Raw genomic sequence first — 115,343 nt, 5'->3', positions numbered from 1 at the left:
TCTACGGGGTGGCGGTCGGCCTGCGTTCCCGGGACCTGCGGATTCCGCAACTGCTGTGGACGGCGGTCGCCGCAGGTGTCGCCGTGTTCGGCCTGCTGACGGCGTTGCTCGCCGTCTCACACGGTGCCGTCGGCGGGATGGCGGCGGTCGGTCCGGTAGTCCTGGAGACGGCCGGGACCGCGGCGGTGGAGGTGGCGGTCGCCGTGCTGCTCGGTTCGGTGCTGATCCGGTTGTTCGCACGCCGCGAACCGGAATGACGGACTCCCCGGCGGCACCCGGCGGGGCCACGGTGAGTCACCCGACCCGGTCCCGGCGGCGGGTACTCCGGTGCGCTGCGGTTAAGGTGGCGCGCGTGCGGATTCACGGGTGGCCGGTATGACGGCGCGACTGGTGGTACTGGTTTCGGGTTCGGGTTCGAACCTGCAGGCGTTGCTCGACGCGTGCCGGGAACCCGGTTACGGCGCCGAGGTGGTGGCGGTCGGTGCCGACCGGGGCGGCATCGCGGGCCTGGAACGGGCGGAGGCGGTGGGCGTGCCCACCTTCACCCATCGGGTGAAGGACTTCCCGACCCGTGAGGCGTGGGACACCGCCATGACCGAGACGGTCGCCGGTCACTCCCCGGACCTTGTGGTGTCGGCCGGATTCCTGAAGATCCTCGGTGACGTGTTCCTGGAACGGTTCGCGGGCCGGTACATCAACACCCACAACTCGCTCCTGCCGTCGTTCCCCGGGATGCGGGGACCGGCGGCGGCACTCGAATACGGGGTCAAGGTGACCGGGGCGACCCTGTTCCTGTGCGACGCGGGCGTGGACACCGGGCAGATAATCGCGCAGGTCGCCGTCCCGGTGCACGACGACGACACGGTGGAGACGCTGACCGAGCGCATCAAGGTCGCCGAGCGCCGCCAGTTGGTGGACACCGTGGGCCGCATGGTCCGGGAGGGCTGGCGGGTCGACGGCCGCCGCGTCGTCATCGGTTGACGCCCGGTCCGGTGGCGGGCGGTCGTATCCGCCGGCGGGCCGTGTGGCGTCGCAGGTGTTCAGGCGTGCGGACGGGTGCGGGCGGACCCGGTGTTAGGGTGTCGGGGTCGCGACTGGCGCCAAGGCGGTGACACGCCGAGGGTGGGATACCACCGGGGAGCGACACGAGCAGCAGACTGAGGTCGAACGCCTGGGCCGTAGGTCACGTGATCCGTCACGCGGCCGTCCGGGCCGCCGTCTGCTGAGGAGAGCAAGTTGAGTTCATCCGATGTCCGTAAGCCGGTGCGACGCGCACTGATCGGCGTGTACGACAAGTCGGGGCTGGAGGCGCTGGCGCGCGGCCTCCACGAGTCCGGTGTGGAGCTGGTGTCCACCGGGGGGACCGCGGCGGCGATCGCCGGGGCGGGACTGCCGGTCACCCGGGTCGAGGAGCTGACCGGTTTCCCCGAGGCGTTCGACGGCCGGGTCAAGACACTGCACCCGACGGTGCACGCGGGCCTGCTGGCGGACGTGCGCCGCGACACCCACGTCGCGCAACTGGCCGAGTTCGGCATCGCCCCCTTCGACCTGCTCGTGGTCAACCTGTACCCGTTCGCCGAGACGCTGGCCTCCGGTGCGGGGTTCGACGAGGTGGTCGAACAGATCGACGTCGGCGGTCCCTCGATGGTGCGGGGCGCCGCCAAGAACCACGCCAACGTGGCCGTGGTGGTCGATCCGGGCGACTACGACGAGGTGCTGGCGGCGGTCGCCGCGGGCGGGTTCACGGGCGCGCGTCGGCGCACCCTGGCGGCGAAGGCGTTCGCGCACCTGGCCACCTACGACTCCCAGGTCGCCGGCTGGCTCAACGCCTCCACTTCGGAGGGACTGCCGCCGTTCACGGGGGCGCCGCTCGTCAAACGCGCCGACCTGCGTTACGGCGAGAACCCCCACCAGACGGCCGCGCTGTACGACGACCCGCAGGTGCCCGCCGGTCTCGCGCAGGCCGAACAGCTCAACGGCAAACCCATGTCGTACAACAACTACGTCGACGCCGACGGTGCCTGGCGGGCCGCGAACGACTTCACCGGCCCGTGTGTGGCGATCATCAAGCACGCCAACCCGTGCGGGATCGCCGTCGCAGGCACGGTCGCCGAGGCGCACCGCAAGGCCCACGCGTGCGACCCGGTGAGCGCGTACGGCGGTGTCATCGCCGTGAACTCGGAGGTCACCGCCGAACTCGCCGCGCAGGTGGCCGAGGTGTTCACCGAGGTGATCGTGGCGCCCGGGTACACCGCCGAGGCGCTGGAGGCCCTGCGGGCCAAGAAGAACCTGCGGATCCTGAAGGCACCCGCCTGGACGCCCGCGCCGGTGGAGTTCCGGTTCGTGTCCGGTGGCGCGCTCGCGCAGACGCCCGACCGCATCGACGCAGACGGCGACGATCCCGCCGGGTGGCGCCTGGTCACCGGCAAGGCGCTCGACGAGACCGGCCTCGCCGACCTGGCGTTCGCGTGGCGGGCGGTGCGTGCCGTCAAGTCGAACGCGATCCTGCTCGCCGACTCGCAGGCGACCGTGGGCGTCGGCATGGGCCAGGTCAACCGGGTCGATTCGGCGCGGTTGGCGGTGTCGCGGGCCGGTGACCGTGCCTCCGGCGCGGTGGCGGCGTCCGACGCGTTCTTCCCGTTCGCGGACGGCCTGCAGATCCTCATCGACGCGGGCGTGCGTGCCGTGGTGCAACCGGGCGGTTCCATCCGCGACGAGGAGGTCATGGCCGCCGCCGAGGCCGCCGGGGTCACCATGTACCTCACCGGCACCCGTCACTTCTCCCACTGACCCCGTCTCCGCCTTGGGTGGTCTGGGGCCGATCGACATGCCTCGAATCGCACAGTATGTCCGAATTTTTGCAGCCCTCAGACCACCCAAGGCGGGCCTCAGACCACCCAAGGCGATTTTGAGGGCCGGGTGAGGTCGCCGCCTGTGGAGTCCGGGCCGACCCCACAGACGGCGGCCGTCCTGGCGGGGTGTCAACCGCTCCCGAGAAGCCGATGGATACGACGACGTTTCGGCGGAGCTGGAAGGAACCACTGCCGACGTCCCGACAACCATTGTGGGTGTGGGTCGCGGACCGGATGGCCCCGGGCGGCGAGTGCCGACTGGATCGTGGCGGCCAGGCGTTCCGGTGCCGTCATGGCCTCGTTCCAGCCCCAGCGTAGGACACTGAAGCCCTGTGCCGCCAATCGTTGCTCGCGGGCTTGCTCGGCCGCGCGGGCGTCTGGCCGCAACTCGTATTTGGCCAGTCCGTCGGCCTCCCCGATCAGTCGTGCCGCCTCCCAGAGGAAGTCGACGCGGTCGTGGCCGAATACCACCTGCTGCCGGGGAATCGGCAGCGCGTATCGATAGAACAGCGCCCTCGACAATGACTCCAGGGGCGATTCGCTGGACTGGCCAGCGTGTTCCGCCACCCAACGCGCCGTTCGAATTCCCGGCCAGCCTCGACACTCGGACGCGGTGAAGGCCAGCTCGACGGGGCAGAGTCCGGTCTCGTCCCTTCGCGCGAACGCCGCCTCCGCGATGACCAACCCCGCTCGCATGCCCCGGAGGCGAGTGATGTCCAAAATAGTGCGAGCCATGGTCGTCACCGGAAGGCCGTGCAGGTCGGACGTGTGTGCCCGGGGAACGGCGGCATGGTGGATCACTGTGTCGTGGTACCGAGTTCTGCCTTGACATCGTCTGGCGCGGGACAGTTGCAGGTCGTCGGTCGGCGGACGCAGGTGGGGCAGTCGCCAGAGCACCGCCGCCGACTCGTGGCTGATCACCGTGGTGCCGTCGAGCTGGGGGAGTATGGCGCCGGCGCGCAGTAGGAGGTCCGGCGTGGCCTCGGCGTACCTGGTGACCACATAGGCATTACGGCGGATTCGGCTCCAACCGCCGGAGTCCAACAGTCGTCGGCGTTGCGCCCGGGTGATTCCAAGGTGACGGGCCTGTCGTGCGGTGAACGGAAGGTGTGTCGTCATGACTACATTCTGTAATGTCTCCGCCACTGCCTCCGCTTCGTTCGCCTTGGGTGGCCCGGGGCCGATCGATGTGCCTCGAATAAGCCTTAATGTCCGATTTTGAGTGGGCCTCAGACCACCCAAGGCGGGCCTCAGACCACCCAAGGCGGGCTCCGGGGTGGGTCAGACGACGTGGGTGTTGGTCTCGGCGTGGTGACATGCGCTCGGATGCGGGTCGGCCTCCCGGGGCACCAGGGGCGGGTCCTCCCGGACGCAGATCTCGGTCGCCTTCCAGCACCGGGTCCGGAACCGGCACCCCGACGGCGGGTTCTGCGGTGACGGCACGTCGCCCTGCAGCCGGATGATCTGGCGGTGCTCGCGGGCGTCCGGGTCCGGCAGCGGCACGGCCGACAGCAGCGCCTGCGTGTAGGGGTGGGTGGGGCGGCGGTAGATCTCGTCGTCGGTGCCGATCTCGACGATCCGGCCCAGGTACATCACGGCGACACGGTCGCAGATGTGCCGCACCACCGACAGGTCGTGGGCGATGAAGATGTACGACAATCCCATCTCGTCCTGAAGGGACTCCAGCAGGTTCACAACCTGCGCCTGGATCGACACGTCGAGCGCGGACACCGGTTCGTCGCAGATGATGATCTCCGGCTTGAGCGCCAGCGCCCGGGCGATGCCGATGCGCTGCCGTTGTCCGCCGGAGAACTGGTGCGGGTAGCGGTTGATGTGCTCGGGGTTCAGCCCGACCAGGTCGAGCAGCTCGCGGACCCGGGCGCGCCGGTCTCCCCGGGGCGCCACCTCGGGGTGGATCTCGAACGGTTCACCGACGATGTCGCCGACGGTCATGCGCGGATTCAGGGACGTGTACGGGTCCTGCATCACCATCTGGACCTGGCGGCGCATCCGGCGCAGCCCCTCGCCGCGCAACGACATGATGTCCTGTCCGTTATAGACGGCGGTGCCGCTGGTGGCGTCCTCCAGCCGCATCAGCACCTTCGCGAGGGTGGACTTGCCGCACCCGGACTCGCCCACGACGCCCAGGGTCTCACCCCGGTGCAGTGTCAGCGACACCCCGTCCACGGCCTTTATGGACGCGATGTGACGTTTGAACACGATGCCCCGCGTGACCGGGAAGTGTTTGACCAGGTCGGTGACGGTCAGGATCGCCTCAGCCATTCGCACTCCCGGTGGCGTCGTGTGTGGTCGCGGACGAGGGGCGGTGGTGCGTGCGGTTCCCCGCGTGGTCACCCGGTGTCGCGGTCATTCGTCCTCCTGGTCCGGCCGGGTGAGTTCACCGGTGACGATGCGGTCGGCGAAGTGGCATTCGCTGCGCCGGCCGCCCCCGAGATCCATGTTCGGCGGAACCCGTGTCACGCAGATGTCCTGCGCGAACGGGCAACGCGGGTGGAACGGGCAACCCGACGGGATCGCGGTGAGGTTGGGCGGCAGGCCGGGGATGGTGCGCAGCCGCTTCCCCTTGTCGTCGAGCCGGGGGATCGAGTCGAGCAGCCCGATCGTGTAGGGGTGGGCGGGATTGCGGTACAGCGAGTGGACGTCGGCGTGTTCGACGATGCGGCCCGCGTACATGACGGCGATGCGGTCGGCGACGTCCGCGACCACACCCATGTCGTGGGTGATGAGGATGAGCGCGGTGCCCAGTTCCCGGCGCAGGTCGCCCAGCAGGTCCATGATCTGCGCCTGCACGGTCACGTCCAGGGCGGTGGTGGGTTCGTCGGCGATGATGATCTCGGGCCGTTCGGCCAGCGACATGGCGATCATGACGCGCTGCCGCATGCCGCCGGAGAACTGGTGCGGGAACGACTTGAGCCGGTCGCGGGCCGCCGGAATCCGCACCAGGTCCATGAGTTCGACCGCCCGCTCGTCGGCGTCCTTCTTGGACATGCCCTCGCGTTTGCGCAGTGTCTCGGTGATCTGCCACCCGACGGTGAACACCGGGTTCAGCGCCGACAGCGCGTCCTGGAAGATCATCGCGATGCGTTTCCCGCGGATCTGGCGGCGCCGCGTGCCCGACATCCGCAGCATGTCCTCGCCGTGGAAGCGGATGGCGCCGCGTGTGACGTGGCCCGGTGGCGTGTCGAGGATCCCCATGACGGCCTGCGCGGTCACGGACTTCCCCGAGCCGGACTCGCCGAGCACCGCGAGCGTCTCCCCGGCGCGCAGGTCGAAGCTCACGCCGTTGATGACGTGGGCGACCCCGTCGCCGGTGCGGAACTCGACGTGCAGGTCGTCGACCTGCAGCAGGGGTTCGCCGGTCTGTGCCGCCGCCGCGTCGTCGGCTTCGGGTGCGGAGTGCCTGCCCATGGCTGTCACCTTCGATTCGGTCCGGTCGGAGTGGTCAGCGCAGTTTCGGGTCGAACGCCTCTCGTACGGCGTCGCCGAGCATGATGAACGCGAGGACGGTCAGTGCCAGGAAGGCGGACGGGAACAGCACCGGCCCCAGCGACGTCGTGACGCGCGCGGTGGCGGCGGCGATGTCCTTGCCCCACGTGATGGTGTTGCCCTTGACGCCGATGCCGAGGAACGACAGGGTCGCCTCGACGGCGATGAACTGCCCGAGCGTGATGGTGAGGATGACGATGACGGGTGCCATCGCGTTGGGGGCGATGTGCCTTCCCATGATGCGGCGGTTGTTGGCGCCGAGCATCCGCGCGGCCTGCACGTAGTCCTGCTGCTTGGCGGATATCACCGAGGACCGGACGATGCGGGTCGCGGTGGTCCAGCCGAGCAGGCCGAGCGCCAGGACGACCGGCCACACCGACGGCAACTCGATGCTGGACAGGATCACGATCGCGCCCAGCAGCAGCGGAATGCCCAGCACGATGTCGGTGACGCGGGCGATGAGCGCGTCGGACCAGCCGCCGTAGTACCCGGCGATCATCCCGAGGATCACGGCGATCACCGCGACGAACGCGACCGACAGGAAACCCACCTCCAGCGACGCCCGGGACCCGTAGACGATGCGGGCGTAGATGTCGCAGCCCTGGAGGTTGGTCCCGAACCAGTGCTCCCCGCTGGGTGGCAGCAGCGAGTCCCGCAACCGGCACGAGTGGGGGTCGGTGGAGGTGAACAACCGCGGCACCACCGCCATCGTGACCAGCAGCGCGATGATGACCGCCGACACCCAGAACACCGGATTGCGGCGCAGGTCGCGCCAGGCGTCGGCGGCGAGGCTGCGGGTGTTCGCGCCCGCCTCCGCGGCGGCTTCGGCGATTGCTGCTTCGGACACTGTGCACCCTCCGGCTACTCGTAGCGGATTCGTGGGTCGAGGACGCCGTACAGCACGTCGACGATCAGGTTCATCACGAGGTAGACGATGACCAGCAGGCTGACGATGGTGACGACCGTCGGGCCGTCCTCGATGGATATCGCCTTGTAGAGCTGGAATCCGATACCGGGGACGTTGAAGATCTTCTCGGTGACGATGGCGCCGCCCATGAGGCTGCCCAGTTCCACACCGAGGAACGTGATGACGGGGATGAGCGAGTTGCGGAGCACGTGGACGCCGACGATGCGGCGGTGGATGAGCCCCTTGGCGCGTGCGGTGCGGACGTAGTCGGCGCGCAGGTTCTCGGTGACGGACGTGCGGGCGAGCCGGACGGTCGTCGCCAGGGACAGCGAGCCCAGTACGAGGGCGGGCACGATGAGCGCGGCGAGGCTGTCGTCGCCGACGACGTTGGTGGGGAAGAGGTCGTAGCGGGCGCCGACCAGCGCGAGGACCTGGCCGATGACGAAGACCGGGATGGAGATGACGACGAGGGTCAGCACCAGGGTGGTGTTGTCGAAGGCGCCGCCGCGGCGGGTACCGGCGATGACGCCGAGCGCGATCCCGGCGACGACCACGAACACGAACGCCAGCAGGGCCAGCCGCAGTGTCCACGGCCACGCGGAGGCGACGAGCTCCCCGATCTCGCGGCCGGAGGTGTTGACGCCCAGGTCGAGGGTGAGCAGGCCCTTCATGTAGTAGGCGTACTGGACCAGGAACGGCTGGTCGAGGTGGAACTCCTGGATCAGCGCCGCCCGCGTGGACTCCGACAGCGGCCGTTCCCCGGCCAGGGCGGCGATGGGGTCGCCGCTGGCGGCGAACATGAGCCAGTACACCAGCAGCGTGGTGCCGAAGAACGCCAGGACCATCTGCAGCACGCGCCGGACGATGTAACGAGCCATCGGTGCGCCCTTCCGGGTTACGCGGGTGAACGGGACGGTGCCGGGACGACGGTGATCGCACCGCCGTCCCGGGAACGACGTGTCAGCCGGTCTCCTCCAGTGCGAACAGGTCGATCTCGTAGAACAGGTTGATGGAGACCCCGGTGACGTTCTCCGAGTGCGCGAAGTTGTTCTTCCCGAACCGCAGCGGCAGGCTCGGAAGGTCCTCGGCGATGAGCTGTTCGGCCTCCAGGAACTTCTGCTGGGCGGCCTCCTCGGTCTCCTCCCGGTACGCCTCGACGAGCAGTTGGTCGAACTCCTCGTTGCAGTAGGCGCTGTAGTTGGGCGCGGGGACGGCGTCACAGCTGAACAGTGGTTCCAGGTAGTTGTCCATCGCCGGGTAGTCCGGGATCCAGCCCATCCGGAACATGCCCAGTTCCTCCTGGTTGCGCAGGTCGGTCAGCATGTCGGCGAACTTCGGCATCGGGTTGGGCGTGCATTCGACGTCGAGGTTCTGGGAGAGTTGGTTGCAGGTCGCCTCGACCCACTCCTGGTGGCCGCCGTCGGTGTTGAAGGTGATCTGGATGCTGTTGCCGTCTACGCCGCCGGCCTCGTCCCAAAGCTGCTTGGCGGCGTCCGGGTCGAACTCGCACCACTGTCCGCAGGTCCCCTCCTGCGCGCCGGGGATCTCCGGCGACACCCAGGACGTCGCCACCGACTGCGAGCCGGCGAAGATGGTCTCGATGATCTGTTCCCGGTCGATGGCCATGGAGATGGCCCGCCGGATCCGGATGTCCTCGTACTTCTCGTCGTAGCCGGGAAACGCGACCGCCTGGAAGGAGCCCGACGGCGACTGCTGGTACCGGTCGCCGAGGTCGCTCTCGGCGTTGGCGATCTGTTCGGTCGGGATGGACTTCGTGATGTCCAGGTTGTTGGCCAGCACGTCGTTGTACTGGGCGACCGGGTCCTGGTAGATCTTGAAGTCGATGCCGTCTATCTTCGGCTGCTGCTCGCCGGGGTAGTCGGCCCACTTCTCGACGGAGATCTGCTTGTCGTGCTCCCACTCGCCCTTCATCTTGAACGGCCCGTTGCCGATCGGTGAGGACTCGAACGCGGCCGGGTCCTCGAACGCGGCCTCGGGAAGCGGCAGGTAGTTGGTGTAGCCGAGCGACCTGTCGAAGTTGATGTACGGCTCGGTGAGTGTCACCTCGATGGTCTGCTCGTCGACCTTGCGCAGGCCGGACAGCGTGTCGGTCGAGGGTTCGGCGTCGGTGTCGGTGGGGTTGAGCTCGTCGTAACCCTCGATCTTCGAGAAGTAGCTGTTGAGCTGCTGGGCGTTGGGGCCGTACGCCCCGTAGTTCCAGGCGTCGATGTAGCTGTCGGCGGTGACCTTGTCCCCGTTGTGGAAGGTCTGGTCGTCGCGGATCTTGATGGTCCAGACCTTGTTGTCCTCGGTCTCGACGGACTCGGCGGCGGCCATGCTGATGCTCAGGTCGTCGTTGTACGTGACCAGCGGGGTGTACAGGGCACTGAGGACCTGGTGGCCCTCGGTCTCGCCGACGTTCGTCGTGAAGAGGTGCTGGGGCTCGCCGATGCCGATGCTGACGATGCCGTCGCTGGCACTCTCACCGGAGTCGGAACCCCCACCGCAGCCGACCAGCGCCACCACGGCGATGACCGGCAACGTGGTCGCGGCGGCGGCCTTTCGTTTCCGCATGTGCACTCCTCGGTCGATGACTTCTCGTGGTCGAATGGTCACATCATGGGTGCTCAAGCGTCACGATACGGCCGGAATCGCCGGAATCGGACCCGTCCGGCAAATCGGGCACGGCGGCGGCCGGGAGCGGGGTGCGGGTATCCGCCGGCTCACCCGGTGCCGCCCCGGCGCCGACCGACCGGTAACCGCGTCATACGGTGCTTAGAGGCTGTCTTCGAACCCGCTGTCCCACTGCGTGACAGGTCCGACGACAACCTCCACAAGCACTTCGACACAGGAGCAGTCATGGGCAAGAAGGTCACCGTCGTCGGCGCCGGTTTCTACGGCGCCACCACGGCGCTGCGGCTGGCGGAGTACGACGTGTTCGACACCGTCGTCCTCACCGACATCATCGACGGTAAGCCGGAGGGGCTGGCGCTGGACATCAACCAGTCGCGCGCCATCGAGGGTTTCGAGACGAAGGTGATCGGCAAGACCACCGGCACCGACGGCACCGGTTACGAGGTCATCGAGGGTTCCGACATCGTCGTGATCACCGCCGGGCTACCCCGCAAGCCGGGCATGAGCCGGATGGACCTGCTGGAGGTCAACGCCAAGATCGTCCGTGGCGTCGCCGAGAACGTCGCGAAGTTCGCCCCGAACGCCGTCATCATCGTCGTGTCCAACCCGCTCGACGAGATGACCGCCCTCACGCAGCTCGCCTCCGGCTTCCCGAAGAACCGGGTGATGGGCCAGGCGGGCATGCTCGACACCGCCCGGTTCACCAACTTCGTCGCCGAGGAGCTGGGCGTTCCGGTCGCGTCGGTGAAGACGCTGACGCTCGGCTCGCACGGCGACACCATGGTGCCGGTGCCGTCGCAGTGCACCGTCGACGGCAAGCCGCTGTCGGAGGTGCTGCCCGCCGACAAGATTGAGGAGCTGGTGACCCGGACCCGCAACGGCGGTGCCGAGGTGGTCGCGCTGCTGAAGACCGGTTCGGCGTACTACGCGCCCTCGGCGGCGGCGGCCCGGATGGCCAAGGCGGTCGCGGAGGACTCCGGCGACGTCATGCCGGTGTGCGCGTGGGTCGACGGCGAGTACGGCGTCTCCGGCGTGTACCTGGGCGTGAACGCCGAGATCGGCGCCCAGGGTGTCCGCAGGGTCGTGGAGATCCCGCTGACCGACGGCGAGCTCGCCGGGCTGAAGGAGGCCGCCGAGGCCGTCCGCGCCAAGCAGGCCGACGTCGCCGAGATGTAGTCGATCATCGACAGAGGGTCGCGGCCCGGGATGAACTCGGGCCGCGACCTGATGTTTGGGTGACTGATTCATCACCTGGCGCATCGGAGCCACGGGAAACCGAGGGGGCGGCGCGCATACGGGAACTGTTCGACTGGCTGGCCGAAGGTGGTCTGCCGGACTTGTCCGATCCCGAGATCATGTCGGCGGCGTGGGAGCGGGACTAGCGCGGCATGCCCGGGTGGGCTATCGGTAGACCGCGGGCATGTGCCGCCTTCAACATCCTTTCGTCGTACGAAACCACTGCGGTCAAGAACTCCCCGATCGATTCGGCCGTTGCCACGTGAATGGCATCCATGGCGCGGAGCCGCTCCGGTATTTGAGCGGCCAGGTCTCGAATCTCGTCGGTGACCAGCAGCTCGGTCATCTGGCCTCGCAACTCCGACATCAGTGTCGGAAACGAGCCGTGTTTATCGCAGTTGCGCACTGCCTCCACCAGTCCGATGGTGCTTGTGGCGGTTGGTTTTCCCTGCTGCTGGCCCAGATACTCGGCCAGTTCCTTGTCGTACCTCCGTCCAAGGACATAGGTCACGATGGCGGAGGCGTCCAAGTAGATCACCGGTAGTCCTCATCGCGTTCGTCCAGGAGTGCCTGGAGAGGATCGATGTCGGTCTCCACCTCGTATCGGGGTAGCGGGGGACCGGGTCGTCGTGGACGGAAGTGGGCTCGCCCGGAGGCCGCCAACTCGGCGTACCTGCCGGCCTCTTCGTCGCCGGGGACCAACACGGCGATGACCTTGTTATGTCGGGTCACTTCCAGCGTTTCGCCGCGCTCTGCCCGTGCGAACATGGCGCTCGGATTGTAGGAGAACTCTCGAATCGATACTCGCGTCATGGAACCCCCTGATTTGTGCCTACAACCATACCAAATCGTAGGCACAAATCAACGGTCGTCACTCCTGGTCGTCGTGCATGCGTAGCCAGGCGTCGCGGTCGCGTTTCGGGCGCGGGCCGGGGCGTGGCGGCTCGTCCGGGGTGGCGGTCTCGCCCCCCGTCTCGTCGTCGGGGCCGGTGACCGGCAACGGCATGTCGTCGGAGAGGTCGCCGGGCGCGAACCGCCTCACCGTGAGGGCCGCGAGCAGCGTCGTCAGCGGCACCGCCGCGATCAGGCCCATCGTGCCGACGACACTGCGCACGATCTCCTCCGCGATCAACTGGATGGTGAGGACCTGGCCGAGTGGCCGGTCGGCGGCGGCGATGAGGATCAGCAGCGGGAGCGACGCGCCCGCGTAGGCCAGGATGATCGTGTTGACGACGGAGGCGATGTGGCTGCGGCCGATGCGGGCCGCCGCCCGGTACAGCGCGCCGGCGCGCATCGCGGGGTTCGCCTTGGCCAGTTCGGTGACCGCCGCCGCCTGGGTCACGGTGACGTCGTCCAACGCGCCGAGCGAACCGATCAGGATGCCCGCCAGCAGTAGGCCCTGCATGTTGACGCCGTGGTAGGTCGACAGGAAGCTGGTGTCGTCGTCGGCGACGCCGGTCAGGTGGGTCATGGCGACCGCCAGTGCCGACAGCAGACCGGTCAGGACGAGACTGGCGAGGGTGCCGAGCACGGCGATGGTGGTGGCGGTGCTGAAGCCGTGGGTGAGGTAGAGGACGGCCAGCATGATGACGCAGGCCCCGACGATCGCGACCAGCAGCGGCGACTCCCCGGCCAGGATCGCGGGCACGATGAACAGCAGCAGTACCGCGAAGGTGACGGCGAGGCCCACCAGCGCCAGCAGGCCCCGCCACCGGCCGAACGCGACGACGGCCAGCGCGAACGCGATGCCGAGGATCCACATGGACGTGGAGCGGTCGTGGTCGATGATGTGGTACGAGTACTGGCCCTCCATGGTGTCGGGCAGGTGCAACAGGACGACCGCGTCGCCGAGTTCGACGTAGGGGGCGTTGGCGCCGCTGGGCAGGTTCGTGATGACGATCTCGCCGGTCTCCAGCCTGACCGACACCTGGCCGCACCGGGTGGGCGCGTCCGGGTGGTTGGCGTCGGCGCCGTCGGGCAGCGGCGGGCACTCGTGTTCGGAGAGCCCGACGACCTCGCCGGTGATCTCGGTGGTGTTGGCCTCGGTCCCGGTGACGGGTCGCTCGCCCGGCCACAGCAGGGCCATCCCGACGAGACCGGCGATCCCGGTCGGGATGAGGATCCACATCGCGAACCGGATCGCGCCGCGTCCGACGCGCCCGGTGTGGCCGTGAAGATGCTGTCCGCCCAACGCCCCTGCCCCTTTCGGCTCCCGGACATGGTAGACGCCTCACGGGCCCGGGAAGGCCCGCCGCCGCGACGGGGCGTGGCCCCCGCCGCCGCGTGCCGTGCCCGGTGGGCGGTGGCACGCGGCCGCGGGGGCCACGCGAGGAGAGGGGGTGTGGATCAGGCCGGTCCGATGTCGCCGTTCAGGACGGAGATCATGACCGGGTTGTCCTGGTAGATGTCGTTGTTCTTCAGGGTGGAGTCCACGGCGAACTCCCCGACCCCGACACCGGTGACGCCGAAGCTGAGCCGGTTGAAGCCCCAGATCGGCAGCCGCGGCAGGGTCTCGTTGAAGATGACCGCGAGCTTCTTGTTGGCCTCGGTGCGCTCGGCCTCGTCCTGGGACATGCGGGCGGTGTCGTAGATCTCGCGGATGTCGACGGTGCCGTACGCCTCGGTCTCGACCTCCTCGGTCTCCAGCCACATCCCGGGCGTGTCCTCGGTGCGGTTGTTGTCGGTGAACCAGTTCATCTGCCAGGCTCCGTGGATCCCGGGGATGAACGGGTTGCCCCACTGCCGGACGGCGACCTGGAAGTCGCCGGCGGGCCAGATGCCCCAGATCGACGCCTCGTCGGCGTTGTGGGTGACGGCCTTGATGCCGAAGGCGTTCCACTGCTCGGCGACCTGCTGCGCGGTCAGGTCGAAGTCGTTCCAGCCGTTGACGGCGAGGATTTCGTACTCGGCGGGTTCACCGTCGGGCTTGAGCCAGGCGTCGCCGTCCTTGGTCCATCCGGCGTCCTCCAGGTAGGCGGTCGCCTTGTCGAGGTCGTACTCGTAGGGGTCGAACTTCGCCAGTTCGTCCGCCGTGAGGATGGACTCGCTGACGACGTCGGACAGGCCGGACATGTACTGCGGGACGAAGAAGGCGCCATCGCCGAGGGCGATCTGCCCGACCTGCTGCTTGTCGATGGCGTGCAGCAGGGCCTTGCGGACGCGGTAGTCCTCGAACTCGGGGTTGCTCTTGTTGTTGAGCATGAGGCCGGTACCCTGCTTGTCCACGAAGGACATCTCGACCAGGCCCTCGGTGCCCTCGAACTGGGCGCGCTCGGCGGGGCCGAGCACGTGGGTGATGTAGTCGACCTTGCGCTCGGCCACCAGTTGTGCGGCTTCGTCGTTGCTGGCCTTGACGACCACGACCTTGTCGAACTTGACCTGGTCGGCGAACAGGCCGCCCTCGTGCAGGTTCATGGTGATCCGGGTGTCGGACACGGTCGCGGCGTCCACCGCGAACGCGCCGCAGGTCACGAAGTCCTCGAAGGACAGCTCACCCAGGACCGACACGAACTCCTGCTGCTCCGGGTCGTCGAAGACGACGCCGTCGGTCACGAGCTGTTCGGCGGTGGCGAAGTGCTCGCCGTAGCGGGACGTCGCGTGGATCCGGGAGCGGAGGATCTCCCGCTCCAGTCCGGGGTAGGGCTCGGTGAAGGTGACGGCCACGGTGGTGTCGTCGACCTTGTCGATCGCGGTGACCTGGGCCCAGCCGTCCGCGCCGGGCGCGGTGTTGAGCTTCGCGACCCGGAAGCTGCCCAGCACGTCGTCGATGGTGAAGTCGGTGTCGTCGCTCCACTTGATGCCGGTGCGGTACTTGATGTTCAACACGTCGCCGTCCCAGGTGCTGCTCTCGGCGAGCATGTACACCCACGAGTTGTCGCCCCAGTTCAGCAGTGCCGAACGGGGGTAGAACAACTCGCTGAACGGTGAGGCCATCAACAGGGTGGTGTCGGCGATGATCGCGTTGTAGTTCTGCGAGGTCACGTCGAAGTCGTAGGCGGTGGTGAAGGTGCCGCCGTCGCCACCGGAGTCCGGCGAGTCGGCCTTGCAGGCGGTCAGCGACGTGACACCCGCCGCGGACACGGCACCGATGCCCATCAGTTGCAGCAGGCGGCGCCGTGAGATGTCGAGGTTGCGAGAGGTCACGACCTCTTCCTTTCTATATGGAGGACCAATGCACTGATCGCGCCGAGAAGGCAGCCGAGCCCGAACGTCAGCACGGTGATGACGAACTCGGCGGTTCCCGGTCTGAGGAACAACAACAGGAGCAGCCCGGCCGACAGGATCAGGAATCCCGCGAACGCCAGGCCGAGCCGGGCGAACTGGCCGGGCATCACCCGGTACCGGCCTGTGCCGCCACGTGGTCGCGTGCCACCACGTGACAGGCGAGCCGTCGCCGCTCGTCGAGCGGCGCCAGCGTGGGTGGTGTGGTGTCGCAGTCGCCGGACTCGGCGAGTGGGCACCGGGGGTGGAAGGTGCACCCCGACGGCAGCGCGGTGAGACTCGGGATCTCCGCGCTGCGCAACGGGATGGTCTTCTTGCTGCGTGCCAGCCGCGGGTCCGGCTCGCATACCGCAGCGATCAGCGCCTTCGTGTACGGGTGCTGAGGATCGTTGATGACCTGCGGGGTGGGGCCGTGTTCGACGACCTTGCCCAGGTACATGACGGCGATCTCGCCGTCCCAGGCGAAGTACTTGGCCACCGCGAGGTCGTGGGTGATGAACATGAAGCCGACGCCGAGGTCGTCGCGCAGCCCGCCCAGCGTGTTGAGCAGGCTGACCCGGATCGACACGTCGAGCATCGACGTGGACTCGTCGGCGATGAGCAGCTTCGGGTTCATCGCCAACGCCCGCGCCACCGCGACCCGTTGCCGCTGGCCGCCCGACAACTGGTGCGGGTACTTGTCGAGGTAGGACTCGGCCGGGGTCAGTTCGACCTGTTCCAGCAGCCGCGCGGCGGCCTGCCTGGCCTCGTGCCGGCCCTTGACCTTCTTGTGCTTGCGTAGTCCGGCGGTGAGCGACGACAGGACGGTCCTGACCGGGTTGAGCGAGGCGTACGGGTCCTGGTGGATGTACTGGACGGCCTCGCGGTACTCCTGCCACTCGGCGGCGCCCATCCGGTGGATGTCGTGGCCGAGGTATTCGACGCTGCCGCCGGTGGGACGGGTGAGGCCGGCGGCGGCGCGGGCGGTGGTGGTCTTGCCGCAGCCGGACTCGCCGACCAGGCACAGCACCTTGCCGGCCTCGACCTTCAGGTCCACTCCGGACACAGCGGGGACCTTGCCGCGCTTGGTGTCGAAGACCTGTTCCAGGCCGGAGAGCCGCAGCAGCGGCGCGGTGGCGGGGGAGTCGGGGATCGTGGGGGTCTCAGGCACGGGACACCACCTCGCGGGAGTGCTGGACGTCCTCGGCCCGCAGGCAGGCCGTGGCGTGGGTGAGGCCGTCGGGGCGGTCGGTGAGCGGTTCCAGCGCCGGAACGGCCTCGCGGCACCGGTCCTGGACGTACTCGCAGCGGGGGCCGAACGCGCAGCCCGCCGGCAGCGTCGCCAGTGACGGCGGGGAGCCGGGGATGCTCGCCAGTTGCGGAAGGTCGCCCACGACCGGCAGGACCGCGTTGATCAGGCCGGAGGTGTACGGGTGGCGCGGATCGTAGAAGATGTCCTCGGCCGTACCGGTCTCGATGATGCGGCCGGCGTACATGGTGGACACCCGGTCGGCCAGTTCGGCCGCCAGGCCCAGGTCGTGGGTTATGAAGATCATCGTGAAGCCGAACTCGGCGCGCAGCCGGTGCAGTTCCTCCACGATGGAGCACTGCGTCAGCAGATCCAGCGCGGTGGTGGGCTCGTCCAGCACTAGCACCTGCGGATTCAGCGCCAACGCCAGGGCGATGAGTGCCCGCTGCTTCATGCCGCCGGACAGTTCGTGCGGGAAGCTGGGCAGGACCCGCCCGGGTTCCAACCGCACCATCCGCAGCAGTTCCTCGCTGCGCTCCCGGATCTCGGTCTTGCTCAGGCGCTTTCCCTCGGGGAGGTGGTCCTTGAGGGTGTCGGCGAAGTGCGCGCCGATGCGCTGCACCGGGTTGAAGGCGTTCATGGCGCCCTGGAACACCATCGCGGCCTCGCTCCACCGGAACCGCCGCAGCTCCTCCTTGCCCATCTTGAGGATGTCGGCGGTGGTGCCGTCCTTGCGGCGGTACACGATCTCGCCCTGCGGGATCCGGCCGAGCTTCGGCAGCAGTCGCAGCAGCCCCAGGCCCAGAGTGGTCTTGCCGCAACCGGATTCACCGACCAGCGCCATCGACTGTCCGGGGTAGAGGTCGAACTCGACGTCCCGGGCGGCGACGACCTCGGAGTTCCTACCGGTCTGGTAGGTGATCCTGAGATCGCGGACCGACAGTATGGGTTCTTCGCTCACGCGCGGCCTACCTTTCCCGCAGTCGAGGGTTGAGTGCCTGTTCGAGGGAGCGGCTCATCGCCACCAGGCCGATCTGGAAGAGGATGATCAACGCCAGCGGCACGGCGATGTACGGCAAAGCACGCGGCAGCCGGAACGCCCCGGAGTTCCAGGACTCGTAGATCATCAGGCCCCAGTTGTCCGCAGTGGACGGCAGGAGTCCCAGCAGGTACATGCCGACCAGGGCGTAGATGGCGTTGTTGATGGCGAGGATGAAGTTCACGAAGATGTAGCCGCCCATGTTGGGCAGGATCTCGGTGAAGATGATGCGTCCCGCCCCGAGGTTCTGGAGCCGGGCCGCCTCGACGAACTCGCGTTCCTTCAGCGACATCACCTGCGCCCGGATCGAACGCACCAGGACCGGCGCGGTCGTGACCCCGATGATGACGGCGATGGCGGTCGCCGAGATCGACCGGTACATCGTGGTGAGGACCAGCATCAGCACGATGCCCGGGATGGTCAGGGTGATGTCGGTCAGTTGCAGGGCGACGGTGTCGACCTTGCCGCGGAAGTAGCCGGCGACCGAGCCGACGACGACGGCGACGCCCACGGCGATGAGGGCCGCCAGGATGCCGACCCACAGCGGTTCCGCGCCGCCCAGGATCACCTTGATGAGGGTGTCCTTGCCCTGCAGGTTGGTGCCCAGCAGGTGTTCGGCGCTGGGTGCCTGCCACACCTTGGCGCCGTCGGAGGGGTTGTGCCGGTCGATCAGGAACGGTCCTATGTAGGCGAGGCCGAGGATCAGCAGTACGATGACGGCGCCGGCGAAGCCGCTCTTGTTGCGGGTGAGGCCCTGCCAGATGATCGAGAGGGTGCCCTGCCGGGGCAGTGCCGTGGTCTCGGGGGCCGCGTTGACGGTCATGCTCCGGCCTCCTCGGCGTCTCCGGTGCGGATGCGGGGGTCGAGCCAGCTGTTGAGCATGTCGACCACGAGGTTGCTGAACACCACCGCCACGGTCAGGATCAGGACGACGGCCTGGATCACCGGGTAGTCGCGTTTGGTGATGGCGTTGATGAACAGCTGTCCGACGCCGGGGTAGCTGAGGATCTGTTCCACGATGATGGCGCCGCCGACCAGGGTGCCCAGGGCCAGCGCGACCTGCGGTACGAGTGGCAGTACCGAGTTGCGGCCGACGTAGGCGAGCCCGACCCGGCGGCCCTTGAGGCCGCGGGCGTTGGCGACGGTGACGTAGTCCTCCGACAGGACCTCGGTCGTGGACGCCTTCATGACGAGCATCCAGCCACCGGTGATGGTGAAGGCGTAGGTGACGATCGGCAGGATCGCGTGGTACAGCGCGTCGCCGAAGAACACCGCGTCGAATCCGGGTTCGACGCCTTCGCTGAGCCGGCCCCGCATGCTCCAGAAGTCGAACAGGCCGAGCCAGGCGGAACCGATCAGGATGAGCGCCATCGCCCCGAGGTAGTTCGGGATGGCGCTCAATGTGGACGCGATGTTGCTCAGGAGGTGGTCGAACCAGCCGTTGCGGCGGTAGGCCATGACCATGCCCAGTCCCATGCCGACGACGATCGCGATGACCATGCCCGCGCCGACGCTGAACAGCGTCCACGGCAGGTACTCCATGACGTGGTCGACGACGGTGGTGCCGCGCTGCGAGATGGTCATCCCGAAGTCGCCACGCAACAGGTTGGTGAGGTATTCCCAGTACTGCTGCAGGATCGGCGCGTCGGGGTCGTAGGCGAGTGACTGTTTGGCCTGCTGGCGGGCCTGTTCGAGGTTGATGCCCTGTTGGGAGAGGCGGCCGGCGAGGACCTCCACGGGGTCGCCGGGCATGGCGCGCACCATGAAGAAGGTGCCGGTCATGACCAGCCAGGTGACGAAGACGGCGTAGACCAGGCGGCGGACGAGGTAGATCCGCCAGATCCGGCTCAGGAGGTTCCTCCGTCGTCGTGGAGGTACGGGTGTGTCCACCTCTTTGTCGGGTGGGGCTTGGACATCGACGGCCACTCGGGAGACTCCTTCGGGACATCCGTACTTGTAAGTCTCTTTACTAGTGAGGACCGTAGCCGACGTGTGGCAGGTCACGCTAGCCCTGCCGCCAAATTGTTACGTTTATTGACCGTGCGGCCACACTTTGAGACCGGTCGCCGTTTCCCCTTGTGCACGCGGGTTTCCCGCGTCCACGACATCCCGGTCACCGGGAGTCGCCACAGCCCGTGACGCGGTCAGTGCGCGCGCGGGAGCCTGACGACGACCACCGTCCCACCGGCGGCACCCGGGTCCGCCAGCGCCACCGTCCCACCGTGACCGGCGACGATCGACTCCACGATCGCCAGCCCGAGCCCCGACCCGCCCGTCGCCCGCGACCGGGACGCGTCCACCCGGTACAACCGGTCGAACACCCGCTCGCGGTGCTCCTCCGGGACACCCGGCCCCTCGTCGGCGACCCGCAACTCCGCCGTGTCGCCGTCCGCGGTGACCGACACCCGCACCGGGGTGCCCTCCGGCGTGTGCCGCCGCGCGTTGTCGAGCAGATTCGCCAACACCTGACGAAGCCGCGACTCGTCACCCCGCACGTACACCGCCTCGGCGGCCTCCAAGGTGACCGGGTGCCCCCGGTCGGTCACCTCCGAGTCGTCCACGGCGTCGGCGGCCAACCGCCGCAGGTCCACCGTCTGCGCGGGCCGGTCGGCGTCACGATCCAACCGCGCCAACAGGAGCATGTCCTCGATGAGCCGCGCCATCCGCCGGTTCTCCGCCTGGATCCGGCTCATCGCCCGGTCCAGCTTCGGCCCCGGCGGCGCCCCACCCGACTCGTAGAGCTCCGTGTACCCGCTCACCGTCGCCAACGGCGTCCGCAACTCGTGTGAGGCGTCGTCGAGGAAGCGACGCAACCGCTCCTGCCCCGCCTCCCGGTCGCCGATCGTGGTCACCAGCGTCCCCACCATGCGGTTCAACGAGTCCGCGAGCCTGCCCATCTCGGTGTGTCCCGGCGCCTCCGCCCGCCGTGACAGGTCACCGTCGGCGATGGCGGCGGCGGTGTCGATCATGTCCTCCACCGGCCGCAGACCCCGCTGGGTGATCCACCAACCCACGACGGCGCTCGCCACCAGTACCAGCACCACCGTCACCACCATCGTCGCGACGAGCCGTTCCCGGATCACCGCGACCTCCGTCATCGGCTGCGCCACCACCAGCCGGCGGGGTGCGTCCGCGGACGGACCCGCCAACTCCACCGTCACCATCCGGTACTCGATCGAACCGTCCACCGCCGGAACGGTCCGGAACTCACCGGGCGGCGGCAGCGGATCCGGCACGCGCGGCAACGGGAGCAGGTCCGTCGAATAACCCGCTTGCACCGCCATCGACACCGTACGGTCCGGTTCCAGCAGCAGCATCGCCACCGACTGGTACGCGACCTGTGGGCCGCCCCGGCTGGTGATGGTGACGGTCGTGCCGCCGGTGATCGTGGGCTGCCGCAGGAACTCGGTCAACTGTGTGTCGATGCGCTGCGTCATGGTCGTGGTCACCGCGCCGATGGCGACCGTCCCGATCGCGACCGTCGCGACGCACAGCAGTGCCGCCGTCGACGCGATCAGCCGGGCCTTAATCGTCATGCCGCCGCCCGGGGGTCCGCAGCACGTACCCCACACCCCGCACGGTGTGGATCAGGTCGGTGTCGAGCTTCCGGCGCAGATACGAGATGTACGTCTCCACGAGCGAGGTGTCGGTGTCGACGCCGAACCCCCACACGTGCCGCAGCAGGTCCGCCCGTGACCACACCCGGTCCGGGTTGGCGGCCAGGTGTGCCAGCAACCGGAACTCGGTGCGTGACAACGGCACCTCCCGGTCGCCCTTCCACACCTGGTGGGCCTCGACGTCGACGGTGAGGTCACCGATCCGGATCGCCGGGTCCGCCTCGGAGCGGGCCGCCATCGTCCGGCGCAGCAGGGCCTCGATGCGCAGGCGCAGCTCCTCCAACCGGAACGGCTTCGTCAGGTAGTCGTCGCCGCCGGCGAGGAAACCGTCCCGCACGTCCCGGGGCGTGTCCCGGGCGGTCAGGAATATGACCGGGGTCGCGTCGCCCCGGTTCCGCAGCCGCTCGGCCACCGTGAAACCGCTGAAGTCGGGCAGGTTCACGTCCAACAGCAACACGTCGGGCCGCCGCCGCTCGACACCGTCGAGCGCCTGGGCGCCCGACCGCGCCACGTCTACCGCGTAGCCGGCGAAACCGAGCGCGTCCAGCAGCATGTCCGCCAGCAGCGGTTCGTCCTCGGCGACCAGCAGCCGCACGGGGCTGCCGTCGGCGCGACGCGACACGGTCAGGTCGCCCGGCCGGGCGGGTTCGGGTGATCGGCTCGGTGGCACGGCGTCCATCATGCCCCGATCACTTGGGGATGCGCTGGGGTACGGATGGGAGTTCGGTGGGAAACCGCTGCGGTATCCGTCATCGCGGCTCCACGGGTGCTTTGGTGGGCGGGCCGGGGACGGTGGGCACGCCCGTCACCCGGCGCCATCCCGACGAGATACCCGAGTGAGGTTCACGCATGAGTGTTGCCGTCCGGGGCGTACGCAACGCCCTCAGGAACAAGACGAGATCGGTGGCGGTGCTGCTGGTGCTCGCCGTCGCGATCGGCCTGACCCTGTCGATGCTCGTCGCCGGCGAGGCGGTCGCGGGCAAACTCGCGGCACTGCGCGACGACATGGACACCACCATCACGGTCCGCCCGGGTTTCGGCCCGGAGGTCGACGTCGAGGACGTACCCACCCTGGGGGAGGCGGAGCTGGCCGCCGTGTCGGACCTGCCCCACGTCACCGAGGCCTCCGCCACGGTGTCGGCGATGCTGGAGACGCCGCAACCGGAGGAGGAACCCGAGGGCACGTCCAGTGCCGTCCAGATCGGACCCGGCGCCTCCTTCGGCACCACCGACCTCAAGTCCGGAATGGACCCCGACACGGTCGGCGCGCCGGAGGGGGTCGCGTTCCCGATCTCGCTGACCGGGGTCACCGGTGACCGCGACTCGGAGGGCGTCCGGTACGACCTCGTCGAGGGCGAGTTGCCCGACGGCGCACGTGAGGCCGTGATCAGCGACAAGATCGCCGAGGCCAACGGGCTCGGCCTCGGCGACACCTTCACCGCGTTCGACGAGGAGTTCGAGGTGGTGGGCGTCGCCGAGAGCGGCGACGACTTCGACTCGGTCGGCGTCGTCATGACCGCCGAGACGGTACGTGAACTGAGCGAGGTCGAGGGGTTCCACTCCTTCGCGATCGACGTGGACGACCCCGACCACATCGCCTCGGTGCAGGAGGCCGTCGTGGCCGAACTGGGCGCGGCGTTCGAGGTCCACTCGCAGGCGGATTCGGTGATGCAGGCGTCGGCCGGACTGGAGACCGTCGAGGACATCACCTCCGTCGGTTTCTGGGTGTCGCTGGGATCCGCCGCCGTCATCGTGTTCTTCACCCTGGCGATGACGGTGCGGGAACGACGCCGCGAGGTCGGTGTCATCAAGGCGATCGGCGGCACCGACCGGGGCGTGATCGCGCAGTTCGGCGTCGAGGCGGTCGTCCTGGTGTCCCTGGCGACGGTCCTCGGCATGGGGGTCGCCGCGGCGTCCTCCGACGTGATCGCCGACGTCTTGGTCGCCACCAACTCCACCGCCGCCGAGGACACCGACGGGGGACAGACGTTGAGCGGGACCGGCGGCAAGACCATCCGGGTAACCGGCCCCGGGCAGACGATCGAGGGCGGCGGCGACCTGATCGGCGAGGTCACCGCCGGAATCGGGCCGCGGACCATCGGCGTGGGCGCCCTCGCGGCACTGGGGATCGCGCTGCTGGGCAGCGCGGTACCGGCATACCTGATCGCGCGGGTCAGGCCCGCCGAAGTCCTGAGAGGAGAATGAGATGCTACTGGTCGAGGACGTCGCCAAACGGTTCAAGTCCGGTGGAGGCGCGGTGGACGCGGTCGACGGCGTGAGCTTCGAGATCGCCACCGGCACGTTCGCCGCCATCGTGGGACGCAGCGGCAGCGGAAAGAGCACGCTGCTGGGTCTGTTGGGGGCCTTGGACTCCCCGAGCGCCGGGAAGATCACGATGGACGACGTGGACGTCACCGCGCTGTCGCCGCGCGGGCAGGTCGCCTACCGGCGCGACCGGATCGGATTCGTGTTCCAGCAGTACCACCTGATCCCCGACCTCACGGCGGTGCAGAACGTGATGCTGCCGATGGAGTTCGCCGGGCGGCGCACGGCGGAACGGCGCGCCCGCGCCGTGGAACTGCTCGACCGGGTCGGATTGACCGGTGGCAAGCAGACCCGGCTGCCCGGCAGGCTCTCCGGAGGCGAACAGCAGCGGGTCTCCGTCGCAAGGGCGTTGGCGAACCGGCCGTCGCTCATCCTGGCCGACGAACCGACCGGCAACCTGGACAGCCGCAACGGCAAACGGATCATCACCCTGTTGCGGGAGTTCGCCGGCGGCGGCACCACGGTCGTCGTCGTGACCCACGACCGGGGGCTGGCCTCCCGCGCGGACCTGACGCTGGCGATGAACGACGGCAGGATCGTCCACCGCAAGAGCAAGACCTGACCCCGCCGGATCCGTCGTGCCCCACCGCCGGCGCACGACGGATCCGGGTCAGGACAACGCCACCTGCACCAACTGCGGCGACTCGCCCCGGTGGGTCAGCAGCGCCCGCCCGACCGGGAGCCGTTGCGAGGCCACACCGTTCGACAACCGTCCCTCCATACGGTCACCCGAGAACAGCAGCCCCGGCGGGGACTGCTCCCCGATGGCCTGGAGGACCTTCTCGTAGACCGCCCGGGAGGCGCCGCCGGTGCGGCGCGCCACGATCATGTGGAAACCGAGGTCGCGGCCCTGCGGGATGAACTCCGCCAACGGCAGCAGCGGATTCCCGTTGCCGGAGGCGACGAGGTCGTAGTCGTCGACGACGACGAACACCTCCAGGCCCTTCCACCAGGAACGGCGACGCAGCTGTTCCGGTGTGACGTCGGGGCCGGGCAGTCGCTCCCGCAGGCCGTTGGCGATCTCGGCGGCGTTCTGCGCGGCGTGCGGGGCGGAGGTGCAGTACGACAGCAGGTACTTCTGCGGCACCTCCTCCAGGTGGGCGCGCCGGTAGTCGACGAGCACGATCCCGACCTCGTTGGCGGGACGCCGGGTGATCTGCCGCAGGATCGTGCGGATCGCCGTCGACTTCCCGGTCTGCGGGTCGCCGTAGATCATCAGGTGCGGTTCGGTGTCCAAAGTGGCGCACACCGGGCCGAGGTCGCGTTCCGACACACCCAGCACCGGCCGCATCGCGTGGACGTCGGCGCGGGGACCCTCCACCCAGTCCGACTGCAGGTCCGCCAGGGTGATCAGCGTCGGCAGGGTCTTCACCTTCGGGACCGGCGCGACCGGCCACCGCCGTGCCGCCGTCTCGGCGATCTCGTCACCGGCGTGGTTGAGGTCGTCGACCCGTGTCCCGCCGTCGATGCGGGGCAGCGCGACCTGCCCGAACCGTTCGTCCGCGCACAGCACCCGCCCCGGCACGTCCTTGGGCAGGTTCTCCGCGAGCCGGCGACCGATCACCGAGTCGAACGCGTCGGTGAGCCGCAACTCGATGTGCCCGCCGAACGCCGCCGACAACCGGGTACGGACCTGCTGCTGGTTCACGGCGGTCAGGACCACGTGTACGCCCAGCGCCGGGCCGCGCCCGGTGATGTCGCGCAACTGCTCGTCCAGTTCCAGGTCGTTCTCGCGCAACGCCGCCCAGCCGTCGATGAGCAGCACCACGTCACCCGCGACGTCGGACGGGATCACACCCTCGGCGCGGGCGGCCCGCAACCGGGCCGCCGAGTCGAGGCCGTGCCGCTGCATCAGGCCCTCCCGGAGGTCGAGCTGCCGCCTGACGTCGGCCAGCACCCGGCGCACCAGTTCCGGATCCGACCGGTTGGCGACGGCCGCCACGTGCGGCAGGTTCGCCAACCCGGCGAGCGACCCACCGCCGTAGTCGATGAGGTAGCAGGACACCTGCCCCGGCGAGTACCGCAGCGCCAGACTCGACACCAGGGTCCGAAGCAGCGTGGACTTCCCCGAACCCGGGCCGCCGTAGACGAGCAGGTTCGCCTGCGACCCGGTCATGTCCCAGTGCATCGCCTCCTGCGACTGGGCGCGCGGATCGTCGCTCAACCCCAGCACCGCCGACACCCGCGCCGGGTCGCCGGCGGCCTCGGTGCCGCCGGGAACCGCGTCCAGCGGGAGCGCGTTCGGCAACGGCGGCAACCACACCGGCCGCACCGGCGGTGGGTCCGCGGCCGCGATCCGGTCGACCAGGACCTGCAGGACGGTCCGCGCCGAGGTCGCCTCGGCGGAGTCGGCGCCGGTGTCGTCACCCAGGCGCAGCAACGCGGACACGTCCGAAGCATCGAACGGCGGTGGCGGCCACTCCATGACGGGCAGGCCGTCGTGGCCACCGGTCGCCGGGGGCACGTACGGGTCGGAGACCATCGCGGCCTTGAACCGGGTGAACACCGAGGTGTCGACCTTGAGGTAACCCGAACCCGGTTCCGGTGGCAGCCGGTACGCGTCCGGAACGCCGATCGCCTCCCGGGATTCGGCCTCCGAGAAGGTGCGCAGCCCGATCCGGTACGACAGGTGCGACTCCAGTCCCCGGATGTGGCCCGCCTCCAGGCGTTGCGTGGCCAGCAGCAGGTGCACCCCGATGGAGCGGCCGATCCGGCCCACCGCAAGGAACAGTTCGGAGAAGTCGGGTTTCGCGGTGAGCAGTTCGGAGAACTCGTCGATGACGACCAACAGGTGCGGCAGCGCCGCCAGGTCGGGCCGTTGTGCCCGCAACCGCTGGTAGGCGTGCACGTTGGGCAGGTTCCCGACGTCCTTCAGCAGTTGTTGGCGCCGGACCATCTCACCGAACAACGCCTCCCGGAACCGGTCCACGAGGGCCAGGTCGTCGGCGAGGTTGGTGATGGAACCGGCGTTGTGCGGCAACCGGTCGCAGTCGGCGAAGGTGGCGCCGCCCTTGAAGTCCACGGTGAGCAGCGCCAGTTCCTCCGGTGAGTGCCGGGTCGCCAGGGCCGCCACGAGGGTCCGAAGCGTCTCCGACTTGCCGGAACCGGTCGCGCCGATGATGAGGCCGTGCGGCCCCATGCCGCCCAGAGCCGACTCCTTCAGGTCCAGCTCCACGGGTTCCCCGTCGGCCGACACCGCGAACGGGACGCGCAGCCGCTCGGTGTCCCGTCGGCTCCACGCCGCCCACGGGTCGAACGCCGCGGGATCCTGCACCCCGAGGACGTCTCCGAGGCCGTGGACCGCGTGCAGTGCCTCACCGGAGTCGGACTCGGCCAGCCGGTAGGGGGACAGCGCCCGGGCGATCCCGGCGGCCTCGGCGATCCCGAGACCGTCCGCGACACCGGTGACCTCCCCGGAGTCGGTCCCGGCGGCGACGACCCGCCGTGGCCGGGACAGCGTCACCGCGCCGTCGGACGCGATCGTCAACCGGACGTCGACGTCCTCGGGTTCGGCCTCCGCACGATCCACCAGGGAGACGATGTGGATGCCGAGTTCGGCGGGCGGTATCGCCCCGTCGGCGAATCCCGGCAGCGACACCTGGTGCTCACCGTCGATGACCACGACCAGGTGGCGGGTCCCGGGACCGGGCGGCCCGCCGCGGCGCCGGCGCCAGTCCGACTGCCGCCCGGCGATGTCGGTCGCCAGCCGCGCGGTCAACATGTCGGTGTTGTCGCAGACGAGACTGTCGGGCAGTCCCGAGTGCGACTGCTGGTCGCCGAGGGTGTGAGGCAGGAACGACGCCCACCGCCAGTGCGCGGCCGCGCGGGGATCGCGCACGATCGCCACGGCGGCGTCGTCAGGGCTGACGAGCGTGACGAGCTGGGCCAGCATGCCGCGCACCAGATGACGTCCGTCCTCGAAGTCACCGACCACCGACACCCGGTCGCAACCGGCCAGCGGGACCGTCAACGGTTGACCGCCCAGCCTCACGTAACGCCGCACCAGCTCCTCCGCCCCGGAGTGACACACCGGGTCGTAACCGGTCAGCGGGTTGTTCTCGTCGAGTTTCAGCGTGAGGGTGCGCGACAACGGCAACCGGGCCAGGCCGACCCGCAGGTCGAGCAGGTCGCGGTCACCGGAACGGCGTTCCCACCGGCGGTCGTCGCCGCCGGCGATCGCCGCCAGCAACGGGGTGTGCGGGTGCCGGGCGGCGGCGGCGTCCTGCTGCGCCCTGACGGCGTCCCGGATCAGCGACCGCATGTCGTCGAGGTAGTCGAGGTAGCGTTCCCGCTGGTCGCGGAGTTTACGGCGTGGACCGAGCCGCATCGAGACGAACATGATGCCGCCCAACGCGACCGCGCCCACCAGCATGAACAGGCCGACCATCGCGAACAGTGGACGGTCTATGTTGCTCAACGCCATGATCAGGCCGGAGGTGCCGGCCATCATCGGCATGGCGATCATGGTCATGCCCATGGCGGGGTTCGCCGGTTCCGGTTGGACCGGAGGTGGTGCGAGCGTGATCGGCTCTTCGGAAACCGGTGAGGCGGCGGGCTTCGCCGGTCGCCGGATCAGCGTCGTGGACACGCCAGCTCCCGTCTCGGAGGGGTCGGTCTCGGCCGTGGGGACGTTTGACTGCGGCCGAGCAGTTCGCGTAGGTTACCTTCGTTGTGGTCGCGGCGCCAACCTCCCGCGCATTCATGCTTCGCGATCGCAATCATAGACACCCTTCGAGGTCTTCTGGAGTCAGCGTGCCCGGCCAGTACAGCAGTGTCACCGTCGTCGGTCCGGAGAGCACGAGGGACATGGCGTTGCCCTCGGGCGTGCCGGTGGCGGAACTGTTGCCACCGTTGCTGAACCGGGGCCTCGCGGGCCGCGACGGGCACGCCGCGAGCTGGGAACTCACCACGGTGGACGGCACCCGGCTCCACCCGGCGCGCAGCCTCGCCGACGCGGCGGTACGGGACGGCGACGTCCTTCACCTCCACGACGCCACCGACGCGGTACTGCCCGCCGCCGTGGAGGACGTGCGCGACAGCGTCGAGGATCACGTCGAGTCCGCCGGACACCGGTGGCGGGCCGGAACCGGCAGGCTCTACGCCACCATCGTCGCGGCCGTCGCGGTGGTGGCCGCCGCGTTCGTACCCGGAGCGGATCTCGCCGTGCTGTTGACCGGGGGACTGGTCTGCCTCTCGGCGACGGTGGTGAGCTGGTGGTCGGCGGACCAGGCGCCGCTGTTGTCCCGGCTGAGCCTGGCCGCCGGAGCGTTGTGGGCGTGGCGAATCACCCACCTGGCCTCCGAGTCGATCGCCCCCGACGGACTCGTGGGTGAACTGCTGCGCCACACCTACGGCGCCTGGGCGGCGGTGGCGCTCATGCTCGTGTCGCTGGTCGGTACGCCGCTGGCACTGCCGTTCACGGTCGGCCTGGCGGTGGTCGCCTCGATCGCCACACCCGTCGTCATCGCTATGCAGTTCGGCGCGCCGTTGACGGCGACGGTCGGCATCGCCCTGGTCCTGACGGTGTTCGCGATCGGACTGCTGCCGCGCGCCGCCATGGGACTCAGTGGACTGTTCGGTGTGGACCGCGATATTCAGGCCGGTGAGGAGGTGCGAGAGCCGCGCCTGGCGGCGATCCTGGCCCGGCTGGACGCCGTGTTGACCGGCGCGATCCTGGCGATCGCGACGGTGGCGACGACCGCCGTCCTGGTCCTGGTGTCCCGTGGGGAACTGTGGCCCGGACTGTTGGCGCTCGGCGCGGGACTGGCGCTGCTGTCGCGGTCCCGGGTGTTCGACCAGACCCGCCACGTCGCACCGTTCCGGGTGGCGGGCACGCTGTCCCTGGCGATCTGCGCGGCGGGGTGGCTGCTGGCCGGTTCGGTGCTGCTGCCGTGGGCGCCCGCGGTCGCGGTGCTGGCGGCCCTCGTATACGTGGGCCTGGCGTCGGTGCCGCGTTCCACAGTGGCCAATGCGTCGGCCGCCCGCATAATCCGGGTCGTGGAGATCCTGTTGGTGGCCGGGATGATCGCGATCTGCGGCCAGATCACCGGCCTGTACGCGGCGGTGGGCTGGTGAGGAACCCGCCGACGGTGGGCGGGCCGGGTCGGGCCGGGCGGCGCGGGATGGAACCGGCCGGCCTTCGCACGGTGTGAGACGGGGCCATCGGCGTGCGCGCGACCGCCTGTGGACGGCGGGAACTCCACCGGTGGATACGACAAGGCCACGACGACCACACGGGACGACGTGGACGCACCACATCCACCCCCCACCCCGACCGGGGGCAGACCACCCCGGCACCCGAAGTATCCAGAATCGGGCGAAACGGTGTCAACGGGATATTCAGCCCGGCTTCAGGAATGCGCGGCGGGTGAACGATCACGGCCGGATGCCGGCCGGTGCCGGGGGCGCATGGCCCGGGCGGAGCGGGGGACGGCGGGCGACCCGGCCCGGGACGCGCGGGCGTGGTGTCACCCGCCGGATCCGCCCGGTTCGGGCGCGACTCCGGCGCGTCGTCAGCGTTCGACGGGGATCTCGACGTTCTCCCAGTAGCGTTCGAAGTGGTTGTGGACGATGATGTCCACCACCGGGTAGTCCACCATGTCGCCGTTCTCGTCCTCCACCTCGACGGTGGCGTCGGCCAACGCCGGGTTGGCTTCGATCAACGCGTCCCGATAGGCGTCGATGTGTTCGCCGCCTGCGCCTTCCCGCATCTCGTCGTAGTCGTCGTTGTACCGTTCGGCGTTCTCCTCCACCCGGGCGTTGAACTCCTCCGGCGACATCTCCCACGTCCCGGCGAGCGCGTCGATTCCCCAGCCGATCGGGACGCCGGCCGCCGCGCCGGCGGCCAGCGACAGACCCCCGGTGGCGAAGCCGCCTGCCAACGACAGACCCGCCTTGGCGCCGAAGATCCACTTGCTGCGCAGTTCCGCCTCGTCCTTGACGTCGCCGTGCAGGGATTCGTACATGCCGCTGTGCAACGCGCCCGCTATCAGGCCGTGGACCTCGGAGATCTCGCCGGCGCCGGACTGGAACGCCTCCGGCGGCAGTTCCGCGATCTGGCTGAGCACCAGTGCCTGGCTGCCGCCCCAGACCGTGCCGGCGGCCTCGACGTCGCCGCCGATGAGGTTGAACCAGTTCTCCAGCTTCGAGTCCGACACGTCCAACGCACGGTCGCCGTGCGGTTCGGGCATCCACTCGTAGATCTCGTCGGAGAACAGCCGGTGGATGTCCTCCATGTAGTGCACGGAGGCGTTCGCGAAGTTGTCCATCACGACGAACGCACGTTCATCGTTGTCGAAGCGTTCGGGGTGTTCGGCGACGTATTCGATGGCGCGTTCCATGATGGTGATCATGTCCTCGGTGTGGCGCGGCCGGTCGCCGTCGACAGCGGTGCCGGCGGGAAGCCCGGTGACGGCGGCCTCGAAGGCGTCGCCGACCAGGTCCATGTCGACGTGATGCGACGCCTGGCCCCCGATCAGGTGAGTCAGGTTGTCGTCGATCGCGTCGTCGTCGAACGCGTGACCGTACACCTGGTACTCGTACTCGCCGACCAGTTCCTCGTACCGGCCGTTCTCGGAGAAGAAGATGGTCGCCGACTCGGGGTTGTTGTTCATCGCGGTGAGGCCGGCGTTGAGCGGGCTGCCGTTGAGCCGCCCGGTCGGATCGAACCGGTTGGCATCGGCCCCCGACATGCCGAACATGCTCGGGTTCATGAACGCGCCGCGTTCGTCGAGGCGCATCATGTGCTCGGTCACGGGCACCAGCAGCTCGGGTGCGAACGGCCGGTCGGTCTGCAGCAACAGGGGAGCCAGTGCGTAGTACCCGAGGCCGTAGTTGCCCTCTCCGCTACTACCCACGATCTGAAGGTCCTGGCCACCCGCGTTCATGAGTTCCTGGATCCACTCAGAACCCACCGACGGGCCGCCGTTGTCCGGGTCGGTGGCGGTGGCGAGGGCGACACCCAGGTTCGCCTGGATCTCCGCCGTCAGGTCCGAGCCGAAACCTCCGGCGCCGATGCGTCCCGCCGTCTCCAGGAGTCCCTGGGCGCCGAGGTTGTCCATGAGGCGGTAGCTGAAGTCGGCGTACTCACCGAAGGCACCGAGGATCCGGTTGGCGGCGCGCAGGTCGGCCTCGTCGAGTTCGCCGTCCGCCCCGCCGTTCAGGTGGTACTCCGCCTTGTCGGCGTACTCGCGTTGCAGGACGGCCGGTGGTGTGCCCGCGGCGTCGCCCCAGAGGTTGTTCCCCATGAACCAGGGCATCATGCCCTCGTCGATGAGCCGTTGTATCGACTCGGCCGTCGGGCCGCTGTCGAGGTCGGCCTTGCGGTCGTCTGCTGCGGTCTCGAAGTCGGACTTCGCGGCCTTGGCCTCGGCGTTCAGTTCCGCCAGCAGGGCGGCCCTCCCGGCGTCGAAGTCGGCGTCGAACCCCTCGGCCTCGGTGTCGTGGCCGGCGCCGAAGTTGCGGACGGCACCCTCGTGCCACCGTTCCTTCAGGGCGTCGATCTTGCCCTCGTATTCGAGGATGTCGGCGGCGAAGTCGGCGGCGACGGCGGCACCGTAGATGGCGGCCTGCATCGCGGAGGTCCAGGCCGCCTCGTTCTCGGTGGCGACCCCCCGGATCGGTTCGGCGATCATCTCGGAGAACTCCATCGCCCCGGAACCGATGGCGGTGGTGACCGTGACGCCGTGCCCGGTGATCCGGCCGGCGATGCCGATCAGTTGGGCCGCGTGGTCCGCGAGGACGCCCGGATCCGTCTCGGGTTCGTAGGGGGAGAACGTTGCCATCGAAGGGTCCTTCCGGATCTGGCCGGCTCAGTTGATGTTTATGTAGGGGGAGAAGCCGGTGCCGTCGGCGGGCGGCGCGCCTCCGTCCGCAGTGGACCCGTCCGAGTACGGGACGTACGCGTATCCGCCGTCGCGCCACGGTCCCGGGCCGCGTGACGCGCCCTCGTACGTGATGGCCATGTCGTGGTCGGTGTTGGCGCCGTCGAAGGCGCTGGCGCGCAGGTTCCCCCCGGCGCTCGTGCCGTGGGCCTCGACTTCGGCCAGTGCGCCGCGGTGTTCGGAGAGGTAGGACTCGAAGCCGGATCCGACGACCGACTCCACTTCGCCCTTGCACGCGGCGGCGGCGTCCTCCAGTGACGTGGCGAAGTCGGTTTCGAGTCGCTGGAACACCACCGACGCGTCGATCGTGTTGTCCCCGGCGGTGGCTGCGGCGTCACCGTTAACACCGACGACCATGGTTGCCTCCTGTCTCCGTCACCACGACGTCCGCCCGTTCTCGGTGCCTTTGCGGGCATGAACCCCGCGTCCGATGTGCGCGGCCTCTGAGTCGTCACGGTTTGACACCTGTCTCTTCGGGTGAGTACAGTACCCTTTGCATCTGCAATCTTCAAGCCCCGCGGATCGACTACACAATGGAGGAGGCGCAGTGAGCGAGCAGGCGTTCAAACTCACCACCGGGGACGCCATGGGGTTGGCCGGTCAGCAGGCCGGAGACTCCGCCCAGGACATGCACACCCGGCTCAGCCAGTTGATCGCGGACATGGAGGAGGACCACCGGGCGGTGTCCGGGAACACCCTTCCCGCCTTCCGCGACGCCCGCAACGACCTCACCGAGGCGTTCAACGGCCTGATGCGATGGTGTTCCCAGAACGGCGTGGACCTGTCCGAGGGCCAACAGGACGCCGTCACCACCGACGACGAGGGCCAGGCCACCTTCGCCGCCGCCCGCACCGGCCTCACAATCAATCACGTCTGACCCGACAAGGAGACCACCGTGAGCATCGGATACGAACTCGGCGGCGACTCCGGACTGCTCAGCGCGCTCGCCGACACCCAGATCGGCCACCGCGGGCAGTTCGAGGCCATCCTCAACGACGTCAAGTCCCAGACCGCGGCCGTCCTCGGCAACTGGGAGGGCGCCGGCTGGGACGAGAAGGACGCCGACGGCAAGAACTTCGACGACCACTACCAGCAGGCGCAGGAGGCGTTCCAGCGGCTCATCAACGCCACCGACGAGAACGCCTCGTCCATCGCCGCGCTCGCCGGCCGGATGATCTCCAGGTTCTCGTGACCGACCCGGCCGCCGGGGAGACCGCGGCACCGGCCGGCCCCGGCGACCGGGACCCGGTGCCCACTCCCATGCGTCGCACCGCCGACACCGAACGGCACATCCTCCAGGCCGCGGCGCTGCGGCGACGGCAACTGAGGTCCGCCCTGCTGTACGGCGCGTCGCGCAGTTGGCGGCAACGCCTGTCGCTGTGGCCCGCCGCCCTCATCGGACTCGTGGTGGTCGCCCTCATCGTCGCCGCGATCGCCGTCACCAGCGCGTTCCAGCAGGAACAGGAACGCAAGGAGCGGGAGGAGCGGGAACGCGAGATGCAACAATCGAGCCTGTTCGATCCCGGCGCCCCGAGCCCCCTGCCGTAGGAGAGCCCATGTCCGGACAGTGGCGACACGACGGTCCGTCCACACCCGACCGTATCCGGGCGGGCGCGGGCGCCACGCTGAACACCGCCCGCAGCCCGCGCGCCGCACTCGTCGCGGTGGCGGCGGTGGCCGTGGTCCTGGTCGCCGCGCTGATCTGGGCGACCGTCTCGTTCGGCGGCGACGGCGGCGCGACCGTCGCCGACCCCGCGCGGTCCCCCTCCGCCTCACCGAGCCCCGAACCGCAGACCTCCCCGACCACTCCGGCGGCGCCGGAAGGCCCGGTCCCGGACGGGGATTACCAGATACGACCGGACGGCGGCGACACCTGCCTCGTACTGTCCGAACACCCCGACGGCCTTCCCGACCGCTTCGTCGTCGCCGGCGGCACCTGCGACGACACGCGAAGCCATCTGGCGCTCACCGCCGTGGACGCCCAGACCGTGCGGCTCGCCTTCCTCGACCCGGGCTTCACCGAGTTCTGCCTCCAACCGGACGGCCCCGGCCTCGCCGACGACACCGCGAAACCCGAGGACCTGTACTACTTCGCGCCCTACTCCTGCGACGCCGGGCAGCGGCTCCAGGAGTTCACCCTGGTCGCCGACGGCGACCTGTTCCGGATCCAGACCGCCGCCGGACAGTGCCTGACGGTCTTCACCGAATGGAGCCTGCCCGCCGGCGACGGTGTCGGCACCGCCCCCTGCGACCCGGCCGAGGGCCGGACGTTCGCGTTCACCTCCCTGTGAACCCACCCCTGGAGTCCGCATGACCGCACGCTGGCGCGAGGACGGCCCCTCCACCCCCGACCGGATCAAGACCGGCGCCGGAGCCACCCTCGCCACCGCCCGCGGTGCCCGTGCCGCCGTGGTCGCGGTGGGAGCCGTCGCGGTCGTGCTGGTCGCCGCGCTGATCTGGGTCACCCTGTCCGCCGGCGGCGGTGACGAGGCCGCGCCCGCCGGGAAACCGGCGACCGCCTCCGAGACGCCCGTGGACGACGGCCCGGTTGCGGACGGCGAGTACCGGATCTCGATCGGCGGCCCGGGAAGCTGTCTGGGCCTGTCACCACACGGTGGTGATGTCGACCGGATCGTGTTGGCCGCCATGGAATGCGAAGGCGACGGCACACGGTTCACGGTCGACGGGACGGCCCCGGACACCGTCCGCATCGGATTCCTTGACCCCGATTTCGCCGACGACTACTGTCTTCAGGCTGACGGCCCCGAACTCGACGACGAGGCCGCCGAGGAGGACGACGTCTACTACTTCGCGCCCTACGCATGTGACGCTGAGGAACCGATGCAGGAGTTCACACTGTCGCCGTCGGACGACGGGACCCTCCGGCTGCGCACCGCGGCCGGGCAGTGCCTGGCGGTGTTCGAGGACCACGAGTTCGCGGAGGGTCGTGTCGTGGCGACCGCGCCCTGCTCGGAGCCGGACCACCAACAGCTTCAGTTCCACCCGTCGTGACGCCCGGCCGGTGACGGCGACGGACCGGTGTGAGGCCGGCCGCCGCCTCCCGGGGTGTGCCGTCCGGGTGGAACGCCCCTTGAGGACGGCAGGAATGCGAGACCAGCGACCGATCGACCCGTTCGCGCCGCACGACGGGTCCGACGACACCCAGGAGCACCCGATCGTGCCGGTGGCGCCGCGTTCACCGGCCCCCGAACGGATCCGCGGCTTCTGGGATCCCCCTTCGACGACCGTTCCCGACCCGTCGCCGCCGGAGGAGCCGACGGCCGAGCCGACACCGCCGCCGGAACCGGTCTTCACCACGACCCCGCCGGGGCCCGTCGAGGACGACCCCGACCACACCCGTGAACTGCCGATCGTCACCGCGACACCGCCGAAGCCCTCCCGGCCGCGCCCGCGCTGGCTGATTCCGGCGGCACTGGTGCTGCTCGTCGCGGCCGTCACCGGGGGACTGGTCGGCCTGTCGGCGATGGGAACGCCCGCCCCGGCGGCCGAACCGGGTCCGGTCGCGACCGAGACCCCGGACTCCTCACCGGCGTCGGGGAAACCGGTGCCCGCCGGCTCGACCGCGGAACCGACGCCGCCGGAGGGTGAGGACACCCCGTCCTCGTCCGCCCCGGAGTCGGAGGTGCCCGAGGACGACGCCGGGGAACCGGACGACTCCGCGCCGGAATCGGTGACCGTGCCGAGCCACCCCACCCTGTTCGGGGCGTGGTGGGCGGGCGACGGCAGATACGCGGCGAAGTGGGAGACGCCCGCCGACGACGGCGGCGCGGACATCCTCGGCTACCTGGTCACCGACTGCTCCGGCAACCACCTCGCGGGTGTGGACTCGTACACCTTCGACGTGGAGGTGTACCGCGACTCGCTCGACTGCATGAGCGTGCAGGCGTTCAACGTCGCGGGACTCGGCCAGACCGCCGTCTTCTGGATCCAGCGCTGACCGTTCACCCTCAGTGGACTCACGCGGAGGCCCGCTGTCGGGTACGGTTTCCGGCATGGCGCCGACACCCACCCTGATCCTGCTGTGCGGGCTGCCCGGTACGGGCAAGACCACGGTGGCCGAACGGCTGGTCGCGCGGCTGCGTGTCCCATACCTGCGTATGGACACCGTCGAGCAGGCGATCAGGGATTCGGGTGAGTTGGCGGGTGAACTCCACGCGGTGGGCTACCTGACGTGTCACCGGATCGCCGACGACCAGTTGCGCGCCGGGCTGAGTGTGCTGGTGGAGTGTGTCAACCCCCTGCCGGAGACCCGTGACGCCTGGCGACGGGTCGCCTCGGCGGCGGGCGCGGACATCCGCGAGGTGGAGCTCGTCTGCTCCGACGGCGACGTACACCGTCGCCGGATCGAACAACGGGAGACCGACGTCCCGGGACTGGTCAAACCCGACTGGGGTGCGGTGCGGGCCCGCCGGTACGAGCCGTGGGACCGGCCACCGCTGACCGTCGACACCGCCCACGTCACGCCCGAGGAGGCCGCCGCCACGATAGCCGCCGCCCTCGGCTGACGTCCGCCGTCGACGAGGCCTCCCCTACGGGCGTTTCGATCCGACCGGCGCGGGTAGTGCGACCGGGTAGCCGCGGCGCCGTGGCCGTCTCGGGCGGCGGTGGACGAGGGGAGGTCGGATGTCCGGCGCGTTCCGGCACGGCTCCGGTGGCCGGTCGCCGGGTCGTTCCACGGCGGCCTGCGCCTTGATCGGTGTGGCGATCATGGCCGCCGTCGACGAGATCGTCTTCCACCAGATCCTCGCGTGGCACCACTTCTACGACCGCGCCACGCCCGCGATCGGGCTGCTCTCCGACGGCCTGCTCCACACCGCCGAACTCCTGGGCATGGTGGCGGGGTTCGCGTGGTTCGCCGACCTGCGCCGCCGCCACGCCCTGTCGGTGCCGCACGCGTGGTCCGGCCTGTTCCTCGGACTCGGCGGCTTCCAACTGTTCGACGGCGTCGTCGACCACAAACTGCTGCGGCTGCACCAGATCCGTTACGGTGTGGACTTGTTGCCGTATGACCTCGCGTGGAACGGCGCGGCGGTGATCCTGTTGGTCGTCGGGCTGGTCTTGGTCGTCCGCGCGGAGAAGAACCGCCGTGCAGGCGGGGACGGACGTCGATGACCTGGTCCGCGCACCATCCCCATCCCGGCCACGGTACGCCGTTCCCCGTCGTGGAGGCGGGTGTGGCCGTGTTCGCGGTGACGGCGGTGATCCTCTATCTCGTCGCTGCGGCCCGGTTGCGGCGGCGCGGTGACGCCTGGAACCACGCCCGCGACGTGGCGTTCACGGCCGGTGGTGTGCTGCTCGCCGTCTCGGTGTGGACAACGCCACCGGGTGGCCCGTTCACCGTCCACATGGTCCGTCACCTGGCCGTGGCGATGGTGGCCCCGGTGCTCCTCGTCCTGGCACGACCCGTCACGCTGACGTTGCGGTCGCTGCCGCCGGGGAGGCATCGTCGTGCGCTGCTGCGGACCACGCGCTCCCGGCCCGCTTCCTGGCTGCTGTTTCCGCCTGTGGCGGCACTGTGGAACCTCGGTGGCCTGTGGCTGCTGTACCGCACACCGCTGGCCGCCGCGACCGGGCAGGACTCACCGTGGCACGGCGCGGTGATGCTCCACCTGCTCGCGGCGGGACTGTTGTTCGGTTTCGCCGTGTGCCAGGTGGACCCGACTCGTCACCGTCACGGTCTCCTTCTGCGAGGCGGAACACTGTTCGTCGCCGGAGCCGCACACGCGATCCTCGCCAAGTCCCTGTACGCCACACCGCCGCCCGGAACGTCCTTCGACCCGGTGGACCTCCACACGGGAGCGCAGTGGATGTACTACGGCGGTGACGTGGTCGAAGTGGCCATTGCGGTCGTCCTGGCCGCGCAGTGGTACACGGCCAGGGAGCGGGACCGGGCCCGAAGGCTGCGCCGCGACGCGGTGGTTCGCGGCACGGTCACGGGCGACTGAGGCCCGATGCCAGGGGGAGAGGCCGTCGTAGGCTCATCGGATGGAACCGTGGACCGCGGACGGTGAGCCGGTGACGGCGGAGGACGTCGGGGCACTGTTGCGTGGCCGGATGGCGCGGGGACGGTACGAGACCCGGCTCACCCACCCCGACGGCCGCTCACTGACGTACGTCACCAACGGCGAACGGGCGATGGTCATGCTGCTGCGCGGACCGGGCGATGCGGGTGGGCACGCGACCTCACCCGGTGCGGTCGGTCACGGCGACGGCTTCCGGCTGGAGAACGGCCAGGACGACGAGTACCCGGACGCCGACACCGTGCCGTTGCCGGAGGCGTTCCGGATCGTCGCGCACCTCCTCGCCACCGCTGCACCACCCGCCGACGCGGCATGGCGGGACGACCGCTGACCGGCCGCGGCGCGGTCAGTCAGGTCGCCCGGCGGTGATCAGCCCCGACTCGTACGCGAACACCACCGCCTGCGCCCGGTCCCGCAACCCCAGTTTCGCGAAGATCCGGTTGATGTGGGTCTTCACCGTCTGCTCCGACACGAACAACGCGCCCGCTATCTCCTTATTGGACATACCGCGCGCCACCAGCCGCAGCACGTCCAGTTCCCGTTCGGTCAACTCCGCCAACCGGGCCGACCGCACCGGCGCCGCCGGACGACTCCTGGCGAACTCCGCTATCAACCGCCGCGTCACCGAGGGCGCCAGCAACGCCTCCCCCTCCGCGACGACCCGGACCGCCGCGATCAGGTCCTCCGGTGGTGCGTCCTTCAACAGGAAACCGCTGGCGCCGTAGCGCAATGCCTCGTATATGTAGTCGTCGATGTCGAAGGTGGTGAGCATGATGACGCTGGGCCGGAACCCCGACTCCTCCGACAGCAGGCGCTTCGCGGCGGCCAGACCGTCCATCTCGGGCATCCGGACGTCCATGAGCACGATGTCGGGACGCAGCCGCGCGACCCGGTCGACGGCCTGAACGCCGTCTGCGGCGTCCCCGACCACCTCGATGTCCGGTTGGGACGCCAACAACGCCGCGAAACCGGCGCGCACCATCGCCTGGTCGTCCGCGATCAGTACCCGGATCATCGATCCTCCTCGTCGTCGCCCAGCGGCAGCACCGCGTGGACCCGGAAACCACCGTCGTCGGTCGCGACGGTGGAGAGTTCGCCCGACAGCAGTGTCACCCGTTCCCGCATCCCCGCCAGTCCCAGGCCCGCCCCCTCCGGTACCGCGCGCACCCCCTCCGGGGGTACCGAGTTCACCACGGTGATCTCCACGGCCGCCGCCGTCACGGCCACCCGCACCGCCACCGCCGCGCCCGGTGCGTGCCGGACCACGTTGCTCAACGCCTCCTGCACGATCCGGTACCCGGTCAACGCCACCGCCTCCGGCAACCCCGACACGTCGTCGGTCCGCAGATCGACGGGCGTACCGGAACGCCGGACCGACTCGACCAGTTCGGCGAGCCTCTCCATGCCGGGCAACGGCTCCCGTTCGGCGGCGTCGTCCTCGTTGCGCAGCACCGTCAACAGGCGGCGCAGTTCCGCCAACGACTGCCGGGCCTGCGCACCGATCGAGTGGAACTCGGCCCGGACGTCCTCGGGCAGGTCCGGGAGCCGGTACGGGGCGGTGGCGGCCTGCACCGTGATGACCGACATGTGGTGCGCGACCACGTCGTGCAGCTCCCTGGCGATCCGGGTGCGTTCCTCCAGCAGCCGCCGCCGGGTCCGTTCCTCGGCGGTGAGCCTGGCCTCCTCCTCCACCCGGCGCCGGGCACGACGGGACGCCCGCACCATGACCCCGATCAGCAGGGCGGCCAGGCTCAACAGCGACGCCAACAGCAGGTTCTGCTGCGCGAGGACACCGGGCATCTCCTGGCTGATGCCGTAGAAGACGAGCAGGTTCACCACCCACGTCGTCAACGCCCACAGTGTCCGGGCGTCCCTGGCCACCGCGAACTGCACCACCAGCAGCGCGAACAGGCCGCCCGGCGTCAACGGCCACGGGTCGCCGGTCTGCTGCACGGCCGCGACCGCCGCCCACGCCGCCGACGCCAGCCACATCAGCCAGGCCGCCAACGGATGGAACCGGGCCGCCAGCACCGAGATCCCGGTCAGCAACGCGATGAGCAGCGAGATACCCGGGACGCCGTAGTTGGTGCGCAGGATCTGGTTCTGCACGGCGAACAGCAGCACCGCGAACGGCACCGAGCCCGGCCCCACCAGCGCCAGGACGGTCGTGAACCGGAAACGCCAACGGCCGTCGAAGGGGGGACCGGTGTCGATCAGCAGGCTGACGACCCGGCGCACCGGATTGTCCGTAGGAGGGGTGCGGGTCACCAGGACACGATAGGCGGGTACCGGCCGCCGCGGCGTCGATCCACGGGTGGGTACCGGCGGTGTCGCGTAGTACCGGGGGTGGAGGCGCAGAACCCCGCTGCGGTGTGACGGCCCGGCCGTGGATCGTCCATAGGTTCGCCGCCATGGACGAGAACATGGCACGCATGGGCGGGACGGCCACCCGGATCGCGGCGGCCGTCGCTTTGGCGGGTTTCGCGTTCCTGCACGTGGCGGCCGCCGACCGGGTGGACCCGTTGCGGCAGCCGGTCTCCAGTTACGCGCTGGGCTCCCCGGGGGACGCCGTGTTCGCGGCGAGCGCGTTCGCGGTGGCCGCCGCGTGCGGGTTGACGGCGTTGGCGTTCCTCGGCCGGTCGAGGCCGGCGGTGTGGGGACTGTCCGGGGCGGCGGTGATGTACGTGCTGGTGGTGGTGTTCCCCACCGACGCCGGTGTCGCGGTCTCGACGTTCGCCGGGCAGGTGCACCGGTACGCGGCCGGCGCGGCGTTCGTGGGCGTGACCGGGGTGGCGGTGTGGCTGGCGGTCACGTGCCGCGGCGGCCGGCACGGTGTCGTGCTGCGCTGGCTGGCGATCGTGTCGGTGGTGACGTTGCTGATCACCACCGTGAACACCTTCCTGCCGTGGCTGGCCGACGGCGGGAGCTGGCGCGGTCTGCCGCAACGGGCACTGCTGTTCGTCCACATCGGATTCCTGTGGGTGATGGGGGCGCGTGACCGGCGGACGGAGTCCCCGGCGGTCGTCCCCGCCCCCGAACGAGAGGTGGTGGCGGGGTGAACACTCCGACGATGCGTGACACCGGACTGCTCGACCGGTTGTGCGACTGGTACGACCGGTTCGGGCACGACCTGGCGGCGGAGGTCGCGCGGGGCGGCCCGCCCGGGCCGGGTTACGAACTCGGCTACCTGCGGATCCGGGCGGCCGAGTCGGGGCGGGTCGGCTACCTCGGCCCGTTGCGGCACCCGGCGGCGCACTGGACACGGCGTGCCCTCACCGACGCGGGGCTTCCCGCCGTGACCGGAACCGGCGGGGTGGACCATCTCGTCGTGGTCGGGGCGCGCCGGTGGTGGCGACTCGACCCGGCGACCGTACTGCCGGCCGGGACACCGGTCACCGTGCACTCCCCGGAGGGGACCTGGTGGCGACGCGGGACGCCGTCACCGAGCGTGCTGGACTCGGCCACCGGGTACCCGCCGTTGGCGGCGCGCCGGGCCGCCCTGGGCCTGCCACCGGCCGGACCCGGCCCGGTGGCGGTGAGGTTCCACGTGCGGCGTCGGACGCCTCCGATCTCGTGACGGCACCGCAGGACGAATCCGCCGAACGACTCGGCCCACACCTCGGGCGGCACGCCGCCGAGATGGTCGTGACGCAGGACCGTCACCTCGCCGTCTCCGGTGACCGGTCTAGGCCGAACTCCCAGTACTCCTCGTCGCCGGGTCGGTGGAACGGCAGCCGACCCGGCGCGCCGCGCCGATCCGGTGCCGGTACCGCAGGTCGGTGTCCAGGTGTCGGCGTAGTTCTCCGGAGCCAGGGTGCCGCACCGAGGCGCCTCGCCGAGCTCGGCCTGCTCCCCGCGCCGGGGCTCACCGGGACGGGAGCGTGCCCTCCGGGACCCGGAGGAACGGCTCGGTCAGGTGCGGGGTCGCCAACTCGCCGTGGCGTTCCGCCGCCTCGTGCAGTAGGGCGACACGGCTCCGCCTCGCCAGTTCGGGGTCGCTCTCGTGGCTGTACGCGACGTCCGGGTACAGCAGTTGGATCGGGTGTACCAACAGGTCGCCGGTGATCGTCACCAGGTCGGTGCCGTCGTCGACGAGGACGCTCTGATGGCCGGGTGTGTGGCCGGGGGTCGCCACCGCGCGCAGTTCCGGGGACAACCGTTCGTCGCCGTCGACGACACGCAGCCGGCCGGCCTCCTGCAGCGGCGCGATCAACGTGTGCCGCAGGTGCGGGTTCAACTCCCGCACCGCCGCCAACTCCGCCGCCTGCAACAGGTACTCCGCGTTCGGGAAGAACGGCAGCAGCCTGTCGTCCCGGCGCGTCACCGACCATCCGATGTGGTCGGTGTGCAGGTGGGTCATCACCACCCGGGTGACGTCGTCCGGTGAGATGCCGACCTCCGCCAGCTCCTCCGGCAGCCGCCCCGGAACCGGTGCCCAGGACGCGGCGGGCGAGTCGGCGGGGCCGACCCCGGTGTCGATCATCGTGACGCCACCGGCGGTGCGCACCGCGAAGCACCGGAACTGCAGCCACCACCTCCCCTCGGTGGTGACCGCGCCGGGATCGAACCGGTCGGCGGCGCGCCACTGCTCGGGGGTCGCGGCGGGGAAGGCGTCGTGGCGGTGGGTGAAGAAGCCGCCTTCGGCGTCGGTGAGGGCGAAGATCTCGGTGTTGCCGATCCGGCGGGAGACTGCCATCCCGCCATCCTGCCCGAACCGGTCCACGCCGGGCCGCCCGTCCCGGTCGCCCGGCCGGGGCCGGACGGCGGTCGCGGGGTGTGGTGACCGACTCAGTGACGGGACGGTGAGGCCCGCGGGGCACTCCAGTACGCTTGTACTGTTAGCGCTTCAGGCCGTCGACCTGACCTGCGCCGCGCCAGTGAAACCGAAGCAAGGAGAATCCAGGCATGGCCAAAATCAAGGTAGAGAACCCCGTCGTCGAACTCGACGGCGACGAAATGACCCGGATCATCTGGCAGCAGATCAAGGACACCCTGATCCTGCCGTACCTGGACGTCGACCTGAAGTACTACGACCTGTCGATCGAGCACCGCGACGCCACCGACGACCAGGTCACCGTGGACTCGGCCAACGCCATCAAGGAGCACTCCGTCGGCGTCAAGTGCGCCACCATCACCCCCGACGAGGCGCGGGTCGAGGAGTTCGGGCTGAAGAAGATGTGGCGGTCGCCCAACGGCACCATCCGCAACATCCTCGGCGGCGTGATCTTCCGCGAGCCCATCATCATGAGCAACGTCCCCCGGTTGGTGCCCGGCTGGACCAAGCCCATCATCGTCGGCCGTCACGCCTTCGGCGACCAGTACCGCGCCACCGACATCAAGATCCCCGGTGAAGGCACCCTGACCATGACCTTCACCCCCAAGGACGGCGGCGAGCCCATGGAGATGGAGGTCTACGACTTCCCCGGCTCCGGTGTCGCCCTGTCCATGTACAACCTCGACGCGTCGATCCGCGACTTCGCGCGCGCCTCGTTCCGTTACGGCCTCGCCCGGGACTTCCCGGTGTACATGTCGACCAAGAACACCATCCTCAAGGCGTACGACGGCCGGTTCAAGGACATCTTCCAGGAGATCTTCGACACCGAGTTCAAGGCCGAGTTCGACGCCCGGGGCCTCACCTACGAGCACCGCCTGATCGACGACATGGTCGCGGCCGCGCTGAAGTGGGAGGGCGGCTACGTCTGGGCCTGCAAGAACTACGACGGCGACGTCCAGTCCGACATCGTCGCGCAGGGCTTCGGCTCGCTGGGCCTGATGACCTCGGTCCTGATGACCCCCGACGGCAAGACCGTCGAGGCCGAGGCCGCGCACGGCACCGTCACCCGTCACTACCGCGCCTACCAGCGCGGCGAGAAGACCTCGACCAACCCCATCGCGTCGATCTTCGCGTGGACCCGGGGCCTGGCGCACCGCGGCAAGCTCGACGGCACCCCCGCCGTCACCGAGTTCGCCGACACCCTGGAGAAGGTCTGCATCGACACCGTCGAGGGCGGCCAGATGACCAAGGACCTCGCACTCCTGGTCGGTGGCGACACCCCGTGGCTCACCACCGACGAGTTCATGTCCGCCATCGCCGACAACCTGTCGCGCAAGCTGGCCGCCTGACCGGAACGCCGATGCGACTCGCACGGGACGATCGCAGATGCGAGAAACATCCGATTTGCCCGTAACTGAGTGGTCGTTCGGTGCGTTGGGCATGGTGACGGGTGAGCGCACGCGCGCGACCTGACTGGTGAGAGCCTGCCGTCCCTTCCCAGTTGAGGCCCCGAGACGTATGTCTCGGGGCCTCCGCTATGCGTGGGGGCGCTGTGACGGAGACCGACCGACGGTGCCGCCGATACTCCGGTGTGGAGGCGCATCGACATGCCTAAAACCGTGCGGGATGTCCGGATCGCGGCGCCCACAACGATCTTCCACCACACCGGAACCCGGCCGATTGCGGCAAAGCCGGAACCCGAACCGGTTCTCGTCGGTACCGTGGGAGTCACCGGTGGGCTGTGGCCGCTGACACCGAACCGGCGCAGCGGCGGACCGAGGGGGACCGGAACGAGCCAGCCCGAGCCGACCCGCATCCCGGCGTGACCGGAGACGCCGAGGACGACGTGACCGCCGAACCATCACCGCTCCCACCCACACCGTGACCACCCGGGGGCCGGACGACGGCGGATCGAGTACTCGCCGGACGGGGCACCGGCACCGGTCGCCGGACCGCAAGCGGACTGAAGCGGAGGAATGATGACCACTGTGGTATCACCCGTGACAGGCAGGGCCATCGAACTGGCTTACGTGCCCGACAGGTCGTTCGCTCAGGGGGAGGCCGGACCGGGGCTCGCGATCGAGCCGGTGTCGGCCATCGGGAAGGCGGTCGCCCCGATCGACGGTGTGGTCACCGAGATCGGCCCCTTCATGTACACGGTCGAAGGCGACGACGGCCGCGGCGTCAAGGTCCACCTGGGCATCGGCACCGAACGGCTCACCGGGGACGGCTTCCACACCCTCGTCGCGCGGGGTGCCAGGGTCCGCGCCGGGCAGCCCGTCGTCGGCTGGGACGTCACCGCGGTCGAGGCGGGCGGATGCTGCCCGATGGTGCCCGTGGTGGCGCTCGACGCGGAGGCCCGCAGCCTCAAGGTGAGGGCGGGCGGCAGCGTCGTCTCCGGCGACGCCCTCTACGACTGGTGGTGACACCGGGCGAAGCCGCGGGTCGGCGTCACGGCAGGATGACGCCGACCCGCCTCAATGGACGATCATTCGCCGGAGGACGGGGGTGGCGGAATGGCACGGCGCACGGCGACCGTGGCGGTCGAGACCGGTCTTCAGGCCCGCGCGGCGGTCGAGTTCGCGCGCGTCGCGGGCCGCAGTACCGCCCCGGTGCACATCCGCCGGGCGGGCGGCGAACCGGTCGACGCCAAGAGTCTGCTCCTGGTGATCGCGATGGACGTCAGGACCGGGGAGGACGTGGAACTGGAGGGCGACGACGCCGTCGTCCTCGACGCGCTCGCCGGCGTCCTCGCCCGGCCGTTACCCGCCGCCACCTCCGCCTCGGGTGGCCTGAGGCGCAAACCGGACATAAGGGCGTAATCGAGGCACTTTCACCGGCCTGTGCCCACCCAAGGCACACAACGGGGCGGGTCAGGAGGCGGTCAGGCCGTACCGGGTGAGCAGGTCCAGTGCCGCCCGCGTCGGGTCCGACCGGTACCGGCTGGCGAAGGCGTCGCCCAACCGCCAACCCGCCCGGTGCAGCGACCGCTGCCGCGCCAGGTGCGCGTCCACGCCGTCCGGGTGCACGGCGCAGATCAGCCCGACCGCGTCCTCCCCCCGGCCCGCGCACAGATCCACCGTCCAATGTCCCACCGGATAGCCCTCCGTCACCGCCACGCCCGCCCGGCGCAGTTCGACGGCCAATTCACGCACCCACTCACCCGGTTCGGTCGCCTCCGGTGGCGGCAACGGGCGCTCGGCGTGCGCGAGGAAGTCACCGATCAGGCCGTCCGGCGCGGTCAACGACGTCACCACGTGCAGCCGCCGCCGCGCCCGCGTCACCATCACGTTGAACAGGTTCGGCGAGGCCGCGAACCGTTTCCGCCCGGCGGAGCAGCCGTCCGTGACACCCAGCGACACCACCACCGTGTCCGCCTCGCTGCCCTGGAACGCGTGCACCGTGCCGATCCGCAGCAACCGCCGCGAGATGGTCTCCGGGTAACGCGCCAACAGGTGCCGTTCGACCGCGTCGGCCTGCGCCCGGAACGGCGTGATCACCGCGATGTCCTCTTCGCCGGCCTGGACCGCCTCGTCGACCAGCCGGAGCGTCTCGTCGACCTCGGCGGGCACCGCACCGGACTCCTCCGGTGCCTCGGCGGTCACGCGGTGGACGTCGATCGCGTCGACGTCGTCGTTGCGGGGATGCCGGGTGACCGGTGCGACCCTCCCCTGGTAGAACCGGCGCGCCGGGAAGTCGATCAGGTGCGGGACACTGCGATGGTGCTCGGTGAGCCGGACCGTCGCCGCCGTCGACGCCGCCAGGTCGAAGGCGCTCGACCGCCGCACGTCCAACCGGTCCCGGTCCCCGGTGAGACCGTGCCGGGCGGCGACCACGTCGACCTCCGCGTCGGACACGAAGGACACGAACCGGAGCTGGCGGGGGTCACCGGCGACCACCGCGGTCTTCGCCCGGACCAGGACCGGCGCGGCCCGCAACTGGTCGATGTGCGACGCCTCGTCCATGATCACCAGGTCGAACATCCCGGGGATCGCCGGAAGCACGTCCTCCACGTCCGACACGGTGCCGATCCACAACGGCAACGCCCGCAGCAGGTCAACCGGGTCGATCTCGGTGAGCATGCCGCGCCGCCGTGACCGTCCCGCCCGCATCGCGGCGGTGAGCGCGGTCAGGGCACGGGCGGCGCCGCCGTCCCGGCGTGACGCGGCCCCCGCCCGGTGTCGCAGCCGGTCCCCGATCGCGTGGCGCGCCAGCTCCTCCGCCTCGTGGAGGTCCGTCCAGCGTCCGGTCAGGTCGGTGCCGCTACCCGCGGCGAGCCGGGCCGCGGCGTGGTGGTGCTCGGCGACGGTCGCGGCGGCACGCACCTCCGGCAGTGGCCGGTCCCCGGCGAGCCGTCTCAGCCGCCACCGCCCCCAGCGGGCACGCCAACCCTCGCCGGCCTCGGCGGCCGCGAGGTGCCGGAACACCCTCGACAGGTCGGTGCCGGTGTCACGCAGACGCGGGAAGTCGTTGAGCAGCAGCGTGTCGGCGGGCCGCACCCGGGACGCCAGCGACTCCTGTCGCAGCGCCTCCCGCAGTTCCGCCTCGATGGTGCGCACGTGCCGTTGCGCGGCCTCGGCGCGCAGCTCGTGAACCCGGACCTCCTCGGCGGTGAAGCCGGTCGCCAGGCCGCCCGACAACTCGGTCAGGAACGCGGCGCGTTTCTCGCTGTCCCCGAACAGGACCGGCGTCGGACCCGGCTGCCGGGCCAGCAACCCGGCGAGAACGTCGGCGGCGTGCACCGACTGCGTCGCCAACAGCACCGAGCGGCCCGCGTCGATCGCGTCGAGCGCCACGGCCGCGAGCAGGTGACTCTTCCCGCAGCCGGGCGCCCCCGACACGACGGTCACCGGGCCGTTCCTGGCCCGCAGCAGCGCCAGCCGCTGGTCGGTGTTGAGCGGCAGCGGTGACCACGGCTCGGAGTCGGTCCCCGGTTCCGTGGCCTGCTCCGTCGCGGCGGTCCGGTGCACGGCGCCCAGCGCGGTCTCCGCGACGCCGGGGACGGTCGCCCACCGGCGCAGGTCGTCGGCGACACCGACCCGGTCGGCGTGGCGGGCCAGGAACACGATCGCGTGGGGCACGACCACCAGGGCGTCCTCCACCGGCCCGTCGGCGACCCGTGCCACCGGGAGGCCGGTGGCACGGGCGGCCGTCAACAGTGCGTCCCCTCCGGGTGCGCCCGCCGGTGAGTGGAACACCGCCTCGAGTGTGTCCACGGTGGCCTGGTCGGTGACGGAGGGATGCACGGTGACGTCACCGGCCTCCTCGACCCGGTACCGGTGCCCGATCCGCCGCAAGCGGACCGGCCGGGTCACCAGCGGCAGCATCACCGGGCGGCGACGACCGTCCACGGTGGTGTCTCCGACCACCACGCCCCAACCGTGCCGCAGCAGTCGTTCGTGCCGGTGCAGCTCGTCGAGCGACGCCAACCGGGACGCCTCCATGCCCTGCAACGGCGAGAACAGGCCGATGTGCCACGAGAACGGCGTCCTCTCCGGAACCGCACCGGTGAGGCCGTTGCGGCCCTTGGGGGCCAGATCGGCCAGCGCGAGGAACAACCGTGACACGTCCATGGTGTCGCCGAGCCTATCCGTGCCGCGCGGGGGACGGGTGCCGCGCCGTTCAGGCCGGCAGCAGCGCCGCCGGCAACGGTGCCGAGTGGACGACGGTCAGCCGGGACACGGCGCGGGTGAGCACGACGTACAACCGGCGCAGCCCCATCGGTTCGGCCGCGACGATGTCGGCCGGTTCGGCCACGATCACGTGGTCGAACTCCAGGCCCTTCGCCTCGGTCGCGGGCACGATGCTGAGCCGGTCGTCCTCCCCGAGCGCGTCCCGCAGTCCCGGCACCGCCGCGTCGGCGGCGATCACGGCGACGGAACCCTCGTAGCCGCGCGCCCGGGCGACCGCCTCGGCCAGCGTGGTGTCCGGCGACTCGGTGGGGACGATCTCCAGCAGGCCGTCGGTACGCAGCGACCGGGCGGCGGGCACCTCCACCTTCAGTGACGGCAGCAGCCGGTTCGCCAACGCGATCACGTCGGCGGGTACCCGGAAGCCGGTGGTCAGGGCGACCACGTCGCCGTCGGGTTTCCCGAGGTGACGCAACGACTCGCGCCAGTCGGCGGCCGTCCACGGCGACGTCCCCTGCGCCAGGTCGCCCAACACGGTCAGGGAACCGTGCCGGCTGCGCCTGGCGATGACGCGGCACTGCATGGCGGACAGGTCCTGGGCCTCGTCCACGACGACGTGGCCGAAGCCGGTGGAACGGTCGAGCAGACCGGTGATCTCGTCGATGAGCACCGTGTCGGCGAGGCTGAACCGCGGCGTCTTGGTGCGCGACGCCAACAGTTCCGCCTCCGGCTCGGTGAGGACGCCCTCGCACACCGCCGCGCGGAACTCGGCGTCGGTGTACAGCCTGGTCAGCAGCTTCTTCGCGTCGAGAGCGGGCCAGAAGCGGTCGAGGAAGCCCGTGATGACCTTGTGCCTGCCCATGCGGCGGCCCCACGGTTCGCCGGGGGAGTCGCCGCTGCGGATCTCCACCTGCCGCCGGATGCCCGCCACGACCCGGGCGCGGACGCGTTCCCTGCCCACCGAGTACGGCAGTTCCTCGGCGAGGGTCTCGGTGACGGCGCGGTGCAGGTACTCCTCACCGAGCCGCCACCGCCAGCCGCCCTCGGGGATCATGAGCGAGTCGTCGGGTTCGCCGACGTGCCGCCACACCGCGCGGTGCAGCACCTCGGCCATCCGGGCGTCGTGTTTGACCGATGCGGTCTCGGGCATGTCCGTGCCCCGCACGGGTACCCCGGTGGTGAGTTCGTCCACCGCGACCTGTGTGACGTCCACTTCGCCCAGTGTCGGCAGGACGTTCTGGATGTAGGACATGAACGCCGAGTTCGGGCCGACGATGAGCACCCCGCTGCGGCGGAGTTGTTCCCGGTGCGCGTACAGCAGGTAGGCGGCGCGGTGCAGACCTACGGCCGTCTTACCGGTGCCGGGCGCGCCCTGCACGCAGATCGTCGTCGCCAGCGGGCTACGGACCAGGTCGTCCTGTTCGGGTTGGATGGTGGCGACGATGTCGCGCATCGGACCGACGCGGGGGCGTTCGATCTCCTCGGCCAGGATGCGGGAGGACTCGCCCAGGTCGACGCCCTCGCCCAGCGGCTCGTCCTCGAAGCCGGTGAGGGTGCCGCCCTGGAATCCGAAGCGGCGCCGCCGCTGCACACCCATCGGGTTGCGGGCGCCGGCCTGGTAGAAGGTGCGCGACAGGGGCGCCCGCCAGTCGAGCACCATGGGATTGCCGGCGGCGTCCACGACGTGGCGTCGTCCTATGTGGAAGTCCTCGTCGTCGAAGAAGAGACGGCCGAAGAACAGCGGTGTGTCGGGACGGTCGGCGAGGTCGGCCAGCCGGAGCATCCGGACCCGGCCGAGCGCCCAGGCGGTGAGCTGGTCGCCCGCGTTGTCGGTGATGGCCTCGGTGCGGGTTCGCATCCGGGCGAGTGCGTCACGGGACGCGGTCAGGTGGTCGTGTTCGGCGCGCAGCGCGGTGTCGGTGGAGGTCTCGGTCATGAATCGGCCTTCTCGCGGAGCAGGAATGCCCACTGCCTCAGGCCCGGCCGTGAGGTCACGTCCGGCGTCGCCCGGCTGGACGGGCCGCGCCGAGGCGTGAGAAACCTTCTGAACCGGCGCGGACGGAAAAGCATACTCCACCGTTCGGGTCGCGACGCCGCGTGTTTTGCTGTCGGCATGAGCAGCGAACAGGACGATCAGAACGAGATCAGGTATTCCGACCCGGAGATGATCCGGGCGTTGGCCCATCCCGCCAGGGTGGCGGTGCTGGACTACCTCTCGGACGCGGGAGAGGCGACCGCCACCGAATGCGCCAAGGTGGCCGGCCTGTCACCGTCGGCGATGAGCTACCACCTCCGGACCCTCGCCAAGGTCGGTCTGGTGGAGGACGCCGAGGGGCGCGGCGACGGCCGGGAACGGGTCTGGCGGCGGAAGGTCGGCGGCTTCTCGGTCGGCGTGGAGTACGACGCGCCGGAGAGCGAGAAGCTGGTCGGCCGCGCGATGATCGAGGCGTTCCAGGCCGACTCGGACGCGAAGATGCGGCGGTGGCTCGACGCGGCGTCCGAGGAGCCCCGCGAGTGGTACGACACCATGACGTTCTCACAGGTCTCCTTGAAGTTGACCGTCGAGGAGGTCGAGGAGTTCAAGAAGGGGCTCATGGCGTTGATGGAACCCTTCGGGGGGCGGGCGCGTCCGGAGGCTCCGGAGGGGGCCAGGCGGATGGCGTTCCACTTCCGGCTCTTTCCCGAAGTGTGAGCGGCGTCTCGGCGAGTTGTGAAAATTCTGTTTGACATCTCGGCGGTACGTCGCTAACTTTGAAGCATGTCTTTCACAGTTTTGGCGACCCGTTGGTCCGACGTCTACATCTCCGCGGCGAGCCGGTTCCTCGCCGGCGCCGCAATGTTCACCACCTCGGTGACACTGGTCCTCCACCTCCAGACCTCCGGCCTCGGCGGCCTCGCCGTCGCGGCGCTCACCCTGGCGTCGACCCTGCCGCTGGTCCTGCTGTCCCCCATCACCGGCAGGATGGCCGACCGGTTCGACAGCCGCCGGTTGATCCTGCTCAGCGGTGCGGTCCAGGCCGGAGCCACCTTCGCGATGGTCTTCACGAACCACCTCGTCGCACTGTTGGCACTGTCGATGCTGGTCGCGTGCGGGACGGCGCTGTTGCAACCGGTCATGGGCGCGCTGCTCCCGACCATGGCGACCAAGGACGACCTGCCCAAGGCGGCGGCGGTCGGACAGACCGGCGCCCTGGTCGGGATGATGGCCGGACCCGCGCTCGCCGGCGTACTCGTCGGTGAACTGGGACCCGAGACCACCCTGCTCGCCGCCGCCGCGATGTCGGTGCTGCGTACGGTCGCCAGCCTGAACATCCGGACCCGGCGCGGCGGAAACGCCCCGGCCACCGCGACCGGGACCACCCCTGCAACCGCCACCTGGCGGCTCCGCGACGACCGGCTCGTCGCCACCATGATCATCGGGCTCGCCGCGGTCGTCGGAGTGCTGTCGGCCGCCAACGTCACCGAGGTGTTCCTCGTCCGGGAGTCCTTCGGCGCCAGCGAGACCCTTTACGGGATCATCAACGCCACCTGGATGGCGGGCATGGCGGTCGGCGCGTGGCTGTTCGCCATGGTCATCTCGCGGACCCGCCACGACGGACAACTCGCCTACCTGCTGTTCGGGCTGCTCGGCGCCAGCTCACTCGTGATGTTCGCCGGCGGCGCCCTGACCTCCATCACCATGGTGGTGCCGCTGTTCCTGATCGGCGGTGCCGCGAACGCCGGCGAGAACAGCGTCGTCGCGGTGACCATGGCCCGCCGCGTGCCGCTGGAGCAGCAGGGCCGAGCGATCGCCAAGGAGAGCGGCATCGTCAACGGCACCACCATGGTCGGCTTCGTCGGCGGCGGCCTCGCGCTCGAATACCTCGACCCCCGCACCATCTTCATGGCGCTGGGAATCGGTGGACTCGTCGCCGTCATCGCCTGCCTGACCCCGGTCATCCGGGCCGGTCGGGCGGTGGGCGCGGAGACGTCGGTCAACACCGTGGCCGGGGCCGCGACCTCGGGCGACAGCGCCCCGGCCGCGACCGGATCCCGGCCCGCCACCGATCCCACCCCCGAACCGGTCACCGTCTGACCGGTCCACCCGGCCCCGAAACTCCGGCACCCGGTGCATCCGCCCGCACCGGGTGCCGGTTCGTGCGCGGTTAGGCGTGTCGTGGCCTACCCGTTCGGGGCGGTGATGGAAGGGAGGCACGGCGTCGCTCGGCGGACGTCCTCTTCAGTCCACAACGGATTTTCCACATCGGGCCGGTCGTCCACAACCCCGGCCCGTCGCGCTCGACCGGACCACGTGTCCCGCCATAGGCTCGACGCCATGGGGTGGAGGAGTGGCGGCCCCCGAGGGCGGCGGCCCGGTCACTCCACGGGCCACGCCGCCATCGCGATGTCGGCGATCGCCTCGAGTTCCTCACGGGTGGCGCCGTCGCGGGCCTGGACCGACATGCCCTGCATGATCGCGCCGAAGTACCGGGCCAGCGCCGCCGGGTCGGCGGATTCGGGGAGTGTTCCACGCCGCCGCGCCTGCGCAAGGTAGTCGCGGACGAGCCCGAGGCTGGTCGCCCGGCGGGCCGCGACCTGCCCGGCGACGGCGTCGTGTTGTGGACCCACGGTGAGGGCCGCGGTGGAGATCATGCAGCCGGCGGGCTGGTCGGGGGAGGTGTATTCGGCGGCGGCGGTGGACAACAGCCGTCGCAGCCCCTCCGGCCCGGGCGGTTCGGCCCGCATCGCGTCGACGGGCGAGCCGTGGCGGCCCTGGTAGTGGTCGAGGCAGGCCCGGTACAGCCCCTCCTTCGAGCCGAACGAGTGGTAGATGCTCGGCGGGCTGAGACGGGTGGCCTCCTGTAGCGCGGTGAGGCTGGCGCCCTCGTAGCCGTCCTCCCAGAACACCCGCATCGCGTTCTCGAGCACCTCTGCCTGGTCGAAGCCCTTCGGCCGACCCCGCCCGCTCCGCTTTTTCATAGTGGCTACTATACAAATCAATTCTTTAGTGAACACTACAGAAAGGGGTCGGACATGACCCGCACGGCACTGGTCACCGGTGGGACCAAGGGGATCGGACGCGCCATCGCGATCGGCCTCGCAGAAGACGGCTTCGGCGTGATCGGCCTCCACTACGGCACCGACGCCGCGGCCGCCGCAGAGACGGCGGACGAGGTGAAGGCCCGGGGCGCCGTACCGGTACCGCTGCGCGCCGACTTCGCCGACGACCCGGTCGGCGCGGTCGGCCGCATGTCCGACGAGTTCCTGACGGAGGTGGAACGCCACACCGGCGACCGGACCGTCGACGTCCTGGTGAACAACGCCGGAATCTCGATACCGCAACGACTGGGCGAGATCGACGAAGCCACCTACCGGCGCGACGTCGAGGTGAACCTGACCGCACCGCTGTTCCTCACCCAGCGCCTCGCGGACTCGCTGCGCGACGGCGGGCGCGTCGTCAACGTCACCACCGGCTTCACCCGTATCGCGGCCCCCACCCACCCGGTGTACTCCGCGACGAAGGCCGCGCTGAACGCACTCACCCTGGCGCTGGCACCCGAGTTCGGGCCGCGCGGCATCACCGTCAACGCCGTCATGCCGGGCGTCACGGACACGCCCATGAACGCCGGCTGGTTGAGCGACCCCGGCAAGGCGACGGAAGCCGCCGCCCTCTCGGTGTTCGGCCGGATCGGTCGACCCGAGGAGGTGGCCGCCCTGGTGCGGTACCTGGCCTCACCACAGTCGGGTTGGACCACCGGGCAGGTGATCGACGTCTCCGGAGGAAGCGCGATCTGAGCCCGGCCATGCCGCGTCACATCCGGTCCGGTTGCCGACGGGCGGCCCGGAAACAGGCGTAGCGTGCTGGCCATGAGCGATCTCCGCAGGCCCCGGGTCGGGCACATCGAATTCCTCAACTGCATGCCGATCTACTGGGGTCTCATGCGGTCCGGGGCGCTCATCGACGTGGAGCTCACCCGTGACACCCCGGTCGCCCTCAACGACGCGCTCGTCGCGGGCGAACTCGACATCGCGCCGATCAGTCTCGTCGAGTACCTGCGACACGCCGACGACCTCGTCCTGCTGCCCGACGTCGCGGTCGGCAGCGACGGCCCGGTCCTCAGCGTCAACATCGTCCACCCCCGGCCACTGTCTGACATGGACGGTGGCCGGGTCGCGCTCGGCTCCTCGTCGCGTACCGGCGTGCTCCTGGCGCAGATGCTCATATCCGAACGCCTCGGCGTGGACGTGGAGTACGTCCGCACCGAGCCCGACGTGCCCAGGATGCTCCGCAACGCCGACGCGGCCGTCGTCATCGGCGACGTCGCACTGCGCGCCAAGTACGAGGCCCCGAAACAGGGCCTGACGGTCACCGACCTCGGCACCGCGTGGCGGGACTGGACCGGCCTGCCGATGGTGTTCGCGGTGTGGGCGGTGCGACGCGAGTACGCCGAACGCCACCCGGGCGTGGTCAAGGACGTCCACCAGGCGTTCACCCGTTCCCTCGCGTTGTGCCGGGACGAACTCGACGAGGCGGCCGCCGCGGCATCCCGGTGGGAACCCTTCGACGCCGCCACCCTGGCCGGCTACTTCCGCGCACTCGACTTCTCGCTGGGCGAGCGGCAGTTGACCGGGCTGCGCGCCTTCGCCGCCAAGGCCGCCGAACGGGGTGAGGTCCCGCCACTGCCCGCCGACGGCCCGCTGCTCTTCCAGCCCTGAAGCCGGAAACCCGTACTCACCGGCGCCTCGGCGACGACCGTCGATTCAGGATCGATCGGTCGAGCCGGCGCCGCAACCGCTGTCCACACTCATGCGTCTAATGGGTACGCCGGGCGGCTCCGCCCGGTCCGGCTTCCATCGCCCTTTCAACCCGGAAGACACTCATGCGTTTCACCCCGCGCGGCCGTAAACCGGTCGCCACGGCCGCGGCCGCCCTCCTCACGGGACTGGCACTGGCCGCTTTCACCCCCACCACAGCCCACGCCGACGAGACCCTCGACGCGAGTCTGGCCTTCCACGACGTGGTGGTGACTCCAGGTGCTGAACGGGAATACCTGTACCTGGAATTGCACTCCGAACCTGCTGACCTCGACATCTGGGCCGGATACGAACTGACCGTCGACTTCTCCGAGATCGCAGGCTGGGCGACCCTTGGGATGCAGGAGGGCAACCCCGACTGCTCGGTCGAGGGTGCGGTCTTCACCTGTGCCGGCCGTGCCTTCATCAGTGGCGGCGAGAGTCATATCGAGTCGTTCAAGATCACCGTGCCCGAGTCGGCGACCCCGGTGCAACAGGGAAGCATCCACTTCACGTATTCCCTTGAGGGATACGAAATGCTCACATACGAGAGCAGCGTCACGCTGGCCCACCCGACCGACCTGGTCGGCGGCGAGTATGACGGCCTCGAGGTGGCGTACGGTTCGACGTTCGATGGTGCGATGACGGTTACCAACACCGGGGACACGCCTGTCGAAGGCGTCACCGTCCTGATAGACACCGCACGATTCACCGAAGTCGTGGATGTGCCCTCCAACTGCTCGGCACCACACAAGCGATACACGTACTGCTTCTTCGACGAGATGCTGCAACCGGGTGCCACCTACAAGATCGAGGGAATCTCGATCGCGGTGACCGACGACGCGGTGGCGCCGGGGCGGGGATACCTCTCCCACCAATGGCACACCAACGCGGACTTCGCCGTACTGCCGTACCAGCCCGATCTGGGAGAACCGGGTACGGCCGCCCCGGCCACCCTTGTGGAGCAGGCGGGACTCCGAAGCTCCGCGCACAGTGATACCGACCCTGAGAACAACTACGGTGGTGGTTGGCTGGCGATCACCGGGGACAACCCGTTGGACGCGGAGATCGCCGAAACGGCTGTCGTCGGTTCGATCGGCGACGAGGTGGAGGCCGTCGTCGAGGTCACCAACGTGAGCAACGCCTCGTTCAAGAACGATCTCAGCGGTGATGACGTTTTCGCAGTCCGGATCGAGATCCCTGAAGGGACCACCGCGGTCGCGGTACCCGAGTCCTGTTTCGTCGAACTGGACGAATGGGAATGGGAGTACGGAGTTCCCGGCTATGACGAGTACGAGTGCAACACGGACATGGTGCTGACGCCGGGCGGCAAGTTCGAGTATCCGTTCACGCTTCGGATCGATGAGGACGTGACCGACTCGGCCGGTGACCTTGAGATCTTCAAGCAGGACGGTGGTGGTGAACTGATCGATTTGGATCACAACGCCGCCAACAACTCCGCGAAGCTGGTCGTCAACCCGACCGACGCCCCCGGCGACGGGTCGTTGCCGGTGACTGGTGTGGCGTTGTCGTGGTGGATCGGTGGCGGTGCGGTCGTCCTGGTCGCCGGTGTCGTCGGTGTGGTGCTGATGCGTCGCCGGGCGGCCGTCGCCACCTGGTAGTCCGCGTTCTTCTCCGCCTTGGGTGGTCGTAGGCCCGGAATCACGCCCGGTTTTGCACCGGATGTCTGATTCGCATCGGCCTGCGGCCACCCAAGGCGCCTTTCGGGGCTGCGCGGATGATCGGTAAAGGGTCCATAACGAAGGCGGCGTCTCGGCAACCGGTCGCCGAGAGTGCGCGTGATCTCGGTACGTCGGGCCTGCCCGCCCGATCCGGCGCCTCGTATGCCCCTTCACACGGAAGTAATCAATGCGTTCTTCGCTGCGCGGTCGTAAACCGGCCGTACGGGCGGCGGTCGCCGCCGCCATCACGGGACTGGCAATAGCCGCAGTCACCCCCACACCCGCCCACGCCGACGAGCAACCGGTGTTGGAGAGATGGTTGGAGACGGTTCCCGCCGACCCCGGGACGACCGTCGATTTCACGCCGACGTTCGCCAATGCGACGGAGTCGAGTGCTCGCGGACTGGTCATAGAGGTGAACCTCAATCGGTCCTTCACGGTCACGACCTCCTACGACAACTGTGTCGTGAGTGAGGAGAAGTTCGCCACCTGTGTGCTGCCCACCGCGGAGATTCCCGCCGGCGCGGCCGTATCGGTCGACCCGGCGACGCCGTTCGGTATCGCCGTTCCGTCGAACATCCCCGGCCCGATGACGAGTTGCGCGTACTGCAACCACAGCATCCTGGCCGTCGGCGAGGCCGCGGCCCGGGCGGAACTGGCTGAGTTCGGTGGCACCGAGACGGGCAACGTCCTTCAGCTGGTGACGACCGAGACGCCGGACCGGGCGCCCTACGAAGGTGGCAACGGCACCATCGACCTCCAGATCTCCGCCAATCCGCTGGACCTCGCCGCGAACCCGGTACGGGTCGATGGAGCGGAGGGGGAGGAAGTCAGTTTCACCGTCGCGATCTCCAACAACGGACCCGCTGACATGACCGGCTATGTCGATGGCCACCTCTGGTTCGTGGTGATCGAACCCGCCACCGGCATGACGTTCATCGACAGCGATGTCTGCTACGCGACGGAGGACGCCGGACCTTGGATCGATCCCACGGATTGGGCTGAGGGTGCCTTCGCCTGTGTGGGGAGAGAGCTGGTCGCCGGTCGCGCGCAGACGGCCACCATCACTGCGAGCGTTCAGAACGCCTCCGCTGCGACGGACGGCCGCATCCACGCGCGGTACTTCGTCAATGAATGGAATGACTGGAGCGTCCTCGACGGCGACCTGTCCAACAACATCGCGATGCTCGCGTTGAATACCGATACCACCGATGTGTCTGACGACGACGATGTCGCCGGCCCCGGTGACGGGTCATTCCCGGTGACTGGTGTGGCGTTGTCGTGGTGGATCGGTGGCGGTGCGGCCGTCCTGGTCGCCGGTGTCGCCGGTGTGGTGCTGATGCGTCGCCGGGCGGCCGTCGCCACCTGGTAGTCCGCGTTCTTCTCCGCCTTGGGTGGTCGTAGGCCCGGAATCACGCCCGGTTTTGCACCGGATGTCTGATTCGGATCGGCCTGCGGCCACCCAAGGCGCGTTTCAGGGGGAGGGCCGGCTCGCCGGGGCAGAGCCGGAAACGGGGAGGCGTAGCGCCTGCGGCCACCCCGAGACCGGAAGTGTTACATCGGTTTGCCGAGGCGGCGGGAATCTGTAACACTGGCAGCGTGTACGGAAACGACATGCCGCCCGACGAGCTGCCCGAGGAGCCGGGCGCCCGCAGCCTGCTCGACCAGGTCGCGGACGCCGAACGCGACCTCGCCGAGGCCGCCGCCCGGGACCGTCCGGACGCCGACGCGGACGCGTACTTCGAGGCGGTGATCGCCGCCGACCAGAAGATCGAGCCGCGTGACGCCATGCCCGACGCGTACCGCAAGACCCTGATCCGGCAGATAGCCCAGCACGCGCACTCCGAGATCATCGGCATGCAGCCGGAGGGCAACTGGATCACCCGCGCCCCCTCGCTGGCCCGTAAGGCGATCCTGCTGGCCAAGGTCCAGGACGAGGCCGGGCACGGGCTGTACCTGTACGCCGCCGCCGAGACGCTGGGCGTGGACCGCGCCGACCTGTACGCGCAACTGCTGTCCGGCAGGCAGAAGTACTCGTCGATCTTCAACTACCCGACCGTCACCTGGGCTGACGTGGGCGCGATCGGTTGGCTCGTCGACGGCGCCGCCATCGTCAACCAGGTGCCGTTGTGCCGCTGCTCTTACGGCCCGTACGCGCGGGCGATGATCCGGGTCTGCAAGGAGGAGTCGTTCCACCAGCGGCAGGGTTTCCAGTCGTTGTACGTGTTGGCGCGCGGCACCGAGCGGCAGCGGGCGATGGCGCAGGACGCCGTCGACCGGTGGTGGTATCCCTCGCTGGCGATGTTCGGTCCGCCCGACTCGGACTCGACGCATTCGGCGCAGTCGATGGCGTGGAAGATCAAGCGTTACTCCAACGACGAGCTGCGGCAGAAGTTCGTGGACATGACGGTCCAGCAGGCCGAGGTGCTGGGCCTGACACTGCCGGACCCGGATCTGCGGTGGAACGCCGAGCGCGGCCACTACGACTACACCCAGCCCGACTACGACGAACTGATGCGCGTGATCAAGGGCGACGGCCCGTGCAACCGGCAGCGGATGGCGAACCGGCGCGACGCCGTGGAGTCCGGTGCCTGGGTCGCCGAGGCCGCCGCCGCGTACGCGGCGAAACGGACCGCCGCACGGCAGGAGGCGATGGCGTGACGGACTCGAATCCACTGTGGGAGGTGTTCGTGCGGCCCCGGCGCGGCCTGTCACACGGGCACGTCGGGTCGCTGCACGCGCCCGACGCCGAGATGGCGTTGCGCAACGCCCGGGACCTCTACACCCGCCGTGAGGAGGGCGTCTCGATCTGGGTGGTCCCGGCCACCGAGATCACCGCGTCGAGCCCGCAGGAGAAGGACGCGTTCTTCGACCCGGCGGCCGACAAGATCTACCGGCATCCCACGTTCTACGAGATGCCCGAGGGCGCGGAGCACATATGAACGAGGACGTCGGTTACCTGCTCGGCCTGGCCGACGACGCGTTGATCGCGTCGCACCGGTTGTCGGAGTGGTCCTCTCAGGCGCACGACCTGGAGGAGGACATCGCGTTGTCGAACATCGCGTTGGACCTGCTCGGGCAGGCCCGGATGCTGCTGACCCTCGCCGGTGAACGTGAGGGCGCCGGCCGTGACGAGGACGCGTTGGCGTACCTGCGTGACGAACGCGAGTTCCGGAACGTGCAACTCGTGGAGCTGCCGCGCGGCGACTTCGCGGTCACCGTCGTGCGGATGCTGTTCTTCTCGGCGTATCAGGCCGAGCTCTACCTACGCTTGGAGGCGGAGTCCGGCGAACGGCCCGACCTGGCCGCGATCGCCGCCAAGTCGCTCAAGGAGGTCGCGTACCACCTCGACCACGCGACCAGGTGGACCGTCCGGCTGGGTGACGGTACCGCCGAGTCGCACCGCCGGGCGCAACGCGCAGTGGACGAGCTGTGGCCCTACACCCACGAACTGTTCGAGACCGAGGGTGACCTACGTGGGGCGTGGCTGGCCAGGGTGGAACGGGTGTTGGCCGAGGCCACCTTGACCCGCCCCGCCGACGACGCCGACCGGTTCCGTCCCACCGGTGGAAGGTCGGGCGTCCACACCGAACACATGGGTTACCTGCTCGCGGAGATGCAGCACCTGCATCGCAGCCATCCGGGAGCGGTGTGGTGACGGCCGACGCGTTCGCGACCGCCGCCGCGGTCACCGACCCCGAGCTTCCGGTGGTCACGATCGCGGAGCTGGGCATCCTGCGCGACGCGCACGGCGACGGAACCACCGCGACGGTGACGATCACCCCGACGTACTCCGGTTGCCCCGCGATGGGGACGATCCGTGCGGACATCGCCCGTGCGCTGCGCGCCGCCGGTTACACCGAAGTGGACATCCGCACCGAGTACGCGCCCGCGTGGACGACCGACTGGATCACCCCGGCGGGGCGTCGTAAGCTCGCAGCGGCGGGTATCGCGCCGCCCGGCGCCGCGCCGGGAGGACGCACCGGTCTTCCGCTGGTGGGCGCACCGCCTCCGGAGTGCCCGCGGTGCGGTTCGACCGAGGTCGCCGAACTGAGCAGGTTCGGCCCGACCGCGTGTACGTCGCTGTGGCGTTGCCACACGTGCCTGGAACCGTTCGAGCACGTCAAACCGCACTGATGGAAGACAGCCAGAAGGGACACCGAACGTGAGCGTGGTGCTCAGTAGGCCCAAGCGGCGGCGGCCCCAGTGGCAGCGCCTGACGGTGGCGGCGGTGGACCGGCTGACCGACGAGGCGGTCGGGGTGAGTTTCGCGGTGCCGGCGGAGTCGCGTGGCCTGTTCGACTTCGCCGCCGGTCAGCATCTGACGCTGCGCCGCGAGTCGCCGGACGGTGAGGAGCTTCGGCGGTCCTATTCGATCTGCTCGACCGCCCGGCTGCTGCGTGAGGAGGGCCTGCTGCGCGTCGGCATCAAGCAGGTGCCCGAAGGCGAGTTCTCCGGTTACGCCAACACGGGCCTCAACCCCGGCGACGAGGTGGAGGTGCTGCCGCCGCTCGGTTCGTTCGGTGGCCCCAACGCGGAACGCTGGCGGGCGGGGGAGGTGGAGAGCCGTCACTACGCGGGGATCGTCGCGGGCAGCGGCATCACGCCGGTCCTGTCGATCGTGACGACCGCGTTGGAGACGGAACCGGAGAGCAGGGTGACGCTGTTGTTCGGCAACCGGGCCTCCGGGACGGTCATGTTCGTCGACGAACTGGCCGATCTGAAGGACCGGTTCCCCGACCGGTTCCACCTGATCCACGTGCTGTCAAGGGAGCCGCAGGCGTCCCGGCTGCTGCACGGCCGGCTCGACCCGGAACGGTTGACGGAGATCTTCGCGGACCTGGTGCCGTTGGACGACGTGGACGACTGGTACCTGTGTGGACCGTACGGGTTGGTGACCGGTGCCCGCCAGACCCTGTTGGACGCCGGGGTGGCGTCGGGGCACGTGCACACCGAACTGTTCTTCGCCGAGGAGGTGCCGCCTCCGCCGCGTCCGGAGAACGCGCCGCAGGGCGACACCGAGCTGACCGTGATGCTGGACGGCCGCTCGTCGACGGTCACGATGGGCAAGGACGAGGCGGTCCTGGACGCGGCACTGCGGGTGCGCGGTGAGCTTCCGTACGCGTGCAAGGGCGGCGTGTGCGCGACCTGCCGGGCCAGGCTCGTCGACGGCAAGGTGCACATGGCGCGGAACTTCGCGCTCGACGAGGCCGACCTCGACGCGGGTTACATCCTGACCTGCCAGTCCCGTCCGGAGACCGACAACCTCACCGTCGACTACGACGCCTGAACCGTTCCTTCGCGGGTGGCCGCGTGTCAGAACACCACCGGTGTCGCCTCGACCCGGTACGCGTCGTCCCCGAGGCGTTCGGCGATACGGCGGGCCTCGGCCTCGGCGTCGGCCCGGGTGAGACGGACCGACGCGATGCCGCCGCGCGGGTCGATCACCGCGTACACCTGGCGGTGGCGGCCGTCGAGGGCGTCACGCAGTTCGGCGGCCGGTGCCATCGGGGACCGCAGTCCCGCCGTGGTGCCGGGCAGCACGTGGTGCCGCCACGGTACGGGGTGCTCGTCCGGGTCGGCGAACCGGCTGAAGTCCCGCTGGTCGCCGTGGACGGTGTCCCACCAGAACGCGGCGGCCGTCACCCGGTGGGTCGCGCCACCGGACTCCACCATGAAGCAGCGATCGGGGGAGTCGAGTTCGGCCTCGGTCGGATACCGCACCGTGACACCGTCCAGTTCGGTCGGGACGTCCAGGTGGTCGACCGGCTTGAAGATCAAGTCGGTGAAGGTGCCGTCAGGTGCGGAATCGCCGCGGAACAACACGGTGCTGTGGCTGACGGTGTACTCCCACATCCGGAACCTCAGGTCGGAGCGGTACAGCGTCTCGCCGGGCGTGAACCGGTCGGCGGCGGGGCGCGAGGTCTCGGTCATGCCGGGATCATGGCGGTGGTGTGTCGCGAAACGGTCTCGGGTTGGCAACACCATTCCCCCGAGGTTGGCATCCGCCGTCGAGTCGGGACAACATTGCCGCAACGTTCCACCCGCGGTGGTCGTCGCCGTGCCCCATCCGGCCACAGACCTTCGGTGCTCCGTCGATTCCCGGAAGGCGGGGCACCGAAGCCGGACGTCCCGGCCGGCCGGGGTCAACCGGTACCCGTCATGGCGGAGAACACGCCCCGGTTCGGGTCGCGCAACGTCACCCACGTCCCCACCTCGGGCACCGTCATCGGCTCGGTGACCCGTGAACCGCCGAGCCGTTCCGCCTCCCGCGCCACGGCCTCGCAGTCTTCGACCGCGAAATACACCATCCAGTGCGACGCGACGTCGGGTGGCAGGGCCGCGCCCGCCACGTGCAGGCCGCCGAACGGTTCGCGGGAGTCCGCGGCCGTCAGTAGCGTGTACATCGAACCGTCGCTCATGGCCTCCTGGCGGGTCGTCCAACCGAACACCCGCTGGTAGAAGCTCAGCGAGGGTTCGGGTTGCCGCACGATCAGCTCCAGCCAGGTGACCGCGCCGGTCTGTCCCCACCGTTCGGCGCCCTGGTGCTTCTTCGGCTGCGAGATCGCGAACTCGGCACCGCCCGGGTCGGTGAACTGCGCGACGGTGGTCTGGTCGAACACGTCCATCGGTGGCATCCGGACGGTGCCGCCCGCCGCCTCCACCGCCTTCGTCGAGTTGAACGCGTCGGGCGACTTGAGGTAGACGATCCACGCGGGGTCGGCCTGCGGGTTGAACGAGGGACCGATCGCACCGACCTGCTGCCCCCGGTAGCTGAGCATCGTGTAGTTCCCCGACTCCTCGCCCAGGTCCTCGGCGTCCCAGCCGAACAACCGGCGGTAGAAGTCCACGGTGGCGGGCACGTCGGGAGCCGACATGTCGACCCAGTAGGGAGCGCCCTCGGTGAATCGCGGTGCCATATGCGGTGCTGCTTTCTGTCGCTGCGGCGTGGGCGGACGGGGCGGCGCCGGTCCGCCGCGGCCGGTCCCGTGTGGTCGGTTCCAGACTGCCAGTCACGGCAACGCGGGTCAGGCTTTCGCACGATCCGGTGGGGCCGGTTCACGCCGGCGCGGTCACCACATGCCGTTGGCGGTGCCGTAAAGGAACACGACCACGGCGAACGCGCCCGCCACGCACAACAGGCAGAACAGGAAACCGCAGGTCAACAGGACGAACACCATCGGTTTGGCCCTGCCGGGCGACAGCCGCACGGTCCCGGCGTCGTCCGTGGGCGTGTCGTCGTCGGCCGGAGCGGGCGCGTCACCGGGCGGGGGCGACACGGGAGCGTCGTCGGCCGGTTCGGGGGCCGGGCGTGGTTCCGTCACCCCGCCCAATCTAGGACCTCTCCGCGGCTTGGTCGGTCATACGACGATCGACGTGCCTCGAATAAGCCCTGATGTCCGATTTTTTCGGGTCGTATGACCCACCAAGGCAGCATTTCGACCAACCAAGCCGACTGTGGTGTAGGGCGCTTAGGGGTCGTGGAAGGTCCCACCCTGCGCCGGCGGCGGTACTCTCGGAGGCGTGTCGAACGAGATCGCCGAGATTCTGCAGCGCGGCGCCGACGGTGGCCGGATAAGCACCGAGGAGGCCCTACTCCTCTACACCGACGCGCCCTTCCACGAGCTGGGTGAGGCGGCCGACGCGGTGCGGCGCCGCCGGTATCCCGAGGGCATCGTCACCTATCTCATCGACCGCAACATCAACTACACGAACGTGTGCGTGACCGCGTGCAAGTTCTGCGCCTTCTACCGTGCCCCCAAGCACAAGGAGGGCTGGAGCCACGACATGGCCGAGATCCTCCGCCGCTGCGAGGAGGCCGTGGACCTCGGCGCCACCCAGGTCATGTTGCAGGGCGGTCACCACCCCGACTTCGGTGTGGAGTACTACGAGGAGCTGTTCGGCACCGTCAAGCGGGAGTTCCCGCAGTTGGCGATTCACTCGATCGGCCCGTCCGAGATCGGGCACATGGCGAAGGTGTCGGACGTGTCGATCGAGGACGCGATCCGCCGCATCAAGGCCGCCGGGCTGGACTCGATCGCCGGTGCCGGTGCCGAGATGCTGCCGGAGCGGCCCCGCAGGGCGCTGGCGCCGTTGAAGGAGTCCGGGGAACGCTGGTGCGAGATCATGGAGGTCGCGCACAACCTCGGACTGGAGTCCACCGCCACCATGATGATGGGCACCGGTGAGACCAACGAGGAACGCATCGAGCACCTGCGGATGATCCGCGACGTCCACGACCGGACCGGGGGTTTCCGGGCGTTCATCCCGTGGACGTACCAGCCGGAGAACAACCACCTCAAGGGTCGCACCCAGGCGACCACCATGGAGTACCTGCGGCTGATCGCGGTCGCCCGGCTGTACTTCCACGAGATCGCGCACCTCCAGTCGTCGTGGCTGACGACCGGGAAGGCCGCGGGCCAGTTGTCGCTCCACATGGGAGTCGACGACCTGGGCTCGATCATGCTGGAGGAGAACGTGATCTCCTCCGCGGGCGCCCGGCACCGCTCGAACCTGCACGAACTCATCGACCTGATCCGGTCGGCGGGGCGGATTCCGGCGCAACGCAACACGACCTACGAGCACCTGGCCGTGCACTGGACGCCCGAGGACGACCCGACCGACGACCGGGTCCGTTCGCACGTGTCGTCCATCGCGCTCCCGTTGCTGGAGGCCAAGTCCTGACCCCGGACCGGCCGTTCCGGCCGGTCCCCGCCGTCGCGGGCCGGGAGCCCGCCGGTGTCCGGCGACCGTGTCGCCGCCGGGCGTGACGGTCCACCACGTACCCCCACACAGGCCCGAGGAACCCCATGACCACGATTTACCGCGCCTCCGTCGTGCTGCCCGTCGACTCCGCGCCCATCCGGGACGGCGGCGTCGCCGTCGCCGACGGCCGGATCACCGCCGTCGGTCCCGTGGCGCTGCTGCCGCGGGCCGACGAGGTCGTCGAGTTCGACGGGATCCTCACGCCCGGCCTCGTCAACGCGCACACCCACCTGTGCTTCTCCGCCTACGCCGACCACTACGGCAACGGCAAGGAGTTCTTCGAGTGGATCCAGGACTTCGCGCGCCGGAACCCGAGCATGTCGGCGCAGGACTGGTACGACTCTGCGCAGGCCGGCGTGGACGGTTCACTGCGCAACGGCGTCACCGGGCTGGCCGACGTGGTGACGCCGCCCGCGTCGCTCCCGGCGCTGCTCGGATCCGGTATGGCGGGGACCCTGTACCTGGAGGCGTGTTTCATCGACGACGCCCGCTGGGAGACCGAACGGGTCGAGTACCTGGCGGTGCTCGACCAGGCCCTCACCACCGCCGGCGCCGACATGCGGTTGGGCGTCAGCCCGCACACCCTGTACACGCTGGGTCGCGCGGTGGGCGCCGACCTGGCCGGACTCGCCCGGGAACGCGGCATACGACTGCACCCGCACCTGGCCGAGACCCTGCACGAGGACGCATACGTGCGGACCGCGACCGGACCGTTCGCGGACATGAACCGGAAGCTGGCGGCGGGGTTCGAACTGCTGGCGGGCGGTTGCGGCACCTCACCGGCGACCGAGATGGACCGGTGGGGGCTACTCGGGCCGGACTCCCACGTGGCGCACGGCGTCCACCTCGACGCCGCCGACCGGGCGCTGCTGCGCGCCCACGGCACCCATGTCGCGATGTGCCCCCGGTCGAATGCCCGGTTGGGCGCGGGCGAGCCGCCGGTGGCGGCGCACCGCGCCGAGGGGAACCCGGTCGCGGTCGGCACCGACTCCCTGGCGTCGTCGCCGGACCTGGACGTCGCGGCGGAACTGCCGGAACTGCGCCGGATCGCGCTCGCGCAGGGCGACGACGGCGACGGTCTCGACGAGTGGCTGGTCACCGCGGCGACCATGGGCGGCGCCCGCGCGATGGGGCGGACCGACTTCGGGACCCTGACGGTCGGGGGCCGCGCCGACCTGGCGGTGTTCGACGTCCCCACCGACGGCGACCCGTACGCCGCCCTCGTCTCCGACGCCGCCGGTGCCTGCCGCGCGACCGTCCTGGCCGGCCGCCTGATCACCCACGCCTGACCTGTTAACCTTTCACGCCGCCGTGATCTGTGTAAGGATAACCGGTATCCTTACACGAATGCCGAGGGCGTGAAAGGATAAGGCCGTGGCTGAGCATCGCCGGGGTTCGTGGCCCGTCGACTGGAACGCGCCGACAAGGCGCCGTCGGAGTGGTGGGGCCTTCCACATGTATCTGCCCGACCGGCTGGTCGGCCGTCCGAGCCGCATACCGCAGGAGACGACGGTGCGCGCCGCGAAACTCGAGTCGGCGATTCGGGATCTCGCGGACCGTGAACATGCGCATCTGCTGGAGGGCGTCGCCAGGTTCCTCCTGCGGTCGGAGGCGGTCGCCTCGTCGAAGATCGAAGGACTGGTCGCCGCTCCCCAGAAGATCGCGCTTGCCGAGATGGCCGAGGTGCACGATGAGACGGTCCGCGGTTTCACCGAAACCGCCCGCCTGATCGCCAGCAACATCGCCGTGTTGCGGCGAGCCGTATCCGAATTGGCGACGATGCCGACAGTGGGGGTCGACGACATCCTCGACCTGCACCGCGCCCTGCTGCTCGACTCGCGGCACCACGGACTGCGAAAGGTACAGAACTGGATCGGTGGTGGTGACTCGAATCCACTGGGAGCCCAGTTCGTCCCGCCTCCCCCCGAAGACGTTCCCGAGCTGATGGCCGACCTCGTCGACTATCTCAATTCGGCCGGGGACGGACCTCTGGTGCAGGCCGCCATACTGCACGCCCAGTTCGAGACGATTCACCCGTTCACGGACGGGAACGGGCGCATCGGGCGGGCTCTCATCCACACGGTGCTGGCCAGGCGCGGCTTGACGAGTACGGCGATCTTGCCGATCTCCCTCGCACTGCGTACCCGGCAAGCCGAATACGTGGAGGGTTTGACCGCATACCGGTACTTCGGTGATGCGTCTTCCGATGTGGCGGTCGAGGGAGTCGACCGCTGGTTGCGGGTGTTTCTGGAGGCGGGCGAGATCGCCGTCGCCCAGGCCGATGAGCTTCTCCACGAGCTCACCGAGCTGCAGGGGAGGTGGCGTGCCCGGCTCGAAACGTATCGGACCGCGCACGGACTTCGGCCCGCTCCGAGATCGGGCTCGGCTGTGGCCCGACTGTTGGCGACGCTTCCCGAGACTCCCGCCTTGACCGCGCGGATCGTGGAGCGGTTGCTGAAGGTCAGTCACCCGGCCGCGCGTGCGGCACTGGAAGAGCTCGCCGAAGCGGGGATCCTGCACCGGAAGCAGGTGGAGCGTGGAACCACCGGTTATCTGGCGAAAGACGTGTTCGAGGTGCTCACCTTCGCGGAACGCCAGCTCGCGAGTGCGGACTGGGACACCCGGTTGTCGCCGCCGGTGCGGGCGGTGCCCGGACGGCCCCAGCAGGTGATATCGAATCAAGCGGCTACACTGCGCAACGGGCTGGACTAAGTCTAGTCTAGGATTAGACTATGCTCATGACCTACTCGGTGAACATCCACGAAGCCAAGACGCACCTGTCCCGGCTCTTGGAGCGGGTTGCGGCCGGCGAGCACATCGTCATCTCGAAGGCGGGAACGCCGATAGCCGATCTGGTACCTCACCGGCCGAAATCGATCCGCTTCGGTGGCATGTCCGGTGAGTTGCGTTATGACGACAGTGCTTTCGAAGTCGACCCTGAAATCCAATCCATGTTCTACGGAGACGACGTTGATTCTTCTTGACAGCCAGGTGGTCCTCTGGATGCTGGATGACAATCCCAGGCTCGGCCGGGCTGCCCGAAGCGCGATGAAGTCGGCGACCCGCACATTCGTCTCGGCTGCGACCGTTTGGGAGTTGACGATCAAGACGATGTTGGGGAAACTGTCGATCCCGCACGACTTCCAGACCCGCCTTGACGACGAAGGGCTGACACTGGTGTCGATCACGGCAGAACACGCGACATCGATTCGGGATTTCCCGGAGTTGGTCAAGCACGACCCCTTCGATCGGCTGATTCTCGCCCAGGCCAATTGCGAGGGTCTGCGCCTGCTCACCGCGGACCGCGTGTTGCTTTCGCTGGGGCGCCCCGAGGTCCTCGACGCCACCCGGTAGGTCGATGGAAGCGTGAGGTGGCACCTTCGGGGAGCGGGGCGGGCCGTTAGGGCGATGCGGCGGGTGGTTCCGGCGGCGAAGCTATAACGGTCTCGTATCGTTCCTTGCCCGGACGCGTCGCGGCGGGCAGGGTTGGCGTGTCTTGATCGGCGTCCGGACCCCGGCATCCGCGCCCTCTTGCCCCTGAATCCGGGAGTAGCCCCATATGTCTTTGAACCGTCGCTTCATGCGGCGCGCGTCGGCCCTGGTCGGCGCAACCGCCCTCGGTCTCGGCGTCGTCGCCGTGGCCGCCGCTCCAGCTCAGGCGGACGACACCGTGGACCTGTCGGTGTGGGTGCCGACGGCCACCGCCACCGCCGACAGCGGAGGCAAGGACGTCCGCGTCGTGGTCGGCAACGACGTGTCGGCCACCGCCACCGCCACCGGTGTGACCCTGGAGTTCCAGCTTCCCAAGGCGAAGGACGCCGGCGAGATCACGTTGTCGGACGAGTTCGCGTCCCGCTGCACGATCAACAACGCCGGCACCAAGGGGTCGTGCGAACTGGACGACATCGCGCCGGGCGCGGTCCAGAACCTCAAGGTGTTCACGGTTCACCCGAGTGAGCCGGGCGAATACGACCGGCCGCTCATCGGCCGGGTCAACGTGTCGGTGACCGCCGACCAGGCCGACGCCTTCGAGGACGACAACTCCGATGTGCTGATCGCCCGGATCGCCAAGGGCGAGGGCGTGGACCTGGCGGTGTGGGCCGACCGGGACATCGCGCTGCGTCCCGGGGAGAGCGGCACCGTCGACGAGACGGTGCTGACGGTCTCCAACGAGTCCGGTACCGACGTCACCGGGCTGCAGTTCTTCCTGCTGCTGCCGCAGCCGGTCCGGTTCACCGACGTGCCGCAGGGCTGCACCGTCAGCGAGGAACTCGCCGACGTGCAGTGCGTCTGGCCGGACGTGAGCATCCCCGCCGGCGGTGAGTTCCCGCTGGCCGGTGAGTACGCGCTGCCGTTCACGCTTCCCGGCGACGCCCCGTTCAACGTGAAGCTGGGGCCCGCCATGGGGGCGTTCAACGCCTACGACCAGGTCGAGCCGACCGGCTCCGAGACCCTGGTCATCGAGTCGGCCAGCGCCGCCGAGCAGGTCCGGGTGGAGACCGGGGCGGGCGAGGAGCCCACCACCTTCTCCACGGCCGAGGCCGAACCGCGTAACCCCTATGAGGACAACTGGGTCGAGTTCGCGGTGTTCAGCTACGAGGACCGCGCCGACCTGGCCGTCGGTGTCCCCACCATCAGCGGCTCGGTCGGCACCACCGTCACCGTCCCGGTGACCGTGGTCAACCACGGCCCGATCGCGACCGCGAGCCACCGGGTTGAGGCCCGCATCCCGTCGTACGCGCGGATCACCGCCGCGCCGAAGGGCTGCACGGTCCGCGGCGAGACCGAGACCGAGTTCGTCTGCCAGACCGACACGGCCCTGGAGGCCGGTGCCCAGGTCGTGTACACGGCCACCGTGGAACTGGTGTCGGCCCCGGAACAGTCCGAGTTCGGCATGGCGATCGTCGCCGGCGCCAACGAGGACCCGTACCTGCTGAACAACTCGGCGTTCTTCGCGGTGGAGTCGATCGAGAACCGCGCCGACCTGGCGCTGTCGGTCGGCGACGTCTCCGGCAACCCCGGTGACGTGCTGAACCTCGACTTCACCGTCGTCAACAACGGACCGGCCGCCGACCAGGGCTTCAGCCTGTTGGCGTTGATCCCGAGTCACGCCGAGGTGGGCGAGCTCCCGGCCGGTTGCCGGCCGGGTGGCGTCGGTGTCACCTGTACCTCCGGCGAGTCGCTGGAGGTCGGCGGAAGTGTCACGTTCACCATCCCGGTGACGATCGTGGAGGCTCCCGCGGAGCAGGAGTCCGGCATCGCCTCGGTGCTGGGCAACGCCCCCGACCCGGTCGAGGACAACAACACCGCGACCTTCCTCGTCGGTGCCACCGAGAACCGGGCCGACCTGTCGATCACCGTGAGCGACTTCTCCGGCAAGGTCGACGACACGATCGCCGGACTCGTCACCGTCACCAACGACGGTCCCGCCACCGTCACCGGTTACGAGGTGCTGTTCGACGTTCCCGAGCACGCCGCGCTCGCCGAGACCCCCGCCGGTTGCGAGGACGTCGGCGACGGCGTCACGCTGATCTGGTGCGGTGTCACCGAACCGCTGGCTCCCGGTGAGTCCCGCGACATCGAGATCACCTTGACCCTGACGGCGGCCCCGGAGGAGCAGCTTCCCGGGAACGCCGCGGTGTTCTCGATGGCGCACCCCGACACCGACGAGACCGACAACCTGACCCAGTACACCGTGTACGCCGAGACCGAGCCGGAGGTCCCCGGTCCGGGCGGCCCCGGTGAGGACCCGGACCCGCAGCTTCCGGTGACCGGTGTCAGCCTCAGCACGGCCGTCGTCGGTGCCGCTCTGGTGGCGGCGCTCGGTGCCGCCGCGTTGTTCGTCACGAAGCGCCGTCGTCGTTCGACGACCTACGGCGACCAGTGACCCGTCACGCGTTACCCCTCACGCCGGCCCCGCGAGCCCTTCCCCCCACCACGGCTCGCGGGGCCGGCCCCCTTTCGGCTACACGGCGGCTACACGGCGGCCACACGGCCGTCCCCGGCGCTTCGCGTTCCGGGATAGCCTGCCCCTCATGCGATACCGAGTCACCGGCCTGGCGATGTCGGTCCTGTTGGGAGTCACCGCGTGTTCCGCCGAGGAGCCGGCCACTCCGGGGGAGAGCCCGTTGATCTCGGCGATCGAGGAGACCAACACGCTGGTGCTCGAACTGGGTGAGACCTACCACCGGCTGCTCCGGGACTGCATGGCGCTGCGGGAGTTCCAGGTCCATCCACAGTGGCTGAACGAGCCGGTGGAGTCGTTGTACGGGCCGATCCTGTCGCTCCCGCAGGAGCCGCCCGGTTACTCCCTGATCCCGGAACCGGCGGTCGCCGCCGAGAACGGGTTCGGTGTATGGGCGAGTACCGCCCCGGACCCGCGCAGGGAGCAGCCCGACGAGTTCTCCGCGATGAACGAGACGTACCGGGACTCGTACCTTCGGGCGATGTACGGCGACGACCTCGTCGACAACCTCGACCCCGACTTCGGGGTGTTCTCCGGCGACGGCCAGGACGTGGTCGCCTCGTTGCGGATGGCCGCCGAGGACGCCCGCAGCGGGGACGCCGCGCACCCGGTGGGCGGCTGCTACGCCGAGGTCACCGACCAGGTGTTCGCGGACCCCGACGAGTTCACTCCGGGCGACTACTCCGGGGGACTGCCCGGGATGGGCTTCTGGCCGGATCTGTTCCACGGCAGCGGCATCGCGGAGGAGTTCGAGATCGCGATGGAACCGACCTGGCGGGAGTGGAACGACTGCACGGTCGCGGAGGGCTACGACCCGTTGACAGTCGACGCCGAGGGCTCCGAGATCCAAGGCTACGTGCGGTTGTTCTACCGGACGCCCGCCGAACTGGCCGCCGAGGCGGGCGAGTTCGCCGACGAGATCGAGGAACAGTTCGCCGCCGTCCCGGTGGCGAAGGGCGCGCCGTGGCCCTACGAGGAGGCGAAGCGGCAGGAGTTCGCCTACGCGGCGGCCGCCGCCGAATGCGGTGAGACGGTCGGACTGTGGTCGGCCCTGGACACCGGATGGGACGAATTGCTGGCAGTACGCGGCCCCGACCTGGAGGCGGAGGTCTTCGCCTACCGGCAGGCGGTGTCCGAGAGTCTCACCGAGGCTCAGGGGCTCCTGAAGTGACCGGCCGGGGGGCCGCCCACTTTCACGGTGTGCCCGCTGCCCGCCCCGTGACGGGTGTGCAAGGCTGAGTCCGTGGCCAGAGCATCGCTAGACAAGCAGACCCACGAGGTCGCCGAGATGTTCGACGGGGTCGCCCGTCGGTACGACTTCATGAACTCGGTGATGTCGATGGGAATGGACCGGCTGTGGCGCGCCGAGACCCGGCGCGCCCTCGAACTGTCCGCCGGGATGCGCTGCCTTGACCTGGGTGCCGGTTCCGGTGTCTCGACGCAGGAGCTCGCCAAGTCGGGGGCGTACGTCGTCGGCGCCGACATCTCGCTGGGCATGTTGGCGCAGGGGACCGGGCGGGGTGTGCCGTTGATCGCGGGGGACGCGATGGCGCTCCCGTTCTCCGACGAGTCCTTCGACGCGGTCACCATCTCGTTCGCGATCCGCAACCTGAACGATGTGGACCTCGGCCTCGCCGAGATGCACCGGGTGTTGAAGCCGGGCGGCCGGATCGTGGTGTGCGAGTTCGCGACCCCGACGTGGCGGCCCTTCCGGACCGTCTACATGGAGTACGTCATGCGGGGCTTCCCGCTGCTGGCCAAGCGGCTGTCGTCCAATCCGGACGCCTATGTGTACCTGGCGGAGTCGGTGCGGGCGTGGCCGCCGCAGCCGGAGTTCGCCGCGCAGATCCAGCGGGCGGGTTTCGCCCGGGTGGCCTGGCGAAACCTGGCCGGGGGAGCGGTGGCGCTTCACCGGGGCTTCAAGCCCCCGGCGCCTCCAGGTTAGGTTGCCCTAACCCGTAGGGGGCGTTCTCCTAGGGCCTAGACTGCACACCGACAACCTTTGTGAATGCGTTCACAAGCCCATAACGACACTCGGATCGTTACCGCCACCGCCCCGGCAGACCGAAGAACCCGACAACAACCGCGAGGATCGACGTGCCCAGCAGTCTCCAGCCGTCCGCAGACGCCGACGTCATCGTCGTCGGCGCGGGACCAGGTGGTTCGGCGGCGGCTTACCACATGGCCAGCCACGGCCTCGACGTCCTGTTGCTGGAGAAGACCGAGTTCCCGCGCGAGAAGGTCTGCGGTGACGGGCTCACCCCCAAGGCGGTCAGGCAGCTGCTCAGGATGGGCGTGGACACCTCGCCCGAAGCCGGGTGGATGCACAACAAGGGCCTCCGCGTCGTCGCCGGTGACATAAAACTCACCCTCGACTGGCCGACCCTCGATTCCTACCCCGCCTACGGGCTGACCCGCACCCGGCTCGACTTCGACGACCTGCTCGCCCAGCGCGCCGTCGTCGGAGGCGCCCGGCTGCGCACCGGCGTCAACGTCACCGCCCCGGTCTTCGACCGCGCCGGGCGGGTGTGCGGAGTCACCGCGCAGGTCGGCCCCGACAAGGAACCCACCACCTTCCGCGCCCCGCTGGTGGTCGCCGCCGACGGCGTGTCCGGCCGGATGGCACTGGCACTGGGAATCAACAAGCGGGACGACCGGCCGCTCGGCGTCGCCGTCCGCCGCTACTACTTCAGTGGCGAGAAACACGACGACGACTACCTGGAGTCGTGGCTCCAACTGCGCAGCGCCAACGACCCCGACACCCTGCTCCCCGGCTACGGATGGATCTTCGGCTTGGGTGACGGCCGTGTCAACGTGGGCCTGGGCGTACTCAACTCGTCGTCCGCGTTCGGCAAGACCAACTACCGGCAACTGCTGGTGGACTGGCTTTCCAGCACCCCCGAGGAATGGGGGATGCGGGACGAGACCAACGCGGACGGGCCGATCCGCGGCGCGGGCCTGCCGATGGGGTTCAACCGGGTCCCGCACTACTCGCGCGGCCTGATGCTGGTCGGCGACTCCGGCGGCATGGTCAACCCGTTCAACGGTGAGGGCATCGCCTACGCCATGGAGTCCGGCGAGGTCGCCGCGCAGTTCGCCGTCGACGCGCTCGCCCGTACGGCCGGACCGGCCCGCGAGGCGGTGCTGCGGCGCTACCCGGTCGAGCTCTCCCAGCGGTTCGGCGGCTACTACCGGCTCGGCGGCGTGTTCGTCAAGCTGATCGGCAACCCCACGATCATGAAGCTGTGCACCGAGCAGGGGATGCGCAGCCACACCCTCATGCGCTTCGTGCTCAAGCTGCTCGCCAATCTGACCGACCCGCGCGGCGGCGACGCCATGGACCGGGTGATCAACGGTCTCTCGAAGGTGGCTCCAGCGGTATGACCCTTCACCGGCCAACGGGGAACGCGTCCGGAGACGGCGGACGGGTTCCTTTTCCACGTGCCCCCAGAACTGCCGTTCCGGTGCGTCATGTGCCGGAGCACCCAGGCGGCCGGAACCAACCGACACTCACTAAGGTGACCGAAATGTGCATCGTAGGTAGGCGATAACGATGGAACTGTACGGACCGATCGTCGTCCTCTTCGCGATCGCGTTGGCCTTCGCGATCATCTCCGTCGTCGGCGCCCGTCTCGCCGGGCCGCGCCGGTTCAACCGCGCCAAGAACGAGGCGTACGAGTGCGGTATCGAACCCACCCCCACCGGACCGGGCGGCGGCAAGTTCCCGATCAAGTTCTACTTGACCGCGATGCTGTTCATCGTCTTCGATATCGAGATCATCTTCCTCTACCCGTGGGCGGTGGCGTTCGACTCGCTGGGCCTGTTCGGGTTCGTGGAGATGGTGCTGTTCATCGCCACCGTCTTCATCGCCTACACCTACGTGTGGCGGCGCGGCGGATTGGACTGGGACTGATGGCCACGCGTCTCGGATCACCCGGTACGTGTCCTCCGCCGGGTTGGGCGGACACGACCGGAACCAGCGGAATGGACGGGAACTGACCCATGGGTATCGAAGAGAAACTCCCCAACGGAATCCTGCTGACCACGGTGGAGAAGCTGGTCAACTGGACGCGCAAGGCGTCGTTCTGGCCGGCGACCTTCGGGTTGGCCTGTTGCGCCATCGAGATGATGGCCACCGGTGCCGCCCGCTACGACACCGCCCGGTTCGGCATGGAGGTGTTCCGCGCCTCCCCGCGACAGGCCGACCTGATGATCGTGGCGGGCCGGGTGAGCCAGAAGATGGCCCCGGTACTGCGCCAGATCTACGACCAGATGGCCGAACCCAAGTGGGTGCTGTCGATGGGTGTGTGCGCGTCCTCCGGTGGCATGTTCAACAACTACGCGATCGTTCAGGGCGTCGACCACGTCGTCCCCGTCGACATCTACCTGCCCGGCTGCCCGCCGCGGCCGGAGATGCTGCTGGACGCGATCCTGAAGCTGCACGACAAGATCATGGCCGAGCCGTTGGGCGACAAGCGCCGCGAGCAGCTGGAGGCCGCCGGTCCGCAGCTCGTGCCGCCGGGTTCGATGCCGTCGAGCTACCGGTTCAACAAGGAGAAGGCCGCCCAGTGGCGTGAGGCCGCCAAGACCGGTACCACCGAGCAGCTGCGTATCCGCAATTGGATGGCCGAGCAGGGCGTCAAGGTGGATTGATGTACTCGCTGTCTCACATAGGAGCCGGATCGTGAAGAACGACGACAAGGGTCTGTTCGGCGTCCGCGGCACCGGCGACACCTCCGGATTCGGAGGTCTGGTCCGGTCGCGTCCGCTGGCGGCCGTGGTCCCCACCCCGCCCCCGTACGGCGGCTACTTCGACGAGGTCGTGGAGACCCTCACCGACCTGGTCGACCCGGAGAGCGTCCACGCGGTGGTCGTCGACCGGGGTGAACTGACCATCCACGTCGACCGCGACCACATCGCCCAGGTCTGCCGGGCGATGCGCGACGACGAGGGCCTGCGTTTCGAACTGTGCAACAGCGTGTCCGGTGTGGACTACCCGGACCAGGAGGCGCGGTTCCACGTCGTCTACCAGCTCACCTCGATGACCTACCGCCGCACCGTCCGGCTGGAGGTCTCGGTGTCACTGGCCGACCCGCACGTCCCCAGCGTCACGGAGGTCTACCCCACCGCCGACTGGCAGGAACGTGAGACCTACGACATGTTCGGAGTCGTCTTCGATGGGCACCCCAACCTGACCCGGATCCTGATGCCGGACGACTGGGAGGGCTACCCGCAGCGCAAGGACTACCCGCTGGGCGGCATCCCGGTGGAGTACAAGAACGACGCCGAGATCGCGCCACCCGATGAGCGGAGGGCGTACAAGTGATGGTTCGCATCGACCCCTTCGGGGGGTGTGGGGTGGCGGAGCCCCCCACGGAGGAGCGGCTCTGCGCGCCGCCGGACGAACGGAGGGCGTACAAGTGAGCGCCGAGACCACCCACGAGACCACGACCCACGAGGACGCCTACGCGCAGTCCCGTGACACCACCGAGGGCAAGGTCTTCACCGTCACCGGTGGCGACTGGGACACCGTCGTCGGCGGCCACGACCCGATCAGCGACGAACGCCTCGTCGTGAACATGGGACCGCAGCACCCCTCCACCCACGGCGTGCTGCGACTGGTGGTCGAGATGGAGGGCGAGACCGTCCGCGAACTGCGGCCGGTGGTCGGTTACCTCCACACCGGGATCGAGAAGAACACCGAGTTCCGGACCTGGACGCAGGGGACCACCTTCGTCACCCGCGCCGACTACCTCGCCCCGATCTTCAACGAGACCGCGTACTGCCTCGCCGTGGAGAAACTGCTCGGTGTCGAGGTCCCCGAACGCGCCACCGTCATCCGCGTCATCATGATGGAGCTCAACCGGATCGCCTCCCACCTGGTGGGCCTGGCCACGACCGGTATGGAGCTGGGCGCGCTGTCGATGATGATCTACGGCTTCCGCGACCGCGAGTACATCCTGGACATCTTCGAGCTCGCCTCGGGCCTGCGGATGAACATGGCGTACGTGCGCCCCGGCGGCCTGGCCCAGGACCTCCCCGACGAGGCGATCACCAAGATCCGCGAGTTCCTGGCGTACATGCCGGGCTGCCTCAAGGACTACGACCGGCTCCTCACCGGCAACGCCATCTGGCAGGACCGCACCCAGGGTGTGGCCTACCTCGACGTGTCGGGTTGCCTGGCGCTGGGCGTCACCGGACCGGTGCTGCGGGCCGCGGGCCTGCCGTGGGACCTGCGCAAGACCATGCCCTACTGCGGTTACGAGACCTACGACTTCGAGGTCCCCACCCACACCGGCGCCGACGCCTGGGGCCGGTACCTGTGCCGGCTGGAGGAGATGCGGCAGAGCCTCCGCATCGTCGAACAGGCCCTGGACCGCCTGGAGCCGGGACCGACCATGGTCGAGGACAAGAAGATCGCCTGGCCCGCGCAACTGTCGGTCGGCGGCGACGGCATGGGCAACTCGTTGTCCCACGTCCGCAGGATCATGGGCCAGTCGATGGAGTCTCTGATCCACCACTTCAAGCTGGTGACCGAGGGCTTCCGGGTCCCGGCCGGGCAGGTGTACGTGCCGATCGAGGCCCCCCGCGGCGAGCTCGGCGTCCACCTCGTCTCCGACGGCGGCACCCGGCCCTACCGCATGCACATGCGGGAACCCAGCTTCATCAACCTGCAGGCAGTACCCGCCGTCGCGGAGGGTGGCCTGCTCGCCGACGTCATCGTCGGCGGCGCATCGCTCGACCCCGTCATGGGAGGTTGTGACCGGTAATGGCGTATTCGGAGGAACTGCGGGAGCAGGCGCGGCAGATCATGGCGCGCTACCCCGAGGGCAGGCAGCGTTCCGCGCTGCTGCCGATGCTGCACCTGGTGCAGAGCCACGACGGCTACGTGACCCCCGAGGGCATCGCGCTGTGCGCCGAGATGATCGGCATCACCAAGGCGCAGGTCGCGGCGGTGTCCACGTTCTACACCATGTACAAGCGTGAACCCACCGGCGACTTCCTGGTGAGCGTCTGTACCAACACCATGTGCGACGTCATGGGCGGACAGCGGGTCTACGACACGCTCAAGGAGTACCTGGGCGTCGACCACGACGAGACCACCGCCGACGGCAAGATCACCCTGGAGCACGCCGAGTGCCTGGCCGCCTGCGACTACGCGCCGGTCATGACGGTCAACTACGAGTTCTACGACCGGGTCACCCCCGACTCGGCGCTGGGAACCGTCGAGGCGCTCCAGAAGGGCGAGCGCCCGGCCCCCACCCGGGGTGCCCGGCTGTGCACGCTCAAGGAGATGTCCCGTCAACTCGCAGGCTGGTCGGAGGACCGCGCCGAGGCACTGGCAGACAACTCGCTGGGCGACGCGACACTGGCGGGCGCCCGCATGGCGGCCGACAACGGCGTCACCGCCCCGCAGATCGACCCGGCGACGCCGCTGGTCAAGAAGGAGAACTCATGACCCGGTGTCGTCCCGTCACGGCGACGGGCATCGAAACCCGCAAGCGAAGCGAGGTCTGAGCCGATGGCTTCCGCACCTTCCGCCGAGGTCCTGTCAAAGCTGACCCCGGTGCTCACCAAGCGCTGGCTGTCCCCCGAGGCGTGGAAGATCGACGTCTACGAGCAGCTCGACGGCTACGCCGCGCTGCGCAAGGCCGTCGAGTACCACCCCGACGAGATCATCGCCTTCATGAAGGAGTCGGGCCACCGGGGCCGCGGCGGCGCGGGCTTCCCCGTCGGCATGAAGTGGGCGTTCATCCCGCAGAACGACGGCAAGCCGCACTACCTCGTCGTCAACGCCGACGAGGGCGAGCCGGGCACCTGCAAGGACCTGCCCCTGATGATGAACGACCCCCACTCGCTCATCGAGGGCATCATCATCGCCTGCTACGCGGTGCGGGCCGAACGCGCGTACGTGTACGTGCGCGGTGAGGCCGTCCACGCCGCCCGGCGGCTGCGCAACGCCGTGGAGGAGGCCCGGGCCAAGGGCTACCTCGGCCGGAACGTCCTCGGCAGGGGCTTCGACCTGGACGTGGTCATCCACTCCGGTGCCGGCGCCTACATCTGCGGCGAGGAGACCGCGCTGCTGGACTCCCTGGAGGGATTCCGCGGCCAGCCGCGCCTACGCCCGCCGTTCCCCGCCACCCACGGCCTCTACGCCTCCCCGACGGTCATCAACAACGTCGGCTCCATCGCCTCCGTGCCGCACATCGTGCTCGGCGGCGCCGACTGGTGGAAGTCGCTCGGCAGCGAGAACGCCGCCGGGACGATGATCTACTCGCTGTCGGGCCGGGTGAAGAACCCCGGCCAGTACGAGTGCGGCATGGGCATCACCCTCAACGAGCTGCTGGAACTGGCCGGCGGCATGGCCGACGGGCACAACCTCAGGTTCTGGACGCCCGGTGGGTCCTCCACCCCGATGCTGACCGCCGAGCACGCCGACGTGCCGCTCGACTTCGACAGCATCGCCAAGGCCGGTTCGATCCTCGGCACCACCGCCATGATGATCTTCTCGGACCAGGACTGCCCGGTCTACGCCTCCTACCGCTGGATCGTGTTCTACGCGCACGAGTCCTGCGGCAAGTGCACCCCCTGCCGGGAGGGCAACTACTGGATGACGCGGGTGTACCGCCGCATCCTGTCCGGCCGGGGAACCCACGAGGACCTCGACACCCTGCTCGACGCCTGCGACAACCTGCTGGGCAGGTCGTTCTGCGGCCTCGGCGACGGCGCCACCTCGTGCGTCACCTCCTCGCTGAAGTACTTCAAGCAGGACTACCTGGACTACATCGAGGGCCGTCGCAAGCCCCTGTTGAACGCCGCGGACCTGGTGGGAGCGCACTGACCATGACCGACGAAACCGTCACGCTCACCATCGACGGGCTGGAAGTCACCGTCCCCAAGGGGACGCTGGTGATCCGGGCCGCCGAACGACTGGGCATCGAGATCCCCCGGTTCTGCGACCACCCCCTGCTGGAACCGGTCGGCGCCTGCCGGCAGTGCCTCGTCGACGTGGAGGGGCAACGCAAACCGCTGGCCTCCTGCACCGCGACCTGCACAGACGGCATGGTGGTGAAGACCCAGTTGACCTCTCCGGTCGCCAAGAAGGCGCAGGAGGGGATCATGGAGTTCCTCCTCATCAACCACCCACTCGACTGCCCGATGTGCGACAAGGGCGGCGAATGCCCCCTGCAGAACCAGGCGATGAGCACCGGCCGGACCGAGTCCCGGTTCCACGAGGAGAAGCGGACGTACCGCAAGGTGCTGCCGATCTCCTCCCAGGTGCTGCTCGACCGGGAACGGTGCGTCCTGTGCGCCCGCTGCACCCGGTTCTCCGAGCAGGTCGCCGGCGACCCCTTCATCGAGTTGATGGAGCGCTCCTCGCTGGAACAGGTCGGGATCTACGAGGACGAGCCGTTCGAGTCGTACTTCTCCGGCAACACCGTGCAGATCTGCCCGGTCGGCGCGCTCACCGGTGCCCAGTACCGGTTCCAGGCGCGGCCGTTCGACCTGATCTCCTCACCCAGCATGTGCGAGCACTGCTCCGCCGGATGCGCGCAGCGCACCGACCACCGCCGCGGTAAGGTGCTTCGCCGCCTCGCCGGCGACGACCCGCAGGTCAACGCCGAGTGGAACTGCGACAAGGGCCGTTGGGCGTTCGGATACCAGAACACCGACAACCGGATCCTCCACCCGATGGTGCGGGGCAAGGACGGTGAACTGCACGAGGCCTCCTGGCCCGACGCGCTGCGCGTCGCGGCGGAGGGCCTGGCCCGGGCGAAGCAGGCCGGAGGCGTCGGTGTCCTGACCGGCGGCCGGCTCACCATCGAGGACGCCTACGCGTACTCGAAGTTCAGCCGCCTGGTGCTGGACACCAACGACGTGGACTTCCGGTCCCGCCCCCACTCCGCGGAGGAGGCCGAGTTCCTCGGCCACGCCGTCGCCGGAGTGCACCCCGCCTCGGGCGCCACCACCTACGAGACCGTCGAGCAGGCACCTGTGGTGCTGATCGCGGGACTCGAGGCCGAGGAGGAGTGCCCGATCCTGTTCCTGCGGCTGCGCAAGGCGCACCGCAAGACCGGCCAGAAGTCCTACGTGGTGGCGCCGTTCGCCACCGAGGGCACCCGCAAGTTCGGCGGCGAACTCGTCGCGACGGTGCCCGGCGGCGAGGCCACGGTCCTGTCCGGGTACGCCGACGGCAACGGCGACATGGCCGACGTGCTGCGGGCACCCGGAAGCGTCATCCTGGTGGGTGAGCGGCTGGCGACGGTGCCCGGCGCACTGACCGCCGCCGCCCGGCTCGCCAAGGCGACCGGCGCGAAGCTGGCGTGGGTGCCGCGCCGCGCCGGCGACCGGGGAGCCGTGGACGTCGGACTCCTTCCGGGCCTGCTGCCCGGCGGTGGAGCCGTCGACGACGCCGCAGACCGGTCCACACTGGCCGCCTACTGGGGTACCGGATCGCTGCCCTCGTCGGCGGGCCGCGACACGGCCGGCATCCTGGCCGCCGCGTCGGCGGGCGAACTCGGCGGCCTGCTGGTCGCCGGTGTCGACGTCTTCGACCTGGCCGACCCGGCCGCCGCCGAGGCGGCGCTGTACGACGCGCCGTTCATCGTCTCCATCGAGCAGCGCCACACCGCCGTCACCCGGCGGGCCTCGGTGGTGCTGCCGATCGCGACCGTCTCGGAGAAGGGCGGTGCCTTCCTCAACTGGGAGGGCCGGCTGCGCACCTTCGACGCCGCGCTGGACTCGCCGCTGCTGAGCGACTACGAGGTCCTGCAGGCGTTGAGCGAGGTCATGGGAGCCGACCTGGGCTTCGACTCGCTGCGCGCGGTGCGCGGTGAACTGGCGGGCGTCCCGACCCCGGGCGGCCGGATCCCGGCTCCGCTGGTGTCGGCGGCGACCCCGGCCGGCGCGGGTGCCGGACAGGCCCTGTTGGCGACCTGGCGGCACCTGCTGGACTCCGGCACGCTGCAGGACAACAACGCCCAGCTCGCCGGAACGGCACGCAAGCCGGTCGTGCGGCTGTCGGCCGACACCGCGGCGGCGATCGGCGCGGTGAACGGCGGCGCGGTCACGGTCTCCACCCCGGCGGGCGGGATCACCCTGCCGCTGGAGGTCACCGTCATGCCCGACCAGGTCGTGTGGCTGCCGACCAACTCGCCGGGTTCCGGCGTACACAGAGGACTTGGCGTGACGGCGGGCGAGGTCGTGTCGATCGCCGCGTACGACGGAGGCGGCAGATGAGGTTTTCCGAGCCGCTCCGGCAACGAGTGAGTGTGGAGGAATCCGCGTGAACGGTCTTGAGTCCTTCGGGCAGGACCCGTGGTGGCTGGTCGGCCTGAAGGCGCTGGCGATCTTCGTCATCCTGGTGCTGTTGACGCTGTTCAGCATCTGGTACGAGCGCAAGGTGGTCGCGTGGATGCAGGTGCGTCCCGGCCCCAACCGCAACGGCCCGTTCGGTCTGCTCCAGAGCCTCGCCGACGGTCTGAAACTGGCGTTCAAGGAGGACCTGGTCCCCAAGGCCGCCGACAAGATCGTCTTCCTGCTCGCGCCCATGATCTCCACGGTCTGCGCGTTCACCGCGTTCGCGGTGATCCCGTTCGGCCCGGTGGTGAGCGTCTTCGGAGTGGAGACCCCGCTCCAGTTGACGGACCTGCCGGTGGCGGTGCTGCTGGTGCTGGCCACGTCGGCGCTCGGCGTGTACGGCATCGTGCTGGGCGGCTGGTCCTCCGGCTCGACCTACTCGCTGTTGGGCTCGCTGCGGGCCGCCGCGCAGGTCATCTCGTACGAGATCGCGATGGGCCTGTCCATCGTGGCGGTGTTCCTGACCGCCGGCAGCCTCTCCACCAGCCAGATCGTCGCCGCCCAGCAGGGCGGGCAGGAGGTCACGCTCTTCGGAACGTCCTTCACGATCCCCGGCTGGTACGCGCTGCTGCTGCTCCCCAGCTTCATCGTGTTCGCGATCTCGGTCGTCGGTGAGACCAACCGCGCCCCGTTCGACCTCCCCGAGGCCGAGTCGGAACTGGTCGGCGGTTTCCACACCGAGTACTCGTCGCTGAAGTTCGCGCTGTTCTTCCTCGCCGAGTACATCAACATGGTGACCGTGTCGGCGATGGCCACGACCCTGTTCCTGGGTGGCTGGCAGGCTCCGTTCCCGGCGAGCTGGTGGCCGGGCGCCAACGAGGGCTGGTGGCCGGTGCTGTGGTTCTTCCTCAAGGTCCTGATCCTGCTGTTCGGGTTCGTGTGGCTGCGGGGGACGCTTCCCCGGTTCCGCTACGACCAGTTCATGCGGCTGGGCTGGAAGGTCCTCGTCCCCGCGAACCTGCTGTGGATCGTGGTGCTGGCCGCCGTGCGCGCCGGCACCCAGCAGCCGGAGTGGTCGGCCCAGTGGGTCGGCATGATCGGTGGCGCGTTCCTGCTGGTGCTGTTGGTGATCTGGTTCTGGCCGGGTCGCAAGAAGTACGAGCAGGCGACCGAACCCGACACCGGGCTGGGCGGCTTCCCCGTCCCGCCGCTGGACCTGCAGGTCCCGCCGTCGCCGCGCGTCAAGCGGCTCACCGCCGAACGTGAACCCGTGTCGGTGTCGGCCGGTGACGACGCCACCGCCGAAGGAAAGGAGGGCTGACCGTGTTCGGTACCGCCAAGAGTTTCGGCGTCACCTTCGCCCACATGTTCAAGAAGCAGGTGACGGAGAAGTACCCGGAGGTGCGCAAGCCCACGGCTCCGCGCTACCACGGGCGCCACATCCTCAACCGGCACCCCGACGGGCTGGAGAAGTGCGTCGGCTGCGAACTGTGCGCCTGGGCGTGCCCCGCCGACGCGATCTTCGTGGAGGGCGGCAACAACACCGAGCACGCCCGCTACTCGCCCGGTGAGCGTTACGCCAAGGACTACCAGATCAACTACGCCCGCTGCATCTTCTGCGGACTGTGCATCGAGGCGTGCCCGACCCGTTCACTCACCATGAGCAACGAGTACGAGCTCGCCGCCGACAACCGCAAGGACCTCATCTTCACCAAGGAGATGCTGCTGGCGCCGCTGATGGAGGGGATGGAGCAGCCTCCCCACCCGATGCGGCTGGGCGACTCCGAGAAGGACTACTACGTCAAGGCGCTGGACGACCCCGGTACCTCCGTCGGTGCGGAACGGTCGCAGCGTGAACAGTGGGTGGCCGACCACACGGCCGCCGACAGCGAGGCCGCGCGGCTCGCCGAGCTCCGCGACGAGGCCGCCGTGACCGAGGACGAGCACCCCTCCAAGGCGCCGAACCTCGCGGGCGACCCCAGCAAAGAGGTGAAGAAATGAACCTGCTCGCCGACGCACTGGCCAGCGGAACCGTCACCACCGGTGAGGCGGTGACGTTCTGGATCCTGGCCCCCATCGCGCTGGGCGGCGCCATCGGCATGGTGCTGGCGCGCAGCGCCGTCCACTCCGCGCTGCTGCTGGCGTGCACGATGCTCTCGCTGGGCGTGCTGTACATGCTCCAGTCGGGACCGTTCATCGGGTTCGTGCAGATCATCGTCTACACCGGCGCGATCATGATGCTGTTCCTGTTCGTGATCATGCTGGTGGGCCGCGACTCCCGGGACTCCCTCCTGGAGACGCTACGCGGTCAGCGGCTCGCCGCGATCGGGCTCGGCATCGGCATGGCGCTGCTGCTGTGCACCGGCCTGGCCCGCGGCATCGGCTCGGTGACCGCCGTCGGTCTCGACGAGGCCAACGCGAACGGGAACGTCCAGGGCATCGCCGCGGACCTGTTCACCAAGTACGTGTTCGCCTTCGAGGTGACGTCGGCGCTGCTCATCACCGCCGCCGTCGGCGCCATGCTGCTGGCCCACGTCGAGCGCCGCAAGGGCGACCGGCCCGGCCAGAAGGAGCTGTCGCGGTTGCGGTTCCGGAAGGGCAACTACCCCGGACCGAAGGCCGGCCCGGGCGTGTTCGCCACCTCCGACTCGGTCGCGACCCCGGCGCTGCTGCCGGACGGCACCGAGAGCGAACGCAGCATCTCGCCGGTCGTGCCGGTGCGGGAACTCACCCCCGCCGAGGCCGCGCCCAAGGGCACGGACGGAGGGAAGCGGAAGTGACCGTCCCCGTCCGCCCGTCCATCACGTGCCCGTCGCCGAGGAGTGACGTCCGATGACTCCCACTTATGCCGTGTCTTCTCACGAGGGGCTTCGCCACCTCGTGCTCTCCCCGCAGGCGGCGTGCCCGCCGGTTTGGAGTGACGCGCGATGACCCCCACCTACTACCTGGTCCTGGCCGCCGCGCTGTTCACCATCGGCGCGGTCGGGGTCCTGGTGCGCCGCAACGCGATCGTGGTGTTCATGTGCGTGGAGTTGATGCTCAACGCGGCGAACCTGACGCTGGTCACCTTCTCGCGTATCAACGGCACGCTCGACGGCCAGATCATGTCGTTCTTCGTCATGGTGGTCGCCGCCGCCGAGGTCGTGATCGGTCTGGCGATCATCATGTCCATCTATCGATCCCGCCGTTCGGCGTCGGTCGACGACGCGAACCTGTTGAAGTACTGATGTCCTGCTTGGAGTTTGGTGTGTCCGTACCTGGTGGTGCCCTCGCCCGCCGCCTGTCCGCGGGTGCGTCGCGTCATGACGTGCCCGGTTCCCCGCCCCACGGCGGCGCGGCCGGGACATCGGAAACCGTCAACGGCCTGTCGGCCCGCAAAGTGAGGGCATAACCGTCGTGGATACCGTATTCGCGCCCGCCACCGGGGCGCTCTCTTGGATGTGGCTGCTGATCGCCCTGCCGTTGGCGGGCGCGACGGTTCTGCTGTTGCTGGGACGACGCGCCGACCGGTGGGGCCACCTGCTGGGCACCGCCACCGTCGGTGCCGCCTTCGTGCTGGGACTGGTGTTCTTCCTCCAGTTGTCCGGCCTGCCCGACGACGCCAGGTCGGCGACACTCGACCTGTTCACCTTCGTCGAGTCCGGCAGCCTGAACATCTCGGCGGGACTGTTGTTCGACCCGCTCAGCGCGGTGTTCGTCCTGTTGATCACGGGCGTGGGTTTCCTGATCCACGTCTACGCGATCGGGTACATGTCGCACGACGAGGGAAGGCGCCGCTTCTTCGCGTTCTTCAACCTGTTCGTCGCGGCGATGCTGCTGCTGGTGCTCGGCGACAACTACGTGATGATGTTCGTCGGCTGGGAGGGCGTCGGTGTCGCCTCCTACCTGCTGATCTCGTTCTGGTTCAACCGGCCCAGCGCCGCGACCGCCGGTAAGAAGGCGTTCCTGGCCAACCGGGTCGGCGACGCCGGGTTCCTCATCGCGATCTTCCTGATGTTCGCGTCGTTCGGTTCGACGGACTTCCAGACCGTGTTCAACGGCACCGCCGCCAACAACCTGGCGTCCGGGACCGTCCTGGCGATCGGGTTGTTCCTGCTGTTGGGCGCCTGCGGAAAGTCCGGCCAGTTCCCGTTGCAGACCTGGCTCCCCGACGCCATGGAGGGTCCGACCCCGGTGTCGGCCCTGATCCACGCGGCGACCATGGTGACCGCGGGCGTCTACCTGATCGCCCGCTCGCACCCGATCTTCTCGGCCAACGAGACCGCGCAACTGGTCGTGGTCTCGATCGGTGCACTGACCCTGCTGATCGGGTGCGTCATCGGCTGCGCCAAGGACGACATCAAGCGGGTACTGGCGTACTCGACGGTGTCGCAGATCGGGTACATGTTCCTGGCCGTCGGCCTGGGTGGCGCCGCCTACGCGCTGGGCATCATCCACCTGCTGGCGCACGGCTTCTTCAAGGCCGGCCTGTTCCTGGGCGCCGGTTCCGTCATGCACGGCATGAACGACCAGGTCGACATCCGCCGGTTCGGTGGACTGTGGAAGTACATGAAGTCGACCTGGTTCACGTTCCTGCTGGGCTACCTGGCGATCATCGGCCTGCCGCCGCTGTCGGGCTTCTTCACCAAGGACCCGATCATCCTGGCCGCCTTCAACCGCGAGGGCTGGCAGGGCTGGGTGTTCGGCGGCGCCGCGCTGCTGGGCGCCGGACTCACCGCGTTCTACATGACGCGACTGTTCATCCTGACCTTCCACGGCCCCAAGCGGTGGACCGACGACATCGAGCACCCGCACGAGTCGCCGGCGATCATGACGATCCCGTTGTGGATCCTCGCGGTCGGTTCGGTCGCGGCCGGTGGGCTCATGTCCACCTCGGTGGTGAACTGGCTGACCCCGGTGTTCGGGCACACCGAGCACCACGAGGAGAAGATGTCGCACTGGACGGCGACCGGCCTCACCATGGCGCTGGTCGTGCTCGGCGTGGTCATCGCGTTCCTGCTGTTCCGCCGCGGCACCGCCCTGGCCGAGCAGCCCGCCCGCACGCACATCGTGCGGGCCGCGCGGCAGAACCTGTACGCCGACCGGTTCAACGAACTGGTCCTCGAACTGCCCGGCCGACTGCTCACCCGCGCGCTGGTGTGGGTGGACAACCGGGGTGTGGACGGCGTCGTCAACGGCCTGGCCGCCGCAGTGGGCGGCGGATCGGCGCGACTGCGCCGCTCCCAGACCGGCTTCGTCCGCAGTTACGCATTGTCCATTCTGTCTGGAGCGGTCGTCGTCGTGGCGGCCCTGTTGGTGGTGACGTTCGGGTGAGCTCGTTTCCGTTCCTCTCGGCGCTGATCGTGGTGCCCCTGATCGGGGCGCTCATCACCGCCGCCGTACCGAAGGGCAAACCCCGGCAGGCCAAGTTCATCGCCATGGGCTTCTCGCTGGTCGTCCTGGCGATCACCGCGGTCATGTGCGTGCGGTTCACGGCCGGCGACCGGGCGCTCCAGTTCACCGAGCACTACTCGTGGGTGCCCGACTGGGGCCTGAACCTCAGCTTCGGTGTGGACGGCATCGCGCTGGTCATGCTGGCGTTGACGGCCGTGCTGACCCCCGTCGTGATCGGGGCGTCCTGGAACGACGCCGACGCCGAGAAGCGCAACGTCCCCACGTTCTTCGCGTTGATCCTGGCGTTGCAGGCGACCATGATCGGCACCTTCGTGTCGGCCAACGTCCTGCTGTTCTACATCTTCTTCGAAGTCATGCTGGTGCCGATGTACTTCCTGATCGGCTCCTACGGCGGACTCCGCCGCCAGTACGCCGCGGTGAAGTTCTTCCTGTACTCGCTGCTGGGCGGCATGGTGCTGCTCGCCGCGATCATCGGACTGTGGGTCGCCTCCGGCGGCGTCATGGACTGGCAGGCGCTCATCGACGGCGGCCCCGTCGACCCGACCCTGCAGAACTGGCTGTTCCTGGGCTTCTTCCTGGCGTTCGCGATCAAGGCGCCGTTCTTCCCGTTCCACACCTGGCTCCCCGACGCCGGTGGCGCCGCCCCGGCCGGTGTGGCGGCGCTGCTGGTCGGCGTCATGGACAAGATCGGCACCTTCGCGATCCTGCGGTACTGCCTGCCGTTGTTCCCCGACGCGTCGCAGACCTTCGCGCCGCTGGCGATCGCGCTGGCGCTCGTCGGCGTCATCTACGGTGCGCTGGTCGCGATCGGGCAGACCGACCTGCGTCGCCTGGTCGCGTACACCTCGATCGCGCACTTCGGCTTCATCGGTGTCGGCATCTTCGCCTTCACGACCCAGTCGGGCACCGGCGCGGTCCTGTACATGGTCAACCACGGCCTCGCCACCGGACTGCTGTTCATCGTGGTGGGCATGCTGGCCGCCCGGCGCGGTTCCTCCCAGATCGCCGACTTCGGCGGTGCCGGGAAGCTGATGCCGCTGCTGGCGGGCACGTTCTTCATCGCGGGCATGGCGTCCCTGGCGTTGCCGGGCACCGCGCCGTTCGTCTCGGAGTTCCTGGTCATGCTGGGGACGTTCTCGGTGAACAAGCCGGTCGCGATCATCTCGGTGCTGGGCATCATCCTGGCCGCCGGTTACGTGCTGTGGATGTACCAGCGGACCATGCAGGGCACCCTGAACCCGGCGCTGACCGAGCTCAAGCCGATGCGCAGGGACCTCAACCTGCGCGAGAAGCTGGTGGTGACTCCGCTGATCGTCGGGATCCTGGCCCTGGGCGTCTACCCGCAGCCGGTCCTGGACATCATCAACCCGGCCGTGGAGAGCACCCTCGACTTCGTGGGCGTGACCGATCCGGCGCCCACCGTACCCACTGCCGAACCGGTCGCGACGGGAGACAACTAAGTGACCACCATGGTTTCCGCCGATACTCTCGACATCAGCTTCCCCGAGGTCGACTACCTGGCGCTGGCACCGTTGCTGATCGTGTTCGGTGCCGCCTGCGTGGGAATCCTCCTGGAGGCGTTCCTGCCGAGGACCCGCCGCTACTCGGCGCAACTCGTGCTGTCGGTGGTCGGCCTGGTCGCCGCACTGGTGACCATCGTGATGAACGTCGGTGAGGACCGCCCGGCCTTCGCGATGTCCGACGGCAGCCGCGTCGACGCGATCGTCATCGACGGTCCCGGCCTGTTCCTGATGGGCGCGATCGTGGCGATGGGCGTCATCGCGGTACTGCTGATCGCCGAACGCCGGGTCTCGGCCGGTGGCGCGTTCGTCGCCCACGCCGCGGTCGCGGCGGACAGCAAGGCGGACGCCGCACAGGCCCGGCACCCCGGGGCCACCGAGGTGTTCCCGCTGACCATGTTCGCCATCGGCGGCATGATGCTGTTCTGCGTCGCCGGTGACCTGCTGACCATGTTCATCGCGCTGGAGGCGTTCTCGCTGCCGCTGTACCTGCTGTGCGGTCTGGCGCGCCGCCGCCGCCTCCTGTCGCAGGAGGCCGCGATGAAGTACTTCCTGCTGGGCGCGTTCGCGTCGGCGTTCTTCATCTACGGTGTCGCGCTGCTGTACGGCTACGCCGGCTCGGTGCAGCTCGTGGACATCAACGCCGCGATCGCCGCCTCCGGCAACTCGCAGGTGCTGCTGCTGTCGGGTCTGGCGATGCTCGCCGTCGGCCTGCTGTTCAAGGCCGCCGCCGTGCCGTTCCACGTCTGGACCCCCGACGTCTACACCGGTGCCCCCACGCCGGTGACCGCGCTGATGGCCGCCTGCACGAAGGTCGCCGCGATCGGCGGACTGCTGCGGGTGTTCAACGTCGCGTTCGGCAACTCGGGCAACCCCGGCGGGCCGAGCCTCGCGTGGGACTGGCGCCCGATCCTGATCGCGATCGCCATCGCCACGATGGTGATCGGCGCGATCCTGGCGGTCACCCAGACCGACATCAAGCGGCTGCTGGCCTACTCGTCGATCGCCAACGCCGGGTACCTGCTGGTGGGCGTGATCGCGCTCGGCCAGGCGTTGGGCGCGACCCTGTTCTACCTGGTCGCGTACGGCTTCACGGTGCTGGCGGCGTTCGCGGTGGTGACGCTGGTCCGGGACTCGCAGGGCGAGGCCACCCACCTGTCCCGGTGGGCCGGGCTGGCGAAGCGGTCACCCCGGTTCGCGGTGATCTTCACGCTGCTGATGCTGGCGTTCGCGGGTATCCCGTTGACGTCCGGCTTCGCGGCGAAGTTCGCGGTGTTCTCATCGGCGCTGGAGGCGGGACAGACCTCCCTGGTGATCGTGGGTGTGCTGTCGAGCGTGATCCTGGCGTTCCCGTACCTGAAGGTCGTCGTCCTGCTGTGGCTCTCGCAGCCGGTGGAGGACGCGCCGGCGGTGTCGATGCCGGGCTTCATGACCGGTACCGCCGTCACCGTCGGTGTTGTGTTCACCGTGCTGTTGGGTCTGGCCCCGCAGGTGTTGCTGAACATCGTGGACGGTGCCGGCCAGTTCCTGGCGAAGTAGCCCGTTCCGCACTCACACCGGCCCGGACGCCGTACGGCGTCCGGGCCGGTCGCATGTCCGCCACCGGACCTCGGGAGGGGTGATCCACCTCTCAGAAGTGCAGGTCGGAGGTTGAAATGGTGGGTGGCAACAAGGTGCCGCCCCATGACGGAATTCTCCGGGGGTGCTAGACTAACGCGTAGGAGGGTTCGCCTTCCGATCCAGCCCTAGGCTCCACATCATGTGGGGCCTTTGTGCGTTGAGGGGCTACTTGTCCCATCGGGCGCCAACAATGGTTGTGTATGATCTTAGGCGCGAGTCGTCCCCACAGACGTTGGTTTGCGTTCGTAGCGCGGTCATTCGACTCTGTATGAGTTTGAATTCTCCGATGCAGGAATGCGACCATGTCGGCAGCTTGTACGAGGCGACTCGCGTGTGACGGCGCGAAGTGCAATGTATCCACGATTCGGGTGAGTTTTCTGGACCGATAACCCGGAGTCCGTCCTCGCTGATAAAGATTCAGGTTGGTCCGATGTTGGGCCTGCCCATCGACCTCGTCGGCGATAACCAACGCATATTGACACCACTCGGTGGCAAGAACGTCGATCCGTTCAAGAAGGTGTTGAAGGACGATCGAATGAGGAGTAGACGGTTCCACATACCGCTTTCGGAGCCCTGCCGCGTCCACGCCACGGAGGATCACCCCGGTGGAGTAGTCGGCGATGGCTTGAAAGGTATCGTTATACACGCTGATGCGAGCTCTTGGCGGTAGACCCTGCCAACAGTCGTACCCCTGAAACAATTCATAACCGTGTAGCTCCGCGTCTTCCCTCACTCCGAAAGATGCGACGGCTTTATCCACTACGGCATCAAGTGACGCAGTCAGGGCGATGGCCGCAGGACCATCACACAGAATCGCCGCCATGAAATACCAGTCGCTGCTGTAAGACTCATCCACATACGCGAGCAGCATATGGTTACGATACTTCGCCGACACGGAGTGTGATCGCGCGGTGTCGTCGAACGCATGGTCGTCTCCACTGGCCGAGTGAGCCAGATCGAACACCGCGAGATCGCCACCAATGATTTGCCGGCCCGTTATATCAGGGCGCTCATTGTGAACTGAAGTCGGCGGCCGATTTCGACGCAGCAGGCTTCGTCGTGGCCTCGAGGAGGGTAGCCGCGCGCCCGTCGAGGGCCCGGCCGCCTGATCGGGCAGGGCGGCCGCATGGCATGCCGCATGACATGATCGGGGCGACATGCTCCTCCGGCACGGGAGTTCGACGCGACGGAGGATCGTGTGCCGGAACTTCCCTACTTCCTGGCGGTCGTCCCCACGGTGCTGATCGTGGGCGGTCTCGCGCTTCTGCTGCTGGTGATGGCGTGGCTGGCCCTGGTCGCCGTGTTCGGGTTCGCGATCACGGGCGGTCTACGCGCCTGGCTGCGGCGGCGAACGAGGTCCGGTGCGGGCGCGGTCGACTCCGAATAGCGACCTTCGGTGGTCGCATATCCGACAGCGACAGCGACAGCGACAGCGACGGCGCCCCGCGTCCGTCGTTGGGCTCGACATGGAGCAGCCGAGCGAAGAATCCGACGACATCACCGAATGGCCGCCACGCCTTCAGGCGGTACTGGACGCCTACGCACGGCTCCAGGCCGACCCTGTGGAGTGGGCGTCATATGTCGCCGAGGGTGCGGAATGGGAACGGGTGGCTGTCGCCGACCTGTGCGAGCGGTTGAAGGACGAACCGTGGCCGGATTCTTGAGACGGCGCCGGGCCGCGTCACCCATCGCGGCGACCGACACGGCAAGATAGGGGCCATGTCGGTAACGCCCGGGACAGGTGGTGCCTAGTGCACCCGGTCATCCCGTATGTCATCGCGGCGCTGTTGTTCGGCGTCGGCCTGTACGGCGTACTGGTCCGGCGTAACGCGGTGATGGTGCTGGCGGCGGTCGAGCTGCTGCTGGGCGCCGTGAACCTCATACTCGTCACCGCCGACGTCGCCCCGCTCACCGGCGACACCGGACACTCCGGACAGTCGTTCGCGCTGTTCGTCATCGTCATCGCCGCCGCCGAGATCGGTGTCGGCCTCGCCCTGGTACTCCACCTGTTCCGGCTGCGCGGCGACATCGACACCCAGGACATCGACAGGGGAGAACAGGGCGAGCCCTCGCCCGAGACCACCGCGCCGACCGGGAGCCGGGGATGAGCGCGAGCATCTGGTTGCTGCCGCTGGCCCCCGCCGCCTGCGCCCTCGCCGGGCTACTGGTGCCGCCGTCCGGCCGACGCCCCGCCGCGGCGATCGCGGTCACCGGAACCGCGATCGCCTTCGTCACCGCGGTCGCCCTGGCCTTCGGCGGCGGCACCTACCACTTCGCCACCCGGCTCGCGGGCTTCGGTGACATCACCGTCCACGCGGCCGTGACCGTCACCCCGGTCGCCGCGTACGTGGCCGTCGCGGTGGCGACCGTGGCGCTGCTCGTGCAGGTCTACTCGTACGCGTACCTGCGAGACGACGACCGGTACGTCCCCTACGCCGCCCAGGTGGCGCTGTTCACCGCCGCGATGCTGCTCGTCGTCGTCTCCGACGACCTCGTCCTGCTGCTCATCGGCTGGGAACTCATGGGCGCCTGCTCGTATCTGCTGATCGGGCACGACCGCCGCCTACCGGAGGCGCCCGCCGCGGCCGTCAAGGCGTTCCTGGTGACGCGGGTCGGTGACGTGGGCCTGCTGCTCGGTATCGCGCTGCTCGGGTTCCACACCGGATCGTTCCGGATACCGGAGGTCCTGGCGGCGCTCCCGGACATGACGCCCGGGACGGTCACCGCCGCCGCCCTGCTCGTCCTCGCGGGCGCCGCCGGGAAGAGCGCCCAGTTCCCGCTGCACAGTTGGTTGCCCGACGCGATGGCCGGCCCCACCCCGGTGTCCGCGCTCATCCACGCCGCCACCATGGTCGCCGCCGGCGCGTTCCTGCTGTTCCGGTTGCTGCCGCTGTACACCGGAGCGGCCGCCGTCGTGGTCGCCCTCGTCGCGGCCGTCACGATGATCGGCGCGGCACTGGCCGCGTTGGCGTCCGACGACCTGAAGCGGGTGCTGGCGTGGTCGACGGTCAGCCAGGTCGCGTTCATGTTCGGCGGCATCGCCGTCGCCGCCGGTGACGCCGCCGTGTTCCACCTGCTCAGCCACGCCGCGTTCAAGGCGTTGCTGTTCCTGGCCGCCGGCGCCGTCATCCACGTCGCGGGCGGCAACTCACTGGCCGCGATGGGCGGTCTGCGGCACGGCGCGCCCGTGCTGTTCACGACGATGACGCTCGGCTTCGCCGCACTGGCCGGGATCCCGCCACTGTCGGGGTTCTGGAGCAAGGAGAGCATCCTGGGGGCCGCCGCCGGAGCGGGCGGCCTCACCGGGAACCTCGTGCTGTGGGCGGGGATCGTGACGGTGGCGCTCACCGCCGCGTACGCGACCCGCGCCTGGCTGCTGGTGTTCCTCGGCGCGCCGCGCGGCAGCACCGGGCACGACCCGGAACCGCTCATGCGCTGGCCGCTGCTGATCCTGGCGGTACCGACCGTGCTGTTGGGAGTCGCCGCCTTCGCCGGGCCCGTCTCCGGCGAACCGCCTCACCTGTGGCCGACCCTGCCGGTACTGGCCGCGACCGCGCTCGGCGCCGCGGCGGTGTACCTGTGGTGGCGGCGGGAACCGGCGACCGACCCCGCCACCCGCCTCGGCGCCGCCCGTCCGCTGTTCGCGGCCGGATTCGGGTTCGACACCTTGCAGCGCGCCCTGGTCGTGATCCCGGTGACCCTGCTGGGTCGGTTCGCGTCGTGGGCGGACGTCACGATCGTCGACGGCGCGGTCGACGGCTCCGGGCACGTCACCTCCGCGACCGCGCGCCGGATCGCCGGCTGGCACCTGGCCGGCCTGCCCCGGCACCTGTGGTTCACCGCCGCCGGCGCCGTACTGCTGGCCGCCGTCGGCACCGCCGCGTACCTGGGGATGTGGGCATGACCGATTCCGAACACCCGGTACGGCCCTGGGCCGGTCCGCGAAGGGGGACCTCGTGACCGCCGTGCTCATCGCCGTGCTCGCCCTCCCCGCCGCCGGGGGAGTGCTCGCCGCCCTGGGACACCGCCACCGGTCCGCCGGGTGGCTCGCCACCGGATTCGCCGCCGCCGGACTGCTGGCCGCGGTGTTCCTCCCCGCCTCCCGAGGCGACGGTCCACTGTGGCACCGCTTCGACGTGGCGTGGGCGCCCGCGATCGGGCTGCGCTTCGACATCGGCGTGGACGGAATCTCCTACCCGTTGATCGTCTTGACGGCGCTCCTCACCCTGTTGTGCTGCCTGCACACCATGTCGGAGACCACCCGCCGCCCGACCGCCCTGATCGGACTGCTCCTCGCCGTCGAGGTCGGCATCCTCGGCGTCTTCCTCGCCGCCAACATCGTCGCCTTCTTCGTGTTCTTCGAGATCGTGCTCCTCCCCATGTACGCGATCATCGCGTTCTGGGGCGGCCCCGGCCGCCGCGCCGCCGCCGCCAAGTTCGCCCTGTACACGGTCCTGGGGTCACTGCTGCTCCTGGTCGGCGTGTACGTCGTGGTGTCCTCCACCGGCACCGGCGACCTCGTCGCCCTCGCCGAATCGGGCGGCGGCGGCATGTCCCCGGCCACCCAGCTCGTCGCCTTCGCACTGCTGGGCGTCGGCTTCGCCGTGAAGAGCCCACTGTGGCCGCTGCACAGTTGGCTGCCCGCCGCGCACACCGAGGCCCCCACCGTCGGGTCCGTCATCCTCGCCGGTGTCCTGCTGAAGATGGGAACCTACGGGCTGATCCGGGTCGGCCTCGGCGTCGCCCCCGAAGGGGCTCACGCCGCCGCGCCCGTCCTACTGGTACTCGCCGTCGCCGCGATCGTCGTCGGCGGACTGATCTGCCTCGCGCAACGCGAACTCAAACGACTCATCGCGTACTCCTCGGTCGGACACATGGGATTCGTCCTCCTGGGCATCGCGACGCTGTCCGGCACCGGCATCACCGCCGCCCTGTACGGCAACATCGCGCACGGCCTCATCACCGGACTGCTGTTCTTCCTGGTCGGCTCCATCAAACAGGCGACCGGCCACGGCATGCTCACCGAACTCGGCGGCCTGCGCACCACCGCGCCCGGCCTCGCCGGGATACTCGGATTCGCGGCCCTGGCCTCCCTCGGCCTCCCGGGCCTCGCCGGATTCTGGGGCGAGGCGTTCGCCGTCTACGCGACACTCGCCGGCGACTCCACCGCCCGGGCCGTGGCCGCCGCCGTCGCCGCGGCGGGCGCCGCACTCGCCGCGGCATACCTGCTCAGGATGATCAGACGCGTCAACTACGGCCCACCCACGGCCGCCGTCGACGGCGCCGCCGCCGCCCTCCGGGTCACACCGATCCGCCTGGCCCTGTGGGGACCGCTCGTCGCGGCCACCGTCCTGCTCGGCGTCGTGCCCGGGTTGTTGCTGGACGGCTTCACCGCCGCGCCCTTCCTGGAATGGGTGAGCCGATGAGCCAGACCATCGACCACGTCGCCCTGCTGCCGGCGTACCTCGCCGCCGCCACCGCGCTCGCCGTACTGCTCACCGACCTGTTCTCCCGCCACCCCGTACCGCGCATCGCGGTCGCCGGCATCGGGTTCGCCGCGACGGCCGCCGCCGCCGTCTGGCTGGGCACGCTCCCGCCCCGCCAGACGTTCTGCACCGACACCGGCTGCTCCCTCGTGACCGGCGGACCCGGTGCCGCCATCGCGGCCACCACCGCACTGCTGGGACTCGCGGTCCTCGCGCTGTCGGCGCGCCCACTGCTCGCGGGCGACGCCCCGCCCGGCGAATACGCCTTCCTGCTGGCCTGCTCCGTCACCGGCGGCGTCATGCTCGCCTACGGACGCGACCTCATCACCCTCATCGTCGCGTTGGAGACGTTGACGCTGCCGCTGTACGTACTGGTGGCGATGCGCGGCGGCTCACGACGTGGTGCGGTCGCGGCCGTCAACTTCCTGCTGGTGTCGGTCACGGCGGGCGCGATCACCCTGTTGGGCGCGGCACTGCTGTACGCCGTCACCGGCACCCTGCACCTGACCGGGATCGCGGCGGCCCTGCGCGGCGACACGATCCCGCTGACGGCCGTCGCCGTCGCCGTGATCATCACCGGTGTCGGTTTCAAGCTCGCGGCGGTGCCGTTGCACGGCTGGGCACCCGGCAGCTACGACGGCGCGCCGCTGCCGATCGCCGCCTACCTGTCGACGGCCTCCAAACTGGGCGGCGTCGCGGTCCTGTTGTGGCTGGTGACCGAGGCGTTCCCGCCGGTGCTGCACATCGCGGGACCGGTGTTGACCGTCCTGGCCGTCGCCACCATGAGCGTCGGGAACCTGCTGGCGTTGCGGCAGCGGCGTACCGTGCGACTGCTGGCGGCGTCCTCGATCGCGCAGGCGGGCTACCTGCTCGTGCCGTTGGCGGGCCTCACCGCGCTCGCCGGGCCGCCCGGAACCGCGGCGACCGCCGCGACGGCCGTCCTGGTGTTCGCGTTGTTCTACGTGATGATGGAGGTCGCCGCGTTCACCGGGGTGATCGCGTTGCGGTGGCCGCGTGCGGACGGCGGCGAACTCGGCGACCTGGCGGGGAGCCTTCGCGCCGCCCCCGGACCCGCCGTGGTGCTGCTGCTGGCCCTGGCGGCCCTCGCGGGACTGCCGCCGGCGTTGGCGGGCCTGTTCGCGAAGATCACGGTGGTGTCGTCGGTGGCCATGGCGATGCCGTGGCTCGCGGTCGTGGTCGCCGTGAACGCGGTCGTCGGCCTGGCCTACTACCTGCGGTTCGGTGTCCTGCTGGTGCGAGGCCGGGGTACCGAACCGGCACCGGCGGGCTGGCCGGTCACCGCCGTCCTGGCGTTGTCGGTCGCGGCCCTGGTCATTGTCGGGTTCGCCCCGCAACTGCTGTGGCGGCTCGCGTCGTTCGGGTGAGGCGGAGGTATCGCCGGTCGTGGGCCGGTGGGACGGTGGCAGGCCGCGAGCACGGTCGGCAAACCGCTCGCACCCCCGCCGACTGTGGTCTGGGGGCCGCCACTCCTCCTCCCCATGGCGTCGAGCCTAGGGGGCCGCGCCGGTGGCTGTCGAGCCGTGGAGCGACCGCCTGTGGATAACCACGGGGTTGTGGACGACGCGCCGGTTCCCGCCGGCCGAAGTCCGGACATCGGCCATGAGAGCGGCGGAGTGAGCCCATGGTGGGGGCTTCGACGCGAATTGGTGCTGAAACGCCGCAGCTCCGCTCGCACACCCCACGAACCCCGGCGGCCCCGCTTGGCGGGTTTCGGCGTGCCGACCTCGGGGAAAGGTCACACTCGGGAAGAAGCGCCCCGAGTCACCGCGTTGTGACCACTGCGAGCCGGGGCGGCTCGCGGGCAGGACCGGGAGTTGACGTATGAAGCATCGCAACGGCCTGAAGACCGCACTGCTGCTGGGCGCGCTGTCGGCCCTCATCGTGGCGGTCGGTTACTGGATCGGGGGCGGCACCGGCCTGGTCATCGCCGGTGTGGTCGCGATCGGCATGAACGCCTTCACATACTTCAACTCCGACAAGCTCGCCCTGCGGTCGATGCGGGCGCAGCCGGTCACCGAGGCGCAGGCGCCGCAGCTGTACGCGATGGTGCGGGAACTGTCCCAGAAGGCGGGCCAACCGATGCCGCGCCTGTACATCAGCCCCACTCCGCAGCCCAACGCGTTCGCCACCGGACGCAACCCGGAACACGCCGCGGTCGCCGTCACCGACGGCATCCTGCGGATCCTCTCGGAACGGGAGTTGCGGGCCGTGATCGGGCACGAACTCTCCCACGTCTACAACCGGGACATCCTGATCGCCAGCGTCGCCGGCGCCTTGGCGGGCATCATCTCGGTCCTCGCCAACATCGCCTGGTTCATTCCCCTGGGCGGCGGCGACCGCAACGGCCCGAACCCGCTGGTACTGCTGTTGACGATGATCCTCGGGCCGATCGCGGCCGGGGTGATCCAGATGGCGATCAGTCGCAGCCGCGAGTACCAGGCCGACGAGTCGGGGGCCGAACTCACCGGTGACCCGCTGGCGCTGGCGAGCGCCCTGCGTAAGATCTCCGGTGGCGTCAGGCAGTTGCCGATGCGGCCGGAAGGCCCGGTCACCGACACGGCGCACATGATGATCGCGAACCCGTTCGCCGGTGGTGGCCTCAGTCGACTGTTCTCCACCCATCCGCCGATGCCGGAACGCATCCGACGCTTGGAGCAGATGGCCGGGGCGCTGCGGTAACCTCGACGTCGTTTCGTCTTAACCTTGTAAGGAGCCCTCAGTGTCCGACCGCACGATCGTGGTGACCGGTGGGGCCGGTTTCGTCGGCAGTCACCTGATCCGCCGGTTGGTCACCGAGTACCCGGCCGCTCGGATCGTGTCGATCGACAACTACTTCACGGGCCGCCGTGACGCGCAGCTCGACGACCCCCGGGTCACCTACCTGGAGGCGAACACGGTCACGATCAACAAGCTGTGGCCGCAGCAGGACCTTCCCGACCCCGACCTGGTGTTCCACCTGGGCGAGTACGCCCGGATCCCGCAGTCGTTCGACGAGTTCGACCGGGTGTGGGAGTACAACACCTGGGGCACCAAGGAGGTCGTGACGTTCTGCGCCGACCGGGGCGCGCGACTGGTGTACGCCGGTTCGAGTTCCAAGTTCGGCAACGACGGCGAGGACGAGAACCTCAACCCGTACGCGTGGACGAAGGCCAAGAACGGCGAACTGATCCGCAACTACGGTGACTGGTACGGCCTGGACTACGTCATCACCTACTTCTACAACGTGTACGGCCCCGGCCAGATCGAGGACGGCCGGTACGCGACCGTGATCGGCATCTTCGAGCGGCAGTTCCGCGAGGGGGAGCCGCTGTCGGTGGTCAGTCCCGGAACCCAGACCCGCGACTTCACCCACATCGACGACACGGTGTCCGGGCTGCTGCTGTGCGCCGAGCACGGCAAGGGCGACGGCTACCTGATCGGGGCCGGACGTGAGTGGCCGATCGCCGAGGTGGCCGAGATGTTCGGCACGGAGATCCGGTACATCCCCGCCAAACCCGGTGAACGGGTGCGAGGCCGGGCGGACAACTCGAAGGTGCGGGCACTGGGCTGGGAACCGGCGCATTCGCTTCCCGACTACATCGCGGGGATCGTGGCCGCCTCCGGCCGCTGACCCGATCCGGCCGCCCGCTGCGCTTCCCGGACCGCCCGTCATACGTGGCTTGGTTGGCCGTACGACGATCGACATGCCTCGAATAGGCCGCAATGTCCGATTTTTCGCCGTCGTATGACCAACCAAGCGGGACATATGACCAACCAAGCCGTATCGCGCTACCGGCGTTCGCGGGGGCTCACGCCGGTGCCCGGCTCGTTCCTCGCCGGGCTCACCGATAGTTCGTGCAGTGTTTCCGGTTCACGAGCTACCGGCAGCGCTCGTTCCTCGCGCTACCGGTAATTGGTGAACTGCAACGCCACGTCCAGGTCGGCCTTCTTCAGCAGGGCGATCACGGCCTGCAGGTCGTCGCGCTTCTTGCCGGAGACCCGGATCTGGTCGCCCTGGATCTGGGACTGGACGCCCTTGGGGCCCTCGTCGCGGATCAGCTTGTTGATCTTCTTCGCCTGGTCCTGGGCGATGCCCTGCTTCAGCGCGCAGTCGATCTTGTACGTCTTGCCGGACGGCCGTGGGTCACCCGCGTCGAGGGCCTTCAGCGAGATGTCCCGCTTGACCAGCTTGTCCTTGAACACCTCCAGGGCCGCCTTCACACGGTCCTCGGTCTCGGCGGTCAGCGTCACCGCCTCCTCCCCGGCCCGTTCGATCCCCGCTCCGGTACCCCGAAAGTCGAATCGTGTCGACAGTTCCTTGGCGGCCTGGTTGATGGCGTTGTCCAACTCCGCCGCGTTGAGTTCACTGACGATGTCGAAAGACGGGTTCGCCACTGTATGCCTCCCAATTGTCTCGAATACCGGCAACCGAGCCTAAATGGTGCCCGCACCCCCGGCAACACGGACCGTTGGCGGCTCGCGGGCATACTCGGTCGATGACGATCACCACGGACCCCGGTGAGGAGACCGCGGCGGCGCCGGTCCGAAGGAGACGGCGGTGGCCGCACGTGCTGTTGTGGATCGCCGCCGCCGGTTGGGCGGTGTTCGCGGTGTGGCGGTTGTTCGGTCCCGACCGGCCGTGGGCGGCGGTGGTGGCGCTCGCGTACACGCCGTACGTCCTGGCGGCGTCGCTGGCGCCGATCATCGTGGCGCTCCTGTTGCGGGCGGGCCGGGCGTTGACGTTGCTGCTGCTCACCGCGATGGCGCTGGTGGCGGTGGTGGCGCCGCGCGGCATCGCGACGACCCCGCCCTCGGTCGACGGTCCGGAGCTGGTCGTGATGACCGCGAACCTGCGGGTCGGCGGCGGCGACGTGGCGACGTTGGAGGAGCTGATCCGGGAGAACGGGGTGGACGTGCTCAGCGTCCAGGAGGTGACCGCCGAGGGACTGGAGGCGTTGCGGCGGCACGTCGCGCCGCTGCTGCCGTACGAGGTGGTGCAGGTGGGTCAGGCGGCGGGCGGCACCGGGATCTACTCGCGGTTCCCCCTGACGGAGCGGGAACCGGTGGACGGCATGTTCCACATGCCGCGGGCGACCTTGGAGGTGCCGGGCGCGGCACCGGTGGACTTCACGGCGGTGCATCCGGCCTCGCCGCACGCGCCGGAACGGATGGTGGAGTGGCGGCGGGACCTGGCGGCGCTGCCGTCGGCGGATCGGAACGGCGCGGTGCGGATCCTGGCCGGCGACTTCAACGCGACCCTCGACCACCGGTCGCTGCGGGACCTCATCGACACCGGGTACACCGACGCCGCGGACGCGACGGGGACCGGACTGATCGGAACCTGGCGGCCCGTGGGCGGCGTCAAGGGACTCGCCCCGCCGGTGGCGCTCGACCGGGTGCTCGTGGACGAGCGGGTGGCGGTGCGGGACGTGTCGGTGCACGCGGTGGAGGACAGTGACCACCGCGCGGTGGTGGTGGTTCTCGGGTTGCCGGGCGCGGAGTGACGAGGGGTGGTGGGGGCCACGGGTAACCCTGTTGCGCACCCCCACCCCCGACCGGTTATCCTTTCGGCGGCACATGTGCGACACGCATGTGGCTCAGCGGCGCGTTGCCCGAGTGGCCAATGGGAGTGGACTGTAAATCCATCGGCTTTGCCTACGCAGGTTCGAATCCTGCACGCGCCACGGGTACGAGAAACGGCCCCCGACCAGCGGAGACGCTGACCGGGGGCCGTTTCGTCGTGTATGGGGGACACGCCCGCGCACCACGTCGTCCGCACGTGTCGTGCGTGCCCCGGTTCCACGGAGCGCCGCCGTCCGGCGGCCTTCCGCCACCTTCCCGGTTCGGGCACTCGTGAGTGATTCATCGTTTACGGTGAGTCATGCCGACGGGTCGTGTTGGCGTCACCGTCGGCGTGCCGCGCTCACAAGGGGGAACACCATGTCATGGCAGCAGTTCGGCTTCCTGGCCGGTTTCCTGTTCGTCGCGCTCTGGGCGGTCGCCGGTTTCGGGGCGGCCCTGGGCGCGTTGATCGTCGGTGGGATCGGTTTCTACATCGGACGTGTGCTCGACGGTCATGCCGACATCGGTGACCTCGTCGAGCGGTTCAGCACCCGCAGTGGTGTCAAGACTCGTTGACCGTCATAGCCCGAAAGGCGTGAATCATGGCTGAATCCTCCACTATGAACACCCCGAGTACGAAGGAAGACCGGCGCACCGAGAACCTGAAGTCGGGGATGGGCGAATCCGGGCAACGGTCGCAGGGCCGGCGGTCGGATTCCGGGTCGGGTTCGCGCCTGACGACGGAGTCCGGCAACACGAGCATCGCCGACAACGTGGTCTCCAAGATCGCCGGTCTCGCGGCGCGGGAGATCCCCGGCGTGCAGTCGATGGGCGGCGGGATGGCGCGGCGGATGGGCCAGTTGCGTTCACTCGTGCCCGGCGGGAACCAGACCCTCGACCAGGGTGTCTCGGTGGAGGTGGGCGAGCGCGAGGCTGCGGTGGACCTCGACATCGTCACCTGGTACGGCCAGAGCATCGTCGAGGTCGCCGAGGCGGTCCGTTCCAACGTCATCAACCGGATCGAGGCCATGACCGGTCTGAAGGTGGTCGAGGTCAACATCAACGTGGACGACGTCTACGTCGAGGGTGACGACGACGGCGAGAAGAAGAAGAGCGGCAACGGCAACGGCAGCGACAAGGAGTCCCGGGTCCAGTGACGACGGCGGTGGATCGGGGAGAGCTGGCCGGTGCACTGCGGGACGCGGTGCGGACGGTGCCGGGCGTGTCCCGGCTGGTGACGACCGGGATCGTGGAGGTCGCCACCCAGGTGCCGGGCGGCACCATCCCCGGTGTGAAGGTGGCCGGTGACCGGCCGGAGGTCCACGTCGCGGTGTCGCGCCTGCCGGTGGAACCGGTGGCGCAGGCGGTACTGCGGGCCTGCGACGAGGTCATGACACGTTACGGCGACGACCGCCCGGTGCGGGTCGTGGTGGCCGACGTGGACGTGTCCTCGTTGCCGCCGAGGCGGGGGTGAACCGGTGAGGACGTTCAACCGGCTGGCCTCGATGCTGCTGGGTCTGGCGTTGGCGGCCCTCGGCATCGTGATCGGCCTGGAGGCGGTCATGGTGATCGCGGGCGCCGACCCGGTGCTGATCCCGGGTTCCCGCTGGTACCGGAGTCTCACCGGTACCGGTTTCGACAGTCCGGTCGTGCTGTACGCGGGCATCGCGGCGATCGTGGTCGGGCTCGTCGTGCTGTTCCTGGAGCTGCGGCCGTGGCGGCCGGTCAGGATGGCGACGTCGGTGGACGAGGACTGGTACGTCCAGCGGCGCGGCCTTGAGCGGGGGGTCGCCGGAGCCGTCGACCAGGTGCCGGGTGTGACCGGTGCCAGGGCGAAGGTGTCGAAACGTTGGCGCTGTCAGGTGACCGCGTCGGGCGACCCGGACTCCCGGGACGACGTCAGGTCCGCGGTGGACGATGAGTTGACCCGGCTGGGCGCGCCGGAGGGGCGGCGGGTTCGTGTCCGGCTGCACCGGCTTCGGCGGGTGACATGAGAGAGGGCGTGGCGGCGGATGACCGACACCGCTAACCGTATTCTGTGGACGATCCTCGCGCTGCTCCTGACGTTGCTCGGCGTCGCGGCGGTGCTGGCGCATCTGGACGTGTTCCCGGGTCTGCCGGCCGACACCCGGCTGCTCGGGGACCGGCTGTTGGACTGGTGGCACGCCGCCGACGACTGGAACCTGTGGGTGCTGGTCGGGGTGGGCGTGCTGTTGCTCGTCGTGGGGCTGTGGTTCTTCCGGCGGCAGTTCATGCGGCGCGGCGCGCCCGGGTTGAACGACCTGACGCACCGCGGTGAGTCCGACGACGGTGACGGCGGCACCCGGGAGTGGCGGACGAACGTCAAGGCGCACTCCCTGGTGCACGCGATGGAACGCGATCTGACCGGCGGTCAGATCCGGGCGGCGAAGGTCGTGATGACCGGTAGGGAGCCGCGCCCGGACGCGTGGGTGAGGCTCGACCTGCAACCGGGTGTGACTCTGGACGACGTCCGGGACCGGGTGGAGCGTTCGGCGGAGCGGTTCACCCGCACGAGCGGTCTGCGGTTCGGACAGTTGGACGTGACAGTGCGACCGAGCCGCAAACCTCCGGCCCGGGTCCACTGAGCGCCGCGAACCCGTCATGACGCCGGCTCACTGATCGAGGCGCGACGGCCGTTCGGCCGACCGGGTCGTAGCGAGGTCAGGTGGCGACAAGGCGGTCGATCCGTGCCGGGTGCAGGCCGTGGTTGATCACCATCACGCCCGCGCCGATCGCGCCGCCGCGTTCTCCGGTGCGTGACTGCACGATCCGCAGGTGTTGGGTCGCCAGCGGGAGTGAACGCTGGTAGACGACCTCGCGTACCCCCGCGAGCAGGTGGTCGCCGGCGAGGGCGAGCGATCCCCCGATGACGACGACCGACGGGTTCAGCAGGTTGACCGCGCCCGCCAGCACCTCACCGATGTCCCGGCCGGCCTGCCGGATCGCCTGGAGCGCGGGCAGTGACCCGGCGCGGGCCAGTTCCACCACGTCCCGGGCGCTGTGGGCGGGTATGCCCTGCCGGGTCAGTTCGGCGGCGATGGCGGCACCGCTGGCGACGGCCTCCAGGCACCCGGTGTTGCCGCACCGGCACGCGGGACCGTCGTCGCCGGCGACGGTGATGTGTCCCATGTCGCCGGCGGCTCCCTGCGCGCCCCGGAACACCTGCCGGTCGCTGATGATGCCGCAGCCGATACCGGTGGCGGCCTTGACGAACAGCAGATGGTCGTGGTCGCGCCAGTGCGCGAAGTGTTCACCGAGCGCCATGATGTTGACGTCGTTGTCGACCAGGACGGATCCGGGCAGCCGGTTGGAGACGTGACCGGGGACGTCGAATCCGTCCCAGCCGGGCATGATCGGCGGGTTGACGGCCCGGCCCGTGGAGTGTTCGACGGGGCCGGGGAGTCCGATGCCGATGCCTAGCAGGTCCCCGGTGTCGCGGCCCAGCCCGGTGAGCAGGTCGCGTCCCCGGGCGACGACCCAGTCCAGGACGGGGTCCGGGCCGCGCGCGATGTCGAGGTCGGCGCTGGTCTCGGCGAGTACCGCCCCGGCGAGGTCGGTGACGGCGAGGCGGCCGTGGGTGGCGCCGAGGTCGGCGGCGATGACGACGCGGGCCTCGGGACGGAACGCGAAGGTGGTCGGCGGTCGCCCGCCGGTGGAGGCGGCCTCGCCGGCGGGTCCGATGAGGCCGCTGGCCAGGAGCGCGTCCACGCGTTGCGTCACCGTGGATCGGGCGAGGCCGGTGACGGCGGCGAGTTCGGAGCGGGTGCGGGGGACTCCGTCGCGGAGGAGTTGCAGCAGCGTGCCGGCGCCCGGGCTGGGCGGCGCGGTCGCGGCCGGTTCCGGATGGGATCGCGGATTGGTCCCGAGCATGTTCCCCGTCTCTTCGTCGCGTTCGGTGGTGGTCGCGTCTCGCGGGGCGTGCGGCGGCCTCGCGGGGGCGACGTGGTGCGGTCGAGATCCCGTCGTCGGCCGCCGCTCGGCTGTGTGGACGGCCGGGTGGCGGTCCGGATTCGCGGTGGTGGTCGGCCCGATCGGGAGTTCTCAGTGAACCACAGCCATCTTATGGTCTCGAATGCGCAACTATTCACCGCTGCCCGGCAACTTTTGCTTGACAAGTGTCATAAGTCCTGACACTGTTCGGCCATGGCAGTAAGCGAGGACACAGTCGCCGGAGCGGGAGGTGCGACCCGACCCGGTTACCGCGCCGGAATCATAGGGACCGGTTTCATGGGGCGCGTCCACTCGCGGGCGGTGCACGCCGCCGGCGGGGCGGTGGCCGCCGTGTCCGGCTCGACGCCCGAACGCGGCCCGGCGATCGCCGCCGAGATCGGCGCCTGGCGGGCACACCCCGACACCGACGCGCTGCTCGCCGACCCCGAGGTCGACGTGGTCCACATCTGCACCCCCAACCACCTCCACGAACAGCTCGCCAAGGCCGCGATCGCGGCCGGCAAGCACGTCGTGTGCGAGAAGCCCCTTTCGGTGGACGCCGACTCCGCCGCCGCGATGGCCGCCGCCGCCGAGGCCGCCGGCGTGGTCGCGACGGTCCCGTTCGTCAACCGGTTCCACCCGATGATGCGGGAGGCCCGCGACCGGATCGCCGCCGGTGAACTGGGCGCGTTGTCGCTGGCGCACGGCAGCTACCTGCAGGACTGGCTGCTGCGTGCCGACGACGACAACTGGCGGGTGAGCGCCGAGCTGGGCGGGCCGCTGCGGGCGTTCGGCGACATCGGTTCACACTGGTGCGACCTGTTGGAGTTCGTCACCGGCGACCGCATCACCCGGGTTTCCGCCCAACTGTCCACCGTGCACAGTCACCGGGGGGCGCCGGTCGACACCGAAGACATCACGACCCTCCAGTTCGCCACCGCCGCCGGGATGGTCGGCACCGCCGTCATCAGTCAGGTCTCGGCGGGCCGGAAGAACCGGATGCTGCTGGAGATCTCGGGCACCGAGGCCACGTTGAGCTTCGACCAGGAGCAGCCCGAACTGCTGTGGCTGGGAAGGCGCGACCACAGCAGCCTCCTGGTCCGGGACCCGGCGACGCTGGGCGCGGAGGCGGCGCGGCTGTCCCGGGTGCCCGCCGGGCACGCCCAGGGCTACCAGGACTGTTTCAACGCGTTCGTCGCCGACACCGCCGCGGCCGTCGCCGGGGAGTCCCCCGACGGCCTGCCCCGGTTCGTCGACGGCGCCCGAGCCGCGCGCATCGCCGCGGCCGTACTGGACTCCGCCGAGCGCGGCGGGTGGGTGGAGGTGTCGCCGTGACCGCGCCACTGCTGACGATGACGGGCATCCAGAAGTCGTTCCTGGGCGTCCGGGTACTGCACGGGGTGGACCTGACGGTCCGGCCCGGTGAGGTGCACGCGCTGGTCGGTGAGAACGGCGCCGGCAAGTCCACGCTCATGAAGATCCTCGCGGGCGTGTACACCGCCGACGCGGGCACCGTCACCCTCGACGGCGAGCCGGTGCGGTTCGGCCACCCCGCCGCCGCGCAACGGGCCGGCGTGTCGACGGTGTTCCAGGAGTTCAACCTGCTCCCCGACCGCACCGTCGCCGAGAACGTGTACCTGGGGCGGGAACCCCGGCGGCGCGGGATGGTGGACCGCCGCCGGATGGTCGCCGACACCCGGCGGCTGCTGGAGGACCTGGGAGTCACCGGCCTGTCGGCGCGCGCGAGGGTGCGCAACCTGTCGGTCGCCGAGCAGCAGATCGTCGAGATCGTCAAGGCGATGTCGCACGACGCCCGCATCATCTCGATGGACGAGCCCACCGCCGCCCTCGCCGGACGCGAGGTCGCGTTGCTGTACCGGCTGATCGAACGGCTCAAGCAGCTCGGTGTCGCCGTCCTGTACGTGTCGCACCGTCTGAAGGAGATCTTCGACCTGTGCGACCGGGTGACCGTCCTCAAGGACGGCGCGCTCGTCGACACCTCGGACACCGCCGACCTCACCACCGACGACCTGGTACGGAAGATGGTGGGCCGCTCGATCACCGGCTTCTTCCCGCCGAAACTGCCCGGCACCGCGCTCGGCGACGTCCGGCTGCGGGTGACCGGCGGCGGCAACACGCAACTCGACGGAGTGGACCTGTCGGTGCGGTCCGGTGAGATCGTCGGCTTCGCGGGCCTCCAGGGCAGTGGCCGCACCGAACTGGCGCACGCCCTGTTCGGCATCGCGCCGTTCACCGTGGGACGTGTCGAGGTGGACGGTGAGGGCGCCCGGATCCGCTCCCCCCGGCAGGCGGTGCGGTACGGCATCGGACTCGTCACCGAGGACCGCAAGACGCAGGGCCTCGCCCTCAACCAGTCGATCGCCGCCAACGCGCGGCTCGTGCTGGACGCGGTGCGGCCCCGGTCGGCGGGCCGCGCCGCCAAGGCGGTCCCCGGCCTGCTGTCGTCACTGGAGCTGGTGGCGCGCGGCCACGACCAGGAGGTCAGGTTCCTGTCCGGCGGCAACCAGCAGAAGGTCGTCCTGGCGAAGTGGCTGGTCATCGAACCGCGCGTCATGATCCTGGACGAACCGACACGCGGCATCGACGTCGGCGCCAAACACGCCGTCTACACCCTGATCCGGGAACTCGCCGCCGCAGGCATGGCGATCCTGCTGATCTCGTCCGAGCTCTCCGAGGTGATCGGGATGGCCGACCGGATCGTCGTGATGCGGGACGGCGTGATCAGCGGTGAACTCGACGCCGCACGGCTTCCCGCCGACACCGCGGAGGAGACCATCATGGCCCTTGCGACCGGGCAGAACACCGGAGCCGCCCGATGAAACCCACCTCGTCCACCGCGACGGCGCGCCGGGCGCCGCTGAGCACCACCACGGTGGTGTACCTGGCGCTGCTGGGGATCCTGCTCGTCGGCGGCATCGTCGTGGCAGCCACCGGCGACACCCTGTTCAGCAACGCCAACCTGGTCGACATGCTCACCCGGTCCAGCCTGCTGGGCTTCATCGCGATCGGGCAGACCCTGGTCATCCTGTGCCGGTCCCTGGACCTGTCGGTCGGGTACGTGGTCGCGCTGTCGAGCCTGGTGGCCGCGACCACGATGGACGGAGATCCGGCCCGCATCCCGCTGGCGATGGCCGCCGCGCTCGGCGTCGCCGCCGTCATCGGGCTCGTCAACGGCCTGGTCGTCACCAAGCTCAAGGTGAACGCGTTCATCGCGACCCTGGGCGTCGGACTCATCGTCAAGGGCTACCTCGACACCTGGTACGCCGGCCCCGCCGGTGAGGTCGCGCCCGCCTTCCAGGCGTTCGGGTACACCCGGATCGGGCCGCTGCCGTTGTCGGCGATCGTCATGGTCGCGCTGGCGGGCGCCGGGATCTGGTTCCTGCACTACACCCGCACCGGTCACCACATGTTCGCCGTCGGCGGCGACACCGACGTCGCCCGCATGTCGGGCGTGCGCACCGACCGGACCGTGATCGTCGCCCACATCCTGTGCGCGGTCGCCGCCGGCGTGGCGGGACTGCTCATCGCGTCCCGGTTCGGGACCGGCAGCGCGCTCGTATACGACGACGGGTACGACCTGGAGTCGATCGCGGCCGTCGTGCTGGGCGGCACGTACCTGCTGGGTGGCCGCGGCGGCATCGGCGGGACCCTCGGCGGCGTGTTCATCCTGGCGACACTCGACACCGTCTTCAACGTGTTGAGCGTCGACCCGTTCATAAAGGACGTCCTGCGCGGCGTCATCATCATCGCCGCCGTCGCGATCTACGCCCGCAGGAGGCTCACCCGCAAACCCGACCGGTTCGGCGGCCACGTCGATCCACCGCCCCGGCCGGCTCCGGGCGACGGCGCCGAAGCGGCACACGTGAAGGGAGGAGTGGCGTGAGGACCACCGTCTCCGGGATCACCTCCCGGATCCTCAGCAGCAACGCGACCGTGTTCGTACTGCTGGCGGTCATCTTCGCCGTCGTCTTCGCGCTGAACCCCGGTTTCGCCGAACCGATGTCCCTGATGGCGTTCGTGAAGAAGGCCGCGCCGCTGATCCTGCTCGCCATCGGCCAGTACTTCGTGATCGTGTCCGGGGAGTTCGACCTGTCGGTCGGTTCACTGGTGGGCGCGCAGGTCGTGATCGCGGCGCTCCTCATCGACGGGAACGAGTCCGCGACACTGCCGGTGATCCTGTTGATGTTCGCCGGCGGCATCGTGGTGGGCCTGGTCAACGGCCTCGTCACCACCCTGCTGAAGGTGCCGTCGATCATCACGACACTGGGCACCATGCTCGTGCTGTACGGGGCGATCCGCTGGCTCACCGGCGGCGCCCCCACCGGGTCGCTCTCGACGGCGTTCCGTGCGGCCGGACGCCAGGGTGTCGACGACGTCCCACTCATCGGGCAACTGCCGTGGGCCCTGCTGATCGTGCTCGTCGTCGGTGTCGGCGCGGTGTTCCTGATGCGGTCCCCGTGGGGCCGCACGCTCATCGCCGTCGGCGACAACGACCAGGCCGCCCGGTTCGCCGGTGCCCGGGTCTGGTGGGTCAAGACCGCCGCGTTCACGCTGTCCGGGTTCCTCGCCACCGGCGCGGGCATCCTCATCGGCGGTTACGCCGGGGTGACCGCCCAGGTCGGGGAGGGGATGGAGTTCACGGCCATCACCGCGGTCGTCCTCGGCGGCGTCGTCCTGGGCGGCGGACGCGGCTGGGTGGTCGCCGCGATGGCGGGCGCCCTCACCGTGGAAGCACTGTTCACCTTGTTCAACCAACTCAGCGTGCCGTCGACCGTACGGCCCGCGGCGCAGGGACTGATCATCATCGCGGCGGTCGCCTACGCCGCGATCGATCGGGCCCGTCGCGCCCGCACCGTCACCGAAACCCACCCCACACCCCGCCACACCGACGTGGCGACCCCATAGGAGTGCAACATGCGACTGACAAAACCCGCCCTGGCGGGTCTGGCGATCGCCGGTCTGGTGCTGACCGGCTGTACGACCGACGCACCCGCCGACGACCAGGCCGACACCGGTGACGACCAGACCTCCGCCGAGGGCGACTGGTTCGTGCAGGAGGACTTCGACCGGCAGCTCGCGCAGCGGGACGTGACCCCGGAGGGCTCCGCCGACGAACCGTGGCTCCAGGCGATCGAACCCGAATGGGTCGACACCGCGGCGTTCGCCAAGGAGGGCGGCGACGCGACGGTCTGCTTCTCCAACGCCTCGGTCTCCAACCCGTGGCGGGTCACCGGCTGGATCACCATGCAGCAGCAGGTCGAGGTGCTGCAGGAGTCCGGCGACATCGGCGAGTTCCGGGTGTCGGACGCCGCCGACGACGACAACCAGCAGATCTCCGACATCCAGGCGTTCGTCGACGCCGGTGACTGCGACACCATCATCATCTCCCCGTCGACGACCGCGACGTTGACCCCGGCCGTGCAGGCCGCCTGCGACAGCGGCGTGCCGGTGATCGTGTTCGACCGCGGCGTCAACACCGACTGCGCAGTCACGTTCATCCACCCGATCGGCGGCTACGCGTACGGCGCCGACGGCGCGGAGTTCCTGGTCGACAACCTGGAGCCGGGTTCCACCGTCCTGGCGTTGCGCATCCTGCCGGGTGTGGACGTGCTGGAGAACCGCTGGGCCGCCGCCGAGCAGATCTTCAACGACAGTGAGCTCGACGTGCTCGGATTCGAGTTCACCGAGGGCGACGGCGCCACCATCAAGGACATCGTCACGCAGTACCTGCAGCGCGGCGACGTCGACGGCATCTGGATGGACGCCGGTGACGGCGCGGTCGCGGCGCTGGAGGCGTTCGAGGACGCCGGAAAGCCGTACCCGGTGATGGTCGGTGAGGACGAGCTGTCGTTCCTGCGCAAGTGGAAGGAGACCGGTATCACCGCGATCGCGCCGGTGTACTCCAACTTCCAGTGGCGCACGCCGATCCTGGCGGCCGTGAAGATCCTCAACGGTGAGGAGGTGCCGTCGGAGTGGGTGCTGCCGCAGGACCCGATCACCGACGCCGACCTGGACGAGTACCTGGAGCGCAACGCCGACATGCCGAGCCTGCACTACGCGAAGTTCGGTGGCGAGGACCTGCCCGGGTTCCCCGACGCGTGGCAGGATCGTTAGTCCTGACCGGCCCACCGGCGGCGTACGCCACCGGTGGGCCGGTCCTCGCCACGGTTGGAAGGAACCACCCGACATGCGTAACGCGTTGGGCGTCAACACCTGGGTGTGGACGTCGCCGTTGACCGACGACGCCCTCGCCGGAATCGCGCCGAGGGTGCGCGACTGGGGTTTCGACGTCATCGAACTGCCGGTGGAGGCCCCCGGCGACTGGGATCCCGGCAGGGCGCGCCGCCTGTTGGACGACCTCGGCCTGGCCGCGACCGTCGTCCTGGTGATGGGGCGGGGCCGTGAGTTGACGGCGGCCCCCCGGCCGATCATCGAATCCACACAGGACTATCTGTGTCACGTGGTGGACGTCGCCGCCGAACTCGGTTCCCCGGTGATCGCCGGCCCCGCCTACACCTCGGTGGGACGCACCTGGCGCATGACCGAGCGCGAACGGCAGGACGCCTACGAGCAGCTGCGCGGCGCGCTGTGGCCGGTCGTGGAGTACGCCGGCCGGGCCGGGATCCGGGTCGCGGTGGAACCGTTGAACCGGTACGAGACCAGCCTCGTCAACACCGTCGCGCAGGGACTGGAGGCGATCGCCGGGCTCCCCGGGGAACACTGCGGGCTCGCCCTCGACGTGTACCACATGAACATCGAGGAGACCGACATCGCCGCCGCCGTCGCCGCCGCGGGCGACGCCATCGCGCACGTCCAGGTCAGCGGCAACGACCGGGGCGCGCCCGGTCGCGACCACATCGACTGGCCGGGTTTCCTTGGGGCGCTCGACACCGCCGGATACGAGGGGCCCCTCGTCATCGAGTCCTTCACCGCCGAGAACGCCAGCATCGCCACGGCCGCCTCCATCTGGCGTCCGCTCGCCGAGAGCCAGAACGCCCTGGCCACCGACGGTCTCGACCATCTGCGGCGGCTGCGCGACGCCGCCGGAACCGACAACCCGCGCCGCGGAAGGGAAACATCATGACGCGACCGATCACCCTGTTCACCGGCCAGTGGGCCGACATGCCGTTCGAGGACCTGTGCCGGCACGCCGCCGAATGGGGTTACGACGGCCTGGAGATCGCCTGCTGGGGTGACCACCTCGACGTGCACCGGGTGGTGGAGGACGACGACTACCTCGCCGCCAAGCGGGAGACCCTGGAACGGCACGGGCTCGGGGTGTGGGCGATCTCGAACCACCTGGTCGGTCAGGCCGTCTGCGACGACCCCATCGACCACCGGCACCGCGACATCCTGCCCGAGCGGGTGTGGGGCGACGGTGATCCCGAGGGGGTGCGCCGGCGCGCGGCGGAGGAGATGAAGCAGACCGCCCGGGCGGCGGCCCGGCTCGGTGTGTCCACGGTGGTGGGTTTCACCGGTTCGGCGATCTGGAAGTACGTCGCGATGTTCCCGCCGGTGTCGGACGAGGTGATCCGGGCCGGGTACCGGGACTTCGCCGACCGCTGGAACCCGGTCCTCGACGTGTTCGACGAGGTCGGTGTCCGCTTCGCCCACGAGGTGCACCCGTCCGAGATCGCCTACGACTACTGGTCGACGGTGGCGGCGTTGGACGCGGTCGGCCGCCGGGAGGCGTTCGGGCTCAACTGGGACCCGAGCCACATGATCTGGCAGGACATCGACCCCGCCGGGTTCCTGGTGGACTTCGCCGACCGGATCTACCACGTCGACTGCAAGGACACCCGTCGCCGGGTGGGCAACGGCCGCAACGGAAGGCTCGGTTCGCACCTGCCGTGGGGCGACCCGCGGCGCGGTTGGGACTTCGTCTCCACCGGCCACGGTGACGTCCCGTGGGAGGACTGCTTCCGTACCCTGAACGCGATCGGATACGACGGCCCGATCTCCATCGAGTGGGAGGACGCGGGCATGGACCGGCTGCGCGGCGCCGCCGAGGCCGTGGAGTTCGTCCGGTCACTGGCCTTCGACCCCCCGTCGGCGTCCTTCGACGCCGCCTTCAGCACGAAGTAGACCGTTTTCCACGTGGGGCCGGTCGTATCTGAACTGCTCCCCTGAAGTTGGACTGAGAAATTCAGTTCCGATTTCTGGGGAGCAGTGTCATGGCTGGACAGAGTTCGTTGTCGCAGGAGCAGCAAGTCGCGGCGATAGGTTTGTTTGAGGCCGGTTGGGGTGAACGTTCTGTCGCAACACGGTTGGCGGTGAGTGAGTGGGCGGTGAAGCGGTTGTATCACCGTTGGCAAGTGCGCGGTAGAGGAGCGTTGGTGGCCAAGGCGACGAAGCGGTCGTTCTCGTTTGCGTTCAAGCTTGAAGTCGTTCGCCGGTTCCTGGCGGGC

The 115,343-nt window shown here is 69.5% G+C and carries 109 protein-coding genes, 1 tRNA gene, 1 pseudogene and 1 riboswitch (1 of these 112 running past the window's edge); of the genes and pseudogenes, 79 read left to right on the top strand and 32 right to left on the bottom strand.

Going from position 1 to position 115,343, the window contains the following annotated elements; translation table 11 throughout:
* From LX16_RS19425 to purH, 3 genes are all read left to right on the top strand, one after another.
* Positions 1-257: the end of a cell division protein PerM gene (locus tag LX16_RS19425; protein WP_147141132.1), read on the top strand. It extends 1,024 nt beyond the left edge of the window; only the last 257 of its 1,281 coding nucleotides appear in the window; its start codon lies beyond the left edge, outside the window; the stop codon is at positions 255-257.
* Positions 258-375: 118 nt separating this feature from the next.
* Entirely contained in the window at positions 376-981 is a 606-nt protein-coding gene (gene purN, locus LX16_RS19420) for a phosphoribosylglycinamide formyltransferase (RefSeq protein ID WP_147141130.1), read from the top strand.
* Positions 982-1,080: 99 nt separating this feature from the next.
* Positions 1,081-1,184, top strand: a riboswitch (ZMP/ZTP riboswitch).
* A 52-nt stretch (positions 1,185-1,236) separates the two neighbouring features.
* Entirely contained in the window at positions 1,237-2,790 is a 1,554-nt protein-coding gene (gene purH / locus LX16_RS19415; RefSeq protein ID WP_147141129.1) for a bifunctional phosphoribosylaminoimidazolecarboxamide formyltransferase/IMP cyclohydrolase, read from the top strand.
* 191 nt (positions 2,791-2,981) lie between these two features.
* Here the strand turns inward: purH and LX16_RS19410 are convergent, their stop codons facing one another.
* From LX16_RS19410 to LX16_RS19385, 6 genes are all read right to left on the bottom strand, one after another.
* Positions 2,982-3,971 carry a DUF559 domain-containing protein gene (locus LX16_RS19410; protein WP_147141126.1) on the bottom strand — a complete coding sequence of 330 codons (990 nt, stop codon included), beginning with the start codon at positions 3,969-3,971 and terminating at the stop codon, positions 2,982-2,984.
* 162 nt (positions 3,972-4,133) lie between these two features.
* Positions 4,134-5,135, bottom strand: a complete 1,002-nt coding sequence (locus LX16_RS19405; RefSeq protein WP_147141125.1) for an ABC transporter ATP-binding protein — start codon at positions 5,133-5,135, stop codon at positions 4,134-4,136.
* Positions 5,136-5,219: 84 nt separating this feature from the next.
* A complete protein-coding gene (locus LX16_RS19400; RefSeq protein WP_147141123.1) occupies positions 5,220-6,281 on the bottom strand; it encodes an ABC transporter ATP-binding protein in 1,062 nt (353 codons plus the stop codon).
* A gap of 34 nt (positions 6,282-6,315) precedes the next feature.
* Positions 6,316-7,206: an ABC transporter permease gene (locus LX16_RS19395; RefSeq protein WP_147141121.1), complete on the bottom strand. Its 891-nt coding sequence runs from the start codon at positions 7,204-7,206 to the stop codon at positions 6,316-6,318.
* Between the two features lie 14 nt (positions 7,207-7,220).
* Positions 7,221-8,144 (bottom strand): ABC transporter permease, encoded by a 924-nt coding sequence (locus tag LX16_RS19390; protein ID WP_147141119.1) that lies wholly within the window; start codon positions 8,142-8,144, stop codon positions 7,221-7,223.
* Between the two features lie 82 nt (positions 8,145-8,226).
* Positions 8,227-9,840, bottom strand: a complete 1,614-nt coding sequence (locus tag LX16_RS19385; RefSeq protein ID WP_147141118.1) for a peptide ABC transporter substrate-binding protein — start codon at positions 9,838-9,840, stop codon at positions 8,227-8,229.
* 285 nt (positions 9,841-10,125) lie between these two features.
* On the opposite strand from LX16_RS19385, the gene mdh reads away from it, so the two are divergent.
* Positions 10,126-11,076, top strand: coding sequence for a malate dehydrogenase (mdh, locus tag LX16_RS19380; protein ID WP_147141116.1), 951 nt, complete (start codon positions 10,126-10,128; stop codon positions 11,074-11,076).
* Between the two features lie 202 nt (positions 11,077-11,278).
* Here mdh and LX16_RS19375 read toward each other — a convergent pair whose 3' ends face one another.
* The 11 genes from LX16_RS19375 to LX16_RS19325 form a co-directional block, all read right to left on the bottom strand.
* Complete coding sequence (locus tag LX16_RS19375) at positions 11,279-11,674, bottom strand: type II toxin-antitoxin system VapC family toxin (RefSeq protein ID WP_147141114.1); 396 nt, start codon at positions 11,672-11,674, stop codon at positions 11,279-11,281.
* Positions 11,671-11,904, bottom strand: a complete 234-nt coding sequence (locus LX16_RS19370; RefSeq protein WP_244615900.1) for a hypothetical protein — start codon at positions 11,902-11,904, stop codon at positions 11,671-11,673. Before LX16_RS19370 ends, LX16_RS19375 begins: the two co-directional genes overlap by 4 nt.
* Before the next feature lie 103 nt (positions 11,905-12,007).
* On the bottom strand, positions 12,008-13,327 hold the full coding sequence (locus tag LX16_RS19365; protein WP_244615899.1) for a YibE/F family protein: 1,320 nt from the start codon (positions 13,325-13,327) through the stop codon (positions 12,008-12,010).
* A 155-nt stretch (positions 13,328-13,482) separates the two neighbouring features.
* Positions 13,483-15,279, bottom strand: a complete 1,797-nt coding sequence (locus LX16_RS19360; RefSeq protein ID WP_147141109.1) for an ABC transporter substrate-binding protein — start codon at positions 15,277-15,279, stop codon at positions 13,483-13,485.
* On the bottom strand, positions 15,276-15,467 hold the full coding sequence (locus LX16_RS19355) for a hypothetical protein (RefSeq protein WP_147141108.1): 192 nt from the start codon (positions 15,465-15,467) through the stop codon (positions 15,276-15,278). The genes LX16_RS19360 and LX16_RS19355 overlap by 4 nt, the downstream gene beginning before the upstream one ends.
* Complete coding sequence (locus LX16_RS19350) at positions 15,467-16,507, bottom strand: ABC transporter ATP-binding protein (RefSeq protein ID WP_244615898.1); 1,041 nt, start codon at positions 16,505-16,507, stop codon at positions 15,467-15,469. The genes LX16_RS19355 and LX16_RS19350 overlap by 1 nt, the downstream gene beginning before the upstream one ends.
* Positions 16,500-17,546 (bottom strand): ABC transporter ATP-binding protein, encoded by a 1,047-nt coding sequence (locus LX16_RS19345; protein WP_147141105.1) that lies wholly within the window; start codon positions 17,544-17,546, stop codon positions 16,500-16,502. The genes LX16_RS19350 and LX16_RS19345 overlap by 8 nt, the downstream gene beginning before the upstream one ends.
* 7 nt (positions 17,547-17,553) lie before the next feature.
* A complete protein-coding gene (locus LX16_RS19340; RefSeq protein ID WP_147141103.1) occupies positions 17,554-18,447 on the bottom strand; it encodes an ABC transporter permease in 894 nt (297 codons plus the stop codon).
* Positions 18,444-19,550, bottom strand: coding sequence for an ABC transporter permease (locus tag LX16_RS19335; RefSeq protein WP_244615897.1), 1,107 nt, complete (start codon positions 19,548-19,550; stop codon positions 18,444-18,446). The genes LX16_RS19340 and LX16_RS19335 overlap by 4 nt, the downstream gene beginning before the upstream one ends.
* A 218-nt stretch (positions 19,551-19,768) precedes the next feature.
* Entirely contained in the window at positions 19,769-21,160 is a 1,392-nt protein-coding gene (locus LX16_RS19330) for a sensor histidine kinase (protein ID WP_147141101.1), read from the bottom strand.
* The gene (locus LX16_RS19325; RefSeq protein ID WP_244615921.1) at positions 21,150-21,920 is read right to left on the bottom strand and encodes a response regulator transcription factor; all 771 of its coding nucleotides are present in this window, start codon (positions 21,918-21,920) and stop codon (positions 21,150-21,152) included. Before LX16_RS19325 ends, LX16_RS19330 begins: the two co-directional genes overlap by 11 nt.
* A 170-nt stretch (positions 21,921-22,090) precedes the next feature.
* On the opposite strand from LX16_RS19325, the gene LX16_RS19320 reads away from it, so the two are divergent.
* Both LX16_RS19320 and LX16_RS19315 read left to right on the top strand, forming a co-directional pair.
* Positions 22,091-23,446: an ABC transporter permease gene (locus LX16_RS19320; protein WP_147141098.1), complete on the top strand. Its 1,356-nt coding sequence runs from the start codon at positions 22,091-22,093 to the stop codon at positions 23,444-23,446.
* 1 nt (position 23,447) lies between these two features.
* The gene (locus LX16_RS19315) at positions 23,448-24,128 is read left to right on the top strand and encodes an ABC transporter ATP-binding protein (RefSeq protein WP_147141096.1); all 681 of its coding nucleotides are present in this window, start codon (positions 23,448-23,450) and stop codon (positions 24,126-24,128) included.
* A 48-nt stretch (positions 24,129-24,176) separates the two neighbouring features.
* Here the strand turns inward: LX16_RS19315 and eccCa are convergent, their stop codons facing one another.
* Positions 24,177-28,154: a type VII secretion protein EccCa gene (eccCa, locus tag LX16_RS19310; protein WP_211354627.1), complete on the bottom strand. Its 3,978-nt coding sequence runs from the start codon at positions 28,152-28,154 to the stop codon at positions 24,177-24,179.
* A 164-nt stretch (positions 28,155-28,318) separates the two neighbouring features.
* Between eccCa and LX16_RS19305 the strand changes: the two genes are divergently transcribed.
* Entirely contained in the window at positions 28,319-29,641 is a 1,323-nt protein-coding gene (locus LX16_RS19305; protein ID WP_158645659.1) for an EsaB/YukD family protein, read from the top strand.
* 437 nt (positions 29,642-30,078) lie between these two features.
* Here LX16_RS19305 and LX16_RS19300 read toward each other — a convergent pair whose 3' ends face one another.
* Positions 30,079-32,349, bottom strand: coding sequence for a hypothetical protein (locus LX16_RS19300; RefSeq protein ID WP_147141091.1), 2,271 nt, complete (start codon positions 32,347-32,349; stop codon positions 30,079-30,081).
* A 27-nt stretch (positions 32,350-32,376) separates the two neighbouring features.
* On the bottom strand, positions 32,377-32,805 hold the full coding sequence (locus LX16_RS19295) for a hypothetical protein (protein WP_147141089.1): 429 nt from the start codon (positions 32,803-32,805) through the stop codon (positions 32,377-32,379).
* A 190-nt stretch (positions 32,806-32,995) separates the two neighbouring features.
* Here LX16_RS19295 and LX16_RS19290 point away from each other — a divergent pair, with 190 nt between their 5' ends.
* The 10 genes from LX16_RS19290 to LX16_RS19245 all read left to right on the top strand — a co-directional run bounded on the left by LX16_RS19290 (position 32,996) and on the right by LX16_RS19245 (position 38,820).
* Positions 32,996-33,325 carry a hypothetical protein gene (locus LX16_RS19290; protein ID WP_147141087.1) on the top strand — a complete coding sequence of 110 codons (330 nt, stop codon included), beginning with the start codon at positions 32,996-32,998 and terminating at the stop codon, positions 33,323-33,325.
* 18 nt (positions 33,326-33,343) lie between these two features.
* Positions 33,344-33,640, top strand: a complete 297-nt coding sequence (locus LX16_RS19285) for a WXG100 family type VII secretion target (RefSeq protein WP_147141085.1) — start codon at positions 33,344-33,346, stop codon at positions 33,638-33,640.
* Positions 33,637-33,996, top strand: coding sequence for a hypothetical protein (locus LX16_RS19280; RefSeq protein WP_147141083.1), 360 nt, complete (start codon positions 33,637-33,639; stop codon positions 33,994-33,996). Before LX16_RS19285 ends, LX16_RS19280 begins: the two co-directional genes overlap by 4 nt.
* Before the next feature lie 8 nt (positions 33,997-34,004).
* Positions 34,005-34,739 (top strand): hypothetical protein, encoded by a 735-nt coding sequence (locus LX16_RS19275; RefSeq protein WP_147141081.1) that lies wholly within the window; start codon positions 34,005-34,007, stop codon positions 34,737-34,739.
* Between the two features lie 19 nt (positions 34,740-34,758).
* Positions 34,759-35,460, top strand: a complete 702-nt coding sequence (locus tag LX16_RS19270) for an RICIN domain-containing protein (RefSeq protein ID WP_147141079.1) — start codon at positions 34,759-34,761, stop codon at positions 35,458-35,460.
* 94 nt (positions 35,461-35,554) lie between these two features.
* Positions 35,555-36,406, top strand: a complete 852-nt coding sequence (locus LX16_RS19265; RefSeq protein ID WP_147141076.1) for a hypothetical protein — start codon at positions 35,555-35,557, stop codon at positions 36,404-36,406.
* A 55-nt stretch (positions 36,407-36,461) separates the two neighbouring features.
* Entirely contained in the window at positions 36,462-36,974 is a 513-nt protein-coding gene (locus LX16_RS19260; protein WP_147141074.1) for a P-loop nucleotide/nucleoside kinase family protein, read from the top strand.
* A gap of 118 nt (positions 36,975-37,092) precedes the next feature.
* Complete coding sequence (locus LX16_RS19255; RefSeq protein ID WP_147141072.1) at positions 37,093-37,581, top strand: DUF2243 domain-containing protein; 489 nt, start codon at positions 37,093-37,095, stop codon at positions 37,579-37,581.
* Entirely contained in the window at positions 37,578-38,414 is an 837-nt protein-coding gene (locus tag LX16_RS19250) for a cytochrome c oxidase assembly protein (RefSeq protein ID WP_147141070.1), read from the top strand. Before LX16_RS19255 ends, LX16_RS19250 begins: the two co-directional genes overlap by 4 nt.
* 40 nt (positions 38,415-38,454) lie before the next feature.
* The gene (locus tag LX16_RS19245) at positions 38,455-38,820 is read left to right on the top strand and encodes a hypothetical protein (RefSeq protein WP_147141068.1); all 366 of its coding nucleotides are present in this window, start codon (positions 38,455-38,457) and stop codon (positions 38,818-38,820) included.
* 15 nt (positions 38,821-38,835) lie between these two features.
* Here the strand turns inward: LX16_RS19245 and LX16_RS19240 are convergent, their stop codons facing one another.
* Positions 38,836-39,504 carry a response regulator gene (locus LX16_RS19240; protein WP_147141066.1) on the bottom strand — a complete coding sequence of 223 codons (669 nt, stop codon included), beginning with the start codon at positions 39,502-39,504 and terminating at the stop codon, positions 38,836-38,838.
* Entirely contained in the window at positions 39,501-40,757 is a 1,257-nt protein-coding gene (locus LX16_RS28010) for a sensor histidine kinase (protein WP_147141064.1), read from the bottom strand. Before LX16_RS28010 ends, LX16_RS19240 begins: the two co-directional genes overlap by 4 nt.
* Before the next feature lie 143 nt (positions 40,758-40,900).
* Here LX16_RS28010 and LX16_RS19230 point away from each other — a divergent pair, with 143 nt between their 5' ends.
* The gene (locus LX16_RS19230; RefSeq protein WP_147141062.1) at positions 40,901-41,548 is read left to right on the top strand and encodes a DUF998 domain-containing protein; all 648 of its coding nucleotides are present in this window, start codon (positions 40,901-40,903) and stop codon (positions 41,546-41,548) included.
* Positions 41,549-41,559: 11 nt separating this feature from the next.
* On the top strand, positions 41,560-42,066 hold the full coding sequence (locus LX16_RS19225; protein ID WP_147141059.1) for a hypothetical protein: 507 nt from the start codon (positions 41,560-41,562) through the stop codon (positions 42,064-42,066).
* A gap of 288 nt (positions 42,067-42,354) precedes the next feature.
* Here LX16_RS19225 and LX16_RS19220 read toward each other — a convergent pair whose 3' ends face one another.
* Positions 42,355-43,185 carry an MBL fold metallo-hydrolase gene (locus LX16_RS19220; RefSeq protein WP_147141057.1) on the bottom strand — a complete coding sequence of 277 codons (831 nt, stop codon included), beginning with the start codon at positions 43,183-43,185 and terminating at the stop codon, positions 42,355-42,357.
* Between the two features lie 209 nt (positions 43,186-43,394).
* Here LX16_RS19220 and LX16_RS19215 point away from each other — a divergent pair, with 209 nt between their 5' ends.
* The 3 genes from LX16_RS19215 (at position 43,395) to LX16_RS19205 (ending at position 46,085) form a co-directional block, all read left to right on the top strand.
* Positions 43,395-44,612 carry an NADP-dependent isocitrate dehydrogenase gene (locus tag LX16_RS19215; protein WP_147141055.1) on the top strand — a complete coding sequence of 406 codons (1,218 nt, stop codon included), beginning with the start codon at positions 43,395-43,397 and terminating at the stop codon, positions 44,610-44,612.
* A 630-nt stretch (positions 44,613-45,242) separates the two neighbouring features.
* Positions 45,243-45,689 carry a PTS sugar transporter subunit IIA gene (locus tag LX16_RS19210; protein ID WP_147141053.1) on the top strand — a complete coding sequence of 149 codons (447 nt, stop codon included), beginning with the start codon at positions 45,243-45,245 and terminating at the stop codon, positions 45,687-45,689.
* Between the two features lie 90 nt (positions 45,690-45,779).
* Entirely contained in the window at positions 45,780-46,085 is a 306-nt protein-coding gene (locus LX16_RS19205) for an HPr family phosphocarrier protein (protein WP_147141051.1), read from the top strand.
* Positions 46,086-46,136: 51 nt separating this feature from the next.
* On the opposite strand, the gene LX16_RS19200 is transcribed toward LX16_RS19205, so the two are convergent.
* Together LX16_RS19200 and LX16_RS19195 are read right to left on the bottom strand one after the other, a co-directional pair.
* Positions 46,137-48,836 carry a DEAD/DEAH box helicase gene (locus tag LX16_RS19200; RefSeq protein WP_147141049.1) on the bottom strand — a complete coding sequence of 900 codons (2,700 nt, stop codon included), beginning with the start codon at positions 48,834-48,836 and terminating at the stop codon, positions 46,137-46,139.
* A gap of 49 nt (positions 48,837-48,885) precedes the next feature.
* Complete coding sequence (locus tag LX16_RS19195; protein WP_147141046.1) at positions 48,886-50,829, bottom strand: HelD family protein; 1,944 nt, start codon at positions 50,827-50,829, stop codon at positions 48,886-48,888.
* 177 nt (positions 50,830-51,006) lie between these two features.
* Here LX16_RS19195 and LX16_RS19190 point away from each other — a divergent pair, with 177 nt between their 5' ends.
* Together LX16_RS19190 and LX16_RS19185 are read left to right on the top strand one after the other, a co-directional pair.
* Positions 51,007-51,585 carry an ArsR family transcriptional regulator gene (locus tag LX16_RS19190; RefSeq protein WP_147141045.1) on the top strand — a complete coding sequence of 193 codons (579 nt, stop codon included), beginning with the start codon at positions 51,007-51,009 and terminating at the stop codon, positions 51,583-51,585.
* Between the two features lie 66 nt (positions 51,586-51,651).
* Positions 51,652-52,968 (top strand): MFS transporter, encoded by a 1,317-nt coding sequence (locus tag LX16_RS19185; RefSeq protein WP_147141042.1) that lies wholly within the window; start codon positions 51,652-51,654, stop codon positions 52,966-52,968.
* 281 nt (positions 52,969-53,249) lie between these two features.
* On the opposite strand, the gene LX16_RS19180 is transcribed toward LX16_RS19185, so the two are convergent.
* On the bottom strand, positions 53,250-53,852 hold the full coding sequence (locus LX16_RS19180; protein WP_147141041.1) for a TetR/AcrR family transcriptional regulator: 603 nt from the start codon (positions 53,850-53,852) through the stop codon (positions 53,250-53,252).
* A gap of 54 nt (positions 53,853-53,906) precedes the next feature.
* Between LX16_RS19180 and LX16_RS19175 the strand changes: the two genes are divergently transcribed.
* The 9 genes from LX16_RS19175 to paaE all read left to right on the top strand — a co-directional run bounded on the left by LX16_RS19175 (position 53,907) and on the right by paaE (position 62,639).
* Positions 53,907-54,668, top strand: coding sequence for an SDR family NAD(P)-dependent oxidoreductase (locus tag LX16_RS19175; RefSeq protein ID WP_147141039.1), 762 nt, complete (start codon positions 53,907-53,909; stop codon positions 54,666-54,668).
* Positions 54,669-54,740: 72 nt separating this feature from the next.
* Positions 54,741-55,589 (top strand): menaquinone biosynthetic enzyme MqnA/MqnD family protein, encoded by an 849-nt coding sequence (locus LX16_RS19170; protein ID WP_147141037.1) that lies wholly within the window; start codon positions 54,741-54,743, stop codon positions 55,587-55,589.
* Positions 55,590-55,753: 164 nt separating this feature from the next.
* Positions 55,754-57,289: a hypothetical protein gene (locus tag LX16_RS19165; RefSeq protein WP_147141035.1), complete on the top strand. Its 1,536-nt coding sequence runs from the start codon at positions 55,754-55,756 to the stop codon at positions 57,287-57,289.
* Positions 57,290-57,815: 526 nt separating this feature from the next.
* On the top strand, positions 57,816-58,721 hold the full coding sequence (locus LX16_RS19160) for a DUF11 domain-containing protein (RefSeq protein WP_147131558.1): 906 nt from the start codon (positions 57,816-57,818) through the stop codon (positions 58,719-58,721).
* Between the two features lie 227 nt (positions 58,722-58,948).
* A complete protein-coding gene (gene paaA / locus LX16_RS19155; RefSeq protein ID WP_244615896.1) occupies positions 58,949-60,010 on the top strand; it encodes a 1,2-phenylacetyl-CoA epoxidase subunit PaaA in 1,062 nt (353 codons plus the stop codon).
* On the top strand, positions 60,007-60,291 hold the full coding sequence (paaB, locus tag LX16_RS19150; RefSeq protein ID WP_147141033.1) for a 1,2-phenylacetyl-CoA epoxidase subunit PaaB: 285 nt from the start codon (positions 60,007-60,009) through the stop codon (positions 60,289-60,291). The genes paaA and paaB overlap by 4 nt, the downstream gene beginning before the upstream one ends.
* Positions 60,288-61,007, top strand: coding sequence for a 1,2-phenylacetyl-CoA epoxidase subunit PaaC (gene paaC, locus LX16_RS19145; protein ID WP_147141031.1), 720 nt, complete (start codon positions 60,288-60,290; stop codon positions 61,005-61,007). Before paaB ends, paaC begins: the two co-directional genes overlap by 4 nt.
* Positions 61,004-61,486 (top strand): 1,2-phenylacetyl-CoA epoxidase subunit PaaD, encoded by a 483-nt coding sequence (gene paaD / locus LX16_RS19140; protein ID WP_211354626.1) that lies wholly within the window; start codon positions 61,004-61,006, stop codon positions 61,484-61,486. The genes paaC and paaD overlap by 4 nt, the downstream gene beginning before the upstream one ends.
* A gap of 28 nt (positions 61,487-61,514) precedes the next feature.
* Complete coding sequence (gene paaE / locus LX16_RS19135; protein WP_147141027.1) at positions 61,515-62,639, top strand: 1,2-phenylacetyl-CoA epoxidase subunit PaaE; 1,125 nt, start codon at positions 61,515-61,517, stop codon at positions 62,637-62,639.
* Between the two features lie 26 nt (positions 62,640-62,665).
* Here paaE and LX16_RS19130 read toward each other — a convergent pair whose 3' ends face one another.
* From LX16_RS19130 to LX16_RS19120, 3 genes are all read right to left on the bottom strand, one after another.
* On the bottom strand, positions 62,666-63,283 hold the full coding sequence (locus tag LX16_RS19130) for a hypothetical protein (RefSeq protein WP_147141026.1): 618 nt from the start codon (positions 63,281-63,283) through the stop codon (positions 62,666-62,668).
* A 212-nt stretch (positions 63,284-63,495) separates the two neighbouring features.
* Positions 63,496-64,269, bottom strand: a complete 774-nt coding sequence (locus LX16_RS19125) for a VOC family protein (protein WP_147141023.1) — start codon at positions 64,267-64,269, stop codon at positions 63,496-63,498.
* A 153-nt stretch (positions 64,270-64,422) separates the two neighbouring features.
* Entirely contained in the window at positions 64,423-64,674 is a 252-nt protein-coding gene (locus LX16_RS19120) for a hypothetical protein (protein WP_147141021.1), read from the bottom strand.
* 199 nt (positions 64,675-64,873) lie between these two features.
* Between LX16_RS19120 and mqnC the strand changes: the two genes are divergently transcribed.
* From mqnC to nuoN, 23 genes and pseudogenes are all read left to right on the top strand, one after another.
* Positions 64,874-66,034 (top strand): cyclic dehypoxanthinyl futalosine synthase, encoded by a 1,161-nt coding sequence (gene mqnC, locus LX16_RS19115; RefSeq protein ID WP_147141019.1) that lies wholly within the window; start codon positions 64,874-64,876, stop codon positions 66,032-66,034.
* Between the two features lie 125 nt (positions 66,035-66,159).
* Positions 66,160-67,404, top strand: coding sequence for an amidohydrolase family protein (locus tag LX16_RS19110; RefSeq protein WP_147141017.1), 1,245 nt, complete (start codon positions 66,160-66,162; stop codon positions 67,402-67,404).
* Between the two features lie 166 nt (positions 67,405-67,570).
* A complete protein-coding gene (locus LX16_RS19105; protein ID WP_147141015.1) occupies positions 67,571-68,827 on the top strand; it encodes a Fic family protein in 1,257 nt (418 codons plus the stop codon).
* Between the two features lie 26 nt (positions 68,828-68,853).
* The gene (locus LX16_RS19100; protein WP_147141013.1) at positions 68,854-69,099 is read left to right on the top strand and encodes a type II toxin-antitoxin system Phd/YefM family antitoxin; all 246 of its coding nucleotides are present in this window, start codon (positions 68,854-68,856) and stop codon (positions 69,097-69,099) included.
* On the top strand, positions 69,086-69,469 hold the full coding sequence (locus tag LX16_RS19095) for a type II toxin-antitoxin system VapC family toxin (RefSeq protein ID WP_158645658.1): 384 nt from the start codon (positions 69,086-69,088) through the stop codon (positions 69,467-69,469). Before LX16_RS19100 ends, LX16_RS19095 begins: the two co-directional genes overlap by 14 nt.
* A 205-nt stretch (positions 69,470-69,674) precedes the next feature.
* Positions 69,675-72,002 carry an LPXTG cell wall anchor domain-containing protein gene (locus LX16_RS19090; protein WP_147141009.1) on the top strand — a complete coding sequence of 776 codons (2,328 nt, stop codon included), beginning with the start codon at positions 69,675-69,677 and terminating at the stop codon, positions 72,000-72,002.
* A 148-nt stretch (positions 72,003-72,150) separates the two neighbouring features.
* Positions 72,151-73,251: a hypothetical protein gene (locus tag LX16_RS19085; RefSeq protein ID WP_147141007.1), complete on the top strand. Its 1,101-nt coding sequence runs from the start codon at positions 72,151-72,153 to the stop codon at positions 73,249-73,251.
* A 72-nt stretch (positions 73,252-73,323) separates the two neighbouring features.
* The gene (locus LX16_RS19080; protein WP_147141005.1) at positions 73,324-74,025 is read left to right on the top strand and encodes a demethylmenaquinone methyltransferase; all 702 of its coding nucleotides are present in this window, start codon (positions 73,324-73,326) and stop codon (positions 74,023-74,025) included.
* A 152-nt stretch (positions 74,026-74,177) separates the two neighbouring features.
* The gene (locus tag LX16_RS19075; RefSeq protein WP_147141002.1) at positions 74,178-75,464 is read left to right on the top strand and encodes a geranylgeranyl reductase family protein; all 1,287 of its coding nucleotides are present in this window, start codon (positions 74,178-74,180) and stop codon (positions 75,462-75,464) included.
* 169 nt (positions 75,465-75,633) lie between these two features.
* Positions 75,634-75,993, top strand: a complete 360-nt coding sequence (locus LX16_RS19070) for an NADH-quinone oxidoreductase subunit A (protein ID WP_170283878.1) — start codon at positions 75,634-75,636, stop codon at positions 75,991-75,993.
* A gap of 89 nt (positions 75,994-76,082) precedes the next feature.
* Positions 76,083-76,733 (top strand): NuoB/complex I 20 kDa subunit family protein, encoded by a 651-nt coding sequence (locus tag LX16_RS19065; protein ID WP_147140997.1) that lies wholly within the window; start codon positions 76,083-76,085, stop codon positions 76,731-76,733.
* A complete protein-coding gene (locus LX16_RS19060) occupies positions 76,729-77,406 on the top strand; it encodes an NADH-quinone oxidoreductase subunit C (RefSeq protein WP_345740780.1) in 678 nt (225 codons plus the stop codon). The genes LX16_RS19065 and LX16_RS19060 overlap by 5 nt, the downstream gene beginning before the upstream one ends.
* Positions 77,384-78,850, top strand: coding sequence for an NADH-quinone oxidoreductase subunit D (locus LX16_RS19055; RefSeq protein WP_147140993.1), 1,467 nt, complete (start codon positions 77,384-77,386; stop codon positions 78,848-78,850). Before LX16_RS19060 ends, LX16_RS19055 begins: the two co-directional genes overlap by 23 nt.
* Positions 78,850-79,527: pseudogene (nuoE, locus tag LX16_RS19050) on the top strand (NADH-quinone oxidoreductase subunit NuoE); the annotation flags it as partial. The gene LX16_RS19055 and the pseudogene nuoE, both read left to right, overlap by 1 nt.
* Positions 79,528-79,602: 75 nt before the next feature.
* Entirely contained in the window at positions 79,603-80,922 is a 1,320-nt protein-coding gene (gene nuoF / locus LX16_RS19045) for an NADH-quinone oxidoreductase subunit NuoF (RefSeq protein WP_147140989.1), read from the top strand.
* Between the two features lie 2 nt (positions 80,923-80,924).
* Positions 80,925-83,321 carry an NADH-quinone oxidoreductase subunit G gene (locus LX16_RS19040; RefSeq protein ID WP_147140987.1) on the top strand — a complete coding sequence of 799 codons (2,397 nt, stop codon included), beginning with the start codon at positions 80,925-80,927 and terminating at the stop codon, positions 83,319-83,321.
* Between the two features lie 46 nt (positions 83,322-83,367).
* Positions 83,368-84,702: an NADH-quinone oxidoreductase subunit NuoH gene (gene nuoH, locus LX16_RS19035; RefSeq protein ID WP_244615894.1), complete on the top strand. Its 1,335-nt coding sequence runs from the start codon at positions 83,368-83,370 to the stop codon at positions 84,700-84,702.
* A gap of 44 nt (positions 84,703-84,746) precedes the next feature.
* A complete protein-coding gene (gene nuoI / locus LX16_RS19030) occupies positions 84,747-85,382 on the top strand; it encodes an NADH-quinone oxidoreductase subunit NuoI (RefSeq protein WP_425304437.1) in 636 nt (211 codons plus the stop codon).
* Complete coding sequence (locus tag LX16_RS19025; RefSeq protein WP_147140982.1) at positions 85,379-86,161, top strand: NADH-quinone oxidoreductase subunit J; 783 nt, start codon at positions 85,379-85,381, stop codon at positions 86,159-86,161. Before nuoI ends, LX16_RS19025 begins: the two co-directional genes overlap by 4 nt.
* 147 nt (positions 86,162-86,308) lie before the next feature.
* Positions 86,309-86,608 carry an NADH-quinone oxidoreductase subunit NuoK gene (gene nuoK, locus LX16_RS19020; RefSeq protein ID WP_147140980.1) on the top strand — a complete coding sequence of 100 codons (300 nt, stop codon included), beginning with the start codon at positions 86,309-86,311 and terminating at the stop codon, positions 86,606-86,608.
* Positions 86,609-86,819: 211 nt separating this feature from the next.
* Positions 86,820-88,694 (top strand): NADH-quinone oxidoreductase subunit L, encoded by a 1,875-nt coding sequence (nuoL, locus tag LX16_RS19015; RefSeq protein WP_147142001.1) that lies wholly within the window; start codon positions 86,820-86,822, stop codon positions 88,692-88,694.
* Positions 88,691-90,235: an NADH-quinone oxidoreductase subunit M gene (locus tag LX16_RS19010; protein WP_147140979.1), complete on the top strand. Its 1,545-nt coding sequence runs from the start codon at positions 88,691-88,693 to the stop codon at positions 90,233-90,235. Before nuoL ends, LX16_RS19010 begins: the two co-directional genes overlap by 4 nt.
* Positions 90,236-90,244: 9 nt before the next feature.
* Positions 90,245-91,834 (top strand): NADH-quinone oxidoreductase subunit NuoN, encoded by a 1,590-nt coding sequence (gene nuoN, locus LX16_RS19005; protein WP_147141998.1) that lies wholly within the window; start codon positions 90,245-90,247, stop codon positions 91,832-91,834.
* 166 nt (positions 91,835-92,000) lie between these two features.
* Here the strand turns inward: nuoN and LX16_RS19000 are convergent, their stop codons facing one another.
* On the bottom strand, positions 92,001-92,786 hold the full coding sequence (locus LX16_RS19000; protein ID WP_147140976.1) for a DUF3800 domain-containing protein: 786 nt from the start codon (positions 92,784-92,786) through the stop codon (positions 92,001-92,003).
* Positions 92,787-93,113: 327 nt separating this feature from the next.
* Here LX16_RS19000 and LX16_RS18995 point away from each other — a divergent pair, with 327 nt between their 5' ends.
* The 8 genes from LX16_RS18995 to LX16_RS18960 all read left to right on the top strand — a co-directional run bounded on the left by LX16_RS18995 (position 93,114) and on the right by LX16_RS18960 (position 101,032).
* Positions 93,114-93,302 carry a hypothetical protein gene (locus tag LX16_RS18995; RefSeq protein WP_147140974.1) on the top strand — a complete coding sequence of 63 codons (189 nt, stop codon included), beginning with the start codon at positions 93,114-93,116 and terminating at the stop codon, positions 93,300-93,302.
* A gap of 79 nt (positions 93,303-93,381) precedes the next feature.
* Positions 93,382-93,579 carry a hypothetical protein gene (locus LX16_RS18990; RefSeq protein WP_147140972.1) on the top strand — a complete coding sequence of 66 codons (198 nt, stop codon included), beginning with the start codon at positions 93,382-93,384 and terminating at the stop codon, positions 93,577-93,579.
* Between the two features lie 87 nt (positions 93,580-93,666).
* The gene (gene nuoK, locus LX16_RS18985) at positions 93,667-94,023 is read left to right on the top strand and encodes an NADH-quinone oxidoreductase subunit NuoK (protein WP_147140970.1); all 357 of its coding nucleotides are present in this window, start codon (positions 93,667-93,669) and stop codon (positions 94,021-94,023) included.
* Positions 94,020-95,819, top strand: a complete 1,800-nt coding sequence (locus LX16_RS18980) for an NADH-quinone oxidoreductase subunit 5 family protein (RefSeq protein ID WP_147140968.1) — start codon at positions 94,020-94,022, stop codon at positions 95,817-95,819. Before nuoK (LX16_RS18985) ends, LX16_RS18980 begins: the two co-directional genes overlap by 4 nt.
* 52 nt (positions 95,820-95,871) lie before the next feature.
* On the top strand, positions 95,872-97,341 hold the full coding sequence (locus LX16_RS18975) for a complex I subunit 4 family protein (RefSeq protein ID WP_147140966.1): 1,470 nt from the start codon (positions 95,872-95,874) through the stop codon (positions 97,339-97,341).
* The gene (locus LX16_RS18970) at positions 97,338-98,786 is read left to right on the top strand and encodes an NADH-quinone oxidoreductase subunit N (protein ID WP_147140964.1); all 1,449 of its coding nucleotides are present in this window, start codon (positions 97,338-97,340) and stop codon (positions 98,784-98,786) included. The genes LX16_RS18975 and LX16_RS18970 overlap by 4 nt, the downstream gene beginning before the upstream one ends.
* Before the next feature lie 457 nt (positions 98,787-99,243).
* Positions 99,244-100,101 carry a zinc metalloprotease HtpX gene (gene htpX, locus LX16_RS18965; RefSeq protein ID WP_147140962.1) on the top strand — a complete coding sequence of 286 codons (858 nt, stop codon included), beginning with the start codon at positions 99,244-99,246 and terminating at the stop codon, positions 100,099-100,101.
* Positions 100,102-100,141: 40 nt separating this feature from the next.
* The gene (locus tag LX16_RS18960) at positions 100,142-101,032 is read left to right on the top strand and encodes an NAD-dependent epimerase/dehydratase family protein (RefSeq protein ID WP_147140960.1); all 891 of its coding nucleotides are present in this window, start codon (positions 100,142-100,144) and stop codon (positions 101,030-101,032) included.
* 272 nt (positions 101,033-101,304) lie between these two features.
* On the opposite strand, the gene LX16_RS18955 is transcribed toward LX16_RS18960, so the two are convergent.
* Positions 101,305-101,796, bottom strand: coding sequence for a YajQ family cyclic di-GMP-binding protein (locus tag LX16_RS18955; protein WP_147140959.1), 492 nt, complete (start codon positions 101,794-101,796; stop codon positions 101,305-101,307).
* A gap of 101 nt (positions 101,797-101,897) precedes the next feature.
* Between LX16_RS18955 and LX16_RS18950 the strand changes: the two genes are divergently transcribed.
* The 7 genes from LX16_RS18950 (at position 101,898) to LX16_RS18920 (ending at position 105,569) form a co-directional block, all read left to right on the top strand.
* On the top strand, positions 101,898-102,905 hold the full coding sequence (locus LX16_RS18950; RefSeq protein WP_147140957.1) for an endonuclease/exonuclease/phosphatase family protein: 1,008 nt from the start codon (positions 101,898-101,900) through the stop codon (positions 102,903-102,905).
* A gap of 98 nt (positions 102,906-103,003) precedes the next feature.
* Positions 103,004-103,085: transfer RNA gene (locus tag LX16_RS18945), tRNA-Tyr, on the top strand.
* A gap of 256 nt (positions 103,086-103,341) precedes the next feature.
* The gene (locus LX16_RS18940; RefSeq protein WP_147140955.1) at positions 103,342-103,539 is read left to right on the top strand and encodes a DUF2273 domain-containing protein; all 198 of its coding nucleotides are present in this window, start codon (positions 103,342-103,344) and stop codon (positions 103,537-103,539) included.
* Positions 103,540-103,565: 26 nt separating this feature from the next.
* Positions 103,566-104,120: an Asp23/Gls24 family envelope stress response protein gene (locus LX16_RS18935; RefSeq protein WP_244615891.1), complete on the top strand. Its 555-nt coding sequence runs from the start codon at positions 103,566-103,568 to the stop codon at positions 104,118-104,120.
* Positions 104,117-104,437: a hypothetical protein gene (locus LX16_RS18930; protein WP_147140954.1), complete on the top strand. Its 321-nt coding sequence runs from the start codon at positions 104,117-104,119 to the stop codon at positions 104,435-104,437. The genes LX16_RS18935 and LX16_RS18930 overlap by 4 nt, the downstream gene beginning before the upstream one ends.
* A gap of 4 nt (positions 104,438-104,441) precedes the next feature.
* Positions 104,442-104,957 (top strand): DUF6286 domain-containing protein, encoded by a 516-nt coding sequence (locus tag LX16_RS18925; RefSeq protein ID WP_147140952.1) that lies wholly within the window; start codon positions 104,442-104,444, stop codon positions 104,955-104,957.
* Between the two features lie 18 nt (positions 104,958-104,975).
* The gene (locus tag LX16_RS18920; RefSeq protein ID WP_147140950.1) at positions 104,976-105,569 is read left to right on the top strand and encodes a hypothetical protein; all 594 of its coding nucleotides are present in this window, start codon (positions 104,976-104,978) and stop codon (positions 105,567-105,569) included.
* A 76-nt stretch (positions 105,570-105,645) separates the two neighbouring features.
* Here LX16_RS18920 and LX16_RS18915 read toward each other — a convergent pair whose 3' ends face one another.
* Entirely contained in the window at positions 105,646-106,854 is a 1,209-nt protein-coding gene (locus LX16_RS18915) for an ROK family transcriptional regulator (protein WP_147140948.1), read from the bottom strand.
* 273 nt (positions 106,855-107,127) lie between these two features.
* Between LX16_RS18915 and LX16_RS18910 the strand changes: the two genes are divergently transcribed.
* The 8 genes from LX16_RS18910 to LX16_RS27220 all read left to right on the top strand — a co-directional run.
* A complete protein-coding gene (locus LX16_RS18910) occupies positions 107,128-108,249 on the top strand; it encodes a Gfo/Idh/MocA family protein (protein ID WP_147140944.1) in 1,122 nt (373 codons plus the stop codon).
* 17 nt (positions 108,250-108,266) lie between these two features.
* Positions 108,267-109,754: an ATP-binding cassette domain-containing protein gene (locus tag LX16_RS18905; RefSeq protein ID WP_147141992.1), complete on the top strand. Its 1,488-nt coding sequence runs from the start codon at positions 108,267-108,269 to the stop codon at positions 109,752-109,754.
* Positions 109,751-110,818: an ABC transporter permease gene (locus LX16_RS18900; protein ID WP_147140942.1), complete on the top strand. Its 1,068-nt coding sequence runs from the start codon at positions 109,751-109,753 to the stop codon at positions 110,816-110,818. The genes LX16_RS18905 and LX16_RS18900 overlap by 4 nt, the downstream gene beginning before the upstream one ends.
* Positions 110,815-111,840 carry an ABC transporter permease gene (locus tag LX16_RS18895; RefSeq protein WP_244615888.1) on the top strand — a complete coding sequence of 342 codons (1,026 nt, stop codon included), beginning with the start codon at positions 110,815-110,817 and terminating at the stop codon, positions 111,838-111,840. The genes LX16_RS18900 and LX16_RS18895 overlap by 4 nt, the downstream gene beginning before the upstream one ends.
* Before the next feature lie 9 nt (positions 111,841-111,849).
* Entirely contained in the window at positions 111,850-113,049 is a 1,200-nt protein-coding gene (locus LX16_RS18890) for a substrate-binding domain-containing protein (RefSeq protein WP_147140940.1), read from the top strand.
* Between the two features lie 73 nt (positions 113,050-113,122).
* A complete protein-coding gene (locus LX16_RS18885; protein WP_147140938.1) occupies positions 113,123-114,019 on the top strand; it encodes a sugar phosphate isomerase/epimerase family protein in 897 nt (298 codons plus the stop codon).
* Positions 114,016-115,020 carry a sugar phosphate isomerase/epimerase family protein gene (locus tag LX16_RS18880; RefSeq protein ID WP_147140936.1) on the top strand — a complete coding sequence of 335 codons (1,005 nt, stop codon included), beginning with the start codon at positions 114,016-114,018 and terminating at the stop codon, positions 115,018-115,020. The genes LX16_RS18885 and LX16_RS18880 overlap by 4 nt, the downstream gene beginning before the upstream one ends.
* A gap of 89 nt (positions 115,021-115,109) precedes the next feature.
* On the top strand, positions 115,110-115,343 hold a 234-nt coding region (locus LX16_RS27220; RefSeq protein ID WP_211354625.1), incomplete at its 3' end, for a hypothetical protein.

Source organism: Stackebrandtia albiflava (genome assembly GCF_007994225.1).
Taxonomy (GTDB): Bacteria; Actinomycetota; Actinomycetes; order Mycobacteriales; family Micromonosporaceae; genus Stackebrandtia; species Stackebrandtia albiflava.
Note: the sequence above shows the minus strand (reverse complement) of the source record. Positions and strands in the feature narration are given on the sequence as shown.

Coding starts and splice junctions, on each gene's coding strand:
- nuoL (WP_147142001.1), top strand. CDS start 86,820: ATGTGGCTGCTGATCGCCCTGCCGTTGGCGGGCGCGACGGTTCTGCTG.
- LX16_RS19215 (WP_147141055.1), top strand. CDS start 43,395: ATGGCCAAAATCAAGGTAGAGAACCCCGTCGTCGAACTCGACGGCGAC.
- LX16_RS19390 (WP_147141119.1), bottom strand. CDS start 8,144: ATGGCTCGTTACATCGTCCGGCGCGTGCTGCAGATGGTCCTGGCGTTC.
- LX16_RS19200 (WP_147141049.1), bottom strand. CDS start 48,836: ATGGACGTGTCACGGTTGTTCCTCGCGCTGGCCGATCTGGCCCCCAAG.
- LX16_RS19195 (WP_147141046.1), bottom strand. CDS start 50,829: ATGACCGAGACCTCCACCGACACCGCGCTGCGCGCCGAACACGACCAC.
- LX16_RS18940 (WP_147140955.1), top strand. CDS start 103,342: ATGTCATGGCAGCAGTTCGGCTTCCTGGCCGGTTTCCTGTTCGTCGCG.
- LX16_RS19130 (WP_147141026.1), bottom strand. CDS start 63,283: ATGACCGAGACCTCGCGCCCCGCCGCCGACCGGTTCACGCCCGGCGAG.
- LX16_RS18950 (WP_147140957.1), top strand. CDS start 101,898: ATGACGATCACCACGGACCCCGGTGAGGAGACCGCGGCGGCGCCGGTC.
- purN (WP_147141130.1), top strand. CDS start 376: ATGACGGCGCGACTGGTGGTACTGGTTTCGGGTTCGGGTTCGAACCTG.
- LX16_RS19100 (WP_147141013.1), top strand. CDS start 68,854: ATGACCTACTCGGTGAACATCCACGAAGCCAAGACGCACCTGTCCCGG.
- LX16_RS19125 (WP_147141023.1), bottom strand. CDS start 64,269: ATGGCACCGCGATTCACCGAGGGCGCTCCCTACTGGGTCGACATGTCG.
- LX16_RS19055 (WP_147140993.1), top strand. CDS start 77,384: ATGAGCGGAGGGCGTACAAGTGATGGTTCGCATCGACCCCTTCGGGGG.
- LX16_RS19245 (WP_147141068.1), top strand. CDS start 38,455: ATGGAACCGTGGACCGCGGACGGTGAGCCGGTGACGGCGGAGGACGTC.
- LX16_RS18910 (WP_147140944.1), top strand. CDS start 107,128: ATGGCAGTAAGCGAGGACACAGTCGCCGGAGCGGGAGGTGCGACCCGA.
- LX16_RS19170 (WP_147141037.1), top strand. CDS start 54,741: ATGAGCGATCTCCGCAGGCCCCGGGTCGGGCACATCGAATTCCTCAAC.
- LX16_RS19260 (WP_147141074.1), top strand. CDS start 36,462: ATGGCGCCGACACCCACCCTGATCCTGCTGTGCGGGCTGCCCGGTACG.
- LX16_RS19400 (WP_147141123.1), bottom strand. CDS start 6,281: ATGGGCAGGCACTCCGCACCCGAAGCCGACGACGCGGCGGCGGCACAG.
- LX16_RS19265 (WP_147141076.1), top strand. CDS start 35,555: ATGCGAGACCAGCGACCGATCGACCCGTTCGCGCCGCACGACGGGTCC.
- nuoI (WP_425304437.1), top strand. CDS start 84,747: ATGTTCAAGAAGCAGGTGACGGAGAAGTACCCGGAGGTGCGCAAGCCC.
- LX16_RS19185 (WP_147141042.1), top strand. CDS start 51,652: ATGTCTTTCACAGTTTTGGCGACCCGTTGGTCCGACGTCTACATCTCC.
- nuoK (WP_147140980.1), top strand. CDS start 86,309: ATGACCCCCACCTACTACCTGGTCCTGGCCGCCGCGCTGTTCACCATC.
- LX16_RS19240 (WP_147141066.1), bottom strand. CDS start 39,504: ATGATCCGGGTACTGATCGCGGACGACCAGGCGATGGTGCGCGCCGGT.
- LX16_RS18970 (WP_147140964.1), top strand. CDS start 97,338: ATGAGCCAGACCATCGACCACGTCGCCCTGCTGCCGGCGTACCTCGCC.
- LX16_RS19190 (WP_147141045.1), top strand. CDS start 51,007: ATGAGCAGCGAACAGGACGATCAGAACGAGATCAGGTATTCCGACCCG.
- LX16_RS19320 (WP_147141098.1), top strand. CDS start 22,091: ATGAGTGTTGCCGTCCGGGGCGTACGCAACGCCCTCAGGAACAAGACG.
- mdh (WP_147141116.1), top strand. CDS start 10,126: ATGGGCAAGAAGGTCACCGTCGTCGGCGCCGGTTTCTACGGCGCCACC.
- LX16_RS19405 (WP_147141125.1), bottom strand. CDS start 5,135: ATGGCTGAGGCGATCCTGACCGTCACCGACCTGGTCAAACACTTCCCG.
- LX16_RS19270 (WP_147141079.1), top strand. CDS start 34,759: ATGACCGCACGCTGGCGCGAGGACGGCCCCTCCACCCCCGACCGGATC.
- nuoF (WP_147140989.1), top strand. CDS start 79,603: ATGGCTTCCGCACCTTCCGCCGAGGTCCTGTCAAAGCTGACCCCGGTG.
- LX16_RS19085 (WP_147141007.1), top strand. CDS start 72,151: ATGCGATACCGAGTCACCGGCCTGGCGATGTCGGTCCTGTTGGGAGTC.
- LX16_RS19025 (WP_147140982.1), top strand. CDS start 85,379: ATGAACCTGCTCGCCGACGCACTGGCCAGCGGAACCGTCACCACCGGT.
- htpX (WP_147140962.1), top strand. CDS start 99,244: ATGAAGCATCGCAACGGCCTGAAGACCGCACTGCTGCTGGGCGCGCTG.
- LX16_RS19250 (WP_147141070.1), top strand. CDS start 37,578: ATGACCTGGTCCGCGCACCATCCCCATCCCGGCCACGGTACGCCGTTC.
- LX16_RS19180 (WP_147141041.1), bottom strand. CDS start 53,852: ATGAAAAAGCGGAGCGGGCGGGGTCGGCCGAAGGGCTTCGACCAGGCA.
- LX16_RS19330 (WP_147141101.1), bottom strand. CDS start 21,160: ATGACGATTAAGGCCCGGCTGATCGCGTCGACGGCGGCACTGCTGTGC.
- LX16_RS19255 (WP_147141072.1), top strand. CDS start 37,093: ATGTCCGGCGCGTTCCGGCACGGCTCCGGTGGCCGGTCGCCGGGTCGT.
- LX16_RS18905 (WP_147141992.1), top strand. CDS start 108,267: ATGACGGGCATCCAGAAGTCGTTCCTGGGCGTCCGGGTACTGCACGGG.
- LX16_RS19070 (WP_170283878.1), top strand. CDS start 75,634: ATGGAACTGTACGGACCGATCGTCGTCCTCTTCGCGATCGCGTTGGCC.
- LX16_RS19300 (WP_147141091.1), bottom strand. CDS start 32,349: ATGGCAACGTTCTCCCCCTACGAACCCGAGACGGATCCGGGCGTCCTC.
- LX16_RS19105 (WP_147141015.1), top strand. CDS start 67,571: ATGTATCTGCCCGACCGGCTGGTCGGCCGTCCGAGCCGCATACCGCAG.
- LX16_RS19410 (WP_147141126.1), bottom strand. CDS start 3,971: ATGACGACACACCTTCCGTTCACCGCACGACAGGCCCGTCACCTTGGA.
- LX16_RS18900 (WP_147140942.1), top strand. CDS start 109,751: ATGAAACCCACCTCGTCCACCGCGACGGCGCGCCGGGCGCCGCTGAGC.
- LX16_RS19065 (WP_147140997.1), top strand. CDS start 76,083: ATGGGTATCGAAGAGAAACTCCCCAACGGAATCCTGCTGACCACGGTG.
- LX16_RS18915 (WP_147140948.1), bottom strand. CDS start 106,854: ATGCTCGGGACCAATCCGCGATCCCATCCGGAACCGGCCGCGACCGCG.
- LX16_RS19205 (WP_147141051.1), top strand. CDS start 45,780: ATGGCACGGCGCACGGCGACCGTGGCGGTCGAGACCGGTCTTCAGGCC.
- LX16_RS19315 (WP_147141096.1), top strand. CDS start 23,448: ATGCTACTGGTCGAGGACGTCGCCAAACGGTTCAAGTCCGGTGGAGGC.
- LX16_RS19220 (WP_147141057.1), bottom strand. CDS start 43,185: ATGGCAGTCTCCCGCCGGATCGGCAACACCGAGATCTTCGCCCTCACC.
- LX16_RS18880 (WP_147140936.1), top strand. CDS start 114,016: ATGACGCGACCGATCACCCTGTTCACCGGCCAGTGGGCCGACATGCCG.
- LX16_RS18980 (WP_147140968.1), top strand. CDS start 94,020: ATGAGCGCGAGCATCTGGTTGCTGCCGCTGGCCCCCGCCGCCTGCGCC.
- LX16_RS18920 (WP_147140950.1), top strand. CDS start 104,976: ATGACCGACACCGCTAACCGTATTCTGTGGACGATCCTCGCGCTGCTC.
- LX16_RS19230 (WP_147141062.1), top strand. CDS start 40,901: ATGGACGAGAACATGGCACGCATGGGCGGGACGGCCACCCGGATCGCG.
- LX16_RS18990 (WP_147140972.1), top strand. CDS start 93,382: ATGGAGCAGCCGAGCGAAGAATCCGACGACATCACCGAATGGCCGCCA.
- paaC (WP_147141031.1), top strand. CDS start 60,288: ATGAACGAGGACGTCGGTTACCTGCTCGGCCTGGCCGACGACGCGTTG.
- LX16_RS19090 (WP_147141009.1), top strand. CDS start 69,675: ATGTCTTTGAACCGTCGCTTCATGCGGCGCGCGTCGGCCCTGGTCGGC.
- nuoN (WP_147141998.1), top strand. CDS start 90,245: ATGGTTTCCGCCGATACTCTCGACATCAGCTTCCCCGAGGTCGACTAC.
- LX16_RS19355 (WP_147141108.1), bottom strand. CDS start 15,467: ATGCCCGGCCAGTTCGCCCGGCTCGGCCTGGCGTTCGCGGGATTCCTG.
- LX16_RS18885 (WP_147140938.1), top strand. CDS start 113,123: ATGCGTAACGCGTTGGGCGTCAACACCTGGGTGTGGACGTCGCCGTTG.
- LX16_RS19225 (WP_147141059.1), top strand. CDS start 41,560: ATGCGTGACACCGGACTGCTCGACCGGTTGTGCGACTGGTACGACCGG.
- LX16_RS19295 (WP_147141089.1), bottom strand. CDS start 32,805: ATGGTCGTCGGTGTTAACGGTGACGCCGCAGCCACCGCCGGGGACAAC.
- LX16_RS19340 (WP_147141103.1), bottom strand. CDS start 18,447: ATGACCGTCAACGCGGCCCCCGAGACCACGGCACTGCCCCGGCAGGGC.
- LX16_RS18935 (WP_244615891.1), top strand. CDS start 103,566: ATGGCTGAATCCTCCACTATGAACACCCCGAGTACGAAGGAAGACCGG.
- LX16_RS19165 (WP_147141035.1), top strand. CDS start 55,754: ATGCGTTTCACCCCGCGCGGCCGTAAACCGGTCGCCACGGCCGCGGCC.
- LX16_RS19000 (WP_147140976.1), bottom strand. CDS start 92,786: ATGCTGCTCGCGTATGTGGATGAGTCTTACAGCAGCGACTGGTATTTC.
- LX16_RS19370 (WP_244615900.1), bottom strand. CDS start 11,904: ATGTTCGCACGGGCAGAGCGCGGCGAAACGCTGGAAGTGACCCGACAT.
- LX16_RS19385 (WP_147141118.1), bottom strand. CDS start 9,840: ATGCGGAAACGAAAGGCCGCCGCCGCGACCACGTTGCCGGTCATCGCC.
- LX16_RS19325 (WP_244615921.1), bottom strand. CDS start 21,920: ATGGACGCCGTGCCACCGAGCCGATCACCCGAACCCGCCCGGCCGGGC.
- LX16_RS19175 (WP_147141039.1), top strand. CDS start 53,907: ATGACCCGCACGGCACTGGTCACCGGTGGGACCAAGGGGATCGGACGC.
- LX16_RS19275 (WP_147141081.1), top strand. CDS start 34,005: ATGTCCGGACAGTGGCGACACGACGGTCCGTCCACACCCGACCGTATC.
- LX16_RS19110 (WP_147141017.1), top strand. CDS start 66,160: ATGACCACGATTTACCGCGCCTCCGTCGTGCTGCCCGTCGACTCCGCG.
- LX16_RS19210 (WP_147141053.1), top strand. CDS start 45,243: ATGACCACTGTGGTATCACCCGTGACAGGCAGGGCCATCGAACTGGCT.
- LX16_RS19040 (WP_147140987.1), top strand. CDS start 80,925: ATGACCGACGAAACCGTCACGCTCACCATCGACGGGCTGGAAGTCACC.
- LX16_RS18890 (WP_147140940.1), top strand. CDS start 111,850: ATGCGACTGACAAAACCCGCCCTGGCGGGTCTGGCGATCGCCGGTCTG.